General features: G+C 66.4%; 102 protein-coding genes (1 of these 102 cut by a window edge). 41 read left to right on the plus strand and 61 right to left on the minus strand.

The features are described from left to right. The 3 genes from AB6730_RS00970 to AB6730_RS00980 all read right to left on the minus strand — a co-directional run. Positions 1-408: the start of a chemotaxis protein CheB gene (locus tag AB6730_RS00970; RefSeq protein ID WP_371021794.1), read on the minus strand. The gene continues 585 nt to the left of window position 1, outside the view; the window shows 408 of its 993 coding nt (coding positions 1-408); it begins with the start codon at positions 406-408; the stop codon falls past the left edge of the window. 70 nt (positions 409-478) lie between these two features. Then, a complete protein-coding gene (locus AB6730_RS00975) occupies positions 479-985 on the minus strand; it encodes a ferritin-like domain-containing protein (protein WP_371021795.1) in 507 nt (168 codons plus the stop codon). An 89-nt stretch (positions 986-1074) separates the two neighbouring features. Next, the gene (locus AB6730_RS00980) at positions 1075-1320 is read right to left on the minus strand and encodes a hypothetical protein (protein ID WP_371021796.1); all 246 of its coding nucleotides are present in this window, start codon (positions 1318-1320) and stop codon (positions 1075-1077) included. 220 nt (positions 1321-1540) lie between these two features. On the opposite strand from AB6730_RS00980, the gene AB6730_RS00985 reads away from it, so the two are divergent. Continuing rightward, positions 1541-3187 carry an ABC1 kinase family protein gene (locus tag AB6730_RS00985; protein WP_371021797.1) on the plus strand — a complete coding sequence of 549 codons (1647 nt, stop codon included), beginning with the start codon at positions 1541-1543 and terminating at the stop codon, positions 3185-3187. A 13-nt stretch (positions 3188-3200) separates the two neighbouring features. On the opposite strand, the gene AB6730_RS00990 is transcribed toward AB6730_RS00985, so the two are convergent. Next, positions 3201-3503, minus strand: a complete 303-nt coding sequence (locus AB6730_RS00990; protein ID WP_371021798.1) for a hypothetical protein — start codon at positions 3501-3503, stop codon at positions 3201-3203. Between the two features lie 10 nt (positions 3504-3513). Continuing rightward, complete coding sequence (locus AB6730_RS00995) at positions 3514-4023, minus strand: ferritin-like domain-containing protein (RefSeq protein WP_371021799.1); 510 nt, start codon at positions 4021-4023, stop codon at positions 3514-3516. Positions 4024-4215: 192 nt separating this feature from the next. Here AB6730_RS00995 and AB6730_RS01000 point away from each other — a divergent pair, with 192 nt between their 5' ends. Then, on the plus strand, positions 4216-5106 hold the full coding sequence (locus AB6730_RS01000) for a manganese catalase family protein (protein WP_371021800.1): 891 nt from the start codon (positions 4216-4218) through the stop codon (positions 5104-5106). A 54-nt stretch (positions 5107-5160) separates the two neighbouring features. Here the strand turns inward: AB6730_RS01000 and AB6730_RS01005 are convergent, their stop codons facing one another. Genes AB6730_RS01005 through AB6730_RS01035 form a run of 7 tightly spaced genes read right to left on the minus strand, consistent with a single transcriptional unit; the run spans position 5161 to position 13494 of the window. Continuing rightward, a complete protein-coding gene (locus AB6730_RS01005; protein WP_371021801.1) occupies positions 5161-5961 on the minus strand; it encodes a methyltransferase domain-containing protein in 801 nt (266 codons plus the stop codon). Positions 5962-5969: 8 nt separating this feature from the next. Further along, entirely contained in the window at positions 5970-7061 is a 1092-nt protein-coding gene (locus AB6730_RS01010) for a glycosyltransferase (protein ID WP_371021802.1), read from the minus strand. Between the two features lie 11 nt (positions 7062-7072). Beyond that, on the minus strand, positions 7073-8170 hold the full coding sequence (locus tag AB6730_RS01015; protein WP_371021803.1) for a glycosyltransferase: 1098 nt from the start codon (positions 8168-8170) through the stop codon (positions 7073-7075). Beyond that, positions 8167-9282, minus strand: coding sequence for a glycosyltransferase (locus AB6730_RS01020; protein WP_371021804.1), 1116 nt, complete (start codon positions 9280-9282; stop codon positions 8167-8169). The genes AB6730_RS01015 and AB6730_RS01020 overlap by 4 nt, the downstream gene beginning before the upstream one ends. Next, entirely contained in the window at positions 9270-10370 is a 1101-nt protein-coding gene (locus AB6730_RS01025) for a glycosyltransferase family 4 protein (RefSeq protein WP_371021805.1), read from the minus strand. The genes AB6730_RS01020 and AB6730_RS01025 overlap by 13 nt, the downstream gene beginning before the upstream one ends. Further along, entirely contained in the window at positions 10349-12370 is a 2022-nt protein-coding gene (locus tag AB6730_RS01030) for an NAD-dependent epimerase/dehydratase family protein (protein ID WP_371021806.1), read from the minus strand. The genes AB6730_RS01025 and AB6730_RS01030 overlap by 22 nt, the downstream gene beginning before the upstream one ends. A gap of 8 nt (positions 12371-12378) precedes the next feature. Then, a complete protein-coding gene (locus AB6730_RS01035) occupies positions 12379-13494 on the minus strand; it encodes an NAD-dependent epimerase/dehydratase family protein (protein WP_371021807.1) in 1116 nt (371 codons plus the stop codon). A 220-nt stretch (positions 13495-13714) separates the two neighbouring features. On the opposite strand from AB6730_RS01035, the gene AB6730_RS01040 reads away from it, so the two are divergent. Then, positions 13715-14755: a UDP-glucuronic acid decarboxylase family protein gene (locus AB6730_RS01040; protein ID WP_371021808.1), complete on the plus strand. Its 1041-nt coding sequence runs from the start codon at positions 13715-13717 to the stop codon at positions 14753-14755. Between the two features lie 4 nt (positions 14756-14759). On the opposite strand, the gene AB6730_RS01045 is transcribed toward AB6730_RS01040, so the two are convergent. The 3 genes from AB6730_RS01045 to AB6730_RS01055 are packed head-to-tail and all read right to left on the minus strand — an operon-like array spanning position 14760 to position 18064. Next, positions 14760-15746 (minus strand): Gfo/Idh/MocA family protein, encoded by a 987-nt coding sequence (locus tag AB6730_RS01045; RefSeq protein ID WP_371021809.1) that lies wholly within the window; start codon positions 15744-15746, stop codon positions 14760-14762. Then, positions 15743-16732 (minus strand): zinc-binding dehydrogenase, encoded by a 990-nt coding sequence (locus AB6730_RS01050; RefSeq protein ID WP_371021810.1) that lies wholly within the window; start codon positions 16730-16732, stop codon positions 15743-15745. Before AB6730_RS01050 ends, AB6730_RS01045 begins: the two co-directional genes overlap by 4 nt. A gap of 54 nt (positions 16733-16786) precedes the next feature. Next, a complete protein-coding gene (locus AB6730_RS01055; RefSeq protein WP_371021811.1) occupies positions 16787-18064 on the minus strand; it encodes an NRAMP family divalent metal transporter in 1278 nt (425 codons plus the stop codon). 203 nt (positions 18065-18267) lie between these two features. Between AB6730_RS01055 and AB6730_RS01060 the strand changes: the two genes are divergently transcribed. Together AB6730_RS01060 and AB6730_RS01065 are read left to right on the plus strand one after the other, a co-directional pair. Then, positions 18268-19596 carry a sigma-54-dependent transcriptional regulator gene (locus AB6730_RS01060; protein ID WP_371021812.1) on the plus strand — a complete coding sequence of 443 codons (1329 nt, stop codon included), beginning with the start codon at positions 18268-18270 and terminating at the stop codon, positions 19594-19596. A 36-nt stretch (positions 19597-19632) separates the two neighbouring features. Then, positions 19633-23784 carry a CheR family methyltransferase gene (locus AB6730_RS01065; RefSeq protein WP_371021813.1) on the plus strand — a complete coding sequence of 1384 codons (4152 nt, stop codon included), beginning with the start codon at positions 19633-19635 and terminating at the stop codon, positions 23782-23784. Here the strand turns inward: AB6730_RS01065 and AB6730_RS01070 are convergent. Both AB6730_RS01070 and AB6730_RS01075 read right to left on the minus strand, forming a co-directional pair. Continuing rightward, a complete protein-coding gene (locus AB6730_RS01070; protein WP_371021814.1) occupies positions 23781-24410 on the minus strand; it encodes a hypothetical protein in 630 nt (209 codons plus the stop codon). The two genes, AB6730_RS01065 and AB6730_RS01070, sit on opposite strands and share 4 nt — an antisense overlap. Further along, complete coding sequence (locus AB6730_RS01075; RefSeq protein WP_371021815.1) at positions 24403-25617, minus strand: zinc-dependent alcohol dehydrogenase; 1215 nt, start codon at positions 25615-25617, stop codon at positions 24403-24405. The genes AB6730_RS01070 and AB6730_RS01075 overlap by 8 nt, the downstream gene beginning before the upstream one ends. A gap of 200 nt (positions 25618-25817) precedes the next feature. On the opposite strand from AB6730_RS01075, the gene AB6730_RS01080 reads away from it, so the two are divergent. Together AB6730_RS01080 and AB6730_RS01085 are read left to right on the plus strand one after the other, a co-directional pair. After that, complete coding sequence (locus AB6730_RS01080; RefSeq protein ID WP_371021816.1) at positions 25818-27590, plus strand: thiamine pyrophosphate-requiring protein; 1773 nt, start codon at positions 25818-25820, stop codon at positions 27588-27590. Positions 27591-27608: 18 nt separating this feature from the next. After that, on the plus strand, positions 27609-28157 hold the full coding sequence (locus tag AB6730_RS01085; protein ID WP_371021817.1) for a cysteine hydrolase family protein: 549 nt from the start codon (positions 27609-27611) through the stop codon (positions 28155-28157). Positions 28158-28165: 8 nt separating this feature from the next. Here AB6730_RS01085 and AB6730_RS01090 read toward each other — a convergent pair whose 3' ends face one another. After that, on the minus strand, positions 28166-28714 hold the full coding sequence (locus AB6730_RS01090) for a DUF4142 domain-containing protein (protein ID WP_371021818.1): 549 nt from the start codon (positions 28712-28714) through the stop codon (positions 28166-28168). Between the two features lie 172 nt (positions 28715-28886). Here AB6730_RS01090 and AB6730_RS01095 point away from each other — a divergent pair, with 172 nt between their 5' ends. Genes AB6730_RS01095 through AB6730_RS01150 form a run of 12 tightly spaced genes read left to right on the plus strand, consistent with a single transcriptional unit; the run spans position 28887 to position 40010 of the window. After that, complete coding sequence (locus AB6730_RS01095) at positions 28887-29534, plus strand: cytochrome c3 family protein (RefSeq protein ID WP_371021819.1); 648 nt, start codon at positions 28887-28889, stop codon at positions 29532-29534. Next, positions 29531-32287 (plus strand): 4Fe-4S dicluster domain-containing protein, encoded by a 2757-nt coding sequence (locus AB6730_RS01100; RefSeq protein WP_371021820.1) that lies wholly within the window; start codon positions 29531-29533, stop codon positions 32285-32287. The genes AB6730_RS01095 and AB6730_RS01100 overlap by 4 nt, the downstream gene beginning before the upstream one ends. Beyond that, the gene (gene nrfD, locus AB6730_RS01105; protein ID WP_371021821.1) at positions 32284-33600 is read left to right on the plus strand and encodes an NrfD/PsrC family molybdoenzyme membrane anchor subunit; all 1317 of its coding nucleotides are present in this window, start codon (positions 32284-32286) and stop codon (positions 33598-33600) included. Before AB6730_RS01100 ends, nrfD begins: the two co-directional genes overlap by 4 nt. Next, positions 33597-34124 (plus strand): DUF3341 domain-containing protein, encoded by a 528-nt coding sequence (locus AB6730_RS01110; RefSeq protein WP_371021822.1) that lies wholly within the window; start codon positions 33597-33599, stop codon positions 34122-34124. The genes nrfD and AB6730_RS01110 overlap by 4 nt, the downstream gene beginning before the upstream one ends. Continuing rightward, positions 34121-34675, plus strand: a complete 555-nt coding sequence (locus tag AB6730_RS01115; RefSeq protein WP_371021823.1) for a cytochrome c — start codon at positions 34121-34123, stop codon at positions 34673-34675. The genes AB6730_RS01110 and AB6730_RS01115 overlap by 4 nt, the downstream gene beginning before the upstream one ends. Continuing rightward, the gene (locus AB6730_RS01120; RefSeq protein WP_371021824.1) at positions 34672-35478 is read left to right on the plus strand and encodes a hypothetical protein; all 807 of its coding nucleotides are present in this window, start codon (positions 34672-34674) and stop codon (positions 35476-35478) included. Before AB6730_RS01115 ends, AB6730_RS01120 begins: the two co-directional genes overlap by 4 nt. After that, the gene (locus AB6730_RS01125) at positions 35475-35783 is read left to right on the plus strand and encodes a hypothetical protein (protein WP_371021825.1); all 309 of its coding nucleotides are present in this window, start codon (positions 35475-35477) and stop codon (positions 35781-35783) included. The genes AB6730_RS01120 and AB6730_RS01125 overlap by 4 nt, the downstream gene beginning before the upstream one ends. Next, positions 35780-36556, plus strand: coding sequence for an SCO family protein (locus AB6730_RS01130; RefSeq protein WP_371021826.1), 777 nt, complete (start codon positions 35780-35782; stop codon positions 36554-36556). Before AB6730_RS01125 ends, AB6730_RS01130 begins: the two co-directional genes overlap by 4 nt. Continuing rightward, positions 36553-37491 carry a cytochrome c oxidase subunit II gene (gene coxB, locus AB6730_RS01135; protein ID WP_371021827.1) on the plus strand — a complete coding sequence of 313 codons (939 nt, stop codon included), beginning with the start codon at positions 36553-36555 and terminating at the stop codon, positions 37489-37491. The genes AB6730_RS01130 and coxB overlap by 4 nt, the downstream gene beginning before the upstream one ends. Then, positions 37478-39079, plus strand: coding sequence for a cytochrome c oxidase subunit I (gene ctaD, locus AB6730_RS01140; protein ID WP_371021828.1), 1602 nt, complete (start codon positions 37478-37480; stop codon positions 39077-39079). The genes coxB and ctaD overlap by 14 nt, the downstream gene beginning before the upstream one ends. After that, positions 39076-39720, plus strand: coding sequence for a cytochrome c oxidase subunit 3 family protein (locus tag AB6730_RS01145; protein WP_371021829.1), 645 nt, complete (start codon positions 39076-39078; stop codon positions 39718-39720). Before ctaD ends, AB6730_RS01145 begins: the two co-directional genes overlap by 4 nt. Then, positions 39717-40010, plus strand: coding sequence for a cytochrome C oxidase subunit IV family protein (locus AB6730_RS01150; RefSeq protein ID WP_371021830.1), 294 nt, complete (start codon positions 39717-39719; stop codon positions 40008-40010). Before AB6730_RS01145 ends, AB6730_RS01150 begins: the two co-directional genes overlap by 4 nt. A gap of 492 nt (positions 40011-40502) precedes the next feature. On the opposite strand, the gene AB6730_RS01155 is transcribed toward AB6730_RS01150, so the two are convergent. After that, positions 40503-40664, minus strand: a complete 162-nt coding sequence (locus AB6730_RS01155; RefSeq protein WP_371021831.1) for a hypothetical protein — start codon at positions 40662-40664, stop codon at positions 40503-40505. A gap of 1 nt (position 40665) precedes the next feature. On the opposite strand from AB6730_RS01155, the gene AB6730_RS01160 reads away from it, so the two are divergent. The 3 genes from AB6730_RS01160 (at position 40666) to AB6730_RS01170 (ending at position 43022) form a co-directional block, all read left to right on the plus strand. After that, complete coding sequence (locus AB6730_RS01160; protein WP_371021832.1) at positions 40666-41568, plus strand: alpha/beta fold hydrolase; 903 nt, start codon at positions 40666-40668, stop codon at positions 41566-41568. 20 nt (positions 41569-41588) lie between these two features. Beyond that, positions 41589-42101, plus strand: a complete 513-nt coding sequence (locus AB6730_RS01165) for a cytochrome P460 family protein (RefSeq protein ID WP_371021833.1) — start codon at positions 41589-41591, stop codon at positions 42099-42101. Positions 42102-42179: 78 nt separating this feature from the next. Next, positions 42180-43022 (plus strand): SAM-dependent methyltransferase, encoded by an 843-nt coding sequence (locus AB6730_RS01170; protein ID WP_371021834.1) that lies wholly within the window; start codon positions 42180-42182, stop codon positions 43020-43022. A 1-nt stretch (position 43023) separates the two neighbouring features. Here AB6730_RS01170 and AB6730_RS01175 read toward each other — a convergent pair whose 3' ends face one another. From AB6730_RS01175 to AB6730_RS01210, 8 genes are all read right to left on the minus strand, one after another. After that, positions 43024-44187, minus strand: coding sequence for a M23 family metallopeptidase (locus AB6730_RS01175; protein WP_371021835.1), 1164 nt, complete (start codon positions 44185-44187; stop codon positions 43024-43026). A gap of 62 nt (positions 44188-44249) precedes the next feature. Beyond that, entirely contained in the window at positions 44250-46382 is a 2133-nt protein-coding gene (locus AB6730_RS01180) for an HlyD family efflux transporter periplasmic adaptor subunit (protein WP_371021836.1), read from the minus strand. A 2-nt stretch (positions 46383-46384) separates the two neighbouring features. Continuing rightward, entirely contained in the window at positions 46385-47764 is a 1380-nt protein-coding gene (locus AB6730_RS01185) for an efflux RND transporter periplasmic adaptor subunit (RefSeq protein WP_371021837.1), read from the minus strand. A 4-nt stretch (positions 47765-47768) separates the two neighbouring features. After that, positions 47769-48563 (minus strand): efflux RND transporter periplasmic adaptor subunit, encoded by a 795-nt coding sequence (locus tag AB6730_RS01190; RefSeq protein WP_371021838.1) that lies wholly within the window; start codon positions 48561-48563, stop codon positions 47769-47771. Beyond that, on the minus strand, positions 48560-50482 hold the full coding sequence (locus AB6730_RS01195) for a TolC family protein (protein WP_371021839.1): 1923 nt from the start codon (positions 50480-50482) through the stop codon (positions 48560-48562). Before AB6730_RS01195 ends, AB6730_RS01190 begins: the two co-directional genes overlap by 4 nt. Positions 50483-50538: 56 nt before the next feature. Next, positions 50539-60177: a cadherin-like domain-containing protein gene (locus tag AB6730_RS01200; protein WP_371021840.1), complete on the minus strand. Its 9639-nt coding sequence runs from the start codon at positions 60175-60177 to the stop codon at positions 50539-50541. 331 nt (positions 60178-60508) lie between these two features. Continuing rightward, entirely contained in the window at positions 60509-64042 is a 3534-nt protein-coding gene (locus AB6730_RS01205; RefSeq protein ID WP_371021841.1) for a two-component regulator propeller domain-containing protein, read from the minus strand. Positions 64043-64046: 4 nt separating this feature from the next. Beyond that, positions 64047-64835 (minus strand): response regulator, encoded by a 789-nt coding sequence (locus AB6730_RS01210; protein WP_371021842.1) that lies wholly within the window; start codon positions 64833-64835, stop codon positions 64047-64049. Positions 64836-65021: 186 nt separating this feature from the next. Here AB6730_RS01210 and AB6730_RS01215 point away from each other — a divergent pair, with 186 nt between their 5' ends. Together AB6730_RS01215 and AB6730_RS01220 are read left to right on the plus strand one after the other, a co-directional pair. Next, the gene (locus tag AB6730_RS01215; RefSeq protein ID WP_371021843.1) at positions 65022-65948 is read left to right on the plus strand and encodes a LysR substrate-binding domain-containing protein; all 927 of its coding nucleotides are present in this window, start codon (positions 65022-65024) and stop codon (positions 65946-65948) included. A gap of 79 nt (positions 65949-66027) precedes the next feature. Then, on the plus strand, positions 66028-67104 hold the full coding sequence (locus AB6730_RS01220) for a redoxin domain-containing protein (RefSeq protein ID WP_371021844.1): 1077 nt from the start codon (positions 66028-66030) through the stop codon (positions 67102-67104). 98 nt (positions 67105-67202) lie between these two features. On the opposite strand, the gene AB6730_RS01225 is transcribed toward AB6730_RS01220, so the two are convergent. The 3 genes from AB6730_RS01225 to AB6730_RS01235 form a co-directional block, all read right to left on the minus strand. Continuing rightward, positions 67203-68294 carry a RimK family alpha-L-glutamate ligase gene (locus AB6730_RS01225; RefSeq protein ID WP_371021845.1) on the minus strand — a complete coding sequence of 364 codons (1092 nt, stop codon included), beginning with the start codon at positions 68292-68294 and terminating at the stop codon, positions 67203-67205. A 58-nt stretch (positions 68295-68352) separates the two neighbouring features. Next, on the minus strand, positions 68353-68526 hold the full coding sequence (locus tag AB6730_RS01230; protein WP_371021846.1) for a hypothetical protein: 174 nt from the start codon (positions 68524-68526) through the stop codon (positions 68353-68355). Between the two features lie 326 nt (positions 68527-68852). Then, positions 68853-70400, minus strand: coding sequence for an MDR family MFS transporter (locus AB6730_RS01235; protein ID WP_371021847.1), 1548 nt, complete (start codon positions 70398-70400; stop codon positions 68853-68855). An 86-nt stretch (positions 70401-70486) separates the two neighbouring features. On the opposite strand from AB6730_RS01235, the gene AB6730_RS01240 reads away from it, so the two are divergent. Both AB6730_RS01240 and gph read left to right on the plus strand, forming a co-directional pair. Next, on the plus strand, positions 70487-71176 hold the full coding sequence (locus AB6730_RS01240) for a TetR/AcrR family transcriptional regulator (protein ID WP_371021848.1): 690 nt from the start codon (positions 70487-70489) through the stop codon (positions 71174-71176). A gap of 29 nt (positions 71177-71205) precedes the next feature. Then, positions 71206-71874 (plus strand): phosphoglycolate phosphatase, encoded by a 669-nt coding sequence (gene gph / locus AB6730_RS01245; protein ID WP_371021849.1) that lies wholly within the window; start codon positions 71206-71208, stop codon positions 71872-71874. A gap of 11 nt (positions 71875-71885) precedes the next feature. On the opposite strand, the gene AB6730_RS01250 is transcribed toward gph, so the two are convergent. From AB6730_RS01250 to zwf, 6 genes are all read right to left on the minus strand, one after another. Beyond that, positions 71886-73259, minus strand: coding sequence for a serine hydrolase domain-containing protein (locus tag AB6730_RS01250; protein ID WP_371021850.1), 1374 nt, complete (start codon positions 73257-73259; stop codon positions 71886-71888). 135 nt (positions 73260-73394) lie between these two features. Next, entirely contained in the window at positions 73395-74156 is a 762-nt protein-coding gene (locus tag AB6730_RS01255) for a LytR/AlgR family response regulator transcription factor (protein ID WP_371021851.1), read from the minus strand. Beyond that, positions 74153-75232, minus strand: coding sequence for a sensor histidine kinase (locus tag AB6730_RS01260; protein ID WP_371021852.1), 1080 nt, complete (start codon positions 75230-75232; stop codon positions 74153-74155). Before AB6730_RS01260 ends, AB6730_RS01255 begins: the two co-directional genes overlap by 4 nt. A 67-nt stretch (positions 75233-75299) precedes the next feature. After that, positions 75300-75800 (minus strand): peptide-methionine (S)-S-oxide reductase MsrA, encoded by a 501-nt coding sequence (gene msrA / locus AB6730_RS01265; protein WP_371021853.1) that lies wholly within the window; start codon positions 75798-75800, stop codon positions 75300-75302. After that, a complete protein-coding gene (gene msrB, locus AB6730_RS01270) occupies positions 75797-76261 on the minus strand; it encodes a peptide-methionine (R)-S-oxide reductase MsrB (protein ID WP_371021854.1) in 465 nt (154 codons plus the stop codon). The genes msrA and msrB overlap by 4 nt, the downstream gene beginning before the upstream one ends. Before the next feature lie 121 nt (positions 76262-76382). After that, positions 76383-77870: a glucose-6-phosphate dehydrogenase gene (zwf, locus tag AB6730_RS01275; protein ID WP_371021855.1), complete on the minus strand. Its 1488-nt coding sequence runs from the start codon at positions 77868-77870 to the stop codon at positions 76383-76385. A gap of 247 nt (positions 77871-78117) precedes the next feature. On the opposite strand from zwf, the gene AB6730_RS01280 reads away from it, so the two are divergent. Then, entirely contained in the window at positions 78118-78864 is a 747-nt protein-coding gene (locus AB6730_RS01280; RefSeq protein WP_371021856.1) for a glucose 1-dehydrogenase, read from the plus strand. 10 nt (positions 78865-78874) lie between these two features. Here the strand turns inward: AB6730_RS01280 and yjjX are convergent, their stop codons facing one another. The 3 genes from yjjX to AB6730_RS01295 all read right to left on the minus strand — a co-directional run bounded on the left by yjjX (position 78875) and on the right by AB6730_RS01295 (position 81837). After that, a complete protein-coding gene (gene yjjX, locus AB6730_RS01285) occupies positions 78875-79435 on the minus strand; it encodes an inosine/xanthosine triphosphatase (RefSeq protein ID WP_371021857.1) in 561 nt (186 codons plus the stop codon). Positions 79436-79449: 14 nt separating this feature from the next. Continuing rightward, positions 79450-81096 (minus strand): phosphoglucomutase (alpha-D-glucose-1,6-bisphosphate-dependent), encoded by a 1647-nt coding sequence (gene pgm / locus AB6730_RS01290; RefSeq protein ID WP_371021858.1) that lies wholly within the window; start codon positions 81094-81096, stop codon positions 79450-79452. 102 nt (positions 81097-81198) lie between these two features. After that, positions 81199-81837: a response regulator gene (locus tag AB6730_RS01295; RefSeq protein WP_371021859.1), complete on the minus strand. Its 639-nt coding sequence runs from the start codon at positions 81835-81837 to the stop codon at positions 81199-81201. Positions 81838-81930: 93 nt separating this feature from the next. Between AB6730_RS01295 and AB6730_RS01300 the strand changes: the two genes are divergently transcribed. After that, the gene (locus tag AB6730_RS01300) at positions 81931-82767 is read left to right on the plus strand and encodes a hypothetical protein (RefSeq protein ID WP_371021860.1); all 837 of its coding nucleotides are present in this window, start codon (positions 81931-81933) and stop codon (positions 82765-82767) included. Continuing rightward, positions 82764-83597: an NAD-dependent protein deacetylase gene (locus AB6730_RS01305; RefSeq protein WP_371021861.1), complete on the plus strand. Its 834-nt coding sequence runs from the start codon at positions 82764-82766 to the stop codon at positions 83595-83597. The genes AB6730_RS01300 and AB6730_RS01305 overlap by 4 nt, the downstream gene beginning before the upstream one ends. On the opposite strand, the gene tadA is transcribed toward AB6730_RS01305, so the two are convergent. The 5 genes from tadA to AB6730_RS01330 all read right to left on the minus strand — a co-directional run bounded on the left by tadA (position 83594) and on the right by AB6730_RS01330 (position 87453). Next, on the minus strand, positions 83594-84091 hold the full coding sequence (tadA, locus tag AB6730_RS01310) for a tRNA adenosine(34) deaminase TadA (RefSeq protein ID WP_371021862.1): 498 nt from the start codon (positions 84089-84091) through the stop codon (positions 83594-83596). The two genes, AB6730_RS01305 and tadA, sit on opposite strands and share 4 nt — an antisense overlap. Before the next feature lie 147 nt (positions 84092-84238). After that, a complete protein-coding gene (locus tag AB6730_RS01315) occupies positions 84239-84790 on the minus strand; it encodes a DNA-3-methyladenine glycosylase I (protein WP_371021863.1) in 552 nt (183 codons plus the stop codon). Positions 84791-84833: 43 nt separating this feature from the next. Next, positions 84834-85295: a DUF1348 family protein gene (locus AB6730_RS01320; RefSeq protein ID WP_371021864.1), complete on the minus strand. Its 462-nt coding sequence runs from the start codon at positions 85293-85295 to the stop codon at positions 84834-84836. Between the two features lie 86 nt (positions 85296-85381). Then, a complete protein-coding gene (locus AB6730_RS01325; protein ID WP_371021865.1) occupies positions 85382-86542 on the minus strand; it encodes an NADH:flavin oxidoreductase/NADH oxidase in 1161 nt (386 codons plus the stop codon). A 74-nt stretch (positions 86543-86616) separates the two neighbouring features. Continuing rightward, positions 86617-87453, minus strand: a complete 837-nt coding sequence (locus tag AB6730_RS01330; protein WP_371021866.1) for a helix-turn-helix transcriptional regulator — start codon at positions 87451-87453, stop codon at positions 86617-86619. Positions 87454-87547: 94 nt separating this feature from the next. Between AB6730_RS01330 and AB6730_RS01335 the strand changes: the two genes are divergently transcribed. Then, positions 87548-88444: an SDR family oxidoreductase gene (locus AB6730_RS01335; protein WP_371021867.1), complete on the plus strand. Its 897-nt coding sequence runs from the start codon at positions 87548-87550 to the stop codon at positions 88442-88444. On the opposite strand, the gene AB6730_RS01340 is transcribed toward AB6730_RS01335, so the two are convergent. The 3 genes from AB6730_RS01340 to AB6730_RS01350 form a co-directional block, all read right to left on the minus strand. After that, positions 88426-89082, minus strand: a complete 657-nt coding sequence (locus AB6730_RS01340) for a dihydrofolate reductase family protein (protein WP_371021868.1) — start codon at positions 89080-89082, stop codon at positions 88426-88428. The genes AB6730_RS01335 and AB6730_RS01340 overlap by 19 nt on opposite strands. Positions 89083-89094: 12 nt before the next feature. Continuing rightward, on the minus strand, positions 89095-90342 hold the full coding sequence (locus AB6730_RS01345; protein WP_371021869.1) for a type II toxin-antitoxin system HipA family toxin: 1248 nt from the start codon (positions 90340-90342) through the stop codon (positions 89095-89097). A 479-nt stretch (positions 90343-90821) separates the two neighbouring features. Continuing rightward, a complete protein-coding gene (locus tag AB6730_RS01350) occupies positions 90822-91304 on the minus strand; it encodes a MarR family winged helix-turn-helix transcriptional regulator (RefSeq protein ID WP_371021870.1) in 483 nt (160 codons plus the stop codon). Positions 91305-91349: 45 nt separating this feature from the next. Between AB6730_RS01350 and AB6730_RS01355 the strand changes: the two genes are divergently transcribed. Further along, the gene (locus AB6730_RS01355) at positions 91350-92846 is read left to right on the plus strand and encodes an FAD-dependent oxidoreductase (RefSeq protein WP_371021871.1); all 1497 of its coding nucleotides are present in this window, start codon (positions 91350-91352) and stop codon (positions 92844-92846) included. On the opposite strand, the gene AB6730_RS01360 is transcribed toward AB6730_RS01355, so the two are convergent. Further along, a complete protein-coding gene (locus AB6730_RS01360) occupies positions 92843-93724 on the minus strand; it encodes a LysR family transcriptional regulator (protein WP_371021971.1) in 882 nt (293 codons plus the stop codon). The two genes, AB6730_RS01355 and AB6730_RS01360, sit on opposite strands and share 4 nt — an antisense overlap. A gap of 119 nt (positions 93725-93843) precedes the next feature. Here AB6730_RS01360 and AB6730_RS01365 point away from each other — a divergent pair, with 119 nt between their 5' ends. Next, positions 93844-94719 (plus strand): aldo/keto reductase family oxidoreductase, encoded by an 876-nt coding sequence (locus tag AB6730_RS01365; protein WP_371021872.1) that lies wholly within the window; start codon positions 93844-93846, stop codon positions 94717-94719. Here AB6730_RS01365 and AB6730_RS01370 read toward each other — a convergent pair whose 3' ends face one another. Then, a complete protein-coding gene (locus AB6730_RS01370; protein WP_371021873.1) occupies positions 94720-95640 on the minus strand; it encodes an alpha/beta fold hydrolase in 921 nt (306 codons plus the stop codon). Between the two features lie 78 nt (positions 95641-95718). Here AB6730_RS01370 and AB6730_RS01375 point away from each other — a divergent pair, with 78 nt between their 5' ends. Both AB6730_RS01375 and AB6730_RS01380 read left to right on the plus strand, forming a co-directional pair. Further along, on the plus strand, positions 95719-96192 hold the full coding sequence (locus tag AB6730_RS01375) for a winged helix-turn-helix transcriptional regulator (protein ID WP_371021874.1): 474 nt from the start codon (positions 95719-95721) through the stop codon (positions 96190-96192). A 94-nt stretch (positions 96193-96286) separates the two neighbouring features. Then, positions 96287-97174 carry an alpha/beta fold hydrolase gene (locus tag AB6730_RS01380; protein WP_371021875.1) on the plus strand — a complete coding sequence of 296 codons (888 nt, stop codon included), beginning with the start codon at positions 96287-96289 and terminating at the stop codon, positions 97172-97174. Here AB6730_RS01380 and AB6730_RS01385 read toward each other — a convergent pair. Further along, entirely contained in the window at positions 97171-97647 is a 477-nt protein-coding gene (locus AB6730_RS01385; protein WP_371021876.1) for a VOC family protein, read from the minus strand. The two genes, AB6730_RS01380 and AB6730_RS01385, sit on opposite strands and share 4 nt — an antisense overlap. A gap of 85 nt (positions 97648-97732) precedes the next feature. After that, on the minus strand, positions 97733-98458 hold the full coding sequence (locus AB6730_RS01390; protein WP_371021877.1) for a TetR family transcriptional regulator: 726 nt from the start codon (positions 98456-98458) through the stop codon (positions 97733-97735). Between AB6730_RS01390 and AB6730_RS01395 the strand changes: the two genes are divergently transcribed. Beyond that, complete coding sequence (locus AB6730_RS01395; RefSeq protein WP_371021878.1) at positions 98447-99979, plus strand: FAD-dependent monooxygenase; 1533 nt, start codon at positions 98447-98449, stop codon at positions 99977-99979. The genes AB6730_RS01390 and AB6730_RS01395 overlap by 12 nt on opposite strands. Further along, entirely contained in the window at positions 99976-101112 is a 1137-nt protein-coding gene (locus AB6730_RS01400) for an FAD-dependent oxidoreductase (protein WP_371021879.1), read from the plus strand. Before AB6730_RS01395 ends, AB6730_RS01400 begins: the two co-directional genes overlap by 4 nt. 6 nt (positions 101113-101118) lie before the next feature. Here AB6730_RS01400 and AB6730_RS01405 read toward each other — a convergent pair whose 3' ends face one another. Continuing rightward, positions 101119-101775 (minus strand): carboxymuconolactone decarboxylase family protein, encoded by a 657-nt coding sequence (locus tag AB6730_RS01405; RefSeq protein ID WP_371021880.1) that lies wholly within the window; start codon positions 101773-101775, stop codon positions 101119-101121. A 123-nt stretch (positions 101776-101898) separates the two neighbouring features. Continuing rightward, positions 101899-103509: a Fic family protein gene (locus AB6730_RS01410; protein ID WP_371021881.1), complete on the minus strand. Its 1611-nt coding sequence runs from the start codon at positions 103507-103509 to the stop codon at positions 101899-101901. 498 nt (positions 103510-104007) lie between these two features. On the opposite strand from AB6730_RS01410, the gene AB6730_RS01415 reads away from it, so the two are divergent. Then, positions 104008-105027 carry a hypothetical protein gene (locus tag AB6730_RS01415; RefSeq protein ID WP_371021882.1) on the plus strand — a complete coding sequence of 340 codons (1020 nt, stop codon included), beginning with the start codon at positions 104008-104010 and terminating at the stop codon, positions 105025-105027. Positions 105028-105085: 58 nt separating this feature from the next. On the opposite strand, the gene AB6730_RS01420 is transcribed toward AB6730_RS01415, so the two are convergent. Further along, the gene (locus AB6730_RS01420; RefSeq protein ID WP_371021883.1) at positions 105086-106138 is read right to left on the minus strand and encodes an SDR family oxidoreductase; all 1053 of its coding nucleotides are present in this window, start codon (positions 106136-106138) and stop codon (positions 105086-105088) included. A 132-nt stretch (positions 106139-106270) separates the two neighbouring features. Here AB6730_RS01420 and AB6730_RS01425 point away from each other — a divergent pair, with 132 nt between their 5' ends. The 3 genes from AB6730_RS01425 to AB6730_RS01435 all read left to right on the plus strand — a co-directional run bounded on the left by AB6730_RS01425 (position 106271) and on the right by AB6730_RS01435 (position 108298). Beyond that, positions 106271-107197: an AraC family transcriptional regulator gene (locus AB6730_RS01425; protein ID WP_371021884.1), complete on the plus strand. Its 927-nt coding sequence runs from the start codon at positions 106271-106273 to the stop codon at positions 107195-107197. A 50-nt stretch (positions 107198-107247) separates the two neighbouring features. After that, positions 107248-107454 carry a hypothetical protein gene (locus AB6730_RS01430; protein ID WP_371021885.1) on the plus strand — a complete coding sequence of 69 codons (207 nt, stop codon included), beginning with the start codon at positions 107248-107250 and terminating at the stop codon, positions 107452-107454. Between the two features lie 175 nt (positions 107455-107629). After that, positions 107630-108298 (plus strand): sterol desaturase family protein, encoded by a 669-nt coding sequence (locus tag AB6730_RS01435; protein ID WP_371021886.1) that lies wholly within the window; start codon positions 107630-107632, stop codon positions 108296-108298. Positions 108299-108362: 64 nt separating this feature from the next. On the opposite strand, the gene AB6730_RS01440 is transcribed toward AB6730_RS01435, so the two are convergent. From AB6730_RS01440 to AB6730_RS01455, 4 genes are all read right to left on the minus strand, one after another. Further along, positions 108363-108929 (minus strand): hypothetical protein, encoded by a 567-nt coding sequence (locus tag AB6730_RS01440; protein WP_371021887.1) that lies wholly within the window; start codon positions 108927-108929, stop codon positions 108363-108365. Between the two features lie 145 nt (positions 108930-109074). Further along, on the minus strand, positions 109075-109233 hold the full coding sequence (locus AB6730_RS01445; protein ID WP_371021888.1) for a hypothetical protein: 159 nt from the start codon (positions 109231-109233) through the stop codon (positions 109075-109077). A 55-nt stretch (positions 109234-109288) separates the two neighbouring features. After that, on the minus strand, positions 109289-110029 hold the full coding sequence (locus tag AB6730_RS01450) for an SDR family NAD(P)-dependent oxidoreductase (RefSeq protein WP_371021889.1): 741 nt from the start codon (positions 110027-110029) through the stop codon (positions 109289-109291). Further along, positions 110026-110970 carry an NAD-dependent epimerase/dehydratase family protein gene (locus AB6730_RS01455; RefSeq protein WP_371021890.1) on the minus strand — a complete coding sequence of 315 codons (945 nt, stop codon included), beginning with the start codon at positions 110968-110970 and terminating at the stop codon, positions 110026-110028. Before AB6730_RS01455 ends, AB6730_RS01450 begins: the two co-directional genes overlap by 4 nt. Positions 110971-111058: 88 nt before the next feature. Between AB6730_RS01455 and AB6730_RS01460 the strand changes: the two genes are divergently transcribed. Then, complete coding sequence (locus AB6730_RS01460; protein ID WP_371021891.1) at positions 111059-111943, plus strand: LysR family transcriptional regulator; 885 nt, start codon at positions 111059-111061, stop codon at positions 111941-111943. 71 nt (positions 111944-112014) lie between these two features. Here the strand turns inward: AB6730_RS01460 and AB6730_RS01465 are convergent, their stop codons facing one another. The 3 genes from AB6730_RS01465 to guaA form a co-directional block, all read right to left on the minus strand. After that, positions 112015-113355: a type II toxin-antitoxin system HipA family toxin gene (locus tag AB6730_RS01465; protein WP_371021892.1), complete on the minus strand. Its 1341-nt coding sequence runs from the start codon at positions 113353-113355 to the stop codon at positions 112015-112017. 1 nt (position 113356) lies between these two features. Beyond that, positions 113357-113620 carry a helix-turn-helix domain-containing protein gene (locus AB6730_RS01470; RefSeq protein ID WP_371021893.1) on the minus strand — a complete coding sequence of 88 codons (264 nt, stop codon included), beginning with the start codon at positions 113618-113620 and terminating at the stop codon, positions 113357-113359. 136 nt (positions 113621-113756) lie between these two features. Next, positions 113757-115313 carry a glutamine-hydrolyzing GMP synthase gene (guaA, locus tag AB6730_RS01475; RefSeq protein WP_371021894.1) on the minus strand — a complete coding sequence of 519 codons (1557 nt, stop codon included), beginning with the start codon at positions 115311-115313 and terminating at the stop codon, positions 113757-113759. Positions 115314-115343 lie beyond the last annotated feature (30 nt).

The following is a 115343-nucleotide window of genomic DNA, read 5'->3' on the forward strand; positions in this document are numbered from 1 at the left end:
ATGCACGCCCGCCGTGCCGTCGTTGAGGTCGCCGGTAAGCACCACCGCGATCACTCTCGCGCCCGCATGCTCGGCGGCGCTGCGGAACAAGGGATCGAGGGCGGGACGGGTGTGGTGCTCCTTCGGTCCGCGATCCAGCACGATGGTCGAGTCCTCGACGAGCATGTGGTAGTCCGGCGGGGCGACGTAGATCCGCCCCGCCTCGATGGGTTCACCATCGAAGGCGTGCGCCACCGGCAACACCGCGTGATGCGAAAGGATGTCGGGCAGAATGCTGGCATGGGCGTCCACGTGGAGCACGACCAGCACCGCCGCGCCGAATGCCGCGGGAAGACCGGCGCAGACCGATCTCAGCGCCTCGACCCCTCCTGTCGACGCACCCATCACAACCAGCGGAGGCAAAGCCACGCGATTCTCCGGCAATCCCCGCGGCCTCTCTTCGGAGCACCGCGGGGCGTGAGGTCTTTCTTTCGGAAGATCAGGCGGCTTTCGATTTCTCGGCGGCGCGTTGGTTGCCCGCCTGCTCGGCCAACATCGTCAGCTTCTCGTCGGTCGCCTTCTCTTCCTTGAGCGTGGCCTGCAGCAAGGGCAAGGCATCTTGGTAGCCGAGTTGCTTCGCGATCGCCGAAAGCGTGCCGTACGAGGCGATCTCGTAATGCTCGACCTTCTGCGCGCCACCGATGAGCGCCGCGTCGCGCAACGCACCGGCTTCGACTTCCTCGATCACTTCCTTGCCTTCTTCGACGAGGCCTTCCATCGCCGCGCACTTGATGCGTTTGAGCCGGATGCCGAGGGCCTCGACGATCTGGTCGATGCGTTCCACCTGTCCCTGGGTTTCCTCCAGGTGGGTCTCGAATGCTTTTTTCAATTCCGGCGCCGTGGCGGCACGCGCGAGGCGCGGCAGTGCCTTGGTCAATTGCTTCTCGGCGCTGTAGATGTCCGAGAGCTCATGAATGAAGAGGTCTTCGATCGTTTTTACCGCCATGGTGGTCTCCGCGCTGGTTGGAAAGCACTCATGCTAGGGAGGGACTTGTCATGCGATCAGATGCATCGCGTGAATGCCTCGCACACGTGCTACGCCTCCACGCCGCCGGGAACGAACGCATCGACGGTTTCCCATACGCCGTTGTCGCCTTCGACTTTCAGGCGAACGCGGCGGCCGGTCCGGCGACCGAGACTGTCGGCCAGCCGCAGGGCATGCCGGAAACATTCGTCCTGCGTGGCGAACGTGCCCATGCGGTGGGTGTCGTGGAAGACTTCCCAGGGAAAGGCGTTGTTTCGCTGGGCAAGGGGGAGGTAAAGCATGACGGGGGTATGCATGTCGTTGTCCATGCTCCCTTGCATTCAAACCCCGTGCCAACCTCCGGACATCGGTGAAAACGCGAAAGCACGGGCCCGAGGCGGGCGAATCGCCACCTTGGACGGCAAGAGTTTCCCGCGGCGGGTAGTAACTCTTACACGCGGGCGTCCACCCTGGCATCACCGGCGACGCGGAAGATGGGCCTCCACGGCGCGGCATCGCGTCCTCGTGGAGACTCCCATGCTGGCATCGACCCGGCGGTATCGGCAGATCGCTTCCTTCGTCCTGAAATACCGGCGCGCCGGCGTGCTCCGTTCGCCGACGGACCCGATGGCGACGGCACCCGAACGCGACGCGGCCTCCCCGGAGCAGTTCGCGCGGGACATCGAATCGTTGGGGCCGGCGTTCATCAAGCTGGCCCAGGCGCTCTCGACGCGGCCCGACCTCGTCGCCCCGCCCTACCTCGTGGCCCTGCAACGGATGCAGGATGCCGTCGTCGAGGTGCCCAAGCACTCGATCGCTGCCCTGATCGAACAGGAACTGGGCGCACCGGTGTCGACGCTCTACGCGGACTTCGACGAAAACCCCCTCGCCGCCGGCTCACTCGCCCAGGTCCATGCCGCGCACCTTCTGGACGGCAGCCGCGTGGCGGTCAAGGTGCAGCGTCCCGGCATCGAAGCGGACGTGGCGTCGGACCTCGATCTGCTGGCCAGGGTGGCGCGGCTGGCCGAGGGCTATACCGATGCCGGGCGCAGGCTCGGCATCGAAGACTGGGTCGCCGCCCTCCGCGACGCGCTGGCGGAGGAACTGGACTTTCTCGCCGAGGCCGACAACCTCGACGCGCTCGGCCGCGTCTTCGCGCTTTATCCATCACTGACGGTGCCGAAGCCACACCGCGGCCTCAGCACCCGTCGCGTGCTCACCATGGACCTGATCAGCGGGCGCAAGGTCGCGCCCGGCATGGCGGGTGCCGACCAGGGCCGCGTGCTCGGGGAAGCGCTGATGCGTGCCTACCTCGACCAGGTGTTCGCACAGGGCCGCGTCCACGCCGACCCGCATCCGGGCAACGTGCTGATCGCCGACGACGGACGTCTCGCGGTGATCGACGCGGGCATGATCACCTATCTGTCGCGGACCGCTCGCGTCACCTTGCTGCGCATCATGCTGCACGCGATCAACAGCGACGGCGACATCGTCGCCGACTTGTGCGAATCGATGGGAAGGCGCCTGCCCGACTACGACCGGCAACGTTACCGTCGCGCCGTGCGAAGCCTGGTCGGCCGCTATGCGGCGCGCGGCGACGACCGGGCGTTCGCCGAAGGCTCGTTGCTCCTGGACCTCACCTCGCGCGGCGCCGAGTGCGGCCTGCAACCGCCGCCGGAACTGAGCGTGCTGGGCAAGACGCTGATCAACCTCGAAGCCACCCTGTGCGCGCTCGATCCTTCGCTGCCCACGCGGCGGATCGTGGAAGACCAACTGGAGTCGTTGCTGATGAAGCAGGTCAGCGACCACGCCTCCAAGACCGGCGTCGCCGCCCTGGCCCTCGACGTATATGCGCTGAGCCATGGCGTGCCCTCGAAGCTGTCCCGCTTCGTCGACACGCTCGCGGACAACGACCTGCGTATCCGCGTCGACGGGCTCGAGGAATCGCACCTGATCGAGAACCTGCAGAAGATCGCCAACCGCATAAGCATCGGCCTGATCTCGTCCGCGCTGATCGTGGGTGCCGCGCTGCTTACGCGCAACGGCGCGGACGACCTGCCGACCTGGGCGGCGATCCTGTTCGGCCTGGCCGCCCTGCTCGGCCTCGCGCTGATCGTGAATGCATGGCGGGTCGATCGCGTGGCGACGCGCAAGGGCACGATCCGGCGCGCGGGTCACAGCTAGGGAAGCGTGGGCATCAATGCCGGGGCGGGTCCTTCTTCGGAAGGCCTGCGTCGTTATCGGTTCCCTGGCCCTCGGGCGGTGACACCTTCGGCGCGCCATATTCGTCCCGCTTGCGTGGGTCGGGCGCTCGCTTGGTATTCATGCCGTCGTTCCAGTGCTGGTCCTGCTCCTTCTTCAGCGAGCGCTCCGTCTCGTGCACCGTCTGCGGCGCGGAGTTGGCGGTCTGCTTCTTCGTCTCCACGGGACGATCCTGCGCCGGCGCCTGGAAAGCCAGGGCCATGACGAGCAGGATCGTGCCGTTCAGTGCGATACGCATCGCCCTGCCCTCAGCGCTTGGCTTCGACATCGGGGGTGGCGTCGCGCACCAGGAATTCCTCGGTCAGTTCGGGCAGGTGGTCGAGCACCCATTTCGCCATGGCTTGTTCCTGCGGCAGGATCTGCTCGCACGTGCGCTGGGTTTCGATGTCGCCCACCGTCTTGGCCGCCGCGATCAACGCCGTGTAGGTGGCGATCTCCAGGTTCTCGAACACGTAGCTCGCAATCGCGCCCTTCACGATCTCGTCCGAATTGGCCATGCCGCCCGCCGCCTGACCGAAAGCCATCACCTTGCCCATCAGGTCCTTCATGCCCGAGGTACTGCCGCCGAGCCGTTCGATGCACGCCTTCAACAGGGCCTGCTGGCCAAGGGTCTCCTCCAGGTGCTGCTCGATGCGTTGTTTCACCGCGGGGTAGTGCTCGATCCGGCTAGCCTGTGCCCTGAGCATCTGCTCCGCTTGCTGCTCCATGGCGTGGGCGTCGCGAAGCCAGTCGAGCAGGTTCTCTTTCAGTTCGGCCATGAGGGTGCTCCTTGTCGAAGGGAGCCCATCGTCGCGGACCATCGGTGGACGCCAGAGCGATGAAGCGTGATGTCGCCATGACGAATCGGCCCGCCGGTTCAGCAGCGTGGAATCGCCCTCACGCGTGCTGACCTCGTGCTGCACCTCGCATTGGAAAAGATGGCGGTTCCGCCAGCCAGGAGCGAAGCCAGCATGTTCAACCACAACAAGCGTCTCCAGTACACCGTGCGCGTGAGCGAGTCCAACCCGGGGCTCGCCAACCTCATGCTCGAACAATTCGGCGGGCCGCAAGGGGAGCTCGCCGCCGCCATGCGTTATTTCACCCAGGCGCTTGCCGAGGAAGATCCGGGCCGCAAGGACATGCTGCTCGACATCGCCACCGAGGAGCTCAGCCACCTCGAGGTGATCGGCTCGATCGTGGCCATGCTCAATCGCGGCGCCAAGGGCCTGCTCGCGGAAACGGTGGACCAGCAGGCGGAGATGTTCCGCGCGCTGCAAGGGGCCGGTAACGACAGCCACGTCACCCAGGTACTGTATGGCGGCGGCCCTGCCCTGGTGAATTCGGCGGGCGTGCCATGGACCGCCGCTTACGTCGACTCGATCGGCGAGCCCACGGCCGACCTGCGCTCCAACATCGCCGCCGAGGCCCGCGCGAAGATCGTCTACGAGCGGCTCATCAACGTCACCGACGATCCCGGCGTGCGTGATGCGCTCACCTTCCTGATGACCCGGGAGATCTCGCACCAGAAGTCGTTCGAGAAAGCCCTGTATTCGATGGACAAGAGCTTCCCGCCGGGCAAGCTGCCGGGCGATCCGCGTTTCAGCGACACCTATGTGAACACCTCACGCGGCGAGGGCGACCGCACCGGCCCCTGGTGCGAAGGCAAGGCGTTCAGCGAAGTCATCACGCCTACCGAGGACAGCCTGCCGGTGGACGGTGGCGACGGCCACGCCGACGTGGAACTGACGGCGGAAGAACGCACCGCCGTGGATGCGTTCGCCTCCCGTGGAAAATCCGACCCGACACGCGACCCGGTCACCGGTGCCGACCTCGGCACCCTTGGGCAGGACTCCAACCGGTAACGCGCCGGGCGGGTATCGCCCGGGTCGTGTGGTTTCCACATGACTCGGGCTGGGTCAGGTGTGATCGGAACGAAGCCGGCGCAACAGCCCGCCGAGCCGCGCCTCGGCGGCATCGGCGGCGGACGTGCGCCGGCAGACGTGGACGTCGTCGGCCATCGCGCTCACCTCGTAACCGGCGGAACGGACCATGGCGCGCATCGCGGATGGATTCGGCACCCACCAGTTGGTGGGATCGCCGGCCAGTTCGTGCTCGATGAAGGACAGCTTGGGCCACGCGTCCTCGCGTAGGCGGTCGCGGCCGAGGTAGCCGGGGTCCGAGGTGTCGGGATCGTCGGTCGAGCCACCCGTGGCGAGGCTTTGGAAGAGCAGCAGGTCCGTGGACAGGGACGCCGCCAGGTCGAGCCCGAGCAAGGGATAACGCAGGTGATAGAAGACGCCGAGGAATAGGACGATGTCGTATCGCGCCGCGCGGCCGGCCAACCCGTAGATATCGCCCTCTTCGAGTTCCAGCCGGTCACCCACGTCGAACTGCCGCGCGGCCCAGGCTGCCTGGCGGAGATAATGCGGGTCGTGGTCGATCGCCGTCACCCTCGCGCCGCGCCGTGCCAGTTCGATCGCGAAATAGCCGGCGTTGCAGCCGATGTCGAGCACGCGGCGTCCCGACAGATCGCCAGGAAGATGCGGCGCGAGCATCTCCCATTTGTACGCGGGGTAGTCGCCGAGCGGATGATCCGGCGCCGTCTGTCGCCCGTCCGGAAGATGCAAGTTGTGGAACCACGGGCCCAGGGCGTGGATGTCCTCCGAGGCGGCCGACGCCCGCGCCGGATGGGATTGCAAGGTGCGCAGCGCGCTCATGTGACCTCCTAGGCAGTCGCCTTGACGGGCGTCGCGGGGATGTTCGCCGCTTTCTCCAGCAAAATCGGTAACGCGCGTGCACGATGCGCCGCGGTGTGCTCGGCCATCACGCGCTCGCGGGCGCGGCGCCCGATCGCCACGCGCTCGGCCTCCGGCATGTGCCTGAGCACGTCGAGGACCTCCGCCGTGCCGCTGGCGAGGATGATCTCCCGGCCCGGCTCGAACAGCGATTCAATGCCGTCCCACACGTCGGACACGATCGGCGTGGCGCAAGCCGCCGCCTCGAACAGGCGCACGCTGGGCGACCATCCGGCACGGATCATGTCGTCACGCGTCACGTTGAGCGTGAAGCGCTGCGCGTTGTAGAACGCGCGGTGTTCCGCGGGCGGCACGTGATCCGTGCGCATCACGTTCGATGGCCAGTCGATGGCGGCGGGATACATGGGACCGGCCACGGTGAACCGGCCTTCCGGCCAGCGCCGTGCCGGCTCGATGAGCAGCGATTCGACACGCGGCTGGCGGTCGTCGCTGTACGTTCCCAGGTAGCCGAGGTCCCAGCGCGGCGCGGTCTCGTCCGGATAATAGGATTCCGGATCGAACGCGCAATGGAACGCGCGGGCGCAACGTGCGCCATGGACGTCCTGCAGCCGGTCGAGTGTCGGGCCGCCCGTGAACGACAGGTACAGGTCGTAGCCGGCGATCTGCCGGGGAGCCAGATAGGCATGGTCGCCCGCGTCCAGTTTCGCCAGGGTCACCGGCGTATCGATGTCGTAGAACGCAGTGGTGCCCCTGGCCGTGGCCATCACCCAATCGCCGACCTCCCGGCCATCGGGAACATACGAGCCGACGACCACCGCATCCGCGTCGCGCACCGTCGCGGTGAAACGCTCGCGCAGGTTGTCCAGTGAATCGTAGAGGTGCGTGCGGCCGTACGGTGGCTCGGGAAGGTCCCGATGCAGCGCGTACCAGGGCACGTCGCGTTCGAGGAAGGTGACCCGGTGCCCTTGCCGGGCCAGCTCGCGTAACAGGCCGCGATAGGTCGTCGCGTGTCCGTTGCCCCACGACGAAGTGATCGACAGCCCGAGGAAGACGATATCCATGCTTTCGCTCCTCATGCCGTCGCCGCCAGTGGCGCCGGCACCGGCATACGCCCGGCGAGCAATGCCTCCAGCTGCCGTGCGCGGTGCGCGTAGGTGTGCTCGGCCAACACGCGGCGCAAGGCGGCGGCACCGATCGCGCGGGCCCGTTCCTCCGTCAGGCCTTCCAGGTGGGCGGCGACCTCGTCGCCGCCATTGGCCACGAGCACTTCCTTGCCGGGTTCGAGGAACAGCTCGATGCCCTCCCAGGCGTCGGTGATGAGGCAGGCACCCGCGCCCGCCGCTTCGAACACACGTGTCGCCGGGGAGAAGCCATACCGGGCCATCGAGTCGCGGCTGATGTTGAGCACCGCGCGCGGCGACACGTTGAACGCGTTGTGATCGCGGGTATACACGTGACCGACGTAGGAGACGTTCGTGGGCATCCGCTTGTCGCCCCACCCACTGCCTCCGAGCAGGAAGCGTTTGCCGGGCAGTGCCTCGGCGGCCGCCAGGAAGAAGCGTTCCACGCGCGCCTCGCGATCCGGCAGCCGGTTGCCGAGGAAGCCCAGGTCACCCGCGAAGGCGCCCTCGCGTGGCACGGGATGATGGGTATGCGGGTCCAGCGCGTTGTACACCGGTTCGCAATGCCTTGCGCCGAGCGCCGTGTAAGCGTTCACCACGGGCGCACCGCCGCCATAGGTGCAGATCAGGTCGAAGCGCGGGATGAGCCGGCGGAAGGGATTGCGCGGATCGGAGTGCACGCTGTCGAGGGTCGCCGGTGCATCCACGTCCCAGAAGATGACGATGTTGTCCGGACGCTTGAGGCTGAGCACGCCCTCCTCCAGGGTGCGGTCGAGCACGCCGACGCCACTGGTCTTGACGATGACATCGGCACCGGCCGCTTCGTCCAGCATGGCATGGGTCGCGTCCGTGGTCGCGGGATACACCACCACGCGCGCCCAGTCGGGGTCGTCCATGTCACGGTGCGCCTGGCGCCCGTACGCGTCCGGTTCGTAGAACGTCACCTGGTGGCCGAGCTCGTGCAGGTGCCGGATCAGGCCGCGGTAGTACGTGGCCGCTCCGTTCCAGTAGGCCGAAACCAGGCTCGATCCGAAGAAGGCGAACTTCATGCGTAGGTCCTCTCGATGGGGGCGTCGACGAGCGATGCGTGAATCCGCAGCAGTTCATCGACGCGATGGGCGCAGGTGTGCCTGTCGAGGATGGTGGCGAGGCCATGGCCGGCCAGTTCCGCCGCCATGGCGGCATCCGCGCACAGGTCGCGCATGTGCCGGCGCATCTCCTCGCCATCACGTGCGACCAGGAAGTCGGCGCCCGGCGTGAACAAGCCTTCGGTGTCGTCCCATGGCGCGCTGATCAACGGGATGCCGCAGGCCATGGCCTCGAACGGGCGGATGGTCGGGATGCCGGGCAGCGTACGCACGTAGGGACCGCGCGGCACGTGCACGGTGAAACGGTGTGAGGCGAACGCGGTGGGCGCGGCGAAGTTGGGCAGCCAGCCCCGGTAATCGAGGCGGGTCCGCTTCAGGGCGGCCAGTGCTTCGTCGGGATAACGCACGCCATGCACCGTGCCGGTGAGGCGAAGGTCGCGCGCCGGGTCGAGAAGGAATTCGTGCAGTTCACGGGTACGCTCGCCATCGCCCCAGTTGCCGATCCAGATGAGGTCGCGGTCGCGACGCACATCCTCGATCGGATGGAAGACGCGTACATCGGCCGCCTCATGCCAGGTCCATGCTTGCGAGGCCCAGCCACGGCGCACGTACATATCGCGGATGACGCCGCCGAAGGCCAGCACGCCGTCGTAATGGGCGAGGTCGTACTGCGCCATCGCCCGGCTATCGCTCACGGCGCGGTGGTGCGTGTCATGGAAGAGCAAACGGTAGTGGGGATTGTCGCGCCGGTGCCTGCCGATCCGCGCGACCAGCTCGTGGCTGTTCCACTCGTGGACGAGGACGAGGGTCGCATCGTCCAGCGCTTCGTCCAGGTCCAGCGTGTCGGGATCGTAGACGCGGCTGCCAAGGTCCGGGTAAGCCTGGTGGAACGCTTCGATGGGCTCGGTGCCCTGCTCCGCCAACAGCTGTTCCATGCTCCACGCCCCTTTCGGCTCATACACGGTGACATGGATGCCGCGCGCCAGGAGTTCGCCGGCCACGCCACGCAGGAAATGCGCATTGCCGTGGTTCCAGTCCGACAACAGCGAGTGATAGAACATCACGACGTGCATGGTTTCTGCTCCTGCCTGGCCAGTTGGCGATAGGTGTAACGCCAGCGCGCGAGCATCCGCTCCGATGTGTAGCGGCTTGCATGCCGGCGGGCGCGGGCGCCTCGCGCGTGGAGCGCCCGGCGGTCCCTGGCCAACGTGTTGATGGCGTGCGCGATCGCCTGCGGGTCGTCGGGCGGGACGTAATACGCGGTGTCGTGCCAGAGCTCGCGCAACGAGGGGATGTCGCCGAGCACGAGCGCGCAGCCGGCGAAGGCCGCTTCGAGCACCGACAGCCCGAAGGGTTCGTAACGGGCCGGGAGGACATAGATGGCCGCATGCGCGAACTGGTTCGCCATCCTGCTCTCGCCCAGCGCGCCGAGCAGTTCCACGTGCTCGAAGCGGGCGTTGCCGCCTTCCGGATGACGAACGTCGCCGGCCACGCGGATCGGCCAGCGCACTTGGGGCGCGGCGGCATCCAGCGCGGCCACGTTCTTCGCCTCGTCCCACGCCCGCGCGGCACACAGGGCGAACGGTTGCTTGCGTGCGGCCGGGAAGGCGTCCGGACGGCGGCCGTTGTGGACGACGCTGGTCTTGCCCAGTTCGCCGTAGATCCGTTGCAGGTCGTCGAGCATGCTTTGCGTCGGGGCGACGACGAGGGTGGCACCGGCCAGGCCGGTGGCCACACGCCGCCGGTAGTCGTCCCACTCGCTGCCCGGAGGCGTACGCCGCACGTACTCATACCAGGTGGCCACGCACGAATGCGCGACCACCACGCACGGTGCGGGCCATTCGAGCGCACCGTGGCAGAAGTGGTTCAGGTGGATCACGTCCGGGTCGAAGCCGTGCGCGAGGTCCAGCAGCCAACGGCCCGCGGCATCCTGGTTTTCGTCGTTCGCCTCGCGCATCCATTCGAGCGGGTAGTCGCGGTGGGCGATCTGCAAGCCGGGAATCCGCGTCGCCGCACGCAGCCGTCCGCCATCCGGCGCCGGGCCCAGCACGGCGAGCAAGACCTCGATGCCATGGCGGCCGAGGCCTTCGGCCAGTTCCAGCGCGAAGGTCCAGACGCCGCCGACCGCGTCGGTGCTCATCATGACGCGGCGGACAGCCATGACCACTCGCCCGCGCTCTGCGGAAGTGCTTCATCCATGCCGCGATAGGCACGCAGCCAGCGATATAACCGGGCCACGCCCTCGCGCGCGCCCACCGTGGCACGCCAGCCGGTCGCCTCGGTGAACCGGCGCGTGTCGGACACGTAGTAGCGCTGGTCGCCCGGACGCCAGCTGGACCACTCCACCTCGGGCCGCCGGCCGGCCAGGTCTTCGATCCAGTCCAGCAACTGCAACAGGCTGATCGTGTTCGACGGACCGCCACCCAGGTTGAACGCGCGGCCGGCCAGTTCATCCATGCGCCGCGCGGCCAGCAGGTAAGCCTCGACCACGTCGTCCACGAACAGGATGTCGCGTACCTGCATGCCATCGCCGTAGAGCGTGATCGGCTTGCCTTCCAGGGCCCGGATGAGGAAATGGGCGACCCAGCCCTGGTCTTCCGTACCGAACTGGCGCGGGCCGTAGATGCAACTCATGCGGAACACCACCGAGGGCACGCCCATGCAGCGGGCGTAGTCGGCGATGTATTGATCGGCACCGCCCTTCGAACACCCGTAGGGGCTATGAAAATCCAGCGGGCGCGACTCGCTCACGCCGTGCCGGAGCCAGGCCTGGTCCACCGGCTGGTATCGCCGGTTCACCACTTCGAGTGCGATGTCCTCCAGGCCACCGTACACCTTGTTCGTCGAGGCGAAGATCACCGGCGGCACGTTTCGCTGGCGCCGCGCCGCCTCCAGCACGTTGATCGCGCCACCGAGGTTGATGTCGAAATCCGTGATGGGATCGTCCAGGCTGGAGGTGACGGCCACCTGGCCGGCGAGATGGAATATCTCCGTCGCTCCGCCCATCACCTCGGCCAGGTGGTGCCGGTCGCGCATGTCGCATGGCGAGAATTCGATGAGGTCACCGTGGCGCTCGCGCAGCCAGGTGAGGTTGTCCTCCACGCCCGGGCGCGCCAGGCTGTCGACGATGCGCACGCGCCGCCCCTCGGCGGCGAGGCGCGTGGCGATGTTCGAGCCGATGAAGCCCGCCCCGCCGGTGACGACCGAGACGGGCACGTCGCGGCGTAGCGGCGTGGGCCAGGTGGCGGCGTCGCGCACACCGTCCAGGCCATGCGTGGCCCACAGACGATAGAGCAGCTTGGGCCGTCCGTCCGCGAGCTTGATGCCGAAGTGGTAGTCGCGCTCGTCGTTATGGAAGCCCGCCTGCGAAGGCCGCTCGGCCGCGAGGTTGCGCAACGAAAGCAGGTAGACGCGGGTCACGGGAAGACCCCCGGCTTCCGCCACCACGCGCACCTGCTCGAACTCGTCGTGGCGCCACGTGGAATAGCCGGTTTCCGTCAACCAGAGTTCCGCCGGGTGATCGTGTGCGCGAAGCACGTCGGCGACGCGCTGGATACGCATGGCCCACGACTCACCGGGCATGTCGTAGCTGCCGGGAAAGCCGTGCACGCCGACCACGTCGATGTAGCGCATGAGGCCGTTGTCGAACATCGTATCGAGCCAGTTAGGATCGATCGGCGACATGCCGCCAAGCACGGTTTTCTTACCGCGCTGCCGTGCCCAGGACGCCGCGTTGCCCACCATCTCGCAGAACTTGGTCCAGCCGCGGTCGAGGCCATAGTTCCACTCGATGAGGTTGTTCGCCTCGTTCCACAGTTCCACGTACTCGAAATGATCGCCGTAACGAGTGATGCAGACATCGAGGAAGTCGGCGTAATCCTTGAGGTTACGTGGCGGCGACGCGGTGCTCGGCGTCTCGCCGAGCGAAGGAGGCGTGTACAGGAAACACGGCAGCAACTCGAAATGCCGTGCGAGCGTGGGAATGAGCCAGTCGTACCACTCCGGCCCTCCATCCCTCAGGAAATCGGCCCACGACACGCCGAAGCGAAGATGCCGCACGCCGAGCTCACGCAATTCGTCGATGGATGCCTCGGCGAGCTCGCGGTCGCCCATCCAGAACCATTCCAGCAAGCCCATCGCCGGACCGACATGCCGATCCATCGCCGACCTCATAGCGTCAGCCCCCGGCGGTGCAGCTCCGCACTGGCTTCGACGACCCGGTCGACGGCCGACGCGGTATCGAGCCAGCCCACCAGTTCCTCCAACCCCCGGTCGATGTCCACCTCGGGGCGGTATCCGATGAGCCGCCCAGCCAACGAGATATCGGCAACGCAATGGCGGATGTCGCCGACGCGGTACTTGCCGGTGACTTCCGGTTCGATCCGGCGGCCAGCGGCGTCGCCGAGCCGGCGTGCCAACTCGGCGATCGTATAGGAGTGGCCGCTGCCGACATTGATCACCGCGCCCGCCGCGGCGGGGGTGTCGTAAGCGAGGCGGCAGGCACGGGCCACGTCGTGCACGCTGACGAAATCGCGGCGCTGCCGGCCGTCCTCGAAAATGCTGGGTGGATTGCCGTTGAGCAGGCGCGCGGCGAAAATGGCGAGCACGCCCGTATACGGATTCGACAGCGCCTGGCGTGGACCGTACACGTTGAAGAAACGCATCGCCGTCGTCGGGATGCCGTAGGCCTCGCCGATCATCAGGCATAGCCGCTCCTGGTCGTACTTCGACAGCGCGTACACCGACGACAGATCGGGCTGCTTGTCTTCCGCCGTCGGCACGGGCACGAGTTCCGCCCCCCGTTCATCGCGCAGTTCCCACTCCCCGCGCCGCAACTGCTCGCGCTCGCGGCGCTTTCCCGGCACGCGGTTGCCTTCGCCGTCGGCATACATGCCTTCGCCATAGATACTCATGCTCGAGGCGATGACCAGCCGTTCCACCGGGCGCTCGACCAGGGCCTCCAGCAACACCGCCGTGCCGAGGTTGTTTATCGAGGTGTAGCCCGCGATCTCGTACATGCTCTGTCCCACGCCGACCGACGCCGCGAGGTGGTAGACCCCGTCGACGCCGTCGAGCGCCTTGCGCACGGCTTCCGGATCGCGCACGTCGCCGCGCACCAGTTCCACGTCGTCGTGAAGATAGGGTGGACGAGCGCCCTCGGCGCCATGCACTTGCGGTGTCAACAGGTCGAGCGAGCGGACACGGTGGCCATCGGCCAGGAGTTGGTCCGCGAGCCACGATCCAATGAAGCCGGCGCCACCGGTGATGAGGATGGTCTTGCTCATTCGCATGCTCCCTTCGCTGGAACACGCAGCTTCGGCGCCACGCCGGACAGGAGGAGTGAATTCCATTCGTCGCGCCGATGACATTCCTTAACGCGCATGCGGTGCTCAGGATCGTGTTTGGACGGCCATCCGTATTTCACTCCTCCGGTACGAACGCGCTTCCATCCTCGGAAGCGCAAGGCCCCCGTCACCACGTTCCACGCCAGATGAGGACACAGTCATGGCAAAGGCAACACCACTGGAAGGGGCGTTTCCGCCGCCTTCCCCGTCGCTGCACATCGTCGTCGCGGGAGCGGCGGGTTTCGTCGGCAGCCACCTCGTCGACCGCTTCATCGCGGACGGCCACCGCGTCACCGGCGTGGACGACCTGATCACGGGACGCAGGTCCAACCTGGAACATCTTGCGAAACATCCCCGCTTCCGGCTGCTCGAGCACGACATCGCCCGCGCGTTCGAGGTGGACGCGCCGGTGGACTGGGTGATGCACCTGGCCAGCCCGGCGTCGCCGCCGAAGTACCAGCAGTGGCCGATCGAGACGCTGGAAGCCAACAGCTTCGGCACCCACCACCTGCTACGCCTGGCGCAGTCGCACGGCGCGAAGTTCCTCCTGGCCAGCACGAGCGAGGTGTACGGCGACCCGCTGCATCATCCGCAGCACGAGGACGACTGGGGCAACGTCAATCCGAACGGGCCGCGCAGCATGTACGACGAGGGCAAGCGCTACGCGGAAGCGGCGACCATGGCCTTCCACCGCCACCATGGCCTGCCCGTGCGGATCATCCGCATCTTCAACACCTACGGGCCCCGGATGGACGCGCACGACGGGCGCATCGTCACCAACTTCATCCACCAGGCACTGGCCGGGGAGCCGCTCACGGTGTTCGGCGACGGTTCACAGACGCGCAGCCTGCAATACGTGACCGACCTGGTGGAAGGCATCGTCCGCTACATGGACTGCGACCATTGCGGTCCGATGAACCTGGGCAACCCGGTGGAACGCACGGTGAAGGAGATTGCCGAGCTGATCATCCGCCTCACCGGCAGCGATTCCACCATCGTCCACAAGGATCTTCCGGAGAACGATCCGAAGCGCCGGCGCCCGGATATCTCCCGCGCGCAGGAACTGCTCGGCTGGTTACCACGTGTCTCCGCGGAGGAAGGTCTTGCCCGCACCATCGAGGCCTTCCGCCATGAACTCGTTCCCGCGCGGACGCGGCGGCTTCGCCAGCGGCCCGGATTCGGCGCGGCCGCCAGCGCGTAGGCCGCTATGCGTAGAAACGATCCAGCACGCGCGCCAGTTCGACCAGGCCATCCGCGTCGGCGTGGTAGCGGGGCGAGTCCAGCACGGCTTCCGCCCACGCCACCGCCGCGCGGCCGCCCCACGCATCCGGCGGCGAGGACAGCACGGTTCGCTGCCGTCCGTCGAAGCGCTCCAGCATGAAGTCGTAGAACGAACCTTCCACGTTGCGCAGGCCGATGCCGCCTCCGGTCCCGAAGACGCGCAGGCCGATCTCGGCGTCCATCCCGATCGGCAGGTTCCACGAACAGGCGACGTCGACGGCGATGTCGCCATCCAGATCCAGTCTGGCCGTCGCATAGTCCTCCACGGCCTCGGGCGTCTCTCGCAAGGGCATGCCGCGGACGAAGCAGCGGCTCTCGACGCCGCGCACCGCCGGCTGCCCCAGCAACCACAAGGCCAGGTCCACGAGATGGATGCCGAGATCGATGACGCAGCCACCGCCGGATTGCGTACGGTCGTAGAACCACGGCTTGCCCGGGCCATAGGCATTATGGAACACCGCCTCGACGGCATAGATGCGCCCCAACTCGCCGCGCTGGATCGCATCGCGCACGTCCGCGATGCCCGCCAGGTGGCGATAGCTCAGGTCGACGCCCAACCGCCGGTCCGCCGTGCGCGCCGCCATCACGACACCCGCCACCTCGTCGCCGCTGCGTCCCAGCGGCTTCTGGCAGAAAACGGGAAAGCCGCGTCGCAGCGCGGCGATCGTCTGTTCCGCATGGGCCGCGCTGGGCGTGGCGATGACGACGCCGTCCAGGTCGAGCGCGAGCATGTCCTCGAAACTGGCGCAGACCTTCGCCCGCGGTGCCAGCAAACATGCCTCGGCCACGCACGCCTCGTCCACGTCGGCGATCGCCGCCGCTTCGGCGACTCCCGCATCGAGCAAGGCCTGCATGCGATGCCGGCCGATCCAGCCCACGCCCGCGAATCCCAGCCTCAGCCGACGGCTCATGCGGCATCCTCCATCAGCAGGACGGCCTTGGTGAAACCGTCGGGGCGCTCGCGCACCGCGGTCAGCGCGGCCCCGGCCTGTTCCAGGGGAAACGTGTGCGTCACCAGCAGGGACAGGTCGAGCGTCCCGTCGAGTACCGCCTCCACGGCAAGGCGCATGCCTTCCGTGGCGATCGCCGGATCGCGTTCATGCGCATTGACGACGTCGATGCCCCGCCAGTTCCACAACTGGACGTTGACCTGGCGCAGGCCATCCTGGTGGAAGCCCGCGATGACCAGCCGTCCCCTCACACCGGTGAACTCGCCGGCGAGATCGAGCGGCCACGGCTTCCCCGTGCATTCGATCGAGCGCTCGCAGAACGCACCGCCGGTCAGGCCACTCACCTGCTCGATCAGCGTGGCATGGTCGAGCATGGGCAAGACCTGCTGCGCGCCGCATCGGCGGGCGAGGTCCAGCGCCGCCTCGGAACGTGCCACGGCGATGACGCGCGCACTGGCCTTCGCGCAGAGCTGGATAAGGGCGGCACCAAGGAAGCCCACGCCGACGATGGCGACGGTCTGCCCTGCCCTCACGTCGGCGCGGCGAAAGATATTCATGGCGCAGCCCAGGGCTTCCCCCGGAAACGGCTGGCCGTCGAGTTCGGGCGGCAGCGGCACGACGTGCGCCGCCTCGGCCACGTCATATTCTGCGTAGGCGCGGTACGAAAGCGCCGCCACGCGCTGGCCCGGCACGACGCCACTCACCTCGTCACCGACCGCGTCGACGACACCCCAACCCTCGTGGCCGAGATCGCCGGCCGGCATGGGATAGGAAAACCAGTCCCTGCCTTCGAACGCGGGCACGTTCGAGGCGCACAAGCCGCTGCCCTGCAACCGGATGCGCACTTGCGAGGCCGCCGGGCGTGGAAGCGGCACCCGCTCCAGCCTGACCTCTCCCGGTGCCGCCAGCACGGCGGCGCGCATCGTCTCGTGGGACATACCAGACATCGTTCCTCCTTCGGGTTGATGGGATGTTCGACGGGGCAAGGGGCAGGCGCGGTGTCAGCCGCGGCCGCTCACCCACAAGACGACAAGCACGGCCGTGGCGATCCCCGTGACCGCCGTCGTGGCCCATCCGAGCGTGCGGGTCAGCCATCCATTGGCTCGATCGCCCATCATTCGCTTGTCTCCCGTCATCACCATGATCAGGAAAAGAAGTGGAGGAACCGAGAAACCCTGGACGATCCCGGACCAGACGAGGGCGCGCATCGGGTTGAAGCCGAGCAGGTTCAAGGCCACCGCGGCCACGGTCACCACGAGGATCGTGGCGTAGAACAGCGGCGCCTGGCGCGGTGCCTGATGCAGGCTGCCGGGCTTGCGCAATACCTGGACCAGGTCGTACGCGGCGCCCGTGGTCATGACCGGCACGGCGAGGAAGCCGACGCCTATCACGCCCAGCGCGAACAGCCACCGGGCACCCTCGCCCGCGATCGGCTCCAGCGCACGGGCCGCCTGCGCCGCGCTGTCGATGTCGTGTTGGCCGGACGCATGCAAGGTCGCACCGGTCGACATGATGATGAAGTACAGGACGATGTTGGAGAACGCCACGCCGGCGATGACGTCGCGCCGCACGAGCGCCACGGACGCCGCCGAGGCACCCCGGTGCCGCCATGGCTGGCTGTCGCCCTGGGCGATGCGCTCCTCCACTTCCTGGTTGGACTGCCACGTGTACACGTACGCGGAAAGCGAGGTGCCGATACAGGCCACGAGCATGGCGACGAAGCCGGCGTCGAGTTCGACGGACGGAACGAAGGTGCCGCGCAGGACTTCACCGATGTCAGGCCTGGCCATGATCGCCGCGCCGACATAGGCGAACAGCGCCAGGGTCAGCCAACGGAAGATCCGTCGCAACAACATGTACGATCCCAGCACCTGCAATCCGGTCACGGCGGCCGCGACGGCCACGACGACGAACCACCCCGGCAGTGGAAGCAGCAGGTTGACGGCGGCACCGACGCCGCCCAGGTTCGCGGCCGCCTCGATGACGTTGCCCACGAAGGCGAGGACCGCCATCGGGTAGACCACGGCGCGGGGAAAGCGGTCGAGCATGGCGGCGAACAGGCCTTTTCCATAGACCCTGCCCAGCTTCGCCGAGACGTACATCACCACGTACATCATCGGCAACAGGACCGGTGCGATCCACAGCGCGCCCAGCCCGTATCGAGCTCCCGCGCTGGCATACGTGCCGATCGCGGAAGGATCGTCGTCGGCCGCACCGGTCACCACACCGCTGCCCAGCCATCGTGGCAAACCGCCCCGCTTTGCTTCGTGGCGTGTCATGCATCGTTTCCGCCTGGAGGATCGCGATGATGTGCGGCGCAGGCCGTTCCTCCGTGCGCGACAGCCGTGAAGGCACGTGGACGAAGCTAAATCACGGGCGCGGGCCGCACCCGCACGGAACCTTGACCGGTTCATCACGGTGAAGGCCCCACGTTGTCGTTCTTGCGACCGCTTTCACCTTTCCGACGAATGCCATGGTAGCCATGCCTGCAGGTAGCCTGCTGATCCTCGACGATGACCGCCCGTTCGCCGAACGGGCCAGTGAATTCGCGCGGGAGGTGGGATTCGAAGCCCATCCGGTGATGACACTGGGCGAGGCCGTCGAAGCCGCCGGAACGCACCGCTTCGACTGTGCGCTGGTGGATATAGGACTGCCCGATGGCTGCGGCCTGGAACTGTTGTCGGAGCCGCGCCTGGTCGACACCCGCAAGATCGTCATGAGCGGCAACGCCGCGCTGGCCCACTGGGCGGGAAAGAGCGTGCCGGGCACGCTTGGCGTCCTGACCAAGCCCTTCCGTTTTTCGGCGTTCCGCGAACTGCTCGCGCAGGCCCCGGCGATCCGCTCCATCACGGTAGCCACCGATCCCCGTGGCCGCTTGCTCGGCGATTCCCCGGCCATGTGCGCCGCGTTGCAGGAACTGCGTGCGGTCGCATCGAGCCGGTTCCCGCTCCTGCTGCATGGGGAGAGCGGCACCGGAAAGGAACTGGCGGCCCGGCTGGTGCATGACCGTAGCGGCCGTACCGGCCGTTTCGTCGCGGTCAATTGCGCCGCGCTCTCGCCCGACCTGCTGTCGAGCCAGTTGTTCGGCCACCAGCGCGGCAGTTTCACCGGTGCCGTGGAGAACCACGCGGGACTCATCGCGCAGGCCGACGGTGGCACGTTGTTCCTCGACGAGATCACGGAAGCCTCGCACGGCGTGCAGGCGGCCCTGCTCCGCTTCCTCGAGTCCGGCGAGATCACGCCGCTGGGCGGCCGCTCGCCTCGCAAGGTGGACGTGCGCCTGATCACCGCGACCAACCGGGTGCCGCGCGATGCGGTGGCCGAGGGCCGCTTGCGCGCCGACCTGTATTTTCGCGTGGCCGGCTACGAACTCCGCATGCCTGGCCTGCGCGAGCGACCACAGGACGTGGAGGTGATCGCGCACGGCATCCTGGACGAGTTGAATGCGGAATACGGCACGGCCAGGCGTTTCGCGGTCCGCGCCTTCGACGCCTTGCAGGGGTACGCGTGGACCGGCAACGTGCGCGAACTGCGCCAGATCGTCCAGCGGGCGTATCTCCAGGGCGGCGACCTGCTCGTGCTGCAGCGGCCGGTCGAGTCGCTGGTGGCCGTGCACGGCACCGCGTCGACGACGGACACCCTCGCCGACATCGAACGAGAGGCGATCCTGCGCGCGCTGGCCGCGTGCAAGGGCGATCGCACGGCGGCGGCGCGGCGGCTGGGGATCAGCACCAAGACGATCTACAACAAGCTGGCCCGGTACCGTGGCGCGCCACCAGGCCGGTCCAGGTCCCAATTCCGGGGCACATGAGGGAGAATCGACCCCTCGCTATCGAAGGCCTGCTCGATGTCCCAGTCACCCCTGCCGCCAGATCCGGAAGCCGATCCCCATATCCGCACGAGCAGCCTGGACTTCCCGGTGGTGGGCATCGGCACGTCCGCTGGCGGACTCGCCGCGCTGGGCAAGTTCCTCGAAGCCATGCCCGCGGAACCGGGGATGGCCATCGTCATCGTGATGCACCTGTCCCCGCGTCACGACAGCATCGCCGACCGCATCCTGCAACGGTCCACGGCGATGCGCGTCATCCAGGTCGTGGAACCGGTTCTCCTGCGCAAGAACGAGGTCTACGTGATCTCACCGCGCAAGGGCCTCTCGATGAACGACGGCTACCTGCGCCTGGTGGACCTGGAACGGTCCCAGGGCAAGCATGTTTCCATCGATTTCTTCTTCCGCGCCCTCGCCGAGGTCCACCGCGAACGGGCGTTCGCGGTCATCCTCACCGGTACCGGAGCGGATGGCTCGGTCGGCATCGCGCGTATCCGCGAGCGCGGGGGCATCACCCTCGCGCAACATCCGGACGACGCGGAGTACGACCAGATGCCACGAGCGGCGATCGCGACGGGCGCCGTCGACATCGTGTTGCCGGTGGCCGAGTTGCCCGAGCGCATCCTCAGCCTCGCGCGTGAAGCATCCCGGATCGCCCTGCTGGAGACCATACCGGCATCGGACGACGCCGACGGGGAAACCACCACGCGTCCCGCGCTCGACGAGGACGCACTGCGCGACATCATTCTGATCCTGCGCGCGAAGACGGGCCACGATTTCCGCGCCTACAAGCGCGCCACCGTGCTGCGCCGCATCGAGCGGCGCCTCCAGGTCAACGGGTTGCACACGCTGGAGGAATACCGCGACTACCTCCACGACCATCCCCACGAACGCCCGGCCCTGCTCAAGGACATGCTCATCAGCGTCACGAACTTCTTTCGCGACCGCGAGGCGTTCGACGCACTGGAAGAGTCCGTCATCCCGCAGTTGTTCGCCGCGGCCGGCGAGCATTCGCGCGTCCGCGCATGGATTCCGGGCTGCGCGACCGGCGAGGAAGCGTATTCGCTGGCCATGCTGCTGACCGAAGCGGCACCGGCGGACGCGACGGTGCAGGTATTCGCCACCGACATCGACGATGACGCCATCACCTATGCACGGCAGGGCTGCTATCCCTCCGCCGTCGTCACCGACATTACGCCTGCCCGCGTCAGCCGCTTCCTCGTGCGCGACGACAATTTCTTCCGTGTGCCGAAGCCGCTCCGCGAGAAAGTACTGTTCGCCCGGCACAACGTGTTGCAGGACCCACCGTTCTCGAAGCTCGACCTGATCAGTTGCCGCAACCTGCTGATCTATCTCAACCGCGACATCCAGGCGCACGTGCTGGAAATGTTCCATTTCGCCCTGCGGCCGGGTGGCTACCTGTTCCTGGGCAGTTCGGAATCGGCCGACATGGCTTCCAAGCTGTTCACCCCGGTGGACAAGAAGAACCGGATCTACCGCGCCACCGCGATCGGGCGCACCGGTCTCTACCTGCAAGCCCCGACCCGCCAGCTGCCGCAGCAATCCGCCGCCGGCTCCCTCGTCGCGGCATCCGCGGCCCACGAGCGCAACGCCCGTTCCCTGGCCGAGGTGCATCGCAAGGCCGTGGAGGACCACGTGCCACCGAGCATCCTCGTGGATCGCGACGGTCACATCGCCCACATGGCGGAGAATGCCGGGCCTTACCTGCGGCTGACGGGCGGTGCCCCATCCTACCAATTGACGTCCCTGATCGTGCCGGAACTCCGCCTCGAACTGCGGACCTCGTTGTTCCGGTCGTCGCAGGAGGGAACGCCGGTGCGCTCGCGTTCCGTCCTCACCGAACGCGATGGCAAGCCCGTGGCGGTTGCCGTGGAGGTGCGTCCCGTGCGAGACCAGGACAGCGACGCCGGTTACCAGCTGGTGGTGTTCCATGAGTCCCAACCGCGCGACCCTTCCGCCGGCGACGACGGTGAGAACGAGCAAACGCCCCTCCTGCTGCAGCTCGAGGACGAGCTGAAACGGGCCAAGGAACAGCTGCAACTGACCATCGAGGAATCGGAGACCTCCGGTGAGGAGCTGAAGGCCTCGAACGAGGAACTCCAGTCGATCAACGAGGAGCTCCGCTCCGCCACCGAGGAACTGGAAACCAGCAAGGAAGAATTGCAGTCGATCAACGAGGAACTGATCACGGTCAACCACGAGTTGAAGCTCAAGGTGGAGGAGACCGCCAAGGTCAACGACGATCTGCACAATCTCGTGGCCTCGACCGATATCGCGACCGTGTTCGTCGACCGGGACATGTGCATCAAGCGTTTCACGCCGCGGGCCGCCGATGTGTTCCGCCTGATCGCCGCCGACGTGGGTCGCTCACTGCTCGACCTCAACCACAGCCTCGACTACCCGGAACTGGCTTCCGATGCTTCCCAGGCTTTCCAGTCGCTACGCACGATCGAGCGCGAAGTCGGCAGCCAGGACGGGCGCTGGTACATCGTTCGGATCCTGCCGTACCGCACCTCGGAGGACCGCATCGAAGGCGCGGTGCTCACCTTCATCGACATCACCCGGCGCAGGGCCGCCGAGGAAGCGGCGCGCAGCAGCGACGAGCGCATGCGGCTCGTCGCCGACAGCGCCACCGACTACGCCATCATCACCACCGATGCCGAGGGCATCATCACCTCGTGGAGCAAGGGCGCCGAGCGAATCTTCGGTTACTCGGGTTTCGACGCCATCGGCCACCACGGCGACCTCATCTTCACGCCGGAAGACCGCGAACGCGGCGCGTTCCGCCGGGAGATGGAACAGGCCCGAACCGAAGGACGCGCCACCGACGATCGCTGGCATGTCCGCGCCGGCGGACAGCGCATCTTCTGCAGCGGCATCACCACGCCCTTGCACCAGGGCGGCTTCCATGGCTTCGCCAAGATCGCGCGTGACGTCACCCTGGAGAAGGAACGCGAGCGCGAGCGCGAGGAGTTGCTCAATGCCGAGAAAGCCTTTCGGCGACAGGCGCAGAGCGCGGTCGAACTCAAGGACGAGTTCCTCGCGGTCATGTCGCACGAGCTGAAGCATCCGCTCAACCTGATCATCATGAACGCGGAACTCGTCGCGCGTGCCGCCACGGCGAAGGACGATCCCGGCCTGCGCCGCGCCGCCGACGCCATACGCAAGACGGTGGAGGGCCAGGCACAGATCATCGACGACCTGCTCGACATGTCGCGGGTGAACACCGGCAAGCTCGCCCTGAACGTCTCGCCGGTGAACCTGTCCGACTGCATCCGGCGGATCGCCGACGGCATCGCCAAGGATCTCGCGGGCCGCCGTGTCGAACTGGACCTGCGTGTGCCACAGGAGGACGTGGTGGTGGTGGCGGATACGGTCCGGATCGAACAGGTGGTCTGGAACCTGCTCAACAACGCGGCCAAGTTCTCGCGTGAAGGCGGTCACATCAGGGTCGTCCTGGAACAGCAGGAGGACGAAGCCGTGTTGTTGGTGGAGGACGACGGCATCGGCATGACCCCGGACCTCGTCGCCCGGGTCTTCGACATGTTCGAGCAAGGTTCCAACCGCAGGAACCGGGCGAGCGGCGGCCTGGGCATCGGCCTGGCGCTGGTCCGGCACCTCGTCGAACTGCATGGCGGGACGGTCACCGCCCGTTCCGAGGGACCCGAAAAAGGGTCCTCTTTCGTGGTCCGACTGCCCTTGCGCGCGGACCACGTGCCGATGCCTTCCGAATCGACCGAGTCGTCGGCAGCGAAGGCCCTTGCCGGCCGCCACATCGTCATGGTCGACGATTCCGCCGAACTGCTGGGCCCGTTCGCGGAACTCCTGCAGATGGAGGGTGCGGAAGTCAGCGCGGTCCAGTCCGGCCCGGAGGCCCTGGCGCTGTTGGACACGGGCCGCTTCGATACCCTGCTGTCGGACATCGGCATGCCGGGTATGGACGGCCTCGAGTTGATCCGGCGGGTGCGCCAATCGGACACGGCGAAGCATGTCGCGGCTATCGCATTGACCGGTTTCGGACGGCTGCAGGACGAGCGCATGGCCTTGCAGGCAGGCTTCGATGCCCACCTCAGCAAGCCGGTATCGATGCGCGCCTTGCTCGCCGCCCTGACCCAGGTCGCCGCCGGGCGGGCCACTGCCGCGGGAAGCTAGGCGATCGGCAGGATGACCAGGACGTTCACCTCGGTGGCTGCCGTGATCGCCAGGCGGCCGCCGTGGCGGGCGACGATTTCACTGGCCGTCCACAGGTGCAGGCTGCGATCCGATTCGAACGGTTGCTTTTCTTCCGCGAGCGGATCGCCCCCCACGCCGGTCAACGACAACAGGCATTCCCCGCCCGCCACGGTACCCGTGAGCGTCACGGCGCTCGCGTGTGTTCCCGTAGCCAGCAGGGCGAGACGGCGCATCAGTGCCGTCAAGGCCGCCACAGGCACCGACACGCTCGGCGAGAGGCCGCGATAGTCGATGGCGACGGCTTCTTCGCCCAGTTCCGCCAGCGCCTCCGTAAGGCACTCGCGCGGACTGCCGTGTTCCGTACCTTCCTCGGCGATGTCGGCCATCGCGGAAAACACGGAACGGAAGTGGTGGCCGAAGGCGTCGAAATCGCGAAGCAGCGCGGTCACCGCTTCCCGTGCCTGCGGAACCTTCTCCTGGCGCAGGTAATGGTCGATCAGTTCCGCCTGCAACAGCAGGCTTCCCAATGGCGTGCTCAACGCATGCCCGGCTTCACGGCGGAAGCCGGCTTCACCGAGCGCGCGCGGCGTTTCCTGGTCAGCCATTCCGGCCCTCGGCCGAGGCATGTCCCGGCTGCAGTTCCACCTTGATCCAGCCGGGCCGGCGTTGGTCGAACGCCTCGTACGCATCGATCACTCCGGCCAATGGTTCGCGCTGGGTCAGTATCCGTGTCGGCACCACCTGGCCCGAGCGCACCAGCTCCACGAGCATGGGCACGTACTTGCGGTGGTTGCAGTTGCCCATGCGGATGGTGAGGTTCTTGTTCATGGCGGCGCCGATGGGAAACAGGTTGTCCGTGGGTGGATACACGCCGATGATCGATACGGTTCCCGCCTTGGCCACCATCTCGACCGCCCATGCCAGTGCCTGCATCGGCGCATCGCCGGCTTCCCACGCGGGACCATCGGTCCTGGCCGCGGGCGATGCGTCCTTCGCCTCGCCCGGGGCGGGCTTTCCCGCCGCCGGACCATCATGTGCATGCTGGGCGTCCACGCCGACCGCGTCAATCACCGCGTCCACGCCGATGCCGCCGGTCAGCCGCTTCACCGTCTCCACCGGGTCTTCACGGCTGAAATCCACCGTTTCCGCGCCTTGTGCCCGCGCCATCGCAAGGCGGTCCTCATGCTGGTCGATGGCGAAGATGCGGCCGGCGCCCAGCAGCTTCGCCGAGGCGATGGTGAACTGACCCACGGGGCCGCAGCCGAGCACGGCCACCGTATGCCCTGGTTTGATGTCCGCGAGATCCGCGCCGAAATAGCCGGTGGGGAAGATGTCGGAGATGAGGATGGCTTCGTCGTCGCTCACCTCGTCCGGCAGCTTCACCAGGTTGACGTTGGCGAAGGGCACCCGGACCTTCTCGGCCTGCATGCCGTTCAATCCGCCGGCCTCCTTCGGGCCACCGTAGAACGCCGTGCCGGGGCCATTGGGATTGGCGTTGTCGCACTGCGCGTAGTAACCGGCGCGGCAGTAGGAGCAATAGCCGCAGGCGACGGTCGAAGGCACGACGACACGGTCGCCGACCTCGAGGTTGCGCACGCCGTCTCCGAGCACCTCGATCACGCCCACGCCTTCATGCCCGAGTATGGTGCCGGGCTCGACGCCCGCCATCGTGCCGCGAATGAAGTGCAGGTCGGTTCCGCAGATGGCGGACGAGGTGAGGCGAACGATGGCGTCGGTTTCGGATTCGATGGACGGCTCGGACACCTCGTCCAGCCGGATGTCACCGATGGCATGGAATACGACGGCTTTCATGGGTTCACTCCGCGTGTCGGCAAAGTCACGACGGTAGGCCATGGGGCGTGAAGGCGGCACAGGCGCGATGTCGACAGCGCGCGGACGATACCGAACGATCTCATGGTCAGAAATGTGAGCCTCACGCGCAGGGCCGTGCGACATCCCGATCACGCTCCTTCTGCGAGCGTGCATCCATCTTGCAGACAGAGGTGGACGTCATGACCACCGGCGACTTCCTCCTGGAACGACTCGGCGCGTGGGGCATCCGGCGTGTCTTCGGTTATCCCGGCGACGGGATCAACGGCATCATGGGCGCGATGGGACGCGCGGCCGACCGTTTCGATTACGTGCGCGTCCGGCACGAGGAAATGGCCGCTTTCATGGCGGCCGGCCATGCGAAATTCACCGGCGAGGTCGGCGTATGCCTGGCCACGTCCGGGCCCGGTGCCATCCACCTGCTCAATGGCTTGTACGACGCGAAAATGGACCATGTGCCCGTCGTCGCCATCGTCGGCCAGCAGGCGCGATCCGCGCTGGGCAGCGACTACCAGCAGGAGGTGGACCTGCACAATCTGTTCAAGGACGTCTGCGCCTATGTCGAGACGGTGGTCAGCCCGGCACAGATGCGTCATGTGATCGACCGCGCCGTGCGCATCGCCAAGGCCGAGCGTGCGGTCACCTGCGTGATCGTTCCGAACGACGTGCAGGAAAGCCCGGCGGTGCCGAGCCCTCCGCGCGCCCACGGCAACGTCTATTCCGGCGTCGGCCATGCGCAGGCCCTGCCCGTTCCCAGCGAGGACGAACTTCACCGCGCGGCGGAGATCCTCAACGCGGGATCGAAGGTGGCCATCCTGGTCGGTGCCGGCGCGCTGGGCGCGGGTGCGGAAGTGGTCCAGGTGGCGAACGTCCTGCAGGCCGGCGTGGCGAAGGCGCTCTTGGGCAAGGCGGTGTTGCCCGACGCCCTGCCCTTCGTCACCGGCTCGATCGGCCTGCTCGGCACCAAGCCCAGCTGGCGCCTGATGGACGAGTGCGACACCTTGCTGATGGTCGGCACCACCTTCCCCTATTCCGAGTTCCTGCCCGCCGATGGGCAGGCGCGTGCGGTCCAGATCGACATCGAGCCGCGCAACGTGTCGATGCGATACGCCACGGAGGTCAACCTCATCGGCGACGCCGCGGCCACGCTGCGGCGCCTGCTGCCCCTGCTGAAAACGAAGGAAGACACGACCTGGCGCGAACGGATCGAAGTGGACGTGCGCAAGTGGTGGCGCGCCCTGGAACTGAAGGCGATGGAACCGGCTTCGCCGATCAATCCGCAGCGCGTGTTCTGGGAACTTTCCCCGCTGCTCCCGGACCGTGCCATCGTCACCGGCGACAGCGGGTCCAACACCCACTGGTTCGCGCGCGATATGAAGATCCGCGAAGACATGATGGCCTCGGTGTCCGGCAAGCTCGCCACGATGGGCAGCGCCGTGCCCTATGCCATCGCCGCCAAGATGGCGCATCCCGACCGCCCGGTACTGGCGATCGTCGGCGACGGCGCCATGCAGATGAACGGAAATGCGGAACTGGTCACGATCAAGCAGTACTGGAAGCGTTGGAGCAATCCCTGCCTGGTGGTCATGGTGCTGGTCAACCACGACCTGAACCAGGTGACGTGGGAACAACGGGCATTGGCCGGCGATCCGAAATATCCGGCGGCGCAGGACGTCGAGGATTTCCCCTATGCGCGCTACAGCGAGATGCTCGGCTTCAAGGGCATACGCGTCGACGACCCCGCGCGCATCACGGAAGCGTGGAAGGAAGCCTTTGCCGCCGACCGTCCCGTCGTCATCGAATTCCTGACCGACCCTGACGTACCGCCCCTGCCCCCGCACATCACCTGGTCCCAGGCACGCGCGTACATGACCGCATTGGCCCAGGGCGATCCCGACCGGCGCGGCGTCATCCGGCAGACCTTGCGCGAGGTGCTCGCCGGCTGGATCGATTGACTCCGAAGGAGGTATCGCTTGAGCCGTTCGCCCGCCCTGTTGATCCTGGATGTATTCAACACGTTCGATTTCCCCGGCGGGGACGAACTCGCCACGCACACCAAGGCCATCGTCCCGGCGATCGTGGCCTTGCGCGACCGCTTCCACGCGCACGGCGCGCCGGTGATCTATGTCAACGACAATTTCAGCCGATGGCAGGACGGATTCGACGAGTTGGTGGATTTCGTGCGTGGTTCCGGAGGTGCGGGCCGCGAGGTCGCCGACGCGCTGGCTCCCGCGCCCACCGACCTGAAGCTGGTGAAGCCGAGGCACTCGGCATTGTTCGAGACGGCGCTACCGTCGCTGCTTTCGTTCCTCGACGTGCGCCGTCTCGTGGTCACCGGCATCGCCACCGATTCGTGCATCCTCGCGACCGTGCTGGACGCCCATGTCCGCGGCTATGAATCGGTGGTACCCGTGGATACGACGGCGGCACAGACGGAGGAAAGGGTCGAGCGGACGCTCACGCACCTGCGCGATACCTGCGCCATGAAGACGCCACGCTCGACCTCGATCGCCTTGCCCTGACCCTCACCTCATGGCAACTGCCGGGCTAGTTCTAGATGGTGTTGCAGGGTCGGAAGCGTCTTGGTGGCGAACGCCTTCAGTTCCGGGTCCTTGCCGCTGGAGGACTCCTTGCTGAAGAGCTTCACGGCCTTCTCGTGGTCCTTGACCATGCGTTGCTTGAAGGCGCTGTCGAACTCATTCCCACTCAACTTGGCCATGGCCACGGCGGCCTTGGCCGAGTCCGGTGGCGGCATGGCGGAGACCTCGATCGATTTGCCCGACGCGATCGTCTTCAATTCCTCGTTCGCTTTGGTGTGGTCGTCGACCATCTGTTGCCCGAAGGCCTTCACCGCGCTGGATTGCCCCTGGTTCGCGCCCAGCTTGCCGAGGTTCACTTCGGCCAATCCCGAGGCGCTGGCCTCCTGTACGAAGAAGGCATCGGGCGCATTGGACTTGGCGGACGGCGCCGGAGCGGCGCGTTCGGCCTGGGCCGGATTGGTCTGCGCGTGCAACGCGCCACCACAGGCCAGCGCCATGGCGAGCGAGGTCGCGAACATGCATTTCGAAAGGGTCGTCATCGTGGTCACCCGGTGGTAGTGAGGTGCGCTTGATGTCGCATGGCGGCCATGAAGCACGCGTGGACACAGGGTGTCGAACCCTTCAGGAGAGAGCACGCCGCCTCCTGTTTCACGAAGCGCGCACGGTTTCGCGACTAGCGTCTACAGGGTCACGCAGGACCGACGAGGGGAGATGGCACAGATATTCCACCCACGCTCCGGTCTCTACGCAAAGCTGGTGCTCCTCGCACTGCTGGTATCCGCCGTGGCCGGTGTCGCGGTATGGCGGGGCGCCACCGGCGAACCGAACCGCGAAGACGAGGCCGTGGAACAGCCGGTTCCCTTCAGTCACCAGCACCACGTGGGCGAAGTCGGCCTCGATTGCCGGTATTGCCACGGTGGCGTGGAGAAAGACGCTTTCGCCGGCATTCCGCCGGTATCCACCTGCATGACCTGCCATTCGCAATTATTTACCGACCAGCCCGTGCTCGCGCCACTGGTCGACAGCTGGCGCAGCGGCGTCCCGCTGCGCTGGAAGCGTGTGCACGACCTGCCCGATTTCGTCTACTTCGACCATTCGATCCATGTCGCCAAGGGCGTCGGGTGCGTGTCGTGCCATGGACGCGTGGACCGGATGCCGCTGATGCGCCGCGAAGCGCCGCTGTCGATGAAGTGGTGCCTCGACTGCCACCGCCATCCGGAGGAAGCGGTGCGGCCGCGCGACAAGGTCTTCGCCATGCACGAACCCGATCCGCGCGACGACCGGCTGGGTATCGAACTGGTGGACGCGTACCGGATCGATCGCCGGCGCCTCACCGACTGTTCGGTGTGCCACCGATGAGCACGTACGATCCGCTGCCGACGCTCGCCGTGATGGAGCCCATGATGGGACGCCGCGAGTTCCTTCGCCTGCTCGGCGCCTCGCTGGCCCTGGCCGGGCTGACGGGATGTTCGGGGCCACCGCCGGAACGCATCGTGCCGCAACTCGGCCGGGGCGGCCGTTCCACACCCGCCTCGGCCCGTTATGCCACGGCCTTGACCAGCGCGGGCGACGTCGTGGGTGTCGTCGTGCAACTGAGCGATGGACGGCCGATCAGGATCGACGGTAACCCGCGCCATCCATCGAGCCTTGGCGGAAGCGATGCGCGGCTCCAGGCGGCGATCCTGGACCTGTGGGACCCTGCCCGCTCCAACGCGCCGCGCCACGACGACGTACCGTCGATTTGGGCGGCGTTCGACGGTGAGGCGGCCGCGATGCGTGAACGGTTCGGCGCGACGGGGGCCGGCTTGCGTGTCATCTCCGGGGCACTGCACTCGCCCACCCTCGCCCGCCAACGGGAGGCCTTGCTCGCACGCTACCCGGACGCGCGCTGGCACGTGCACGAACCGGCGATGGGGCGCCCGCCAGACCGCCTCTACGACCTTTCGAAAGCAATGATCATCGTCAGCCTCGATGCCGACCTGCTGGGCACGTCGCCCCGGCACCTGCGTCACGCACGGGATTTCGCGGCGCGGCGCGTACATGCGGAGGACATGGCGCGCCTCTATGCGATCGAGCCGACGCCGTCACTCACGGGCCGCAACGCGGACCATGCATGGGCCGCATCGCCGGGCGACATCGTCGCGATCACCCGTGCGCTCGCCGCCGCGACCGGCACTATGGCATCGCCTGCACCCGCACTCGATGCGCGGTCACGGCATCGTGTCGAGATGATCGCCGCCGACCTGAAGGCCCACCGCGGCGCGTCGCTCGTGGCGGCGGGACCGTACCAGCCCGCCGAGGTCCATGCGCTGGCCGATGCCATCAATCGGACGCTGGATAACGATGGCGTCACCGTACGCACGGCGACGCCGGTCCTGTCGTCGACGGAGGACCTCGCGACCCTGCTCGACGACATGCGCGACGGGCGCGTCGACACCGTGATCGCGCTGGACTGCAATCCGGCATACACCCTCCCCGGCTTCGCGGAAGCGGTTGCGCGCGTGCCGCATACGGTGCACCTGGGCAGGTACCGTGACGAGACGGCCTCGTGTTCGCGATGGCATCTTCCCGCCCTGCATCCGCTCGAAGCCTGGTCGGACCTGCGTGCGCTGGACGGTAGCGTCAGCATCGTGCAACCGGTGCTCGCACCGCTCGTCGACGGACGCTCCGCGCACGATGTGATCGAGCTGCTTCTCGGCGGTGTCACCGATGACCCGCGCGGCCTAGTGCGCACGACGTGGAACGCCGTGCTCGCGAACGAGGACACATGGACGGAGGCGTTACGGGAGGGCGTGTTCGAGGACACGCGGACGCCGAGGCCGGACGATCCGACGCCGGCGACCGTTCCGCCGGCGTCCGGGATGGCCCCTGGCACGGACGGCGACCGGGGCATCGATATCGTGTTCCGTCCCGACGAATGGACATGGGACGGCCGCCATGCGGAGAACGCATGGTTGCAGGAGCTTCCGCGCCCGGTGACGTCGCTCACCTGGGGTAACGCCGCGCTGGTATCGCCGGCGCTCGCCGAGCGCCATGCGCTTGAGGATGGCGACGTGGTGCGAATCGACATGGCCGGTCGCTCCATCGAAGCCCCTGTACTGATCGTCCCCGGCCAGGCGGACACCACCGTGACCCTCACCGTCGGTCACGGACGACGCAGCGGCCTGGGCGGCGGTGTCGGCCACGACGCGTACCCGCTGCGCGGTGGCGACGATGCATGGCGCATCGCCGGCGCCACGCTCACGCCCCTGGGCCGCCGGGAGGTGCTCGCCACGACCCAACGGCATCAGGGCATGGAAGGCCGGGACATCGTCCGTGCCGGCACGCCCGCTTCCCCACCGCACTACCCGGCTCCCGCGGTGCCGGACAGCCTCTACCCTGCCAAGCCCGCCGGTGAATACCGCTGGGGCATGAGTATCGACCTCGCCGCCTGCATCGGATGCAACGCCTGTACGGCCGCCTGCCAGGCGGAGAACAACATTCCCGTGGTCGGCAAGGAGGAAGTCGTACGCGGCCGGCGGATGCACTGGATACGCGTCGACCGCTACCACGAAGGCACGCCGGCGACGCCGCTCACCTATCACCAGCCCGTGCCGTGCATGCATTGCGAACATGCGCCATGCGAGGTGGTATGTCCTGTCGAGGCGACCGTCCACGACAGCGAGGGACTCAACCTCCAGGTCTACAACCGCTGCATCGGTACGCGGTTCTGTTCCAACAACTGCCCGTACAAGGTGCGCCGTTTCAACTTCCTGCAATACGCGGACTTCGCCAGCGAAAGCCTGAAGGCGATGCGCAACCCGGACGTGAGCGTGCGGCCGAAAGGCGTGATGGAGAAGTGCACCTACTGCGTGCAACGCATCGAACGCGCCCACATCGATGCCGATCGCGACGGACGGCGCATCGCCGACGGCGAGGTGCGCACGGCGTGCCAGGTGGCGTGTCCCACGCGTGCCATCGTCTTCGGCGACCTGGCCGACGCCAGCAGCGAGGTCGCCGCCACCCAGCGGTCCGGCCGGCGCTACCTGTTGCTGGAGGAACTCGGCACGCGGCCGCGCACGAGTTACCTGGCGGCGCTGCGCAACCCTCATCCGGCATGGGAGGACACATGAACGCCGCGCACTTGACCGACATGGTCACTGGCCTCGTCCTCCAGCGGCGGCCCGGGCGCGCGTGGAAGCTGGGGTTCGTCCTGGCCTTGTCGCTCACCGGCCTGCTCTTCGCGTCCATCGTGGTGCTGCTGGTGCGCGGCGTCGGCATCTGGGGCGTCGCCATGCCGGTGGCCTGGGGATTCGCCATCGCCAACTACGTCTGGTGGATCGGCATCGGCATGGCCGGCACATTCATCTCCGCCGCGCTGTTCCTCACCCGCCAGGGCTGGCGGTCCGCGCTGAACCGGCACGCCGAGGCGATGACGGTATTCGCCCTCGCCGTCTCGGGCCTGTTTCCCGTGCTGCACCTCGGACGTCCCTGGTTCGCCTATTGGCTCGCGCCGTATCCGGATCGCATGGGCTTATGGCCACAGTGGCGGAGCGCGCTGGTGTGGGATTTCTTCGCCATCGGCGCATACGTGGTCGTCTCGGTGCTCTATTTCTACACCGGGTTGATACCCGACCTGGCCGCCGTCCGCGATCGCGCCACCACGCGCGGGCGGCAGGTGTTCTACGGCCTGCTCGCGCTGGGTTGGCGTGGCGAGGCGCGCGATTGGGAACACCATGCGATGTTGACCCGCCTGCTCGCCGCGCTGGCGGTGCCCCTCGTGTTCTCCGTCCACAGCATGGTCGCGCTCGACTTTTCCGAGGGCCTGCTGCCCGGCTGGCATTCGACGATCTTCCCCCCGTTCTTCGTCGCCGGTGCCTTGTTCTCGGGCATCGCCATGGTGGTCGTCCTGAGCGTTCCGTTGCGGCGCGCCTATGGCCTGGAGGACATCCTCACCGACGCGCATGTCGACCGGCTCGGAAAACTGCTGCTCGCCGCCGGCTGGGTCGTGACCTACGGCTACGCCGCCGACATCTTCACCGCGTACTACGGCGGCGACCGCTACGACATCGCCCTGGTCGAACATCGCATGACGGGTGCCTATGCGTGGATGTTCTGGTCGACCATCGCCTGCAACAGCGTCGCCATCCAGGCCTTGTGGTGGCGCCGCGTACGCCGGTCGGCGGCCGCCATGCTGGTGGTGTCGTTGCTCGTGCTCGCGGGCATGTGGCTGGAACGCTTCATGCTGATCGCGACCAGCTTGTACCGCGATTATCTTCCGTCCAGCTGGGGCATGTTCCACCCGACGGCATGGGACATCGCCTTCCTGTTGGGTTCGCTAGGCCTGTTCGCGCTGCTCTTCCTGGTCTTCGTCCGCTACTTTCCCGTCCTTTCCCTCGTCGAACTTCGGCGGCAGGCCGCGGAATCCACGGAGGGCCGGCCATGACCGGTCACGGCCGTCTTGCGCAGTTCGTGGATGAAGCGGCGTTGCGCGACGGTGTGCGCCGCCTGCGTGCGCAGGGCTACACGCGGATCGAAGTCTTCTCGCCTTACCCGCTCGACGACGTGCCCGGCCCGGGAGGACGCACGGCGCGGTGGATGCCGCGCATCATGCTGGGCGCGGGCCTGTCGGGAGGCCTGGGCATGCTCGCCGTGCAGTACCTGTCCGCCGCGGTCGACTATCCGATCGACGTCGGGGGGCGCCCGGCGGCGAGTTGGCCCGCCTTCGTCCCGGCCGCCATCGAGGTGACGATCCTCTTCGCCGCGGTCGCCGGATTCATCGCCTTCCTCGCCGGCGCCGGCTTGCCCACGCTCTACCACCCGGTATTCGAGGTGGCCTGGTTCGAGGAAGCCAGCCGTGACGGTTTCCTGCTCTGGCTGCGCGCCGACGATCCGATCTGGGAACAGCGGCGTGGCGAGGACGACGTCGCCGCGCTCCAGCCGCTCAGGCACGCGGAGATCCTTACGTGATCGCCCGCGTCTTCCTGGCCCTGTCGCTCGTCGTCGCGCTGGCGGGATGCGAGCGCGGCATGCACGACATGTACGACCAGCCGAAGTACAAGCGAGGCGGCGAGGCGCCGTTGTTCACCGACCGGGTGGCCTCGCGCCTTCCACCGGAGGGTGCCGTACCGGTCGACGGCACGGAAGCGATGCCTGCGCCACCGCCGCTGACCATGGCCCTGCTCGAACGAGGCCGCGACCGCTACACGATCTTCTGCGCGCCATGCCACGGCGCCGGGGGCGACGGCGATGGCATGGTGGCCCGCAGGGGCTTCCCCGCACCGCCCAGCTATCACCAGGCACGGCTGCGCGACGCGGACGACGCGCACCTCTACGACGTGATCACGCGGGGCTGGGGCGTGATGTATCCCTATGGCGACCGGCTCTCCCCGGCGGACAGGCAAGCGGTCGTCGCGTACATCCGCGCCTTGCAGTTCAGCCGCCACGTGCCCGCCGACCGGTTGGAGCCGGAAGACCTGGCCCGTCTGCGCGGGTTGACGGCGGAGGGCGGCAAGCGATGATCGCCCGCGCCTTCCTGCTTGTCTGGCTGCTCGCCACCTGGGCGGGTGCGGGCGCCGTCGCCTGGCTGGCGATCCATCGGCTCACCGGCGGTGGATGGGGCGAGGCGATCGAGCCCCGCCTGCGACGCCTGCGCATGCTGCTGCCGCTGGCTGCGATCGCATCGATCGCGCTGCTCGTGGCCGCGGCGCAGCTCTTTCCCTGGTTGCACCAACCCGTGGAGGCCACGCGGCGCTGGTATTTTAGCCATGCCTTCCTCGCCTGGCGCACGGCCGGTTGTTTCGTCGCATGGGGTGCCGGCGCCTGGCTCACGCGACGCGCACCGGCGGCCACGCTCATCCTGTGGCTGTTCGCATGCGGTGTCTTCGCCAACGACTGGATCGTCTCGCTCTCGCCCGACTGGCGCTCGTCGGCCATCGGGCTGATCGCGGCGCTGGGACAGCTCGTGGTCGCCTTCACCAGCGTCACCTTGCTCACGTCGACCGGCAGGATGGAGGCGCACGGTGCCTCCCGCGACCTGGGTAACCTGCTCATCGCCCTGTGCCTTGGATGGGTGTACCTGGCGGGCGTCGACTACCTCACCGCATGGATGGCCGACCTTCCCTATGAAACCGCATGGTACCTGCCGCGCACACGCGGGCCTTGGGGCCTGCTCGCCGTGGCGGCGCTGGTCTTCCACCTCGTCATCCCCTTCGCCGTGTTGCTCGCGCGTTCCGTGTCGTCGGAAACGAAGGCCTTGCGCGTCGCCGCCGCCTCCGCGCTGTTCGGGCAGGCGTGCCACCTGGCCTGGATGGTGCTGCCATGAGCCACGAGCCGCAGGCCCTGGACAGCCGCCGTCTCGTCATCGTGGCAGGCGTCATGCTGGTATCGACCGTCTTCGTCCTCGTGGTGTGCTTCCTCATCTGGCAAAGCTGGGCGGCGTCCGAACCGCTGCCGGTGCGACAGGTGGGCCAGCCGCGACTGCAGGCGCAACCGGCGCGCGACCTCGCCACCTTCCAGCGGGAACAGGCGGCACGGGATCGCTGGGAATGGGTGGACGAACGGCACACGACGGCGCGCGTGCCGATAGAACGCGCCATGCGGCTGATGACACGGGAGCCGGCACGATGATCCGTTTCATCGCCTTGCTCATGCTCGTCGTCGCCACCGCGGCCACGGCCACGCCGCCGCCGCCTGCGGACCTCGACGCGAGGGCGGGGTTCGACCAGCACGTCGGGGCGGCGCTACCGATGTCCGCCAGGATCGTCGACCAGGACGGCCATGCGCGGACGCTGGGCGAACTGGCGCATGGCAAGCCGCTTCTGTTGGCTTTCGGTTACTACCGTTGCCCCAACCTCTGCGACCTGACGCTGCACGGCATGGGCCGCGCCGTCGCGACCATGCCGCTCGATCCCACGACGGATTTCCATGTGGTCTTCCTGAGCATCGATCCGCATGAAACCCGGGACGACGCGCGCGAAGCACGGACGATGCTGAGCGACATGGAACATGGCTCGCGTGCGCAGGCGTGGACCTTCGCGACCGCCGATGCGCCTACCATCGCCGCCTTGACCCGCGCCGCCGGCTTCCGCTACTTCCTCGACGATCGCACGAAGCAGTACGTGCATCCCGCCGGCCTGCTCGTGGCGACACCGGAGGGACGCATCGCGCAGTACTTCTTCGGCGTCGGCTACGACGCAGGCGCGCTGCGGCTCGCGCTGGTCGACGCGTCGAACGGACGGCTGGGTGGCGTCATCGACCGCCTGGTGCTCCTGTGCTGCGGCTACGACCCGGCCACCGGCCGTTACAGCCTGCTCGTCTCACGCCTGATGATGGTGCTGGGCAGCCTGTTCGTGCTGGGCATGCTCGTGGCGATCCCCCGCCTGCGGCGGAGGGCATCATGAGCTTCCTGCCGCGCGCCTCGACCTTCGCCGGCCACCTGGACGCCATGTTCTACACCATGGTGGGGCTGAGCGCGGTCGTCGTGCTGGGCGTATTCATCACCATGCTCGTGTTCGCGGTCCGTTTCCGCCGGAGCCGCCATGTGGATCGCAGCGGCGAGTCGCATCGCGAGATGGGTATCGAACTGGCCTGGACGCTGGTGCCTTTCGCGCTGTTCGTGGGCATTTTCGCGTGGAGCATCGTGTTGTGGGTCGACATGCGCACGCCGCCATCCGATGCCGCCACGGTCTATGTCGTCGGCAAGCAATGGATGTGGGAGTTCGAGCACCCGGGTGGGCAACGCGAGATCGATACCTTGCACGTCGCTTCCGGCCAGCCCGTACGATTGGTGATGACTTCGCAAGACGTCATCCACGATGTCTTCGTGCCGGCCTTCCGGGTCAAGCAGGACGTCCTGCCGGGCCGTTATACCGACCTGTGGTTCATTCCCACGCGCACGGGAACCTACGATCTCTTCTGCGCCGAGTTCTGCGGCACCGACCATTCGCGCATGCGCGGAACCGTGGTCGTGGAGACGCCTGCGGACCATGCACGCTGGCTGGCCACCCATGCCTCGGCCTCGCTCGCCGCCAGGGGCAAGCTCCTTTTCACGCGGTTTGGCTGCGCGGGCTGCCACGATCCCGCATCCGCCGTGCACGCGCCGCGCCTGGACGGCCTGTATGGAAGCACGGTGCCGCTGGCCGACGGGCGACAGGTGGTCGCCGACGAGCGCTACCTGCACGACGCGATCGTGCTGCCGGCGAGCGAGGTGGCCGCGGGCTACGAGCCAGTGATGCCGAGCTACAAGGACCGCATCGACGAATCCGACATCCTCGCACTCGTCGCCTACCTCAAGATCCGCGGACAGGACCGGGAGACGTCGCATGAACCTCGCTGAGCACGCCCCGCCCAGCTACCTCGCCGATGGCGTCACGTTGCGCTCGTGGCTGTTCACGCACGACCACAAGCGCATCGCGATCCTCTACGCGCTGGCGATCACGTTCTTTTTCTTTCTTGGCGGCGTGGCGGCTGCGCTCATGCGGCTGGAGCTGGCCACGCCGGTCGGCGACGTGATGAGCGCGGAAACCTACAACAAGACCTTCACCTTCCACGGCGTGGTGATGGTCTGGTTCTTCCTCATCCCGTCCATACCGAACACGCTGGGCAACTTCCTTCTGCCACTCATGATCGGCGCGCGTGACGTCGCGTTCCCCCGGCTGAACCTGTTCAGCTGGTACCTCTACATGGCCGGTGGGCTCTTCACCATCGCTTGCCTGCTGCTCGGCGGCGTGGACACGGGGTGGACGTTCTACACGCCGTTCTCGACGATGTTCTCGAACTCCCACGTGTTGCTGACGGTGGTCGGCGTGTTCATCGTGGGATTTTCGTCGATCCTCACCGGCCTGAACTTCATCGTGACCATCCATACCATGCGCACTGAAGGCATGACGTGGTTCCGCCTGCCGCTGTTCGTGTGGTCGATGTACGGCGTATCGCTGGTGATGATGCTGGCGACGCCCGTCCTGGCCATGACGCTGGCCCTGATCGCCGCGGAAAGACTGTTCGGCGTGGGCATCTTCGATCCCGCCCTCGGTGGCGACCCGCTGTTGTTCCAGCATTTCTTCTGGTTCTACTCGCACCCGGCCGTCTACATCATGGTGCTGCCGTCGATGGGCGTGGTCAGCGAGTTGATCACGGCGAGCGTGCGCCGTCGCATCTTCGGCTATCGCTTCATGGTGTATTCGATCATCGGCATCGCCGTGGTCGGCTTCCTCGTGTGGGGGCACCACATGTTCGTCGCCGGGCAGTCGATGTACGCGGGCATCGTGTTCTCGATCCTCAGTTTCGTCGTCGCGGTGCCCTCCGCGGTCAAGGTCTTCAACTGGACCGCGACCCTCTACAAGGGCGACATCGCGTTCGGGGCGCCGATGATCTACGCGCTGGGCTTCGTCGGCCTGTTCATGCTGGGTGGCCTGACGGGACTGTTCCTGGCCGCCGTCGCGCTGGACGTGAACCTCACCGACACCTACTTCGTGGTGGCCCACTTCCACTACATCATGGTCGGTGGCGCGGTCATGGCCTACCTCGGCGGCATCCACTTCTGGTGGCCGAAGATCACCGGCCGCATCTATTCCGAAGCCTGGGCGCGCTTCGCCGCGATCCTCATGTTCCTCGGCTTCAACCTCACGTTCTTCCCGCAATTCCTTGCGGGCGCGGAAGGCATGCCACGGCGCTACCACGAGTACCCCGCCGAATTCGGCCTGCTCAACGTGCTTTCCTCGGCGGGGTCGGTCCTGCTCGCATCGGCGTACCTGCTTCCCATCGGTTATTTCCTCTGGTCCCTGCGCCATGGCGAGAGGGCGGGTCCCGATCCGTGGGGAGCGAAAGGGCTGGAATGGGAGACCGACTCGCCGCCACCGACGCACAACTTCACGCGCCCGCCGCAGGTCGACGAGAACGGGCCATACGCCTACGCGCCGCCATGACCGCGGAGTCGACACGGGTGGCCGAGCAATTCGACGATGCCGCGCAACAACGCGAGGCGGCGACGCTGGGCATGTGGGCCTTCCTCGCCACGGAAATCCTTTTCTTCGGCGTGCTGTTCGCGGCCTATACGGTGTGCCGCCTGCTCTGGCCCGACGCGTTCGCGTCCGGCAGCCGGCACACCGACCTGCTCCTGGGCACCGTCGAGACGGCGGTACTGCTCACGAGCAGCTTCACCGTCGCGCTGGCCTTGCGCGGCGTGCAGTTGGGTGGCCGCGGCGTGGCGGCATGGTTGCTCATCACCACGGCCACGCTTGGCGTCGTCTTCCTCGCGATCCACGGCGTGGAATATCACGCCGATTACGAGGCGGCCGTGATACCGGGCCTCCGCTACGAGGAAGTCGGGCGACTCGCACCGGCGAAGCAGCTGTTCTTCATCCTCTACTACGTCACCACGCTGTTTCACGGCCTGCACGTGACGATCGGCGTCGTGTTGCTGCTGGTGATGGCGTGGCGGGTGCGTGCGGGCGCCTTCTCGCCTGACGACCACTCAGCGCTGGAGAACACCGCGCTGTACTGGCACCTGGTGGACATCGTGTGGATCTTCGTTTTTCCGCTGTATTACCTGGTGGGGCGCGCATGAGCGAGAAGCCGCCATCGTTGCGTGCGCACGTTCTGGCGCTTCTTGCGCTGGCGTTCTTGCTGGCGGCGACGGTCATCGTGGCCCGTTTTCATCTCGGCGCCTTGAACGCCTTCGCCGGCTTGGCCATCGCGGGCTTGAAGGCCTTGGTGGTCCTGTTCTTCTTCATGAAGCTGAAAACCAGCGGCACGCCCGTCCGCTTCGCGGCATGCTTCGGCTTCGCCTGGCTGGCCATCCTGATCGCGCTGACCCTGGGCGACTTCCTCACCCGCACACCATTGGTCGTCCACTGAGCCAACGAAGGAAGCGATACCCGCGAGTCTGGCGGCTCTGGTGGGAGCCGCTTCAGCGGCGATGGGTGCTTGCCATAACCTGGCCCGCTGCCGCGGGATCGCCGACAAGTCGGCTCCCACAGGTCTGTCCCAAGTCTCATCTGCCTGTTCCAAGTCCCAACTGCCTGTTCCAAGTCCCACAGGTGTATTCCTGACCTGTCTACTCGATGCTGTGGTGGAACCGACGCTGTTGTGGGAGCCGCTTCAGCGGCGATGGGTGCTTGCAGTAGTCCGCCCGCCGCCGCGGGATCGCCGCTGAAGCGGCTCCCACCAAGGTGCGGCAAGTCCGGTTCCCACCATCGGCTGCTGTTTTTTGTAACGCAATGTATCAGGCGGCCAAACCGTTACATGCGGTTTCAAAACCACGGGAAGTAGCTGCAATCAATCGCTTGGAGGCCGACTACATTAGGCGACACGTGGCCGCAATGGTGTGGCCGCTCAACCTGCCTGGAGTCATGCCATGACGGAAGCCGTCGACCAGAAGAGGCGCAGGTGGCTCGGTGCCACCGCGTGGGGAATCGCCGCCGCGCCATTCGTGTTGAACACCTCGACGGTGATGTCCGCCGCCCATGCGGCGCCGGCGGCTCCCGCGAAAAAGACCACCTCCGGAGGCACCGTGACTTCCTTCAAGACGCTGAAGCAGATCAAGGCCGGCAGCCTCGACGTCGGTTATGCCGAGGATGGCCCGGCGAACGGCAAGCCGGTCATCCTCCTGCACGGCTGGCCCTACGATATCCATAGTTTCGTCGAGGTGGCACCGATCCTCGCCGCCGCCGGATATCGCGTCATCGTTCCTTACCTGCGCGGTTATGGCACGACGCGATTCCTGTCGCCGGACACGCCGAGGAACGGCCAGCAAGCCGCGCTCGCGCAGGACGTGATCGACCTGATGGATGCGCTGAAGATCGACAAGGCCGTCGTGGCCGGTTTCGACTGGGGCGCACGCACCGCCTGCATCGTCGCCGCGCTGTGGCCGGAGCGGTGCAAAGCGCTTGTTTCCGTGAGCGGCTACCTGATCGGCAGCCAGGAACAGAACCGCGCGCCATTGCCGCCGAAGGCCGAGCTGAACTGGTGGTACCAGTTCTACTTCGCCACCGACCGAGGCGAAGCCGGTTACGCGAAGTACACGCACGATTTCGCGCACCTCATCTGGGAACAGGCCTCGCCGAAGTGGCATTTCGACGACGCGACGTTCCAGCGCTCGGCCAGCGCGTTCGACAACCCCGACCATGTCGCCATCTCGATCCACAACTACCGTTGGCGCCTGGGCGCGGCGAAGGGTGAAGCACGCTACGACGCGCTCGAAGCGAAGCTGGCGACCTTCCCATCCATCGGCGTGCCGACGATCACCATGGAAGGCGATGCCAACGGCGCGCCACATCCCGATCCGGCCGCCTATGCGAAGCGATTCTCCGGCAAGTACGAGCATCGCCAGGTCGACGGCGGCGTCGGCCACAATCTTCCGCAGGAAGCGCCGCAGGCCTTCGCCAAGGCGGTCATCGACGTCGCGCGGTCCTGAGACACGAACGGAGCCGTCGCATGAAGCCCGCTTATTTCCTTTCGTATGCCGCCGCGTTCGTGGCCTTGTTCGTCCTGGTGGAAGCGTCGGGAGCGAAAGAGGACGTGACGCCGCCCTCGGCATCGCCCATCTATGGCGTGACCATTCCGGAGGGATACCGGCAATGGGAGTTGATCGCCCCAGCGCTGGAGGACGCCCCGCTCAACGAGTTGCGCGCCGTCGTCGGCAACCCGAAGGCGGTGGACGCCTATCGCCATGCGAACCTGCCCTTTCCTGACGGCACGATCCTGGTGAAGCTGGCCTGGAAGCGGACGCCTTCGAAGGAGTTCGCTTCGGCGACGGTACCCGGTGCGGCGACGACCGTGCAGGTCATGGTGAAGGACAGCAAGAGATACGCGTCCACGGGTGGATGGGGGTTCGGACGATTCGTCGATGGCAAGGCGGTCGACGAAGCCCAGCACCGCACCTGCTTCGCCTGCCACCAGGCGCTCGTGCGCGACCACGACTACGTGTTCACACGCTACGCGCAGTAAGGCCGCGGGTGACTTTTCCGCGGCGATTGCCTATCGTTCCTGCCCGCCGTATCGCCGCGGAGCCAGGAGATTCCCTTCGTGTCGCATTACGCCGGTCCGCTGCTTACCCGCCCTGTCGCCGAGGCCCTGACGGCCTCGCGCGACGCCGGCGCGGGGGAATGGAGAGGGTCGCTGGACCTGGGTCGCTCGGAAACCCGGGCGATCCCGCACCTGGAGACCTGGCAATGGGGTGTCGCGCGTTATCCGTATCCCACGCGCCTCAAGGACCGCACGATCTACTACTGGGATGGCGAGGCTTTCGAGCCGGTATCGCGTTTTTCAGGGTCGCTCATCAAGCTGGTGCCCACGGAATGGGGCGCGCCCACCTTCGAGATCGACGGCATCAAGATGCTGCCCACGTCGAAGGAATCGCCGATCGACGACGCACGGCGCAAGGTGGCGCTGGTGGAGCCGCGCGGCAAGGTGGTGCTCGACACCTGCGGCGGCCTCGGCTATTTCGCCGCCTGCTGCCTGGAAGCCGGCGCAACGCGCGTGGTGTCCTTCGAAAAGAACCCGGACGTGCTCTGGTTGCGCACGCTCAACTCGTGGTCTCCCGATCCGGACGCCGCCGACGCCGGTGGCAGGCTGCAACTCGGCCATGGCGACATCACCCAGGCGATCCTGCAGGTACCCGACGCATCGGTGGACGCGCTGTTGCACGATCCGCCGCGCTTCGGCATCGCCGGCGAACTGTATTCGCAGGCGTTCTACGCCCAGCTCGCCCGTGTCCTGCGCCGCGGCGGGCGCCTGTTCCACTACACCGGCAGCCCCAACAAGCTGACGAGTGGCCGCGACGTGCCGCGCGAAGTCGCCAAACGCCTCGAACTCGCGGGGTTCAAGGCGCAACCCGCCCTGGATGGCGTATTCGCGACGCGACGTTGAGCTATTTGTCCGGGAAGCCCACCACGATACCGTCGAGCGGCAACTGCGCCTGGCGATGGCTCGGTGGCGCCGCCTTCCATGGATCGCCCTGCCCGAACAGCTGTGCCTCGCTTTCCTCGCCGTAGAGATCGATCCGATCGAAGACATACGGGATGCCTTCCGAGCCCTGGAAGTCCGGTGCGTTCGCCAACTGGAAATGCAGGTGCGGTGCGGCGGAGTTGCCCGACTGCCCCAACCGCCCGATCACCTGGCCACGGCGCACGTGATCGCCCTTCTTCACCCGCACGCTGCCCTTGGCGAGGTGGGCGTAACCGGCGTACTGCCGGGGACCGATCGACAACACCACGTAGTTGCCGAACAGGCCGTCGGTGGTGAGCGAGGCCGGCTCCGGCTGCGGCTTCAGCGGTGCATGCTCCTCCTCGCCGTCCCTCGCGCCGGCGACGACGCCATCCGCGACGGCGATGACCTCCGCACCATAGCCGATCCAATCCGCGTACCGTGTCGCTTGCAGGTCCTTCACGCTCGGCTTGATCGCACGACCGGAAGCATCCACGCCGACGAAATCGATCGCGTAGCGCTGGGGTACGGTCAGGCTGCCGTTGATCGCGACCATGCTGCCCCAGTGATGCGAGCGGAATGCACCCGGACCTTCATGGGCTAGCCAATGGCCGCCGCGCAGGGGCGCACCGATCACCGGCGCCGCCGTCGGCGACAACGTCACCTCGACGCCATCCACCGCGTAGGCGTGACCGTTCGCCGTCATGTCCACATGATGTCGCAGCTGCTTCGGCACCGGCGTTCCCGAAGGGAGCGTGAGCCACAGATAGACGATGCCGCTCTTGCCGGGATCGACGACGGCCGCGGCACCTTCCTTCGGCACGGGCTTGGCGACGGCGGCCAGTCCCGCGCTGTCCAGGTGCAGCAAGGGCTGGGTCGAACCGTCGGCGAAGACGTCCAGGTCGTCGAGGCTCAACGGGCCGGTGTCGCCATAGAAATTGGTCAGGTGCAGTTCGTAGGCGAGGTGCCGCGCGCCATCACTGCCGGTGAACACGGTGGGCGCCCAGGGCACCCTCGCCTCGACCGGTGCCGGATCGGGCACCGTCCGCGCCTGGACGCCGGTACCCATCGTCGCTGCCACGCCCACCATCCATATCCATGCGCGCATCCCCTTCCCCCGTGATGACCGAGCCCGATAGTAGCGTTCGCAGGCGGGTAAAGACGACCGGCTCAGCCTTCCTTGCCCAGGCCCGTCTGTTGCAGGAGGATCAGCAACGCGCTGTCGATCCAGCGCCGGGCCAGGCTTTCGCGGCGGCCTTGCATGCGCACGCTGACACCTTGTTCGGCGTCGAGCGGAGCGGACAAGCCTTCACCTTCCACGCGCACCCGGTACCAGACGGTCGCCGGGCGCAGTTCCTTCGCCGGCGCCGTCGGATTGAGCGGGATCGGCCCGCCGTGGTTCTTCGCCAGCAACAGGCTGGGCAGGTGTTCGAGCGCGCCATCGTCCACCGCCACGACGCGACCATGCAAGGGCTGCCAATGGCCATGCGGATAGACGGTGGCGGATGCGCCAGGGACGAGCCGGGCGCGGTCCGCTTCCGATACGAGCACCTCCGCCCGCCAGCGCGTGCCACCCACCACGGTCGCGATGCGCGAACCGGGCGATACCCAGCTTCCCGCCTGCAACGCCGGATCGAGGTCGCGCACGATGCCATCCTCGCTGGCCGTGAGGCGAAGGCGATGCAGTTCCGACGTACTGGCGCGACGCTGCACGTCGTACTGGTCGGCCATGCGCTCGGCCACGACCTGCTTGGCCACGCCGTCGCGGTCGAGGGCGATGGCGCCGCGCGCCGTGGATTCGTAAGCGTCGCGCAGCGCATCGGCCTTCGCCCGCTCGTCCTCGGGGGTCGGCGCGCTGAGTTCGAACAGCAACTGCCCGGCCGTCACGTGCGTGCCATCGGCGACGCTCACGCGTTCCATCCGTGCGGCGAACGGCGTGAACACCGGCTGTTCGAATCCCGCTTCCACGACGCCCTCGGCGGTGATGCTCGCCGACCATGGCACCAGCACGACCAGCCCGGCCACGCCCAGGACGATCAGGCGGCGACGCACGCGCGGCCAGCGGATCTCCGCGCGCCGCATCCACCATATCCGTACTTCGTTGAGCATCGGCCTCACCACGAACGTCACGATTTCCACCAGGAAGAGGATCAGGCCCAGGGCCTTGAAGAAGGCGTGGTACACGACCACGGCGATGCCCACGAAGAGGGTCAGTCGATACAACCAGGTCGCGAACGCGAACACGGTGAGGAACGCCGCGAAGCGCGGCGAGACCGCGTCCGGCCGGGGGTCCTCGATGCCGAGCAGGCGCAGGCGCACCCAGCGCTTCGCCCAGCGTCCCGCGCGCTCGTGCAGGCCGGGGTAATCCAGCGCGTCGGCGAGGATGAAATAGCCGTCGAAACGCATGAACGGGCTGGCGTTGACCACGAGCGTGAGCACCCAGGCCGTGGTGCCGAGGAAGAACAGCGCGTTCTTGAAGTTGCCTTCCGGCGCGAACGACCACAAGAGCGTGCACCACGCGGCGAGCACCAGCTCGGCCATGACGCCGGCCGAGGCGATGGCCAGGCGTCGACGCGAACCTTCCAGCTTCCAGCTTTCGCCGGTATCGGTGTACGCCATGGGCCACATGACCAGCAACGCCACGCCCATGTGTCCCACGCGCACGCCGAACCGCGTGGCCATGAAGGCATGGCCGAACTCGTGCCAGCATTTGGAAAAGACCAGCGCGCCGGCGAAGGCGATGACGCCGTCCCAGCTCATCGCGCCACGCAGGTTGGCCTGCACGACATCCCACTGGCGTGCCGCCAGCAGCAGGCCGAGCGCGGCCGCGAACAGCGTGACGACGAGGAACCGCATGCCGAACATCCAGCTGACGAAGGGCAGCGTACGGCGCAGGAAACGCTCCGGGCGAACCAGCGGAATACGGATGAACAGGTAGTTCTGCAACAACCAGTGCAGTGCCGACGTGCGCCGCTTCGGCATGGCGCCGCGCGTGAGTTGCTGCTGTTGCAGGAAACGCGCGAACTCCAGCACGTCGTCGGCTTCGGGCGTCATCGTGGTGCTGGCGGTAACGGCCTCGGCGATCCGCTGGGGATCGCCCAGCGCCCAATGCTGGAGGAACTCGAACTCGAGCCAGCCGATGCGGAAGAACTGGTTGCGCACGGGGTCCGACAGATGCCACGCCGGCGAACCATCGCGATTTCGCCCGGCGGCGTGGATGTTCAACTCGTCGCGCAAGGCGGGCCATGGCGGTGGCGCCGCAGCCATGCCACCCATCGCCCCCATCGCAGGCACGGCGGACATCGTCAGAGCCCGCACCAGGCGCGCACGGCGGCCAGCGGGCGACGCAGCATCAGGTAACCGAACACGCTCCAGCTTCCCGAGACGCGCGCCGTGCCTTGCAGGCCGATGCGCGCGCCGGGCGGCGTACCATCGATCGTCCCGCGCAGCACATAGCTGGCGACGCCGTTGGGTGCTTCCACCGGCTGGTAGCCGGCGTAGTCGAGTTTCGCGTCGAGCGGGTCCAGTGGCGCGACCTTGAGAAAGACGGTCATGGGTGCGCCCTCGGCCAGGTTGGTCGGCTCGCCCACCGGAGCCCATGCGCGCACGCCCAGCGCATGCGGGTCGGCAAGCAGGCCGATGCGCTCGCCGGTCTGCACGGGGCGGCCGGACCAGTCGTCCGGATCGGAATAGACGAACACGCCGTCGGCCGGTGCGCGGATGGCCAGCTTGTCCACTTCGCGCTGCAACGAGACCACATCCACCTGGCGCTCGCGCCACTTCCCCTCGGCCATGCCCAGGTCGGCCTTGGCGTTCTGGTTCTCGATGGCCTGTTGCGCGGCCTGGTGCATCTCCACGCTGGCCGTGGCCAGTTCGGCCTGGGCGACGGCGAGCTTGTTGCGCAGGGTCGTGTCGTCGAGTTCGGCGAGGACCTGCCCCGCCTTCACCGGCGCGTTGGGCAGGACCGTCATGCGATGGATCACGCCCTCGCGTGGCGAGGCGATCACCTGGCTTCGCGTCGAGATCACCTCGGCGGGAACGAGCGTGTATTCGCGCACGGGGATCAGCAACACCACCAGCAGCACGGCCAGCGCATAGCGCAGGCGGCGTCCGCTGGTCGCCGCTTCCCACCAGCGCCGCCAACGCGACGGCCGCGCCACCAGCGACCACCAGGCATAGCCGTAGAGGTTGGCGAGTTGCAGCAGGGCGAACTCGGCGCTGTCCGGAGTGAGCGTCGTCGGCCACGCCTGGTCACGCGCGAGCACGAGCAGCGCGTCGACATGGCGATCGGGACCCATCAATGGCAGCACCCACACGTGCGCCGGCAGCCACTCGCTCCACTCCGCGGCCAGTTCCTCGCCGAGCATGCCAGGCGAAAGCGGCAGGACGCGGGCACCGGCGGGCAGCTCGGCACACTGCGGCGCGATCCGCCGTGCGACGGCGGACAACCACAGCGCATAAGGCGTGTTGGGATCGGGCTCGGCCAGCCCGGAATGGGCGGCAAGACGAGGACTCCGTCCCGGAGGAGTCGCCAGCAGGGCGGCCTGGCGATAGTCGACTAGGCTACGCGTCTCGTTGCATGCGACGAAACCAAGCTCGGTCGCGGTCGCCGCGCCTTCGGCGCGTGCGGCGAGCGCATAGAAGCGCGACGACGCGCTGGCGCCGGGGTTGTCCTGGGGATTCATGGTTTCAGCCCTGCCCGGTGCTCTTCGCCGGTGTCGCCCGGCCGCTCATGCCCGGCAGCACGCGGCTCGTGTCGCCTTCGAAATCGGCCTCGATCTCGATGGTCTGGCTGACCGCGTCGACGCGGCCGCTGAGGCGCGTCACCGTGAGGGGATGGTGTTCGCCGGTCTCGTCGACGGCGGCGTCCAGATGCGCGCCCGGCTTGAGCCAGCCGATCCAGCTCGAAGGCACGTTCAGCCGCGCCTTCGGCGTGCCGGTACCGACCAGTTCGATCACCGGGGCACCCGGCGACACGCCCTGCCCTTCCTTCACGTGGATACGCGCCACGCGCCCGTCGAACGGTGCGACGAAGCGGCACTGCGCCAGTTGCGCGTCGAAGATGCGCATCTGGCTGCGCGTGCGATTGACGTCGGCCGCGGTGAGTTCGACCTCCAGCGCGGCGGCGGATTGCAGGCCCTGCAACTTGGCCTTCGCCTCGTAGCGCAGCTGCGCCGCCTTGTATTCGGCGTCGGCCGCCGCGCGCCGCGCGTCCACGTCGCTGCAATCGAGCGAGACCAGCACCTTGCCCTTCGCGACGGTATCGCCCAGTTGCACGTAGACGCGTGCGACGCGCCCCCCGGCCACGGCGGACAGCGGGCTTTCCCGGTCCGCCACCACGAGGAAGCGCACGGGCGCCTGGGTCGACGCCGCCGCCGGCGCGGATTGAGCCTGCGCGGGAACCGTGCAAGGCAGGCCCCATGCGAGCACCGCGCTGAAGGCGGCGAACGTCATCGCCTTCGAAATCGTCGTCGCGGTCTTCATGGCTGGGCCGTGGCCGCCGTTTCCGGTGCGGCCGCGAGACGACGCACTTCCGCCATCACCGAGAGCGCCGCGGCTTCGGCCAGGGCGATCACCGAACGCGTGTTGGCGTCGTCGGGGAGGAAGCTGCGATAGCTCTGCGTCAGCAGGCGCTTGCCGGCCGTGTCCTGCACGGTCACGTCCCACTGCGCGCGCGTCGCCGCCTTGCTCGGCGTGGCGCTGTAGTGCAGTTCCATGGCGAGGCTGTCCGCACCGTTGCCAAGGGCCAGCCGGTTGCCGGTCATCACCTTGCCCACGGCATCGCGCACCGCCACGCCGTCGACGCGCGCCGGCAGGCCGGTCACGCTGAGCTGGATCGGACGGTCCACCGCCACGGCATCCGCGGACTGCGTGAACACGTGCTTCTCGCCGTCGATCAGGCTGGCCTGGATGGCCTTGGAAAGCGTCGGCACGTCGCTGCCCGCGACCTGCTCCGGCATCAGGTCGATGCCGACCGAGTTGAGCACGCGGCCGTACGCCGACTGCGCCGCCGCATAGGAGGACGCTTCCTGGAAGCGCGACACCATCGAACGCGCCTGCGTGCGCAGCGTTTCCAGTTCGCTGGTGAGCTGGTTGTTGGAACCGGCGCGGGCCACGCTCGCCAGACGCTGGTCCACCTGCGCGGATTCCTGCGCGAGCTGGTGATCGTAGACGGCCAGCTTGTAACGTTCGACGGAGACACGCACCTGGGTCAGCACGGCCATGCTGAGCGCCATCCGGCGCGCGTCGTCGACCTTCATCCGCGCTTCGTTGGTGCGCTTGATCGCGGGCAGCCCGGCGAGGCGGATCAGGTTCATCGACATGCTGATGCCGCCCTGCGTCCAGTTCTCGTTGTACAGGTAGCTGTTGGAGTCGTAACCGATGCCGCCGAACAGGTTGAGGTTCGGGAACAACGCGGCGATCTGCTTCTTGGTCTCGATCGCGTCGATGCGCGCCTTGTAGTCTTCCTCGCGCAGTTCCGGGCGCTGCTCGAGTGCCGTCTGCTCGAGCTGGTCGAGGTTGGACGGAACCTGCGAGAGCCGCGTCTCGGTGGCATCGGCCAGCGTGAACTGCGTGCCGGGCGCCAGGTTCATCAGGGCGGCGAGCTCGCGCCGTGCGAACTCCATCTCCTGGCGCTTCTCGTTCACCAGGGTCATGGCGTCGAGCAAGGCGCGCTGGTATTCCAGCCCCTCGACCGGCGGCAGGACGCCGGCGCGCTCGGCCTCGCGGGTCTTCTCCAGCGCGGCCTGGATGTTGTCGGCCAGCACCTGGGTCTCGCCGAGCAGGCGCTGCGCACCGAGCGCGCGCCAGTAGGCATCGCGCACGTCCTGCACGATGTTCTGCAGGACCTTGCGGCGGCGCTCGTCGGTGACGTTGACGTCATCCGCCTGCTGCTTCGCCCGGTAGTAGCTCAGGCCGAAGTCCAGCACGTCCCACGACAGCGTGGCGTCGGCGAGGTAGTGCACGCGCTCTTCGGAGGTGGAGGGACGCAGGCTGACGATGCGGTCCTCGATGCCGATGCTGGTGCCACCGGAGTCGTTGCTGCGCCAGCGGTAGCCGGCGTCGGCGGTCAGCTTGGGCAGCATGTCGAGTTGGGAGACGTCGAGCAGGCCGCGCGACAGCGCGGTCTCCATCAGCTTGAGCCGATAGTCGAGGTTGTACTTGAGCGACCGCGCCATGACGTCGGACAAGGTCAGCGGAGCGCCGATCGGCTCCTGGCCCTTGTACATCGCCTGCTGGTCGTTCTTGACCCGCGTGGCGACCTCGTCGTGGGTGAGCGGCTTGGGCTTGACGGCGCCACAACCGGTAAGGAACACGGCGAGGGCCAGCGAGGCGACCAGCGGTGCGCGGCGCATGGCGAATGTCATCGGTGTGGTGGTCTTCATGGCATGGATGTGGTGCATGGAGATTCGGTCCTTGTGAACGTGGGCCGGCGATGCGTGGATCGCCGGGCTCGCGATTAGTGGCGTGGCTGCGTGGGTGCGGGTGCGGAGGCCAACGGCATGGCGGCGGCCTTGGCCATCGCCGCGATCTGTGCCGTCAGCGATGGCGCACCGGCCGGTGTCGAAACCGGTGGTGGCACGCGCATGGCGGTGGGTACCTCATGGGCCGGCCTGGTCGCGTGCTGCGTCCGTTCGGCGTGTGCCTCGTTCGTTTTCTCCAGGTCATGGATGCGCGTGGGCGAGAACGGCGAGAAGTCGTCCCACAACACGCTCGAGCCCAGCCCGAAATCATTGAGTGCGACACGCGCGCGGCTGTGCGCCTCGGCGAGCAACTGGCGCGAGAAGGCCACGCCATCACGCAGCACGTGCTGGGTGTTCGACGGGTCCAGCGGCGTGTCGCCGAGGTCCGAGGTGGCGTCGTAGCGGCCGGTGATCCACTGGTTGTGCCAGCGCATCGTGTCGCCCTGCGACTGGTCCACGGCCGGCAGGACGAACAGGCCCGGCTCGTAACCCTGGCGGATGTCGCGCGTGGTCCGGTCGTAGGCGACGGGGAAGATCTGGTCGCCCCAGCGTGCCTGCATCGGCGGCGTCGTGCCCTGGATCGTGATGGTGAGGCGTGCTTCGCTCACGTCCCCGTCGGCGTCCGTGATGGTGTAGACGAACACCTCGCTCAGCGTGCGGCTGGCGTCCAGCGAACTCACCCTCGGATTGCGGACGTCGAGCTGATACGTGTACGTGCCGTCCGCGTTGAGGATCAGCGTGCCGAACTCGCCACGGCTGCTTCCGCCGATCGTGCCGGACGTACCGAGGTTGGCCGAGGCCACGCCGGTGAGCGGACCGCCAGTGGCCGGGCCGTCGGCGCCGATCCGGTCGGAACCGTCGTGCGAGGGACCCTTGCCGGTGAACACGTTGCCACTGGCGCCGGTCTGCCCGGCATCCTGGACGATGGTCGCGCTGTCGTCGTGCGCGACGGGCGCGTCGTCGGCGATGTCGACCACCAGCCTGCCGGTGGACACGCCACCAGTCACGTCGGTGACACCCAGTGCGATGACATCGCTGGTGGACGTCGAACCGGGCTGCTGCAACGCATGGTCGAGCGTGTAGGTGTAATCGAGCGTACCCGCCGTCGCCACGCCATTCACCGTCGAGGTGGCGGTGAAACCGGTGAGCACGAGCGTGCCGTCCGGCGTGACGATGGTGACGGGATGCTGCGGGCTCAGCGCGGACAACTGCTCCGGCGTGAGCGTGGTGCCGCCCACGGTGACGCTGGCGAGACCATCCAGGGCGCTCAGGTCGATATGGCCGCTGGTGGTGTCGCTGCCGCCACCATCGACCAGGCCCGGCTCGCCGACCTCCGAATGGCCGCCGACGTTGCCGTCCCGGTCCACCGGAACGATCGACGGGTTGCCATCGGTCACGCCGCCGATCGTGATGGTCAGCGTCGCGGTGCTGCTGTCGCCGTCGGCATCGGTGATGACGTAGGTGAAGGTTTCGGTGAGCGTCTGCCCGTCCTTCAGCGCGTTCACCGCCGGGTTGTCGTTGTCGAGCGCGTAGCTGTAGCTGCCGTCGGCGTTGAGCGTGAGCGTGCCGTAGCTGCCACCGAGCGGCGAACCGACGGAACCCGCGGTGCCGTGGAAGCCGACCGCGCTGACCGGCGTGGCGGTACCGTCGGCGCCGACACGGTCGTTGACGAGCACCGAGCCGGTGACCCCGGCGGTGTTCTCGGTAACCGCCGCCGTATCGTCGTGGGCCGTCGGCACGTCGTCGACGATGTTCACCACCAGGGTTCCCGCCGCCGTGTCGCCGCCCGCGTCGGTGACGGTGAGCGCGATGTTCTCGGTGCTATCGGTGGCACCCGGCTGGGAGGCCGCGCGGTCCAGCGTGTAGGTGTAGCTGAGCGTGCCGGCCGTGGGGACGCCACCGACGGTCGAGGTCGGATTGAAGCCGGTGAGCACGAGCGTGCCGTCCGGCGTCGTTATCGTGACCGGCGAACCGCTGCCGAGCGCGGCGAGCTGCGCGGTGGTGAGCGTGGTGCCGCCCACCGTCACGCTGGCCAGCCCATCGTCGGCCGTCAGTTCGATGCTGCCGGTGGTGACCTGCGACCCGTCGTGGTCGACCAGGCCCGCCTCGATGACGGTGGCGTGGCCCGCCGCGCCACCGTTACCGTCCACCGGCGCGATCGACGGTGCGCTGTCGGTATGGCCGTGGATGGTGATGGTGAGCGTGGTGGTACTGGTGTCGCCGTCCGCGTCGACGATGGTGTAGCTGTAGACGTCGGTGAGCGTCTGCCCGTCCTTCAAGGCGTTGACGGCGGCGTTGCCGTTGTCCAGCGCGTAGCCGTAGCTGCCGTCGGGGTTGAGCGTGAGCGTGCCGTACTGGCCGGCCACGCCCGTGCCGACGTTGCCGGCGAGCGGGCCGCTCGCCGTGCCGGCGGCGACGCCCGCCACCGGCGAAGCGATACCGTCGGCGCCAAGGCGGTCGGCGACGTCGCCCGGACCCGCCGCGGAGACGACGTTGCCGTTGACCACGGCGGCGCCGTCCTCGCCAATGTCCGCGCCATCGGCGCGAGCGGTCGGCGCATCGTCCACGATGTTGACCACGAGGGTACCCGTGGCACTGCCGCCACCGGCATCGGTGACCGACAAGGCGATGTCATCGGTGCTGTGGTCCGCGCCGGGCTGGGCGATCGATCCGCCCAGGGTGTATGTGTAAGTGAGCGTGCCCGCGGTCGGCACGCCGCCGACTTCGGCGGTCGCCGTGAAACCGGTCAGCACGAGCGTGCCGTGTGCCGTCACGATGGTCGCCGGGGTGCCGGCGCTCAACGCGGCGAGCTGGGCGGCGGTGAGCGTCGTGCCGCCCACGGTGATGCTGACGAGACCGTCCGGCGCGGAGATGGCGACGGTATCCGTCGCGTCACGCGGCTGCCCCGCCGGACCGTTCGTGGTCAGGCCCGACTCCCAGACCGTGGTTTCGCCGGTGGTGTCGACGCCATTGCCGGCGCCGTTGCCATCGTGCGGAGCGATGGAGGGACCGCCATCGGTATGACCCACGATGGTGATGGTCAACGTCGTGGTGCTGGTATCGCCGTCCGCGTCGGTGATGGTGTAGGTATAGACCTCGGTACGCGTCTCGCCATCCTTCAAGGCGTTGACGACGGGGTTGGCGTTGTCCAGCGCGTAGCTGTAGCTGCCATCCGAGTTGAGCGTGAGCGAGCCGTACTGCCCCGCGATGGCCGAGCCGACGTTGCCGCTGACCGGCCCACCCGCGTTGCCGAACACCACGCCGGAGACCGGCGTCGGCGTGGCGTCGCCACCCACGTGGTCGGCACCGCCGCCCGTGAGCACGACATTGCCCGTGGCCGGCGCGCCGTCCTCGTCCACCGTGTTCGTGTCGGCGTGCGCGACGGGCACGTCGTCGGCGATATCCACGGTGATGCTGCCGCTGTCCGTGAAACCGGCGCTGTCGCGCGTGGCGATCGCGATCGTCTCGCTGCTGCCGGTCGCGCCCGGCTGGTCCACCGGACCATTGAGGCTGTAGTGATAGACGAGCGTGCCGTGGCCCGCGTCCGCACCGGGAAGATAGCCGGTCACGACCAGGGTGCCGTGATCGGTCTGGATCGTGCGCTGGTCCAGTGGCACGTTCGCGATGTCCTGCAACTGTGCCAGCGTGAGCGTGACCGAATGCCCGGCACCCGCGGCGGGATCGCCGATCGTCACGCTATCCAGGCCGTTGAACAGGGCGAAGGTCTCGGTGCCGTCCACGCCCTGGCTGCCGCTGGCGTCGGTCAACCCGGCCTCGCTGACCTGGGTGCGGCTGCTCACGGTGACGTCGAAGACGCGCGTGGTGACGAGGGCGTTCGAGGAGCCGTCGGCGTAGCCGTACTGATCGCCTGCCGTACTGGGATCGCTGCTTGCGTTATCGGCGGCGTCGCCGTCGAGCGTCGGCTGGTCCGGCCTGCTGCCGTGGTTGCCGTTGTCGTTCACGGCCACCTGCACCTGGAAGGTGCCGTTCCAGTAGGCGTTGTTGTCGCCCGCTTCCGCCGACGGCAACTGCACACCCACCGCGTTGATCGCCGACTGTACCTGGTCGATGGAACCGGTGATGGTGATGGTGCTACGGCCCTGGCCGTCCGTGCCGAAGGTGTACGTGGCACCGGCATAGGTGCCGGAGGTCGCGGTGGACCCGTTGACGTCGTGGATGCTGAAGCCATTCTGCAACGTCACCGTGGCGGTGATGGCGTCGGTACCGGCATCCGGATCGGCCAGGGTGATGTGGCTGAGCGTATACAGGCCGGCGGCGCTTTCATCGGCGCCGTTGGGACCGGTGATACCGATGGCGGTCGGGTTGTTGATCGAGGACGGGAACACCACGCGATACGACGAGGCGACGTTCTGGGTGAGCCCGCCGGGCACGGCCGCATACGGATCGACCGCGGTCGTCGGCACCGCCTGGGTACCGTTGGCGGCGGCGTTCTGGCCGCCATTGGCGGCGCCCGAACCGTCGAGGCTGCCGCTGGCCGTGTCGCGCAGGCGGTCGTCGGCGATCACTTCCACGCGATACGACTGGTCGGCGTTGGCGAGAGCGCCGCCGATCGACACCTGCAAGCCGGCGAGGTAATCGTTCACCTGCTGCCGCGTGCCACGAATGACCAGTGCGGCATCGGTCCCGTCGTAGGTGCCGTCCACCGTCGCGCCGGACGTGCCGCCGTTGCTCGAGCCCAGCACGATGTTCGCGTAGGCCGACTGTGCCAGCGGATTGCCGGCGGCATCGGTGACACGCACGGTGACCTGCATGAAGTCCTGCTCGCCCTGCGTGATCCCGCCACCGTCGGCATAGTCGACGTCGCCGACGACGAAGCCGTCCACCGGCGTGCTGCCGTTGAGATAGACGGTACCCGCGCCCGTCGTCACGGTCGGCGCGTCATTCACGGCGACGATGTCGAGCGCGACCTGGATGTCGGCCGGATTGTTGGACACGCTGCCCGCGCCGGTATCGCCGCCGATCTTCGAGCCGGTGTCGTCGAAGTGCAGCGTGACGGTGACGTCGCCCGCGGCGCCGCCGTTCGTGTCGTGGTTGACGTTGGCGGCGCTGCGGTAGGTGAGGCCGTTGGTCGCGTCGTTGAGCAAGGCCTGGATATCGCTGGCGCGGCCCGTGAGCACCAGGGTGCCGGTGTTGTCGCCGCTGATGGTGACGGCGAGGCTGCCTGGCGCGCTCGGCGTGAAGCTGGTCTGGTTGCCGTTGCCACCGATGCCGAGCGTGCCGCTGGGCACGGTCACGCGCACCGTCACCGGCGTGTCGAACGCGGCCGATTCCGGATCGGCCACGACGAAGCCGCCACCGATGTGGGTCGTCTGGTCTTCGTACACGGTGCCGCTGGTGGGGCCGGTCAGGGTGCCGGGCTCGTTCACGCTGGACGCACGGACCACCACCGAGGCGGCGGCCACGTCGCCGCTGTTGGCCGGCGCCACATCGCTGTACCAGTCGTAGTTCGTGGCGTCGATGGGCGTGGTCGCGTTGCCGGTACCCGGCGTGGTGGGCTGGTTCACGTCGCCGCCGTTCGCGCCGCCGACGAGGTTGCCGCTGGCGTCGCGCAGGCGATCGTCCGCGATCACCTGTACCTGGTACTTCGCATCGCGGTCGCCGGCGAAGTTCACGGTGAGGCCAGCCAGCGCTGCGTTGATCTGCGCGCGCGTGCCGCTCAGCACGAGATAGTCCCCACCGCCGTTCTTGTCGCCGTCCACGACCACGCCGCCACCGGCCGCATAGCCGATCGCGACGCCATCGGCGGTGTATTCGGCGGCCGAGAACGCGCTGCCGTCCGCGTGCAACAAGCGCACCGTGACCTGGAGGTAATCGGTCTCGCCGCCGCCGACGGTGGTGAGGTCCGGATCGGCCACGCTGAAGCCCGGCACCGGGTTGAACTGCGGGTCCGCGCTGTCGAGGTCGACGGGACCGGCCGGCGCGGTGACCTTCGGCGCATCGTTGGTGGGGTCGGTATAAACCCAGAACTCGTTGCCCGCCTGCTCCTTGTCACCGTCGGAAACGGTGAAGAAGAAGCGGTCGTCCGGCGCCGAGGGATAGCTGGCACCGGTGGATTCGGTGCCGTCGTTGAGATAGTAGATACGGCCGGCGGCGACGTCCGCCTGGGTGAAGGACGAACCCGCACCGAGGATGTGGAAGGTCACGCCACCGTCGGTGGAATACGCTAGCTTGCCGTGCGCCGGGCCACCGGTGATCGTGTACTGCACCTGCTCGGCGGAGCTGTCCGGATCGTAGGCCTGGAGCATGGCCGTGGTGATCTGGGCGTAACCGCCCTCCGCCACGGTGAGCGGGTTGTTGACCGGGGCGCCACCGATATTGTTCGGCGAATCGACGGGCACGGTCGGGTCGGCCTGGGTCGGATCCTTCGCGATCTGCGGCGCGTCGTTGACGTTGGTGATCTGGATCGTGACATTGGCGTCCGTGGCCGAGCGAGCACCCCAGCGGTCCTGCGCCTCGACCGTGAAGCTGGCGCTGCGCACTTCCGAGCCGTTGCTGACGAAGCGCAGGCCGGTGGTGCCCGCGCTGCCGGTGATGATGGATGCGTCGAGCAAGGTGTTCGCGGTCACGTCCTGCCAGCTCGCGCCACCATCGGTGGAGTACTGCAACTTGCCGCCCGCGGGCAGGCTGGTGATGATGAACTTCAGCGCGTTCGCGCCCGTGGCGTCATTGTTGTAGGCGTAGTTGGGGCTGCCATCGGGAAGCGTCGGCGAGTTTTCGAGATAACTCGCGCTGGTGGCATCGTCCGGGTCGCCCAGGCCGAGCTGGTCCTTGGTGATGTAGGCGATCTCGCCTTCGTTGATCACCGTGGTGGACGAGCCGACGACCGTCGGCAGGTCGTTGGTCGGCGTCACGTAGATGTCGAACGAGGGCTTCCAGCTGTCCGCGATGGCCTGCCCGTTCTGCACCGTGACCAGGCCGGCCGACACGGAGAAGTTGGCCGTGGCGTGGAAGTCTTCGCTGGCGCCGTCGTGCTGGAAGCGGATACGGCCCGCATCGAGGTCGGCCTGGGTGAACGTGCCATAGGTGGCGACGTCGACCCAGGTGCCGTTCACCTGCTTCTGCAGCGTGCCCGCGGTGCCCGTGCCCGCGCCATCGCTGGTGAAGCCGAGGAAGGTGTAGACCACCTGCGACGGGTCCACGCCTTCGGCGGTGTAGCTGAGGCCAGGCATGGTGTGGAAATCGGTCGGCTGCCCGTTCGTCGTCGTACCGTGGAGAACGATGGTGCCGCCTTCGGACACGTTGCCGATGGCGGCGCCGGAGGGATCGACACCCGCGTAGGTCGACTGCTGCTCGGCCGTGGTCACGTCGTGGACCGGGAAGTTACCGTTGTTGCCGTCGGTCGTCGGTGCGAGACCGATGGTGAACGTGTAGTCGCGCAGGGTGTCCGTGGACGCGCCGCCGGTGTAGTCGCCACCGATGCGCGTGAACGTGGTGCCGTCGGCGTTCCAGCGCAGCGCGGTGGTGTTGTCCACCACCTGGAAGTGGAACGTATCCTGCTGGCCCGCCGTGGCCCCGCTCACCTGCACGTACTGCACGCGGCCGGCGCGCACGTCGGCCATGGTGAAGGTGGCGCCGTCCTTCAGTTCCTCGCCATTGAGCAACAGGTAACCGTGGGTCAACCCGGCCTGGCTGGTGACGAAGCTGATGTTCTGTTCGGGCGAATCGACATCCGTCGCGCCGAGCATGGCCGTGGTGAGCACGACCGAATACGGGCCCGCGCTGCCGTTCCCGCCCGCGGTCACGGTGGCCGTGCGCGTGCTGCCGACGTCCAGCGAGGGATCGTCGTCCACGGCGTGCACATCGAGCACGATCGTGCCGTCGGCGCTGCCCGGCGTGCCGGTGCCGCCACCGAGATCGGTGACGCGCACGCCGTAGCTGTCCTGGGTGACGCCGTCGACGCCGTCGTTGCGATAGGTGAGCAGGTTGCGGTTGGCGTAGTCGAAGCTCTGGCCGACGGTGACCGCGACGCCGTTATAGTAAAGCGTGCCATGCGTGGGCAGCGCCGTGATGGTGACCTGCAGCGCCGTGTCCTGCGGATCGCCACCGCTGCCGGCGACGATGTACTGGCCCACGTTGCCCGTATCCACGGCGTTGGCCGGCTGGCCTTCGTAGACCATGCCGGTGCCACCGACGGTCGGCGCCTGGTTCACCGCCTGCACGGCCAGGTTGACGTGGACGGTGGCGGAACGGTCGAGCGGCGTCGCGCCGTCGTTGATCCGGGCGTCGAAGCCGTCCGCGGTGTCCTGGTTCGCACCGGTGGCCGTATGCACGTAGCTCAGGCGGCCATCGATGACGTCCTGCTGGGTGAACACGGAACCCGCGCCCAGGCGGTTGCCGTCGAGCGTGAGGTAACCGTACTGCGGCAGCGCCGTGAGGCTGTAGACGATCTGGCTGGCCGACTGCGTGCCGATGGTCACTTCCGCGTCGGAGGCGGCCAGGGTGTCGGCGCCGATCACGGTGACGCTCGGGCTGTCGCCGGCGCCTACCTCCAGCACCGTCTTGGTGGCGTCGGGCACGGCCACCGGATCGTTCGAAGGCGTGATGGTGACGTCGAGCGAGCGCGTCGCCGAGAGCGACTGCGCATCGGTGACGGTGACATCGATGGTGGTGCGCGCGGCGGTGTTACCCAGCTCGACGTCGGCGGCGACGAAGCTGAGCTGGTTGAGCCACGCATTCGCCTCGGCGACGGTGCCGGTGAACCGGTAGCCGCCCGCGACCGCCGTGGCGGCCGTACCCGTGACCAGGGTGCCCTTGGCGGGGTCCGCGACGACCGCGGTGACGGTGACACGATCGCCACCGACGCCATCGTCGACGATGGACCAGCCGGTGAGCGTGCCGCGATCCGCGCCCGCGGCGTTCAGCGAGCTGGGTTCGGAAACGGTGAGGCCGCCGCTGGTGGTGCCGATGGTCGGCGCGACCAGCAGGCCGTCGTAGTCGAGCGCGAGCGAGCGCGTCTCGACATGGCCCACGGAGCTCTCCAGCACCCAGTCGCCGCCGAGCGCCGCGGCGCCCGTGGCATCGGTGGACGAGGCGACGTCCGCCTGGGTCAGGCGGCCCAGCTGCGTGACCAGCGCGTTGTCCTGGTGCGACACGTCGCAACCGTAGAGAAGGATGTCGCCGTTCGTCGAAAGCGTGGCGCCGATGTCGCCGAGCTGGCTCGCGTAGGAGGCGATATTGCCGGCGGTGACCGTGTCGGTACCCAGTGAAATGGAGTCGCTGGCGCCATGGCTGATGATGTGGATCGCGGCGATGTCGTGTTCGCCACGCAGCGCGTTGGCGATCTGCGTGAGGCCCGAGGACTTGTCGTCCAGCACCACGACCTGGCCGCCCGGAGGCAGCTGCGCGACCAGCGACTGCCAGTTCGCCACGCTCTGGTCGATGACGTAGACCTGGGTCGGTGCCGGAACGCTGGGCGCCGGCGGCGGCGCCGCGGCGTGACCCGGCTGTTCCACGGCGGCGCTGTGGAACTTGCCGCCGTCATGCGCCGCTTCCGCGGGATCGACATGATGGCTGGCCGCTTCCACGAGCGCGGCGCCGTCGTACATCTGGCGCGGCTCCAGCGCATAGCGGTGGGAGCGCGGACGGAACGGGTTCGGTGACTTTGTCCCTGGCATGGGATCGCCTTCAAGGTAACGGGGCATGACGTAGGCCGACGGGCTCCATCCCGAGGGCCGGGAGGCCTTCGGGAATCGCTATCGATGTGAAGCTGTGATTTACGTCACAGCGGCGGCGCCGATGCTATGCATGGACGTCGACGATGAGAAGGCGGCGGAATGGGAAATTGCGTCATGCGCGGCGTGACGATCGTCCGCTCCGGCAAAGGTGGGACGAGGCGGCTTCACGGGCATGGGGCGGCCAGGCCTCGCCCGCCGCCATCGTGGCGTCAAGATCGTGAAGCCGGGCCTTTGCCAGACCGGATTCGTGATCTTTGTGAAGGAGGAAGGATCAGCGCACGTCGTCGTGCGTGATGGCCGCCGTTTCGTCCGTTGCCGGGTCGAGCAGACGCGTGACACGCGCCATGAACTCGGCCGCCGTGGCGGGCTTGAGCAGGACGTCGTCGAACGCTTCCGTGGCCGCCGCATCGGCGGGACGTCGCGGCGGCAAGGCCGAGTAGAGCAGCACGGGCAAGCCCGGGTGCTCACGTCGCAATGTCAGCAACCATCGCCATCCGTCCATGTCCGGCAACCGCTGTTCCGTCACGACCGCATCGGGCATGTCGTCCCGCAGTGCGTTCAGCGCGCTTTTGCCATCGGCGGCGGCGAGGCTGCGGAAACCGTAACCGTCGAGCAGGTCGCACAACACGGCACGCCGTGCCGGGTGCGGTTCGACCACCAGCACCGCCCTGCCCTCGCCGTCGATGTCCCCGATGTCGCCGCCGGTCTCGAGTTCCGGTTCGAGGTCGTCTTCGCTCGCCAACGGCAAGGCCACCTCGAAACCGAAGCGGCTTCCACCGGATGCCACGGGTTCGGCGACGAGACGGCTGTCCATGTGGTCGAGCAACTGGGTCACGATCGCCAGGCCGAGGCCGCTGCCCTCGTGCTGCGCGGCATTGCCGCCACGGGTGAAAGGCTGCGCCAGCGCGGCGGCCACGTCGGCCCCGAGGCCGATGCCCGTGTCCTCGACCGAGAAGGCCAGGTGCACGCGAAGGCCATCGCCGCCGCGCAGCTCGACACGGAAGACGACCAGGCCGTCGTGGGTGAACTTGGCCGCGTTGCCGAGCAGGTTCAACAGCACCTGTCGCAGGCGGCGGAAGTCGGCGACCGCCAGCGACGGCAGGCGCGGATCGAAGTGGCATTCCAGACGGTTGGCATGGCGTTCCACCAGCGGCGCCGCATGGTCCGCCACGTCGTGGAGGAATCCGTGCAGGTAACCCGGGACGGGTTCGAGCGTGAGTTCGGTCAGGTCGCCGCGGGAGAACTCCAGCAGTTCGTCGATGAGGTCCATCTGCTGGCGCACGTGCCGCTCGATCGCCCGCGGATAGTCGCGTCCCGTCCTGCCCGCGCGCCACTGGCGCACCGCATCCAGGATCGCGCCCAGCGGCGAGCGCAGGTCGTGGCCGATGTGGGCCAGCAGCATGCGCCGCGACTGCAACGACTGCCGCAGTTCCGCCGTGCGTTCCTCGACCACGTGCTCCAGGCGTTGCGCGTGGCGGATGAGCACCCGCGTGCGCCAGCGCCACGCGAGCACGACGAGCGCCAGGGCCAGCAGGGCCGCCGAGGCGAAGGCCCACCGCGTGAGCCACCATGGCGGGTCCACCTTGAAGTCGAGGGTGACCGGCTCGGAGACGTTACGCCGGTTCGCGTCGATCGCCTGCAACTGGAAGCGGTAATGACCCGGCGGCAGCGACGCGTAACGCACCTCGCGCTGCGCGGTTTCCACCCAATCCTTGTCGGCACCGGAAAGGCGGTAGCGGAAACGTACCGGCTGCCCCGCGCCGTTGCCCGACACACCGAAGCGCAGCACGAGGGGCGCGGCTTCCTCGAAGGACAACGCGGCATCCGGTCCGGCGACATCGCGATCGCCGTAGTGGGCGGAGATGAGCAGAGGGAGTATCCGGCGAGGCGCGAGGAGTTGTCCCGGGTCGAGGATATGGGTCAGGCCGATCGGCGATCCGATCCAGATCGAGCCGTCGTCGTCGGCGAAGAACGCGCCATGGTTGGTCTCGTCCCAGAGCAGGCCGTCGCGCGTGGAGAGGCGCGTCCAGTCGCCACCGTCGAAGACGTCGACACCGTTGCCGCCGCCCGCCCACAAGCGGCCGCGCCGGTCGGCGCGCAGGAAGTAGAACCGGGTATCCGCGAGCAGCGGATCGTCCACCGGCGCCATCGTCACCTGGTCCGCGTCCGTGATCCGGCCGACGAGCAGTCCGGGCTGCAACGAGCTCAGCCACAGCCTTCCGTCGGGCGTGACCGCCACGTTCTCGTAGCCACCCGAGGCCTCCTCCGGTTGCACACGCACGCGCGCCCAGCCGGCGGCGTCGTGCCGGAACAATCCGCCGCTGCAAGCCACCCAGAGGTCGCCCGCGGCGTCTTCGGCCAGGTCCGAGCACATGGTGGACGGCATGAGCGACGGCGCGGCGGGCGATACCCGCCCTTGCACCGGATCGACTTCGTACAGCCCGCCCAGCGTGTAAGCCCAGAAATGCCCGGCCCGGTCGAGGTAGGCGCCGCGCACAAGGTACGGCAGCACGGCAACCTGCGTGGTCTTCTCCGTTTTCGGTTCGTAACGCAACACGCGTCCATCGAACAGGAAGTACCAGATGATGCCGCCGGCATCGACGATGACGGCGTGCGCCTGGTTCGGCGGTGCGGCCTTCAGCGGCCCGCGATGCGCGCGCCCTTCCTCCGGCACGATCACTTCCGCGCCGGCTTCGCCGGCCACCCAGACGGAACGGGCGTCGCCGCGGGCGATCGACCAGATCAGGCTATTGCTCAGGCCTTGCGCCGAGGTCCAGTTCTCGACGGCGTCGGCATTGCTCCAATAGACCACGCCGCGACCGTACGTACCCATCCAGACCATGCCGTCACGATCGGCCAGCAGGGAGGAAATGCCCACGCCGGGCAAACCCGAGCCCGTGTCGAACAATTCCCAGCGCGCGCCGTCCCAGCGGGCGATGCCGACGTCCGTGCGGGTCACGATCCGCCCCGCGCGATCCTCGATGATGTCGATGCTGGACGCCGCGACCTCGGTATGACCACCGGGGATCTCGTGGCTCGTGAACTCGGAGGCGCCGGCCGCCAGCCGCAACACGTTGCGGATGCCGCGCACCCAGATGCTGCCGTCCCGCGCGGCGAGGATTCCCACCCATTTGTCCGCGGGAACGCCTTGTTCGACGCCATACCGGATGAGCAGGCCATCGCGCAGGCGGCACAAGGCGACGCCGCAGCCGAACCATGTGGTGCCGTTGCGCTGGAGCACCGCGGCGACGTCGCCCGGGTCGTCGCCGTGGCGTTCCGCGCCGGCACCGAACAGCGGCGCGCCCGTCCAGCGTCCACCGGCGTCCTGGGTCAAGCGCAACAAGCGGTGTCCGCTCACCACGAGCATGCCGTCGCGGTCGTCGGCGGCGAGGGTCTGGCCACGGTCGGCCATGACCTGGATGCCGCCGGGACGCACCCAGTGGAAGGTGCCATCGCGGTCCCGCCGTTGCAGGCCCGCCCGCGAAGCCACCCACAGGTGATCGCTGGCATCTTCCGCGAAACCGATGACTTCCGACGTCTGGAAACCATTGGCCGAGTCGACCTGGCGGAAGCCCACGCCATCGAAACGGTAGAGGCCTTTTTCGGTGCCGACCCAGAGATAACCTTCCCTGTCCTGGATCATGCGGATCACGGAGAGGCTGGTCAGCCCGTTGGACTGGTCGTAGACGGTCAAGGGCAGTTGCACCGCGGAGGCGCGTGAAGACCTCCCGCCGCCGAGACACGCGGCGATCAGGAGCAAGGCCATCACGGCATGCCGCAGGAACGGCACGCGGTGGGCGGTCATCCGGTCACGCACCCACGGCATCCGCTTCGGCCGGAGCATCCTGCCGCGCGGCCTTGCGGTACTGGCTGGGCGTCACGCCCAGGCGCTCGCGGAACGCCGTGGTGAAATTGCAGGCGCTGCGGAAGCCGATGTTCTCGGCGATCTCCTGCATGCCCAGTTCGGTGTCCACCAGCAATTGCCGGCTCTTGCGCAGGCGTTCCTCGCGGATCCAGGCGAACACCGTCATGCCCAGCCGCTGGCGGAAAATGGTGGAAAGTCGCTTGTCGTAGGTGCCGACGGCGCTGGCGACCTGTTCCAGCGTGAACGGCTCGGACAAGCGCCGGCCGATGAGCCGCATGGCGGCGCGAAGGATCACCTCGTCCTGGCTCGGCGCGGCCGCGTCCTGGACATTCGGGACGGAGGCATCCGGACGGGGAGCCAGGCGCAGGTGGATCTGCACGCGCGCCAGCAACTCCGCCGGCTCACAACCCTTGAGGATGTAATCCACGCCGCCCTGGCTCAGGCCTTCCAGGCGCTCCTCGGTGCTGGCGGCGGAGGTGAGGAACAGGATCGGGATATGGCGCACCCGCGGCAGTTCCTGCAACTGGCGGCACAGCGCGAAACCGTCCATGCCCGGCATGCGCACGTCCAGCAGGATCAGGTCGGGCGCCAGGAGCTGGGCGCGCTGGTAGCCCTGCTGCGCCGTGGTGGCCAGCGTCACGCGCCAAGGCTGGGCGCGCAGCACCTGCAACAACGACCGGATGTCTTCCGGCGCGTCGTCGATGACCAGAATATGAGCATCCTGAACGGACATGGCTTCCCCCCTGCGGTCGCTCCGGCCACTGACAGCGGTCCGGCGCGTTTTCGGCCGAAGTATATGTCCTTTGGCCGATCCATTTCCGCTCCAGCAAAGGAATTCGTCGCTCGTCCAAAGGGTGGGCCGTACGGCGCTCCCTAGAATGAGGCGTAGACGCCCGATGTGGCGGCGGGGCATGGGCGGATGGAACAGATCAACAACCTCGGCGATTTCTTCCTGCTCGTCCACGTGGTCGAGGCCGGCGGTTTTTCCGCGGCGGCGATCCGGCTGGGCACGACGCGCTCGCTCCTGAGCCGGCGGATCATTGCCCTGGAGCAGCGACTGGGCACGCGCCTCCTGCATCGCAACGCGCGCCGGTTCGCCGTCACCGAGGCGGGGGAACGGGTCTATCGCCATGCGGCGGCCATGTGCGAGGCCGCCCTCGCGGCGGAGCAGGCCGCGGCGCCCTCGGCGAACGCAGGCAGTCTCGTGCGGATCGAGGCCCAGGGTCTGCTTTCACCCCTGGTGGCGGAGCTGGTCCCGGGTTTCGTCGTGACCCATCCACGCACGCGGCTGGCGGTGACCGCCAGCGGAAGCGACATCGAGGCCTTGCTGCGGCAACAGGCGGACGTGATCCTGAGCCTGCGCGAGACCCTGCCCGACAGCAGCGACATCGTGGCCCGCCCACTCGGCACCGTCAGGCTGGTCACCATCGGCAGCCCCGATCTCATACGCCGCGTCGGCAGGCCGGCGCACCCGGCCAGCCTCGACGAAAGCCACTACCTCAGCTATGCCTCCGGGGAGACCTCCGGCTATGGGATGTTCCGCGGGATCGTGTCGCAACGGCGCCACGCGCGCATGGCCTCGGCCGATCTCGGCGCCCTGCTCGCCTCCGCCCGCGCCGGCCTGGGATTCGCGCAGTTCCCGCTCTACATGGTCGCCGACGACATCGCCAGCGGGCGCCTGCGGATCGTGCTGGAAGACTTCGAACCGCAACCCCTGCCCCTGCACGCGCTGACCATGTCGAGCCGGTCGGTCAGCGAAGCGACCCTGAACTTCGTGCGCTTCGTGCAACAGAGCCTCGCGGCGATGGCCGTGCGCTGGCAGGAGAGCCTGTCCGCGCCGGCCTGATCCTGGGCGGCGCATATTGCTGCAAGAGAACCCGCGCGGCTTGTCGTCAGACTGATGCCCTGACGAACGGGAGAACGACATGAAGCCGTACCGCCTGTTGGCGATCACGCTGGCCCTCGCGGCATGCCTGCCCGCCATGGCGGCGGTGGGCCGCGATGACGCCACGCCATCGACCGCGGCGATCGACCTGCCGGTCGAGGGTCGCATGCCGTCACTCACCGGTGCGACGACCTGGATCGGCTCCCCCGCACTCTCGCCTTCCGCGTTGCGCGGCAAGGTGGTGCTCGTGGATTTCTGGACGTACTCCTGCATCAATTCGCTCCGGCAGGTCCCCTACCTTCGTGCATGGGCCGCGCGATACGGGAACCAGGGCCTGGTCGTCATCGGCGTCCACTCGCCGGAGTTCGGCTTCGAGAAGAACCTGGACAACGTGCGCACGGCGGTGAAGGACATCGCCCCCGGTTATCCGGTCGCCGTCGACAGCGACCATGCCGTGTGGCGTGCCTTCGACAACGAGTACTGGCCCGCCCTCTACATCGTCGACAGCCAGGGCCGCATCCGCCACCACGTCTTCGGCGAAGGCGAATACGAGCACACCGAGGCGATCATCAGGCAATTGCTGGCCGAAGCCGGACACGCCGATTTGCCCGCGGGTCCGGCCAAGGTGGTATCCGAAGGCGTCGAGGCGCAGGCCGATTGGGCACAGCTCCGCACCGGCGAGACCTATGTCGGCTATGGCCGCGCCGATGGTTTCTCTTCGCCCGGCGGCATGCGGCAGGACCGGAGCAAGACGTACGCACTTCCCGGTGACCTGTCACCCGGTAGCTGGGGCCTGGGCGGGGATTGGACGGTCAAGGCGGAATCCGCGCAAGCCGACAAAGCCGGCGCCCGCATCGTCTATCGTTTTCATGCGCGCGATGTCCACCTTGTGATGGGCCCGTCGCCGAGCGGCGCGACCGTTCGCTTCCGGGTGCTGATCGACGGCAAGGCTCCCGGCGCCGGCCACGGTGTCGATGTCGCCCCCGACGGCAGTGGCACGGTAACCAAGCCGCGGATGTATCAGTTGATCCGCCAGGTTGGCGAGATCACCGACCGGGATGTCGAGATCGAATTCCTCGACCCGGGCATCCAGGTCTACTCATTCACCTTCGGATAGCCGCACGCAGCCGGGTTGCTCGGTGACGATGTGCTGGACTAACGGACGAACGCGCTTTCGTTGTATGACTGTTGTTGTCTTGCGCTTATCGCGCCAGCCTATTCGAGCGTGAACAAGTGACGCTCGGGCGGGCGCGTTTCCACGCGGTCACGCAAGGCCGCATAGGCGTCCGACTGCCAGAACGCCTTCATCGATACCGGCTTCAACTCCCCGATGGGGGCATCGGAACGGCCGGAGAGGAGCAAGGCCGTCATGCTTCCCAGCACCGGATGTTCCGGCACCATGTCCTCGACGAAAAGGAACTGGCCAGCCTGATTCACCTCGAGGAAATGGAAATCGCCCTGGCGGTCGACAGCCAGGTCGATGCATCCAAAAACGAGGCCGAGTTCGCGCATCAAGACGCGCAGCTTTTCCTTGACGGAGGAAGGCAAGAAGATCGCTTCGGCACGGAACGCCGGGTCTTTACTCTGCCCGCGCCAATCGACATATGCCCCGCCCGCTCCCTTGCCCAGGCTCACAGCGAACAGGTGATCGCCTATGACGGTCACGCGCACGTCGTGGCACTTCTCGATGTAGCGCTGGTAGATGCCTGGACAGACCGCGATGGCCTCCGCCGGCAATTCGCTGTCCCCATCGAGCAAGCTGACACCCACGGCATGCATCCTGCCACTGATCCGTTCCTCCCACTGATGCACGAGGAAGCTCTTGAACACCACCCTGCCCCATCGCCGGATGAAGGCGGCGACTTCGGTGGCATCGGTGGTCACCAGTGTTTCCGGAAACGGAATACCCAGGCGCCGGCAGGTGTCGAGTTGCACGAGCTTCAACTCCGCCCGCTGCGACGCCGCCAGCCCGTTCACCCACAAGGCATCGCCGTAGGCGCTTTCGAGACTGAAGACATTGCGCTGGAACAGTTTCCACTCCCACGTCGCGAAGTTCCTGTCTTCGTCGGCGCAATCGGGAACGGGGTCCTGCATTCGCCTGTTCCACACGGCACTGATGCCGTCGCCCGCGAGTAGCGAATCGCTGAACGACGTACCCTCGCCTCCCGTTCGCACGCTGTAGTGGACGCCCCTCTGCGCGCGTAACGACGGCGTCCAAAAAGGCTCGACCCCTTGCTGGCGGATCGCCCACGCCAGTGCGCATGCATGCGGGTCGCTCGAAGGAGCGAGGATCAGGGGACGACGCATGGAACCTCCCATGAAGATGCGCCCCGCGGGTGCGGGGCGCGGGATCGGACGATGCGTATCAGCCGCCGATGATGCCGATTTCCGGTTCGGGACGGTCCGGATCGGTATAGATGGTCAGGAACAAACCACCCTTGTCGTCTTCGGGAACCGCGGCCACCTCGAAGGCGCTGAGGCGGGCGAAGGCACGGGTCTTCGAGGATGCATCGTGGAACTGCGAAGCGTTGTTCGTCATAGCGGGGAACTCCTTGGTGGATCGCACGGTGTTTGATCGTAAGGAATAACGCTGTAGCCCAGGCGCCGTGGCGACGGGCCGATCGATACTACGTCGCCCGATGGCCATGAACAGCACCTCACCGCCAACTCTGCCGGAAATGCACACGCCACTTCTGAGGCCGCTCGAGATAAAAGCCGCTCGGTGGCAACTGCTCTGGTGGGAGCCGACTTGTCGGCGATCCCGCGGCAGCGGGCCGGGTTACGGCAAGCACCCATCGCCGCTGAAGCGGCTTCCCACCAAGCCGGTTCCGTGACAGTTCCTACAGGCTTTCGGTGCACGCGCTTTCAGTGCGCGCGGCGGAGGGGCACGTCGCGCAACCACCACGCGAGGACGAACGCCACCGCCATGACCACCGCCGCCACGTGATACACCGTGTGCAGCGAGGCGCCGAAGGCTTGGAGGTAACGGTCGTGGATCGCCGGCGGCAGCGCGCGTACCGCATCGGGCCCCAAGGAATGCGGCGTGCGAGGACCCTCGGGCATCACGTCGTTCAATCGCGACTGCAAGCCATTGCTGAAGATGGCGCCGAACGCCGACACGCCGATGGAACCGCCGATCGAACGGAACAGCGTGACACCCGACGTCGCCACGCCGAGGTACTTCATCTCCACGCTGTTCTGCGTGGCCAGGATCAACACCTGCAAGACCATGCCCAGGCCCAGGCCGAGAAAGCCCGCATAGAGGTAGATCAGGTACAGCGGGTCGCTGTCGCGCACGGTGCCGAGCAGGACCAGGGCGATACCCGCGATCAACGTGCCGAGGATGGGAAACACACGGTACCGGCCGAACCGGCTGATGAGGCGGCCGCACACGATCGAACTGACCAGCACGCCACCCATCAGCGGCAACAGCTGCAGTCCGGCGCCTGTCGGCGACACGCCCTTGACCACTTGCAGATACAACGGCAGATAGGTCGTGGAACCGAACAAGGCCGTGCCCACGAAGAACCCGATGAGGCAACTCAGCAGGAAGGTGCGATGCCGGAACAGATGCAGCGGAATGATCGGCTCCTCCGCCACGCTTTCCTCGTAGATGAAGCCGACCACGCCGACCACCGCGAACGCGAGGATGAACCACAACTGCGCCGAGTCCCACGGCAACGTGGTGCCGCCCTCGGTGGTGAACAGGATGAGGCAACTCAACGCGAGCGCCAGCCAGCCCGCGCCCCAATAGTCGATGGTGTGACGGACATGGCGCACGTGCGGATGGAACACCGCGGCGATCACGGCGATGCATAGCACGCCCAGCGGCAGGTTCACGTAGAAAATCCAGCGCCAGGAGAGGTGGTCGACCATGAAGCCGCCGAGCAAGGGACCGATCACCGTGGCCAGTCCGTAAACGCCGCCGAACAATCCCTGGTATTTGCCGCGTTCGGCCGGAGGAATCACGTCGCCGATCGACGCCATCGTCACCACCAGCAAGCCACCGCCGCCCAGCCCCTGCAAGGCGCGCATCAGGATCAGCTGGGTCATGTCCTGCGCGAGGCCGCACAGGACGGAGCCGACGAGGAAGATCACGATGGCCGTCTGCAGCACGATCTTGCGGCCGAACAGATCGCCGAACTTGCCGTACAGCGGCACGACCACCGTCGACGTCAACAGATACGAGGTCACCACCCACGACAGCTGGCTCAAGCCTCCCATCTCGCCCACGATGGTCGGCAAGGCGGTGGAGACGATGGTCTGGTCGAGGGCGGCAAGCAACATCACCAGCATCAGGGCGGTGAACAGCAGGCGCAGCGACGGCGGTGGCGCTGACGTGACGGGGGCAGGATCGGGCGTGGCGATGCTGGCTGGCGTCGCCACGGCATCCTCGGCTGTTTCGGTCGTCACGGCGCGGTGCCTGCAATTAATTAAGTGGTGATTTAATATATGCCCGCCACCGCATGCGGTCAAATGTCCGGCCGTTCATGGTATCCATGCGGGTCATCGATTCCGGAGACACCGTGGTCACTTCCTCTCCCCGCAAGGCCCGCCGTCCGGGCCGCCCGCCCACCCAGCCCGACGGGCCGGACCAGCGCGAACGACTGGTCGGCATCGCGCTGGAGCTGTATGCGCGACAGGGCTACACCGCGACCACGCTGGCCGCGATCGCCCGCGCCGCCGGCATGACCCCCGCCGCGGTGCACTACTACTTCAAGACACGCGAGCAACTGTTCGACACCATCTTCGACGTACACATCGCGCCGATGCGCGCGCGGATCGACGACATCTTCCAGACGCACGCGAACGATCCGGCGGCGGCATTCGCCCGCCTCGCGGAACGTTTCGTCGAGCTCGCCGCCGAGCATCCCTGGATGGGGCCGGTGTTCTTCGGCGAGCTGCTGAACGACCACGACCTGTTCAAGCAGCACCTGCGCAAGCGCGTCAAGGCGAGTCGCCAGGTCGCCATGGTCACGGCCATTCGCCGGTGGCAGGACGAGGGCCGGCTGAACAAGGCGCTGGACCCCGCCCTGCTGATGACCTCGATCCTGAGCCTGACCGTCTTGCCGATGACCGCGCTGCGCAAATGGAAGGACGATCCCCTGCGCAAGCACATCGGGCCGGAAGATATCACGCGGCATGCGCTGGCCCTGCTCAGCCACGGCCTGGCGCCGCCGAAGGCGTAGAATCGGTGTCTTTCGCGCGGAGCGGTACCTTGTCCTTCCCCTATTCCCTCGTCATCTTCGATCTCGACGGTACGCTGGTCGACAGCGCGGCCGACATCGCCGAATCGGTGAACCGCACGTTGCTCGACTGGAAGCTACCCACCTACGACACGAACCAGGTCACCGGCTGGATCGGCGAGGGCTCGCGCAAGCTCATCACCTACGCCTTCCGCCATGCCGGAAGCGACGCGGACATCGACGAGGTCATGCCGGGCTTCCTCGCGCACTACGCGGAAACCGCGCTCGATGGCATCGCTTACGATGGCGTGGTCGAGACGTTGAAGTCGCTTCACGCGCAGGGCGTGAAGCTGGCCGTATGCACGAACAAGAACGAGGAATTCGTGCGTCCCTTGCTCGAAGTGCGCGGCATGCTGCCTTACATCGACGGCATCGTCGGTGGAAACACCTTGCCCGAGCGCAAGCCCAGCGGCGTGCCCTTGCGCCATCTCGCCGACGAGGCACGCGTGCCGATCGAACGAAGCCTCATGGTCGGCGATTCCGAAAGCGACGTGCTCGCCGCGCGCGACGCGGGCATGGACTTCGTCCTGGTGAGCTACGGCTATCGCAAGTCGCTCGACCTGCACGGCGCCGGCGCGGTGGCCGTGATCGACCGCATGCCGGACCTGCTGTCGCTCGCCTCGTCCGAGGCCGTGGGCTAACCCGGGACACCTCACCGCGTGGCCGCGATGGCCGCCTCGATCAGGCCCACGTCGTCGACGATGCCGTAGTCGGGCGGCGCGGAGTAACCGAAGCGCACCACCACCAGATGCTCGGACGGCACGACGTAGATGCGCTGGCCCATGGTGCCGCTGGCGAAGAAGCCGTCCTTCGGAAAGCCGCCCGCGACCCGCCGGCGGGCCAGGTCGCTCGGCCCGTCGTTGGTCCAGAAGCCGGCGCCGTAAGGAGCTCCCAGCGTGGAGGTTCGCGACCAGCCCACCCAGCCTTCGGGAAGCAGCCGCGTCCCGTCCGGCGCGATGCCGTCGCGCAGGTAGAGCATGCCGAAGCGCGCATAGTCGCGGGCGCTGGCGTACACATAGGTGGAACCGACGAACGTGCCCTGCCCGTCGAATTCCATCGTGACCTCGCCCATGCCCAGCGGGTCGAACAACTCGCGCCGGGCGAACGCGCGAAGCCCCGCAGGACCTCCGCCCACCTTTTCGCCGAGCAGGCGGTCGAGCAGTACCGTGTTTCCCGAGGTGTATTCGAAGGACGAGCCCGGGGGTTCCTTCGCCGGCTGCGCGGCGGCGAATCCCGCCATGTCGGCATGCAGGAATTCCATCCTGGCCACGGGACTGAAGGCCGATTCGGCTTCCTCGATGGCGAGTCCGCTGCGCATGCGCATGAGATCTTCGACCGTGATCGCGGCGCGCGTGTCGCCCGGCGCCTTCCACTCGGGCGCGCCGACGGGCTGGTCCGCGCGAAGACCACCCTTCCGCGCGACGATGCCGAGGAAGGCATTGGTGAACGACTTGGCGACGGAGAAGCTGATCAAGGGCGTGTGCACGCCGAACCCAGGCGCATAGCGTTCGGCGATCACGCGGCCATCCTTCACCACCACGACCGCCTTCACGCGCTTGGGTGGCTTGCCCGGCGCGTCGTCGAAGACGCGATCGATCGCGGCGGCGATCGCGGGTGGCGCGGCGACGACGGCATCGGCGGGCGCGAACCCATCGGCAGCCGCCATGGCATGGCTCGTCGCGTCGGCGGGCAGTGGGCGATTGCCCGGCAAGACGAGGCGGCAACCGTATCCGGGGATGAACTCGGCGCGGGCCAGCGACCGGAACGGTCCGGAAACCTCCACGCCAGCCGGACTTCGCGTTACACGGGGCGTGAGCAGGCGCGCGGCCGTATCGCCGATCATCGGCGTCACCAGTTCGTCGTACGTCTGCCTCGGGTCCTGGTTCCCCACGAAACTCATCGAGCAGACATGGTGGGCCGCGACACCGGCGGCGACACGCAGCGCCACGTCGGGACGGAACACGGCCCATCCCACGGCGCCGAGCGCGATGACGACTCCGGTTGCAATAAGGGCTTTCTTCGCCATGGTTGATCTCCGACAGGTGGACGGAGTGTGGAACGGCGTACGCCGCCCACGGGTGCCACCAGGGACGAAGTCAGGAGTGCCGGGGACGAATCCTGACCAGGAAGGCCGCGGCGGCCGGGACAAGAGCCTCCGCGGTCAGGCGCCGAGCGACAGGCCTTCGGGCAGGTTGGCGAGGTAGCGGCGCGTCCAGGTGACGCGCGCGCCGTCGGCCATCAGGAGCCGCCGTTCGCCGTCGGGCCAGGGTTGTACCTCGCGCACCGCGTCGAGACGGACGATCGCCGATCGGTTCACGCGCACGAAATGACGGGGATTCAGGCGGCCCTGCATCGCGTCCAGCGTCCCCCGCAGCCGATGGGCCGTGCCGTCCACATACACATCCAGGTAATTGCGATCGGATTCGATGCGGTCGATACGCTCGACGCGCACCAGTTCGGCGGCGTCGCCGCTGGGCAGCAGCAGGCGATCCAGATAGCGCTGAGGCGGCGGTGCGTCCCCCAGCAGGCCGTCCACGCGTCCTGCGATACCCAGCGCGGGGGCCACCTTGTCGCGCAGGCGCGCTATCGCGCGGGCGAAGCGCTCCGGCCCCACCGGTTTCAGCAGGTAGTCGAAGGCATGCACCTCGAAGGCGCGCACCGCCTGGTCGTCGTGCGCGGTGACGAAGACGATTTCCGCCGGCAAGGGATCGCCCAGGGCCTGCAAGACGGCGAAGCCATCGAGGCCGGGCATGCTGATGTCCAGGAAGACCACGTCGGGACGGTCGCGCTGGATCAACCGTACCGCTTCCCGGCCATCGGAAGCTTCGCCGATCCATTGCACGCCTTCGCTTTCGGCGAGATAGCGGCGCAGCTTGGCCCGCGCGGGGGCCTCATCGTCGACCACGACCGCGCGCAGGCTCACGCGGCCTCCCAGCGCCGGGCGGGCAGCCAGACGCTGACGATGCTGCCGCCACCGACCACTGGCTCGAGCCGCACCCCCGCCTCTTCGCCATAGAGGTGGCGAAGCCGTGCGCCGACGTTGCCCAGGCCGATGCCGTGCCCCGGCCGGGCGATGGCACCGCCGCCGTCGTCGCGCACGCGAACGGTCAGCCGGCCGGCCTCGCGCGAGGCGTCCACGCGCACGCGCCTTCCATCGCCGGAGCCACCGTGCTCGATGGCGTTCTCCACCAGCGGCTGGAGCAGCAGGAAGGGAATCCGCAGGTCGTCGAGCGAGGGATTCGCCTCGACCTGCACGTCCAGCTCGTCACCGAAGCGAACGCGCTGGATGTCCGTGTAGAGCGAGACCAGTCGCCATTCTTCGGCGAGGCTGTGCTCGTGGCTGGACGCGGACAACGTGTTGCGCAGCAGTTCGCCGATACGTGAAAGCATTTCGTCGGCCACGCGCGGCCGTTCGTACATCAACTCCGACACGGCGTTGAGCGTGTTGAAAAGGAAGTGCGGATTGAGCTGCAGGCGCAAGGCATCCAGCCTCGCCTCGGATAACGCGGACTCCAGTTGCGCGGCGCGCAATTCCCGTGCCTGTCCCTCCCTGTAACGGTCGAACAGCCACACCCCGGCCACGATCACCACGTAGAAGAACAGCTGCGTCGGCATCTCCATCAGATAACGCCAACGCGTCGGAAGGTAGGCGAACTCGGGCATGCCGGCCGCGCGGAAGACGATCTGGCGAAAGACGATCATCACGCTGGTCTGGGCGACCGACAACGCGAGGAACAAGCCCGCGTGCGCGAGCCAGGTACGCGGCATGCGCCGCAGCATCAGGAACAGTGCCGGCAGGAAGACGCCGAAACTCAGCGACCCGGTGAGTTCGTCGATCAGCTTGGGCGCGAAGAGCGACGGATGGCTATTGGCGACGTCGACGAGATACCGGTTGGTGGCGCGCAATACGCCGATGGCGACGAGCAACGCGAACCAGGGCCACACGCCGTGGCCACGTCGCCAGGACGGTCGAGATCCCGCACCGATCGCATTCTCCATGCCTTGCCCGCCCCCTGCGTTGCCAGCACCCCGCGGCTCTTATACCAGAGCCGGGGGTGCTGCCGGGTCAAGTGGCGCGGCGGGGCAGCACCCAGTCCGGCCGGATGAAGTGGCAGGTGTACCCGTTGGGGTACTTCTCCAGGTAATCCTGGTGCTCGGGCTCGGCTTCCCAGAACGGTCCGGCCGGCGCGACCTCGGTCACCACCTTGCCCGGCCACAGGCCGGAGGCGTTCACGTCGGCGATGGTGTCCTCGGCCACGGCCTTCTGTTCGTCGTCGAGGTAGAAGATCGCCGAGCGATAGCTTTCGCCACGGTCGTTGCCCTGCCGGTTGAGCGTGGTCGGATCGTGGATCTGGAAAAAGAACTCCAGCACCTTGCGGTAGCTGAGCTTGTCCGGATCGAACTCGATCTCGATCGCCTCGGCGTGGCTGCCGTGGTTGCGATAGGTCGCGTTGGGCACGTCGCCGCCGGTGTAGCCGACGCGGGTGGCGATCACGCCCGGCTGCTTGCGGATCAGGTCCTGCATGCCCCAGAAGCAACCGCCGGCGAGGATGGCGCGCGAGCTCATGCGACACCTCCCTTCGCGTCGCCGGCGAACAGGCTCGCATACTGCCCGTAGCCTTCCTTCTCCAGGTCGGCCAGGGGAATGAAGCGCAGCGAGGCGGAGTTGATGCAGTAACGCAGGCCGCCACGGTCACGCGGGCCATCGGGGAAGACATGGCCGAGATGGCTGTCGGCGTGGGTCGAGCGGACCTCGGTCCGGACCATGCCGTGGCTGGCGTCCTTCTTCTCGACGACATGCTCGTTTTCGAGCGGCTGGGTGAAGCTCGGCCAACCGCAGCCGCTGTCGAACTTGTCGAGCGACGAGAACAGCGGCTCGCCCGAGACGATGTCGACGTAGATGCCCGGCGCGTGGCTGTCGTGGAACTCGTTGTGGAACGGCCGCTCGGTGCCGCTCTGCTGGGTGACCCGGAACTGCTCGGGGGTCAACTTGGCCAGCGCTTCGGGGGTCTTGCGATACTCGGACATGGAGGCCTCCAGGGGAAGGAAGGTTGCCTGGGAATGGGGCTCGGGGGACCCTCTCCCGGCACTCTCCACATAATGCGGCCGCCCGTCTTGGATGCAATGGGACAGGCGGCCGGGAGGCGCTTCAGGCGGCGATGTCCTCGACCCACTGATGACCCGCCTGGCGCAGCAGTTCGCGGGCCGAATCGGGGCCCCAGGTGCCGGCTTCGTAGGTGTCGGGGCCGTTCTCGTCCTCGCGCCAGCCTTCCAGGATCGGCGTCACCCACTGCCAGGCCGCCTCGGTCTCGTCTTTGCGGACGAACAGCGCGGGGCTGCCCTTCACGGCATCCAGCATCAGCCCCTCGTAGGAGTCGCGGTAGCGGATGCGGCCCGGCTCGCCGAGCCGGGACAACGCGTCGACCTCGTCCAGGCCGAAGCTGTTGCCGGGGTGCTTGACGAACAGCGGCAACGTGACGCTTTCGTTCGGCTGCACGCGGATGACGAGTCGGCTGCCCGGCCGCGCCTCGCCGAACAGGCCCGGCTCGCCCGCGCGGAACTGCACGACCACTTCGGTAAGCTTCTCGGGCATGCGCTTGCCCGAACGCAGGTAGAAGGGGACGCCGCGCCAACGCGCGTTGTCGATTTCCGCCTTCAAGGCGACGAAGGTCTCGGTGTTGCTCGGCGTTTCGCCCGGCAACTCTTCACGGTACGCCGGCACCGGCTTGCCGCCGGCGGTGCCCTGCACGTACTGGCCGCGCGCGACGTTCGCGCGCAGGTTGTCGCGATCGAGTGGCTTCAGCGATTTCAGTACGCGCACCTTCTCGTCACGCAAGGCATCGGCGTCGAGCGACCCGGGGCGCTCCATGGCGACCACCGTGAGTACCTGCAACAAGTGGTTCTGGATCATGTCGCGCAACGCGCCGGAACCGTCGTAGTAGCCGCCCCGGCCTTCGAGGCCGACGGTCTCGGCGGCGGTGATCTGCACGTACTCGATGGAATCGCGATCCCACATGCGCTCCAGCATCGGGTTGGCGAAGCGCAACGCGATGATGTTCTGCACGGCTTCCTTGCCGAGGTAATGATCGATGCGGAAGATGCTTCCCTCGGGGAAGTAGCGGCCGACGCTTTCGTTGACCTTGCGTGCGGTTTCCAGGTCGGTGCCGATCGGCTTCTCCAGCACGATGCGCGACGATTCGCTACGCAGGCCCTGCTCCGCCACGTTGCGGGCGATGTCGCCGTACAGGTCCGGCGCCGTCGCCAGGTAGAAGACGCGCACCCGGTCGGCGGCGGCGTTCGATTCCAGCAGGGACTTCAGGCCTTCCCAGTTGCCCGTGGATTCGGCGCCATTGAGGCTCACATAGTGAACCATGCGCAGGAACCGGTTCACCGTCGCCTCGATGAGCTCGTCGGCGCGCACGTGTTCGCGCAGCGCCTGGCGCGCCCGCTCGCGATAGCTTTCGTCGTCCAGCGGCGAGCGTGCGGTGCCCACGATGCGTGAATCGGCGGGAACCTGCCCTTCGGCGAAACGCCGGTACAGCGCAGGCAACAACTTGCGCATCGTGAGGTCGCCGGTGGCGCCGAAGATGACGTAATCGAAAGAATCGACGGGTTCGAGCGCGGTGGAAGAGTTCATGAAGGATTTCCGATAGAGCGATTGGGTGGGGCGGCGTGCTGCCGTCACCTCGACCGGAACATGAATAAGGCGCCGTTGGCGCCTTTCAAGTGCGTCTTCCCCAATCACCATTGCTTCAGCGGCATAAGTGTTATGCGCCGGAAGGTATGACAGCTCGCACGGCCTCGTCCCCATGGATCGGTGCAGGGCCCCGCATCGGGGCCGACCGCCCGTCGGGCGGACTCTCACTTAGTCATGGAACATCAACATGAGCAAGCTCAAAGACAAGGTCGCACTGGTCACCGGCGCATCCAAGGGCATCGGCGCGGGCATCGCCAAGGCACTGGCGGCCGAAGGCGCATCGGTCGTCGTGAACTACGCCTCCAGCAAGGCGGGCGCGGACAAGGTCGTGGCCGAGATCGAGGCGGCCGGTGGCAAGGCCGTGGCCGTGGGTGGCGACGTGTCCAAGCAAGCGGAAGCGGAAAACCTCGTCGCCAAGGCCATCGAGCACTTTGGCCGTCTGGACGTCGTGGTGAACAACTCGGGCGTGTACGAGTTCGCCTCGATCGAAGTGACGACCGAGGAACTGTACCGCCGCACCTTCGACATCAACGTGCTCGGCACGCTCCTGGTCACGCAGGCCGCCGTGAAGCACCTGGGCGCGGGCGCGAGCATCATCAACATCGGTTCCACCGTCACCCGCATCACGCCGCCCGAGAGTGCCGTCTACACCGGCACCAAGGGCGCGGTGGACGCGATCACCGGGGTGCTCTCCCGCGAGCTCGGCCCGCGCGGTATCCGCGTGAACGCCGTCAACCCGGGCATGGTGATCACCGAGGGCGTGAAGACGGCAGGCTTCGAAGGTTCCGACCTGGAAGCCTTCGCCGTCAGCCAGACGCCGTTGGGACGTGTCGGCCAGGTGGACGACATCGCCCCGATCGTCGCCTTCCTGGCCTCGGACGATGCGCGCTGGCTCACTGGCGAATTGATCATCGCCTCGGGCGGCATGCGCTGAACCGCGGGAGCTAGATAGCCGGCCGGAGCCCATAGAGCTCCGGATGGAGGAACGGCGCCATCGCCAGCACCATCGCCTGTGTATACGCGCTCTCGCGTGTCGCATGGCCATTGGTGACCAGGCCGATGGCGCCGCCCTGCTGCTTGATGTTCACCGTGTTGAACAGGCGATCCATCACGTCGCCGAGTTCCTCGCCCTCGAGCAAGGCTTCGTAGACCGCTGGCGGCAGGGGCAACCATGCGCTGCATCCCACCGACACATCGACGCCGTTCGCGATGGCGACATAGCCGAAGGTACCCGGGCCATCCTCGGTGACGTCGACGCCGCCTTCCAGCGCGACGTAGAAATCCGCCTCGCCGTTCTGCCGGCAGAAGTTCATGCGATTGAGCGCGCCCTCGCGGGTTTCCGCGGCGGACATCGGCTGGTCGTGCACGCCCGACGGCGCATGCATGCCCTCGCACTCGACCAGGCGGCCGGGAAACAGGGGCGCCAGTGCATTACGCACGGCGCCGATCTTGACCGGATTACGCGAGCCGACCAGGACCTTGATCGGCGTGTTTTCGTTGGACATCGGGAACCTCGGTATCAGCCGGAGAGCGCGCTATCGACCATCGCCTGTGCCTCGGCGAGGACGGTCTGCAGATGCTCCTTGCCGCGGAAGCTCTCGCCATAGACCTTGTAGATGTCCTCGGTACCGGACGGTCGCGCGGCGAACCAAGCGTTCGCCGAGATCACCTTGATGCCACCGATGCCCTGCCCGCCCGCCTTGTTGATCACCTCGACGATCGGATCGCCCGCGAGTGTCCTGGAAGTCACCTGCTCCGGCGCGAGCTTGGACAACTTCGCCTTCTGCGCATGGTTGGCGGGTGCGTCGATGCGCGCATTGGCGGGTTCGCCCAGCTGCTTGGTGATGTCCGAATACAACTCGCCCGGGTCCTTGCCGAGGCGGGCCGTCATCTCGCCGGCGAGCAAGGCGGCCACGATGCCATCCTTGTCGGTGGACCATGCCGAGGCGTCCTTGGCCAGGAACGACGCACCGGCGCTTTCCTCGCAGCCGAAGCCGAGGCTGCCGTCGTACAGGCCCGCGACGAAATACTTGAAACCCACCGGCACCTCGCGCAACGGCCGGCCCAGGTGCCCGGCGATGCGGTCGAGCAGCGCGGTGCTCACCGCGGTCTTGCCGACGGCCGCGTCGGCACGCCAGCCGGGGCGATTCTGGAACAGGTACCAGGCCGCCGCCGCGAGATAATGATTGGCCTGCATCAGGCCCGAACTCGGTGCGACGACACCGTGCCGGTCGTGATCCGTGTCACAGGCGAAGGCCACGTCGAACTTGTCCTTCAGGCCGATCAGCCGCTGCATCGCATACGAGGACGATGGGTCCATGCGCACGCGGCCGTCCCAGTCGAGCGACATGAACGAGAACGTCGGATCGACCGTCTCGCTCACCACCGTGAGGTTCAGGCCATAACGCTCGCCGATCGCGCTCCAGTAATGGACGCCCGCGCCACCGAGCGGATCGACGCCCATGCGCACGCCCTTCGCGCGGATGATCTCCAGGTCGAGCACGTCGTCCAGGTCGCCGACGTAGCGCTGCAGGAAATCGAATTCGTGCGTGGTTCCGGCCTTGCGGGCCTGCGTGAAGGGAATGCGTTTCACCTCACGCAGGCCACCTTCGATCAGGGCGTTGGCACGCGCCGCGATCCACGACGTGGCGTCGGTATCCGCGGGACCGCCATGTGGAGGGTTGTACTTGATACCGCCGCTCTCGGGCGGATTGTGCGACGGGGTGATGACGATGCCGTCGGCGCGGCCGGTGTCGCGGCCGCGGTTGTGGACCAGGATGGCGTGCGACACGGCGGGTGTCGGCGTGAACTCGCCGCCGGCGGATACCTGTGTTTCCACGCCGTTACCGGCCAGCACCTCCAGGGTGCTTTCGAACGCCGGACCGGATAGCGCATGGGTGTCGATGCCGATGAACACCGGTCCATCGACACCATCCTTCGCGCGATATTCACAAATGGCCTGGACCACGGCCAGCACGTGCCATTCGTTGAACGAACGGTCGAACGACGAACCCCGATGACCGGACGTACCGAAGACCACCCTCTGTTCGGGCACGGACGGATCGGGCTTGAGGTCGTGGTAGGCGGCGAGCAAGGCCGCCACGTCGACAGGCTGGCTCTCCGTCGCGGGCTTTCCCGCAAGTGGGCTGATCTTGGCACTCACCATGGCTCTCCTGGAATCCGGTCCCCAAGCATACGACGTGTTTTGAGAAATCTTCCATGTCCGTCGCGTCCGGCGATGGTTATCGTGGTGCCTGGCGATGGCGCGTCACAAGCGCAACCGCTCGATGTACTCGAAAATTTCGGCATCCGTGTCCAGCCGCAACTTTCGCATCGCGTTCGATTTCTGCTGGCTGACGGTCGACAAGCCACGTCCCGTCGCCTTGGCGATATCGGTGACGCTGTTGCCGGCGGCGAACAACCGCAGGATCTTCAGCTCGCGCGGTGAGAGGTCGGCCAGGGTCCCGGACTTGCCCAGCGGCTCGCCGTGTGGCGTAGCGACCAGATCGCGCACCGAACCACCGAGGTAGACATGATTCGACAGGATTTCCATCAACGCCTCGGGGATTTCCCGGGTGTCGCCGGACTTGCCGATGAGGCCGAGCACGCCTGTCCCGATGATCTCGCGATACAACGCCGGATTGGCCAGCGTCGTGATCACCATCACGGGAAGCGTGGGATGCCGTCGGCGTATCTCGTGCAACATCACGAGACCATCGCGTCCCGGCGCGGGCATGCTGAAGTCGGTGATCAGCGCGTCGCAGGGCGTCACCGCGAGCAGGCCGAGGAGTTCGTCCGGCGACTGCGCCTCGCCTACCACCGTCGCGAGGCCGTCTTTGGCCAGGGCGAGGCTGAGGCCCTTCAACACGACGGGGTGATCGTCCGCCAGAATGACGCGGTAGACCATGAGTGATCCATCCTTCCTTGCTTGTCCAACCACCCACGTGCCGGTCTGGAGCATCGTGGGCGGGCCGCAGAGTTGAGCACATCGCGCCCGCCGATGCCACTCCTGCATCGCATCGCCGCATGGTGGAAGGCCCGTGGGAACGTCGCTTCACAGCGTCGCATCGAGGCCAGCGACAGCCTGCCCCAACTGCTGGGCCGGATTGGCCGCCGCTACGCCCAGGACGCGCTCGCACGCGGCATCCGGCTCGGCTTCGAGATCGACCCCGCGCTCGCCGGCGACCTGCAAGGCTCGTTTTCCACGCTTGGCCGTGCACTGTCCTTGCTGCTGGAACACGCGCTCCACGCGCGCGGCGGGCATGTCGCGTTGCATGTGGACGTGGTCGGCGACGACGCGGGAACGCAGATCGTGCATTTCACGGTGGCCGACGAACACCATCCCACGGCGGACGACCACGCATGCCTCGACGAGGTAGCGGGGATGATCGCCGCCGTCGGTGGCGTGGTCCATCGTGAATGGGACACGGACATCGGCAACCGGATCATCGTCGAACTCGCCTTCGAACGGCCGCGCGTGCCACCACGCATCGACGTGGACGCCTTGCGTTCCACGCTCGGAGGCGAACACGCGCTACGGGAAGTGATCGTCGCACTCGACCGTGCGCTGAGCAGCGACCTCGCCGGCCTCGGCGCGCTGCTCGGCGAGCCGGGAATCGTTCACCTTCAAGCCTGGCTGCACAGGGTATCGGGCGCCCTCGGCATGGCCGAGGCCACGGAGCTGTCCTGCGTGGGACTGGCGCTCGAACGGGAACTCGAGCAAGGGCGCCACCGTTACCTCGACCAGGCGATCATCCGTTTCGCCGACGATGCCGGCCAGGTGCTGCAGGCCCTTCGGGAACACGCCGGACCGATGGGCTATAGTTCCGGACCGTGAGTACCCTGCCCTCCCTCGACACCGCCACCGCAGATCCACTGCGCGGCTTCATCGACGCGCATCCACGCCTGTTCGTCCTGACCGGCGCGGGCATCAGCACCGATTCGGGTATTCCCGACTATCGCGACGATCGCGGGGCATGGAAGCGAAGCCCACCGATGACGTTGCAGGCATTCATGAGCGGGCCGGCCGCGCGGGCGCGCTATTGGGCGCGCGGCATGATCGGCTGGCGTCATTTCGCCGGCGTCGCGCCGAACGTGGCGCATCGCGCCCTGGCGGCCATGGAACATGCGGGCCGTATCGAATTGCTGCTCACGCAAAACGTCGATGGCCTGCACGAGCGGGCCGGCAGCCTGAATGTCGTCGACCTGCACGGCCGGCTCGACCGCGTGCGTTGCATGCAATGCGGCGACCTCACCACGCGCGAGTCCATGCAATCGCGCCTGGAGGAAGCCAATCCCACATGGATGGCCTTGCAGGCCACCGTCGCGCCGGACGGCGACGCCGACCTCGACGAGGTCGATTTCTCCGCGTTTTCCATCCCGCCTTGCACGGTGTGTGGCGGCATCCTCAAGCCGGATGTCGTCTTCTTCGGCGAGAACGTGCCCCGCGCCCGCGTGGACACCGCGTGGGCGCACCTGGGCCGGGCCGACGCCATGCTGGTCGTGGGCTCGTCGCTGATGGTTTATTCGGGTTACCGGTTCGTACTCGAGGCCTCGCGCCGCGGCTTGCCGATCGCTTCGGTGAACCTTGGCGTGACACGGGCCGACGGCCTCATCTCGTTGAAGATCGAGCGCTCGTGCGCTGAAGCGCTGGCGCCGTACGCCTAGCGCCTGTCGCGGAAAAAGCGGCGCAGCAGGTCGCCCGCCGCCTCGGCTTCCAGGCCGCCCGACACCTCGACACGATGGTTGTGCCGTGGCGACACCAGGGTGTCGAAAACGCTGCCGGCTGCCCCGGTCTTCGGATCGGTGGCCCCGAACACCACGCGTGCGATGCGCGCGTGCACCATCGCCATCGCGCACATCGCGCACGGCTCCAGGGTGACGTAGAGCGTGGCCCCGGGAAACCGGTAATTCGACAGTGTTTCGCCCGCCGCCCGCAGTGCCTGGATCTCCGCGTGCGCGGTGGGATCGTTGAGCGTGATGTTCCGGTTCCAGCCCTCGCCGACCGCCACGCCATCGAGCACGACCACGGCGCCGACCGGCACCTCGCCTTCGGCGTCGCGCGCATGCACGGCCAGTTCGAGCGCACGAGCCATCCAGGCACGATCGGCCTCGTCGAACACGGCATGGCTGGCGGATGGAATGGCGTCGTTCGGAAGCAAGGCGGCGACCCGGTATGCGGAACCCGGAATTCTACGCCACCGCCGGCACCCCGATGGGAGCCGACCCTGCCATGTCCATGCCCTGGTGGGAGCGGACCGTGCCGTGTCCATGCCTGGTGGGAGCGGACCCTGTCCGCGATGTCCCCCTCAGCGCCGGAAACACCCCAACGCATGATCGTCCACGATCCCCACCGCCTGCATCCAGGCATAGGTGATCGTCGGCCCCACGAACTTGAACCCACGCTTCTTCAGGTCTTTCGAAATGGTGACCGAAAGCGGCGTCTGCGCCTGCACCGTACGGCCATCGCCACGCAGCACCTTTCCCCCGGTGAACGACCAGCAATAGCGGTCGAAATCCTCCCCACGGGCACGCATGTCCTCATAGATACGGGCACCGTCGATCGTGGCTTCGATCTTGGCCCGCGAGCGGATGATCCCCGCGTCGTCGAGCAGCCGCAGGATGTCCTTCTCGCCGAAGCGGGCTACCTTGGCGGGGTCGAATCCCTTGAACGCTTTCCGGAAGTTCTCCCGCTTGCGCAGGATGGTGATCCACGAAAGGCCGGCCTGGAAACCCTCGAGCATCAATTGCTCCCACAGCATGCGCGAATCGTGCAGTGGCACGCCCCATTCCGTGTCGTGATATTCCAGGTATAGCGGGTCCGTTCCCGCCCAGGCGCAACGCTTGGGTTCTTTGCTCATGAATCGTCCTCGGCCTCGTATCCACGCACGGCCGGCGAAGATATCAGAGGCCGAGGTCCGACAGCCCCGGGTGGTCGTCGGGGCGGCGGCCGAGCGGCCAATGGAACTTGCGCTCGCTTTCCTTGATCGGCAAGTCGTTGATGCAGGCGTAGCGATGGTGCATCTCGCCCGCGCCGTCGAATTCCCAGTTCTCGTTGCCATAGGAACGGAACCAGTTGCCACTGTCGTCGTGCCATTCATAGGCGAAGCGCACGGCGATGCGGTCGCCGGTGAAGGCCCAGAGTTCCTTGATCAGGCGGTATTCCTGCTCCTTCGCCCATTTGCGGGTGAGGAAGGCGACGATGTCGGCCCGTCCATTGACGAATTCCGCGCGGTTACGCCAGCGGCTGTCCGGGGTGTACGCCAGGGCCACCTTTTCGGGATTGCGGCTGTTCCAGCCGTCTTCGGCCAGGCGGACCTTCTGGACGGCGGTGTCGTGCGTGAACGGAGGAATGGGCGCTGCCATGCTCGCGCTCCAGGCTGGACGGAGCGCCCAGTGTAACGACGGCTGCGACAGGGCGACTTGCATCATCTTGTCGCAGCCCCGTCACCTCACCAGTAGGCGCCGTTCTCGTCCCGCTCCCACGATGCCGTCGGCCCGACCGGCCCGTCGACGCCGAACAAGTGACGGTGCCGTGCCGGTTGCGACCGCAAGTATTGTTTTGGCGGAAGCACGGTGGCCCCCAACTCGGCTGCCGCATGCCAGGGCCAGCGGGGGTCGTAGAGGATGGTGCGCGCCAGGGCCACCATGTCCGCGTCGCCGGTGGCGACGATCGCCTCGGCCTGCTCGGCGCTGGTGATGAGGCCGACGGTCACCACCGGCATCTTCACCGCCTGCTTCACGGCGCGCGCGAACGGCACCTGGTAACTCGGGCCGGCGGGAATGCGCTGCGCGGGATGGAGCCCGCCGGTGGAAACATGGACGGCATCGCAGCCACGCGCTTCCAGCGCCCGGGCGAAGGCGATCGTCTGCTCCAGGTCCCAGCCGCCTTCCACCCAGTCGGTGGCCGATACACGCATGGTGACCGCCCGGTCGACGGGGAATGCCGCGCGCACCGCCTCGAAGACCTCGAGCGGGAAGCGCATGCGGTTCTCCAACGAGCCGCCGTATTCATCGGTGCGCCGGTTCGACAAGGGCGAGAGGAACTGGTGCAACAGGTAGCCGTGCGCACCGTGCAACTGGACGAAGTCCAGCCCCAACCGCGCGGCGCGGACCGCCGCCGCCGCGAAGGCGTCACGGATACGGACCATGCCCTCGCGGTCCAGGGCCACCGGGGCCACGTCGCCTTCATTGAACGGGATGGCCGATGGCGCGACCGTCTGCCATCCGTGCGGATCGTCCGGCGGGAGCTGGTGCCCACCCGCCCAGGGAACTTCCGTGGACGCCTTGCGTCCCGCGTGACCGAGCTGGATGCCGATCGCGGTGTGGGACCAGCGGCGAACGCTTTCGAGGGTGCGCCGCATCGCTTCCTCGGTCGCGTCGTCGTACAGGCCGACGTCGCCCCACGTGATGCGGCCTTCGGGCAGCACGCCCGTCGCCTCGATCGTCAGCAGCGATGCACCGGACATGGCGAGCTGGCCGAGGTGTATCTGGTGCCAATCGGTCATCCGGCCGTTCTCGGCCGAGTACTGGCACATCGGCGCGATGACGATGCGGTTGGGCAACTCCAGGCGACGTACCTGGATCGGCTTGAACAGCGCGGGTTGCGCCATGGTGGTTCTCCTGAAGGGTTTTCGAAGGTGCAAGCCCACCACATGGTGTCGCAGAAGGGATTGGCAACCCTTCCTCAACCCGGCGATGCGGCGAGGAGCGCCCTTATGCGTGCCGCATCCTCCGGCGCGACGGGGTTGTAGACGATCATGCTGAGGTCGGGCCGGCCATCGACCGTGAACGCGGAGTATTCCATCGTCAACAGGCCACCGTCCGCGTGGCGAAAGACCTTCGTTCCCCCGCCATGGCCACTCACGTCATGGTTGCGCCACATCGCATCGAACTCGGCGCTCTGGCTGCGCATCTCGGCGACGAAGGATTCGATCTCCCTGGATGCCCCCGCGCGCGCGACGTCCGCACGGAACGACGCGACGACGAAGCGCGCGACGCTCTCCCAGTCGAGCTGCCGCTCCCTGACGCGGGAATGGGAGAACATGAGGCGCAGGATGTTGCGGTCCGCGGCCATGAGTTCGCCGTAGTCGGTCAGGACCGCCGCGGCGGCGCGATTCCAGGCGACCACGTCCCACGTGGCGGTGCGCACGATGGCCGGACAGAGTTCGAAGGCATCGAGCACGCGCTGCAAGCGCGGCGTCACATCCCCCATCGCCTGATAACGAACCTCCGGCGGCCGGCCCAGACCGAGCAGGAAGAGATGCTCGCGTTCGACATCGGTAAGCATGAGCGCGCGTGCGATGCGGTCGAGCACGTCGGCCGATGGCGCGCCACCTCTCCCCTGTTCGAGCCACGTGTACCAGGTGGCGCTGACGTTGGCGCGTTGGGCGACTTCTTCGCGGCGTAAGCCCGGTGTACGCCGCCGTACCGACGGGAACCCCAGGGCGGCCGCGTCGAGTTTCTCGCGGCGGTCCCTCAGGAATTCTCCGAGCGCGTTGTCCTTGGCAAGCGGCACACTCATCGTGTTAGTTCCCATACCCGTATAACGTCACTACTTCACCCCGATCGATCATCTGCGGAGAGTACGCCCATCATTCGATCGATGGGAGATTTCCATGCGTGTATTCGTGACAGGTGCAACGGGTTTCGTCGGCTCGGCCGTCGTGAAGGAATTGCGAAACGCGGGACATGCCGTGCTCGGTCTCGCCCGCTCCGACGCGGGCGCCGCGTCGTTGCGCGACGCAGGCGTGGAAGTGCATCGCGGATCGCTGGAGGACCTGGACAGCCTGCGCCGCGGGGCATCCATGGTGGATGCCGTGATCCATGCGGGCTTCAACCATGATTTCTCCCGCTTCGCGGAGAATTGCGCGATGGATCGCGCCGCCATCCTGGCGCTCGGCGATGCTCTTCAGGGTTCACAGCGTCCGCTGCTGGTCACCTCTGGCGTCGCGCATCTCGCCCATGGTCGCCTCGCCACGGAAGAAGACGGCCCCGTGCCGACCTCCAGCACCTATCCCCGTGCATCGGAAACGACGGCGTTCGAACTCGCGGCACGTGGCGTGCACGCATCGGTGGTTCGCCTTCCTCCTTCCGTGCACGGCGAAGGCGATCACGGGTTCGTGCCTCGCCTTATCCAGTTCGCACGCGAGAAAGGCGTGGCCGCATATATCGGCGAAGGAACCAACCGCTGGCCGGCCGTGCATCGCGTCGACGCCGCGCGCCTGTACCGGCTCGCCCTGGATGCCAATGCGGTCGGTGGCCGCTTCCATGCCATCGCCGAAGAAGGCGTGCTGTTCCGGGACATCGCCGCGGTGATCGGCCGCCGCCTGGGCGTTCCCGTCGCGGGCAAGACAGTCGAGGAAGCGCAGGCCCACTTCGGTTGGTTCGCCATGTTCGCCGGGATCGACGCGCCGACATCGAGTGAACGGACGCGCGCGCAACTCGGCTGGCAGCCGACGCAGCCAGGCTTGCTCGCCGATGTCGACCAGCCGGCTTATTTCGGAGGCGCTTGACGAGCCAGCACGACGTGCATGGCGTTCTCGCCCTGGGCATGCTCGACCACCGTGTAGCCCAGGGCGGGAAGATCGATGCCCTCGAACAATGCTTCACCCCGGCCGAGCAACACCGGCGAGATGGCCAGGTGCAGTTCGTCGATCGCGCCGGCTTGCAGGTATTGGCGGATGGTCGAGGCACCTCCGCCGATGCGGATATCGGCTCCTCCGGCCGCTTCCCTGGCGCGTGCAAGCGCTTCGTCGATGCCACCGGTCACGAAGTGGAAGATCGTGCCGCCGCCCATTTCGACGGGTGCCCGCGCATACCGTGTCAGGACGAAGACAGGGCAATGATAAGGCGGCGTGTCGCCCCACCAACCCTTCCAACTGTCGTCGGGCCACGGGCCGCGAACGGGGCCGAACATGTTGCGGCCGAGAATCCAGGCGCCCATGCCTTGCATGGATCGCGCGGCATACGTCTCGTCGACCCCCGACGTGCCGCCTTCCTCGCCCGTCATCGCATGAAAGGTTTTCGTGCCGACCAGCCATCGGTGCAACGCCTCGCCTCCCAGCCCGAGGGGATGATCCAGGCTTTGTTCGGGTCCGGCCGCGAAACCGTCCAGCGACACGGTGAATCCAGCGACACGTACCTTCGTCATGTTCCGTCTCCTTTATGACAGCTTCAAAGCGCGATCGAGATCGTCATGCTCGAAAGCACTCGACATGCGCTGGATTTCACCTTCACGGCTTCCCGCTTCCCTTGCCACCTCGCGCCAGGTACGGGTCACGTTCGCCACTTCACGCACGATCGCCTTCGCTTCGGCCAGCCGAACTCCAAACAAGTCCGCCGAATCGAGCAGAAGATCGAGCGAGCACGTGGCCTCATCGAGGTCGATATTAGTCGCGAGTACCCGAGCTTTGATATCCACCGGTACCGGATTCAGGTCGTACGCTGGCGACAAGGTCCAGCCGGCCTTGCCTCGCCAGAGAAATCCATGATTCCGCAGATGGTCGTCGACGTTCGAGACCAGCACACTGAATGCGACGCGGCGATACAACTGCCTGGCGTCAGCCTTGGCGTCGGCTCCATGGGATGCAAGCGCATCCACGAGTTCCGGATAACTCCCACGCTCGCCGTCGCGCATCCCAAGCATCGACATCGCCGATAGGAAAGGCGTACGTTTCCCTCCATTTCTATCGAATCGGCGGGACAGCAAGACGCCTTTACCCGCGACCGTCACCAACTCGTGGCGAGGGGTTTCGATAGCCGCGCGCTCCGCAAGACGAAGCGCCACTTCTTCCCACGTTTCGATGCTGTATTCGTCGGTGTCTTTTGGAAACTTGGCGATGGAAAGATAGCCGTGCTGATCGATGACGGACGCCTTGGGACGCGCACCACCAAGCGAGGACCCTGGAGCGAAGATGAGCTTCAGGTCGTCGTCGGATTCTTCATTCCTGAGAATGCGCTCGGTTACCTGCAGCAGCCGGCCCAGCTCTATGACCGGTGGCACGCTACGACCCGGCGCCTGGAATACGTCTTCCCCTCGCCGGCGGAAACGCATCGCGCCCGACCGCGTTTCGTCGGATACACCCAGCAGATAGTCCAGTTCACCCAGCGTACGGACACGACGCCCGTCATGCTCGGCGTTTCGTCGTTCCGCACGTTGCATCAACCGTCGGCCCCAGGTGTCCGGCGCCGAATCGCCTAGCGAACCGAATAGAGGTTGTCCCGCTGGCGGCGCGAACACGCCCTTCGACAGATGCAGTGCCGGTTCGATAGAGAATCGCGCGTCGCAACCGAGCCACTCCTCGCTGTACTCGAACGTGGCGGTTTCACCTCGCCCCGAAGCGTGGTGTCGAAGCAGGCCTACCGATCGGGTTATTCCCGCAAGTTCGATATGGACTTCGACGTCAGACATCGGTCTTCCTTTCGCGCGGGAACCGTACGCGCTTGGGCGACCTCGAAGCGACAAGAAGTTGGCCTTGGCTGTCGGCAGCTATATCAGCGGCTCCGGCCAGGCCCTCCAGCAAGCCGAGCGCCTGGAGCACCGCAGCGTAGATACCCATGCCGACCGTAGGATCGCCTGCCTCCACACGCTGCAATGTCGCTCGGGTCGTGAAGGCGCGATCCGCCACGACCGCCATGGTCAGGCGTCGACGGATACGGGCGTCATGTATGTCGGCGCCGAGCTTCCGGAGAGCCCGGCGCACACCTGCGGAGGCGGCATGCGGGGTAGCCATTTGTATACTTCGTAATACCTTAAGGGGATTTAATGTATCACTAAGAATACATTATTGACAGTAGCATCACGAAGTGCCGAACTTGACGATCGACGTACGCCGATGCCATGGCCGACGTGTTTTGCGCGTACCTGAAGGGCATCCACGACGCCTGACATCACGGCGCGGACACGATCTCGATATCCCTCGCGAACTTTTGTAGCAAGCGCACGAGTTCGTCCAGTTCCTTCTCCTCCCAACTCGCGAGGAGCTTTCGACCGAGACGCTCACGGGCGGCGTCCAGGGCGTCGGTCATCGCCTGGCCCTTTGGGGTGACCACGGCCTCGCGCACGCGGCGGTCCTCGCCGCCCGTGCGGCGCTCGACCAGGCCAAGGCTTTCCAGCTTCGCCAATTGCCGGCTGACGGTGGTGTAGTCACGCCCCACTCGTCCGGCGAGATCGACGACGCCGATAGGTCCGAAGCGCTCGACCACCACCAGGAGCGGAAACAAGGCTCGATCGAGCGAGATGCCGGCTTCGCCGATCAACCTGTCGTCGCCTTCGGGGCGATTGATGACGTTGACGATGCTCAGCAACGCGCCATGCAGTGCGCGTATCCGGGCCGACATATGTGTATCTTGCACATTTTTCTTCGCAGGCATACCCTCTCCTCCACTTGTATGCATATTACACATAAAGGAGCGGGCATGACGAACGACACCAGGGTGGACGTACTCATCTGCGGCGCGGGCGCGAGTGGCCTCACGCTCGCCATCGAACTGGCGCGGCGCGGCGTCTCGTTCCACCTCGTCGAACAAAAGGAAACGCCCTTCCATGGCTCGCGTGGCAAGGGCCTCCAGCCGCGGACGCTGGAAGTTTTCGAGGACCTCGGCATCCTGGAGCGCATCGTGGCGGCGGGTGGCCCTTATCCCTCGCCGCGCTCGTATCGCGACGACGGCGGGTATACCGAATCCGTGCTGATGGAACACGTGGACCCCACGCCCGCCGAGCCCTACCCCGCCGCCGTGATGCTGCCGCAGTACCTCACCGAGCGAGTGATGCGCGAACGGCTGGCCGAACTCGGCCATCGGCCCGCTTTCGGGCACACCCTCGTAGGGTTCGAACAGGATGCCGACGGCGTCTCCGTCCGGATCGCGGGTCCGCAAGGCGAGCAAACCTTCCATGCCCGTTACCTCGTGGGCACCGATGGCGGCCGGAGCACCGTGCGCCAGATGGCGGGCATCGATTTCCCCGGAAAGACCCTGGGCGCACGCGGCCTGGTGGCCGACGTGGTGTTGACGGGTCTCGATCGGGACGCGTGGCACCGGTTCCGCGAAAACGATCCACAGAGGCAGATCGCGATATGCCCGCTCGCCGGGACCGACGTGTTCCAGATACAGGCTCCGGTACCGCTGGAAGGGGACATCGATCTGTCTGTAGAAGGCCTCGCGGCCATGGTCGCCGAGCGTACGGGCCGTGACGACATCCGCATCGTTTCGGTGGCCTGGGCTTCGGCCTTCCACATGCATGCGCGGCTTGCCGATCGCTATCGGGCGGGCCGCGTTTTCCTCGCCGGCGATGCCGCCCACACGCATCCACCGACCGGGGGACAAGGCCTCAATACCAGCGTTCAGGACGCCTATAACCTGGGTTGGAAACTCTCGGCGGTGATCGCGGGCGCGCCCGATGCCTTGCTCGACAGTTACGAGCAGGAACGCCGTCCTATCGCCGCCGACATGCTCGGTCTCTCGACGCAACTGCTCGACTCACTCAAGCGTGGCGACTTGCGGCGTGGCCGTGAGGTTCGCCAGCTCGACCTCGGTTATCCGCGGTCTGCGCTTGCGCTGGAGAGTCCCAAGCGGGCAAGTGGCCTCGCGGCAGGCGACCGTGCCCCCGACGCGCCCGTGCGTGGTGCGGCGGGCATGCCTACGCGCCTGTTCCAGCTGTTCAAGGGAACGCACTGGACGCTGTTGGGCTACGAGGTGGAGCGTGACGCGGTACCGCCACGCGAGGGTCTGCACATCCACACGTTCGGCGCGTGTGGCGACCTGATCGACGATGGTGGGCACTTCGTCGATGCGTACACACCCTCGCCGGGCAGTTGGATACTCGTTCGACCGGACGGCTATGTCGGCGCAATCGTTTCGACAAGCCATCTCGATGCGCTGGAGGAATACCTTCGGCCCCGCCTGATGAATGTCTAGACGGCCAAAGCGCGAATGAAATCCACGAATGCCTTGAGCGGCGGCGGCACGAGTCGCCGCCCGGGGTAATAGAGGAAGGGTCCCGAAAAGCTCTGCCACCATGGCTCGAGGATCGGTTCGAGCGCGCCGCTGTCCAGGTGAGGGCGAAGCCAGTCCTCGAAGAGGTAGATGATGCCGGTGCCCGCGAGCGCGGCGTCGACATTGAGATCGGCGCCGCCGCCGATCCGCACGATCAACTGTCCGGTGGGATCGACCCGAACGACCTCGCCATCGCGTTCGAATTCCCACGGTGGAATCGTGCCGCTCGGGAACCGGCCCCGCAGGCACGCGTGGTGGAGAAGGTCGTGCGGATGCTCCGGACGGCCACGACGCGCGAGATACGATGGTGCGGCGGCCGTGGCGAAGCGCTGCACGCGCGGGCCGATCGGCACCGCGATCATGTCCTGTTCCAGGCGCTCGTCGTAGCGAATGCCGGCATCGCATCCGGCTTCGAGGATGTCGACGAAGTTTTCCTCGGCGATGATCTCGAGGCGGATGTCCGGGTAGGCGGCGAGGAACGGTGGCACGATCGCGGGCAGCACCAGCCGTGCCGCGACCACGGGCACGTTCAAGCGGAGCGTCCCCGCCGGCCGGTCGCGGAAGTCGTTCACCGTCTCGAGCGCCGCTTCCACTTCGGTCAGCGCGGGCCCCAGCCGGGACAACAAGCCTTTGCCCGCATCGGTGGGGGCGACGCTGCGGGTCGTCCGGTTGAGCAAGCGGACTCCCACCTGCGCCTCCAGACGGCGCACCGCTTCGCTGAGGCTGGATGCGCTGGTCCCGCTCGCCCGCGCGGCTTCACGGAATCCGCCGGCCCGCGCCACCGCGACTAGCGCGCTCAGATCGTTCAGATCGACTTTCACTGTTCGCCATTCCGTACAACCCGTGCGGATTGTGCCGGATTATCAGGGCGATGGAGAGTGGCTATCTTGAGGGCTCCCGCCTTCGAAGAGACACCGTCATGTCCAGCATCGACCGCTCCGGCACGTTCACCCTCGGCGACCGCCACGTGAAGCGCCTGGGCTACGGCGCCATGCAACTCGCCGGCCCTGGCGTGTTCGGCCCGCCCAAGGACCATGACGCGGCGGTGGCCGTGTTGCGTGAAGCCATCGCTTCCGGCGTGAACCACATCGACACCAGCGATTTCTACGGCCCTCACGTCACCAACCGTTTGATTCGCGAGGCGCTCGCGCCCTACCCCGACGACCTCGTCATCGTCACCAAGATCGGTGCCCTGCGAGGCGAGGATAAATCTTGGCGCCCGGCCTTCTCGGCGAAGGAACTCACCCAGGCGGTCCACGACAATCTCCGCAACCTCGGCCTCGACGTGCTCGACGTGGTCAACCTGCGCGTCATGTTCGATGTGCACGGCCCGGCGGAAGGTTCGATCGAGGCGCCTCTCGCCACGCTGGCCGAACTCCAGCGGCAAGGCCTCGTGCGCCACGTTGGGCTGAGCAATGTCACGTCGACGCAGGTCGCGGAAGGACGGCGGATCTGCGAGATCGTGTGCGTGCAGAACCAGTACAACCTCGCGCACCGCGGCGACGACGCACTCATCGACGAACTCGCCCGCCAAGGCATCGCTTACGTGCCGTTCTTTCCCCTGGGTGGTTTCAGCCCGTTGCAGTCGTCCCTCCTTTCCGACGTGGCGCGGCGCCTGGACGCCACGCCGATGCAGGTGGCGCTCGCCTGGTTGCTTCGCCGCGCGCCGAACATCCTGCTCATTCCCGGTACGTCCTCCGTCGCGCACCTTCGGGAAAACCTCGCCGTGACGGCGTTGGATCTGCCCGACGACGTGATGACGGAACTGGATGGCGTGGCGACACGGCCGGCATGATCAGGTTCGCGCCAGGAACTCCCCGATCAAGCGGGCGATCGGCCCTGGCGCGTCTTCCAGGCTGTAGTGCCCGACATCGTCGAGACGATGCACGGGCGCATCCGGGAACAGCTCGCTGAAGAGCGGAAGGAAATGCTCGGCCTGCAAGGTACGGTCGGCCGTCCCCCAGATCGCCAACGCGGGCCTCGATGAAAGCATGCGCACGGCGCTGGCGTCGGGAGCCTCCATGCGATGTGCGCCCGTGGCGAAGCCCTTGGCCCAACCGATCGCACCGGCGCAATCCGCCGGCGTTTCGAAGTGCGATCCATAGGCGCGCAACCATGTATCGTCGATCAACGCATGGTTCTCGAAACCGTTGAGCTTCAACGTGCTCAATATGTTGTAGTCCAGTTCCCCCAGTACGTTCTCGAGACGACCGCGAGCGTCGGCTTCCACGATCCACTGGAACCACGGTGACGTCCGGGCGTTCGCCACCAGGCGCTCGTCGAGTCCCGCTTGCCCGAAGGGTGTCGGGCCGTTGGTCGAGATGACACGGCGAATGCGTCCGGGGTGGCGTGCCGCAAGCCCCATGCCGACCGGGCCGCCGAAATCGTGAAGAACCAGCGTGATGGCCGTCAGGTCCAGCGACAACACGAAGCGTTCGAGGTTGTCGATGTGGTCCTGCAGCCAGTAGGTACGGTTCGCCGGTGTCTCGCTCTTGCCGAAGCCCATGTGATCGGGAACCACGACCCGGTGTGTTCCGGCCAGGGCATGCACGAGATGCCGGAACAGATAGCCCCATGTCGGCTCGCCATGCAGGCACAGGACGACCTCTCCATCACGCGGACCCTCGTCGACGTAATGCATGCGGAACCCCGCGGCCTGGGTGAATCGGGGCATGAAGGGAAACGTGCCATCGAAGGATGCATCGGAGCGAATCATGGGAAATCCTTGTTTAGGAATTATGGTTTCAATATAAAACCAGTTGTCTTTTAGCAGACGAGGTTTTACCTTGCAACCATGGTCAAGAGAATCACCCATGAAGACTCGGCGTGCGGCGTCGCGCGCCCGCTCGATGCGATCGGCGACGGCTGGTCGCTGCTGATCGTCCGCGATGCGTTCGGTGGCCTGCGCCGCTTCGGCGAATTCCAGAAGAGCCTGGGGCTGGCCAAGAACATCCTGGCGGCCCGGCTGAAGCACCTGGTGGCGTACGGCATCATGGATGCGGTGCCCGCCTCGGACGGCAGCGCCTACCAGGAATACGTGCTCACGGAAAAAGGACGCGGCCTGTTCCCCCTGCTCGTCGCGCTAAGGCAGTGGGGCGAGGATTATTTCTTCGAACGGGGCGAACGGCACGTATCCCTCGTGGATCGTCAGGCGGGGCGCCCGGTAGCAAAAATGCGGCCGCGTTCCGAAGATGGGAAGATCCTGCAGCCGGAAGACACCGTCGTCATGATGCGTCCCGTGCGGGGCGGCAAGCGGAAGACGGGCTAGCAGGACATCATCTTGCCGGGGAATAAACCCCGCCGTCGCATTCGGTGCGCGATGATCCGCACCCACGAAAGCCGGACTCGACACGGGACGGAACATGCGCACCCTGTCTTCGCCAGTGCACCGATACATCACCGTCGACGATACGCGGCTCTTCTACCGCGAGGCGGGGCCGGAAGATGCGCCGGTGTTGCTTCTGCTTCACGGCTTTCCCTCGTCGTCCGTGCAATTCCGTCACCTCTTCTCCCGCTTGGCGGATCACTGGCGGCTTGTCGCACCTGATTTTCCGGGCTTCGGTTTCAGCGCGGTCCCCGACCACCGCCATTTTGCCTACACCTTCGATCATTTCGCCGAGGTGATCGGCCGCTTCATCCAAACCATGCAGATCGAACCCCGCGTCGTATACCTCCACGATTACGGAGCACAGGCCGGCTACCGATTGCTGGCAAACGGAACGGTGCGGCCAGCGGCCGTCATCATCCAGAACAGCGAAGCCTATTTCGAACCCGGACGCACGGACGCCTGGTCGGCGGCCGAAACCTATTGGCGCGACCCATCGGCTGGCAATCGGGAAAGCATGCGCGCTTCACTGCTCAACGAGAGTGGTATCCGCCGTGAATTCGTCGAAAACCTCCCCGCGCATATCGTCGAACGCATCGATCCGTCCGTGATTCGCCTCGCCTGCGATCACATCCGGAGGCCGGGTGTCGCCGAGGCCATGCTCGATCTTCATCGCGATTATTCGAGCAACGTCGCGTTCTATCCGCAGGTCCAGGCCTGGCTGCGCCAGTCTCGGGTTCCCACCCAGGTCCTGTGGGGAAAAGGTGACCAGTATTACGGGCCGGAACAGGCGGAGGCCTTTCGCCGCGACGTCGAGGACATCACGATCGACTACTTCGACGGCGGGCACTGGCTTGTCGAGACGCATCCGGAGCACATCGCCGAAGCCGTCCATGGCTTCTTGCAGCGCAACGTACCCTCTTAGCCGCCGCGAACGGCCGCCTCGATCTTCGCGATATCGATCTTGCGCATCGACATCATGGCCTCCATGGCCCGCTTGGCGGTGGCGCGATCGGGATGGCTCATCGCCGCGAGCAAGGCGCGTGGCGTGATCTGCCAGGAGTAGCCCCAGCGGTCCTTGCACCAGCCGCAGACACTCTCCTCGCCGCCACCGTCGACGATCGCGTTCCAGTAGCGATCCGTTTCGGCCTGGTCGTCGGTCAGGACCATGAAGCTGACCGATTCGTTGGCCTTGATGTCCGGCCCGCCGTTGATGCCGACGAAGGCCTGGCCGAGCACGGTGAACTCGACGATCAACTCGGTGCCCGGCGGGCCGCCAGGATGGTCCGTCGCGGCACCCACATGGCTATCTGGGAATGTCGCCGCGTAGAACTCCGCGGCCTTGCGCGCTTCGTCGCCATGGAACAACAGACAGTTCGTGAATTTACCGTCGGTCATCTCGCTTCTCCGTGGTCGGGGGTGGCATCCCCCGCGACTTTAGCCACACCGGCCGGATGTGTCGAACCCGCCGGAAACGCGCACGTCAGCGCCCGTCTTGTGACGCGATGCCGCACAAAATGAGATCGACCCCCGCGAGAAAGTCGGCACGGTCGTCGTGCTCGCGCATGCGATCGGCGACGCTGCGCGTGAAGGGATAGTCGTTCGGGTCGAGTTGGGACCAGACGGTTGCCATCGCTCCCAGAAAATCAGCGCGGTCGATGTCGTGCGCACGGGCGAATTGTGTGTTTGCCGCGTTCTGTCCGGCAACACCCAGGATGTAGTGCAACAGCGCCGACGCTGCCGTCCATTGGCCTTCATCGGACAGGCCGAGGGCGCGGACCTGCTGGCCCAGGCATTCGACGATCCGCAGCATGGGCGCCTGCCCCGCCGCGCGCGTGAGTGTCGAGCCGACCCAGGGATGCGCGTCTATCGCGTCGAAGAGGCCGAGGGCCAAGGCGCGGATGGTGTCTTCAGGCGAGGCCCCGGCCGCGCATGGCGCCATCGTGCGGGCGACGACCGCGTCACAGGCCGCGGTCAGCAAGTCGCCCTTGTTCTCGACATGCCAATAGATGGCGCCGGCCCCGGTCGCCAACCGCTCGGAGAGCGCGCGAAAGGTCAGCCCGTCTTCTCCCCGGCTGTCCAGGAGCGCGATCGACGCCTCGATGATGCGGTCCCGCGATAGCGATTCTTCTCGTCGTACACGTTTGCCCATGCCCCGTATGTTGACATAGATGGAACGCCGTTCCAATATGATGGAATGACGTTCCATAACGACGAAAGCTACGGCGCGATCATTTCCGGCGCTGGTCCGGTGGGCCTGTTCCTCGCCTGCGAGCTGGCCCTGGCCCGATGTTCCGTGCTGGTGCTGGAAAAGGCGAAAGATCCCGGTTCACCGCTGAAACGGGTGCCCTTCGGTATACGCGGACTTTCGGCGCCGACGATCGAGGCCCTTCACCGGCGCGGACTGCTGCATGAACTACAGATCCACAAGCGCATCCAGACTCCGCATCAACATGTCGGGCTGGGGCCGCGCCGGCAAGCGGGGCATTTCGCCGGCATCCCCTTTCATGACGACGATATCGACACCGCTCGATGGCCGTATCGCCTGCCGGGTTCGATGCCCACCCATTTGCTGTCGGAAATGGAAGAGCTTGAATCCGTACTGACCCGGCGCGCGGAAGCGCTTGGCGTCCACATCCTGCGCGGACATGCCGTGACGGGCTTTCATCAGACCGGGCACGGGGTTGCCGTGCATTCCAACGAGCGGGTTTTCGAAGGCCGATGGCTCGTGGGTTGCGATGGAAGCCGTAGCACTGTCCGCAAGCTGGGCGGCTTCGAATTCGCCGGTACCGAACCGGAGTTCACGGGCTATACGGCGAAGGTGGACATCGCCGATCCGGAGAAGCTGAAGCCGGGCCGCAACGTGACGCCCCATGGGATGTATTTGCAGTCGCAACCGGGGCACCTGGCGATACAGGACTTCGACGGCGGTGCGTTCCATGCGGCCGGCATACCCATCACCAGGGAACACGTGCAGAACGTTCTACGGCGCATCTCCGGCACCGACGTGACCATCGACGCCTTGCACATCGCGACGACATGGACCGATCGCGCGCGGCAGGCCACGGCTTATCGCAAGGGCCGCGTTTTCCTCGCAGGCGATGCCGCGCACATCCATTCACCACTTGGCGGCCAGGGGCTCAACCTGGGTCTGGGCGATGCGATGAACCTCGGTTGGAAGCTTGCCGCGGCCATCAAAAACAAGGCACCCGCCGGCCTGCTGGACAGCTATCACGCGGAACGGCACCCGATCGGTGAGAAGGTGCTCGACTGGTCACGCGCGCAGGTCGCCATCATGCGACCCGAGCCGCACGCCCGCGCGCTGAACGCGATCGTCCGCGACCTCATGGATACGCGCGACGGCGCGACTTATTTCGCTGGAAAAGTGTGGGGCCTTTCCACCCGGTGCCCCTTCGGCGACGGGCATCCCTTGCTGGGCCTCGGTGTTCCCGAGTTCGAATTCGAAGACGGCAGGACGATGGGTGAGCTGATGCATGACGGCCGTGGTGTCCTCCTCGATTTCGGGAAAAACGTCTCGCTCGAAAGGTTCGCCGGCGAATACGGCGATCGCATCGCCTATGTCACAGGCCGCCCGAAGGCATCCTTCGGACTGAGTGCCCTCTTGATACGCCCGGATGGGTACGTCGCATGGGCTTCGGAAAGCGCCCCCGATGTCGGCGAGCTGGACGAAGCAGCTGCCCGCTGGTTCGTTCGTGGAGCAGGCTCATGAAGTCCCCTATCGCCATCGTCGGTGCCGGCCTCGGCGGCCTGACGCTTGCGAGAATCCTTCACCTGCATGGCATCGCAGCGACCATCTATGAAGCGGAAGCCTCGGCGGACGCTCGCATGCAAGGAGGAATGCTCGATATCCACGAGTACAACGGCCAGCTTGCCCTCAAGGCCGCGGAACTCTACGACGCCTTCCTCGGGATCATCCAGACGGGTGCCGATGCCCAGAGGGTGCTCGACAAGCACGGCACCGTCCTGCTCGATGACCTGGACGAGGGCAACGGCAGCCGGCCCGAAGTGCACCGCGGCGACCTTCGCCGCATTCTGCTCGACTCACTTCCCGCCGGGACGATCCAGTGGGGACACAAGCTAACCACGGCGAGTCCGATCGGTGACGGACGGCATTTCCTCACGTTCGCCAATGGCTCGACGACGACCGCCGGGCTTCTCGTGGGTGCCGATGGCGCCTGGTCGAGGGTCCGCCCTCTCCTCTCCAGCGCCACGCCTGCCTATCTCGGCACGTCGTTCATCGAGACGTACCTTTTCGATAGCGACACTCGCTGCAAGGCCACCGCGGAAGCCGTGGGTGGCGGCACGCTGCTGGCGATCGCTCCGGGCAAAGGCATCCTCGCGCACCGCGAGGCCAACGCCACGTTGCATGCCTACGTGGCATTGAACATGCCTGAAGAATGGCTCGCCGGCATCGACTTCTCCGATCCGGCGGCCGCATTGGCGCGCGTCGCGGAAGAGTTCGACGACTGGGCGCCCGAACTGACCACGCTCATCCGGCACAGCGAAACCCCACCCGTACCCCGCCCCATCCATGCCCTCCCCATCCACCACCGCTGGGATCGCGTGCGCGGCGTGACGTTGCTCGGCGATGCCGCACACCTGATGTCACCCTTCGCCGGTGAAGGTGCGAACCTGGCCATGTTCGACGGCGCGGAGCTGGCGAAGGCCATCGTCGCCCATCCGGAGGATGTCGAAGCCGCGCTCGCCGCGTACGAGAAGGATCTCTTTCCTCGCAGCGCCACCACGGCGGCCGAGTCGGACCAGAATCTCCGGCTGTTCTTCAACGACCGCTCACCCTGGAGCGTGGTGGAGTTTTTTGCCGGTCACCGGATAGCCGGGTAAACGTCCTTACGCGGAGGCTAGCTGCCGCTCCAAGGCGTCATGTGCCCGCCTCGACGCTTCGACGTCCACACGATCGGCCAGCGTTTGGACGAGTCGACCTAATTGGCTCGCCGAAATTCCGATATTCATGCAGATGCGCATGTGCGCCTGCAGTTGCGACTCCACTCCGGACAGCGCCGCCAACATGGAAACGGTGGCGAGTTCACGGCTTTGCCAGTCGAGGTTGTCGCGCTCGAAGATGTCGCCGAACACATGGGTCTTGATGTACTCGTCGACCGCCGGCGCGAAATCGAATACGGGTCCCTTGACGGGGCCGCCCGCCAACCGGGTCTGGTTGGCGGTTCCCGCGGCAAGCAATGCGTCGCCCTTGGGGATGGCGCGGCTCGGGGGCTGTCCGGCCACGTCACGGATGCCTCGTTCCTTGCGCGACTCCAACACCTTCATGAAGGCGCCGAGGGCATTGAGGCTACGTGGGAAGCCCGCGTACGCGTAGACCTGTACCAGGATTTCCCGCGTATCGCTCACGGTCAGGCCGGCGTCGAGTCCTTGTTCCAGGGCCACGCTCAACTTGTCGATGCCGCCGGTGGCGGCGAAGGCGGCGATGGGGACGATGGCTTGTTGGTGAACAGAGAGGGTTTCGGATGCCGCTGATTCTTGGGTCATATGGAGTGAAGCCTGCGTCCCTACGAAACGTAATGCCCGGAAATCTATTACGTCGGCTGTTCATTCGGAAGACCGCGAATCCGCATGCGGCTATGCGGATGGCTCACTAATAGCTGGCCAGCATCAGCGGCCGACGGGCCTGCCTGGGCGATATCGATCGATCACCGCGGCGTCTGCCCCACCATTTCCCATAGCCTGGGAAACGGCATCTATGATCTCGATCCACACGCCGGGCTGGTTCAGGACAGGCATCTCCCTGGCCAGCACATTGCTCAACTCGCCATGGTTCTGCTCGATCGAGCGCAACACACGGTCCGCCTGCTGGTCGGGCATCTCGACCACTTCCTTCAGCGCGGCGCGCGCGCGCGCATGGCTGCGGAGGTAACGCGACTCTTCGCGCATCTGTTCAGTCAATGTCCGACCGATGATATTGGCCAGGAAGACCACATGCGGCCCGAGGTCGGGATAACGCCATAGTGGCCTAGCCTGATTTTCACCATGAAAAGCGAAGTTGGACACCACGCCATCCGGATATGTGGTTTGCATGGGTTCGAAGACGACGTCCTCGCGTACGGCTTGCATCAGCGGCCTGGACACCTGGTCAAGCACCCTGTCATAGGCGCGACGCTCACCCGCGTCGTCCGTGATGACTGCCGAGATCGGCAGGATTACTGGATCGGGAATCGCGCCGTCGCGTCGCAGTACATCGTTGACGAGGAACCGATGCACGCGACCGTTGCCGTCAGCTAAGGGGCGGATGTATACGAAGCCAAAGGCGGCGACGGCGCTGCGCATCACTGGCGACTGGCCTTGCGTCTTTTCGAGGAAAACCTGCAACCCTTCGAGCATCGCGCTGACCTCGTCGGCCGCCGGTGCGACGTAATGCACGATCTCCTGGTACCGCACGGTTTCGCCAACGAACACCGGCGACTGGCGTACCCCAAAATGAGTGACCGTCGTCCGGCCGCCCAGGATCTCCTGCTGCAACCCGGCAAGAGCCGCATCACTCAGGGGCGCGTCACCCTGCCCGGTACGCCGTGCCATCACGTCGGCGAAGCGCTGAACCCGTCCCACGCGATCGGCCTCGCCTTCAATGGCGAAGCTGGCCTTGCTCTCGCGCAAGGTCATCCAGACCGCCGCTCTCAGCAACAGGTCCTCGCCAAACTCGACTGTCAATTCGTCAAACAAACGAGGCACGTCCAGCATGGCCGCCCTCGTCATCGCCTCCGTCTTCACCACGATAGGACAGAATTCGCGATTACCGGGCAGGTTGTCATTCACCCGCCAGCGCTGCACCTTGATCACCCGGTCGCGGGATGCAGCCACCAACTTGCCATCGTCGATGACATCGACATAGTTGCCACCCAGCCGTTCAGGCACGTCCAGGACATCTCCTGTCAGCCACTCATATAGGAACGACGCACGACGCGCGTACTGCCCGGTGGGCTCGGCCGCGATCCAGGCTTGGACGATACCCCGTCCCATCCGCTCGAACAGACGGGCCAGGAATTCGAGATGGGGAACCTCGTGCCGCAAGTGGAACTGCAGATGCGCTGCGGGCTCCGCGGCCGGTCGCATGGCCTCGGTGTAGGTTTCGAGGCGAAAACCTTCATTGACCTGGGTTGCACGTCGCCCACCCACCTGGCTCATCACAGGCAGCCTTCCCAACGGCAGCACACCATAGGCTTGGCACAGCCAGCCGGCTCCGATGGGGTCTGTGGGCAAGTCGGTCATGATGTCTCTCTTGGACCAGGACGGTTTCCGATGCTCAAAACCGATTCTTACACGGATATATAGGTCGTCGGGCAAGTAAGCATGACTAAATATAATTAGAAACTTAAAATATTGCGTAAAAACGATTACAGATCCAGCCGCCTGTCCTGCTTCACTCGTCACCAGTCGGTGCCAGCAAGGGCATCGTTTGAGAGGAACAGCAGTCCATCTTGCCCGGCACGACCGCTGCCAGTCCCTTTGACTCTCCGTTCACGCTCGTGAACGAATGATCGAGAAACTGCAACGAAGAGGCCGTCCCCGACCTCCAGAGAAACAAGCCATGCAAGGACGCATGCTGGATTCGATGCGACTCCCCCAAATCATCTGGCGAACGTTTCGACGTTTGCCATGAAGCCAAGGCGTGGGCACGGGGCGTTGCCGGCTCTGAATTGGTCGGCGTTCGCCGCGTTGCGCGACACGGGTGACGTGGTGCCCTGGGGAGCGTCTGGGGTCGGAGGCGTGGCAAGCGACGACATTGCCGCCTTGACGGACCTGGTCGATATCGTCGGCAGTGGCCTTGCGTTCGCCGCACTCCGTTCCAATGGCAGCGTGGTGAACTGGGGAGAAGTCACGGGCGTCGATATGGTGCCGCTTCCGACGATCACCGATGGTGTCAAGATCGTCGGCAGTCTTGGCGCCTTCGCGGCGCTGCGTGCCAACAGGCAGGTCGTGACATGGGGCCACATGAACTATGGCGCCGAACAACCGGTGTTGGATGACGTCGTCGACATCGCCAATGCTGGATACGGCTTTGCCGCGCGCCTGGGCGATGGCCGTGTCACATCCTGGGGAAACGCGGGAAACGTTCCACCCGATATTGAGGCCCTGACGGATATCGTCGAGGTGATTGGCAGCGAGAGCGCCTTTGCCGCACTCCGGGCTAACGGCAGCGTGGTTGCATGGGGCGATCCGGGTTTCGGTGGAGTGTTGACGGCGGAGATTGCCAGCCTCGACGACATCGTCGAGATTTCAAGTACGGCACGCGCATTCGCGGTGCTGCGAAAGAACGGGAGTGTGGCCGCCTGGGGCGACGCCGATCATGGCGGGCATCCAGGTATCCAGATCACTGGGTTGACGGATGTCATCGAGGTGGTAGGCAATAGCGCCGCGTTCGTGGCCCTACGAGAGAACGGCCGTGTGGAGGCATGGGGACATCCCGACGAAGGCGGTCTCCTGGCGGCCGACTCGCCCATCCGTAACCTGGACACGATCGTCCAGGTGGCTGGCAGCGGCGGCGCCTTCGCCGTCTTGCCCGCGGACGGTTGGCAGGTGATGGCGTGGGGCAATCCGAAGCATGGTGGATACTACGAGGACAACGGAATCATTCGGCAGGGTCGCGCCCTCTACGTGACGACCTTCGGATTTGCGGCACTGACCGATCAGGCGATGATTTCGACCTGGGGCGATGGCGAGAACGGTGGCGACAGTGACGCGGTGATAGATGAACTCGTCACCCGGGTGGGCTACCTGCAAACCTGACCATTCTTCCGTTGTTCCGGACCGTGCGGCGGCTTCGGCCGCCGCATCGATGGCATCACTACACTCCGTCCGCCGCTGAATCGAGCAGGCCAAGCCGAATCAGGCTCTCAGCCGTCGCAACAATAGCCTCCTCGCGCGGCCGCGGCGACCAGCCCAGCAGCCGCACGGCCTTTTCGCTGGTGGCATTCAGATTCACGCCAAGAAACGGAATTGCCCCTCGCAATGCCGGGTCCTTCAGCGCCCCCAGGCGTACCAGCCAGTCAGGCAACACCCGTGTCGATATCTTGCCGGTGGCCGCCCCCATCCGCTGTTTCAGTACCTTCGCCACATCCGCCAGCCACATGCTCTCGCCTGCGATCGCCAGGAAGCGTTCGCCCTTGGCGGCATCATGGGTCATGGCGCGCAGATGCAGGTCGGCCACGTCCCTCACGTCGACAAAGCCCGAATTGATCCTGGGATTTCCCGGTTGTCCGTCCATGAGATTCTTGATCAGACGAATGGAATGCGAATAGTCGGCTCCCAGCGCAGGGCCCAGGACGGCCACCGGGTTCACCGCCGCCAATTCCATGCCCTGCCCTTCGCGGGCGATGAAGTCCCAGGCCGCCCGCTCCGACAATGTCTTGGACTTCTGATAAGGCCAAACATGCTTGCTGGTCAGGTCGCTCCAGTCGGTCTCGTTGAAGGGACGTTTCATCGGCCCGTGCCCGGCGCAAATCGCGCCGAAAGCCGAGGTCAATACGACGCGCCTGACCCCGGCCTTGCGCGCGGCACGCAGTACTCGCAAGTTGCCATCGACCGCTGGCCTGATCCATTCCTCTTCGCTCGTTTGCGCACCCGTCGGCGTCGGTGAAGCACCGTGCATCACGTAGACGCAATCCGCGGCAGCTTCAGCCCAGCCTTGGTCCGCGCCCAGATCAGCGGTGACGAATGACAGGCGATCGCCCGGCTCGACTCCACCTGTCTTGAGGTTCTCGCGCACCTCGACCTCCCGAGCCAGCGAACGCACCGTGGTCCGCACACGGTAGCCGTGATTCAGTAGCGCCAGAATGCAGTGTTGCGCAATGAAGCCGGTTCCACCGGTGACGAGAACCTGCACGTCTTTGTCGTTCATGTCGTTTCCAGAATGGCCGTTGGCCGAAGAAGAAGGAGGCCGTTCGGGCGTCCGACGGGAACGACAGGTTAAGATGCAAAGTTCGCACTGTTAATGCTTTATAGTGCGATTAACTTGCGCGAACGTACGACCGTGAGCACCGATCCCTTCTCCGACATCCTCAAGTTCACGAATGCGAAATCGCTGGTGACCGGCGGCTTCATCGCAGGGGGTGCCTGGGCGATCCGTTTCCCAGCGCCGGACAAGATCAAGTTCTTCGCCGTGGTGAAAGGCGCCTGCTGGGTCCACATCGACGGCGAAGCCGAACCGGTCCATTTCGGAACAGGAGACGTGGGACTGATAACGGCAAAGCGCTCGTTCGTCCTCGCCAGCGATCTCGAAATCACGCCCGTGGACGCAATGAACGTGTTCTCCGGCACGGGCAGGACGACTGCCATATTGGGGGACGGCAATGACTTCGCCCATATCGGTGGGCACGTCCTGCTCGATCCTGCAAGCGAGCGGCTGCTGGCGGATGTCCTGCCGCCGTGGATCCACGTGCCGGCGGCGTCACGGCAGGCCATGAGTTTTCGGTGGCTTCTTGACCAGCTCGTGGAGGAGCGGGCGGCCGATCGGCCGGGAACGCAGCTCGTCGCGGCGCAACTCGCGCAGCTTCTCTTCATCCAGGTGCTGCGCGCCCACCTGGAGACATCCGGTCCCATGCCGGCCGGGTGGTTGCGTGCCTTGAGCGACCCACGCATCGCACCCGCGCTGCGGCTGATGCATGGCGACCCCGCGCGTTCGTGGCACTTGGACGAACTCGCCAGGGCATGCGCCATGTCACGAACGACATTTGCCTTTCACTTCAGGACGATCGCAGGCGTCGCACCGCTGGCCTATCTCGCCGAATGGCGCATGCGTCTCGCCGAACGCGCGTTGCGGGAGGAGAACACGCCGGTAGCGCTTGTGGGCCAGTCGCTCGGCTATACATCCGAAAGCGCCTTCAGCAACGCCTTCAAGCGCATGACCGGCCATTCGCCGAAAACTTATCGCAAGGCCTCACGGCTTCCAGGACGGTAGACCAGCCGCCGCCCACATCGACAGCTACAAAGCCATAAGCCCTTCAGCACATGGCTCAGGCCAAGCACGACATGCAAGAACGCCTGAAAGCGGCGGATACCAACGGCGACGGCTTTATCGACCGCCAGGAAGCCGACGCCAAGCTACCGCGCGTGGCCAAGAACTTCGACAAGCTCGACGCCGATCAGGACGGCAAATTGTCTCCCAGCGAACTCAAGCAGGCCGCCGAACTCGCGCGCCAACGCCTGGGCCGCTGAGCTATCGAAGCGATCGCCATGGATATTTCGCTTTTCGCCTGGCTGCTGGTACCGCTGCCGTTGTTCGCATTGATCGCCGCTGCCGAAGGTTGGTTGCGGCGACGTAGCGGCCGCGATCACGACTGGAAAGCCTATTGGGCGTCGCTGGGCGATGCCTTGGGCCGCATGCTGGTCAATGGTCAAGCCCGGTATCGTCGGGGCATTGCTCTATACGGTATGGGAGTGGCGCATCGCCACCTTCGCGATGGATCGCTGGTGGCATTGGACCCTGCTCTTCGTGGGCCAGGAGTTCTGCTATTACTGGATGCATCGTGCCGACCACCGCATCCGCTGGTTCTGGCTGAATCACTCGGTTCACCACTCGCCGAACCAGTACACGCTGTCGTCCGCGTATCGGCTCGGCTGGACCGGACAGATCACCGGTGCAGCGGTATTCTTCGCGCCGCTGGTGTGGATCGGATTTCCGGTGCCGCTGGTGGTCGCCGCGCTCGCGGTGAACCTGACGTATCAATTCTGGTTGCATACCGAACTGATAGGACAACTGCCGCGGCCGATAGAATTCGTGCTCAACACGCCTTTGCACCACCGCGTGCACCATGCCAGCAATCCCGATTACATCGATTGCAACTACGGCGGCGTGCTGATCGTGTTCGACAGGCTATTGGGTACGTTCCGTCGCCAACGTGAGGACGAGCCGCCGCGGTATGGCCTGGTGAAACCCCTATACAGCCATAACCCCTTCCGCATCGCCTTGCATGCCTGGATTCAGATGTTCCACGACATGAAATCCGTAAGGAATGGGAGAGAATGCGCGCGGGTCCTGTTCGGGCCGCCGGAAGGTTGATTTTTTTGAGTCAGAGCAGCTTCTGACGCCAAGCCGTTTTGGTAGCTACCGCGAGCGCGGCGGCTCAAGACTTTGGTAGGCGCCACACTTCAGCAAGTGCCCACACCGCCGCGATCGTAACCGCAACGCTGCGAACCAGGTGCGAAGCCTGAAGCTGACGATAGGCCGCCTCGCTGTACCCATGATCCTGCATGGCATCCTGCGCGCCCGCGGCCCAGGGCGTGCTGGCGATCGAGACGATCATCATCGTCGCGATGATCCACAATGTCCGGCGGGACATGCGTGCCGGCGCGCTCCACAACGCGAGGGTCCAGACCAGGCACGTCGCCGCGTAGGGCAGCACGACGATCGGCAATCGCCGCGTATAGCCCCTGCTGAATGCCTGGAAGGCAGCATCGCCATACGCGCTGATGTCCACGTGAATGCGGTACACGTTGAAGAACAGGAGCCAGCAGACGCCAACGGAGGACCATAGCAAGGCAACTCCGATAGCTTGCAAGGAGCTCGTGGCCGTCCCGGGGACGAAGCTTGGCGGCGAATGCCGCGTGATGGCCGCTGTCGCGACGGCTCCGAGATAAAGGAGCACGGAAACGGCCAGCATGGCGAGGAAGACGACGAAGTAAAGCGGCATGTACATCCCCTTATGGCTAAGAGCGTGGCGTGTACCGCTGAATCCCCTGGACGAAAGCGAGCCAGCGGCCTGGTTACGGGCCGCTGACCGGCTTTGTGATTCGATCGTACGGGAGTCCCGCACAGCCGGCGATAGGCAATCGGTACTAAGCCGCCAGCGCCTCGATGCTGTCCATCGCGCACGCCAGCGCGGCCGAGCGCAGTTCAGGACTCATGTCGACTCCATCGGCGACGGGGGACGCGCTATCCACAGCGGACAAGGCACGCGCGCCCCATGATCGCGATGCGCTGATCAAGGGATTCATGGAAGCGAAGACACCGCCCAGCCACGAGGAGATCGTGGCGCGAACTCGCCCACGTTCACAGCCGCATCAGGCCGCCGTCGACCACCAGCGTCTGTCCCGTCACGAAACGCGCGTCCTCACTGGTGAGGAAGGCGACCGGACCGGCAATGTCGGCCGGCGTGCCGAGCCGCTTGATCGCCTGCATCATGTAGACCTGCGCCTTCTGCTCGTTCGGCATGCCGCTCGCGCCTTCCGTGTCGGTGATGCCAGGATGGACGGCATTGACGATGATGTTGTCAGCCGCGAGTTCATTGGCAAGCGCGCGGACCAGACCGACCACGCCCATCTTCGACGTGATGTAGTGGGAGAAGCCCATTCCCGGTGGCGTCACCATGCCTACCGCGTCGGAACCCACGGCGACGATCGATCCGCCACCGGCCTTGCGCATCAACGGCACGATCGCCCGGGCGCCGATCACGTGCGCGTCGAGGTTCACGGCCATGACGCGGCGCCATTCGTCCTGGGTCATCTGGTCGAGCCCCGCGATCGGGTAAATACCGGCCGCGTGCACGAGGATGTCGGCGCGACCGAATGCCTGCTCCACCTCGGCGGCGACCCGCGCCCAGTCGGCCTCGCTCGTCACGTCAGCGGCGATGGCAATCGCGCCATTGCCGATCCGTGCAGCTTCCTCCGCGGCATCCTGGCGGTTGACGAGGACGACTTTCGCGCCACGCTGCGCTAAAACGCCAGCGATGCCGCGCCCGATGCCCTGCTTGCCACCGGTGATGATGGCGACCTTGTTTTCATGCGTGTTCATGGATTGCTTCCTTGGATGGATTGCTGGGTGGATGGCGGATTTGCGAGCGCGCGCAGCCGCGGATCGCCGATCTCCGATAGCAGGTCGAGTCTGGTGGGCTTCCAGCCGAGTTCGGCTCGTGTGCGCGGATCGCGCGAGCGGCTGCACGCCGACAGGAGCAGCGCCCCGAACGGACCGAATACATCGGCCGCTTCGTCCATCGTCAGGCTGCGTGTCTTGACACCCAGGTCGCGCGCCACGGCCTCGGCAATCCAGCGGTAAGGGATTTCTCCGGCAACGGCGTGGTACAGCGCGCCAGCCTTCCCGCGTTCGACTGCAAGCGAGAATAGTCGTGCCAGATCGGCGCTATGCACGTTGGAATAGGCGGCGAGTCCAGCGCCGATGTAGCAAGCGGAACCCGTAAGCGCGACCGAGCGGTACACGCTCGCCACTGGTCCGTTATCGCCTGGCCCCCAGATCAGCGGCGGTCGGATCACCATGCTTCGCAGACCGTGTTGGGCGGCGGCACGAACGATGCCCTCCGCCTCCACCCGCGGAAGCGCCAGTGGTTCCGGCATAAAGGTATCGTCTTCGGCGAAGCTGTCCGGGCTCCACGCCCCGCCAGTGCGTTGCATGAAAACGCCACTGCCCGACAGGAAGACGAACGTCTTGCCACCTCCCGCGAGTGCTTCGCACAGCGCCCGGATGATCGCCGGCTCGCGCTCGAAGGCAACCTGCGCGGCGTAGACCGTCACGTCGGCTGACCGTGCCGTGGCGAGCACCGGCGCCATATCGCCATCGAGATCGCCTCGAACCGCGGAGATACCGGCTGTTCTCAGGGCGACCTCGGCGCGATCCGTTCGCGCGAGCCCTAGCACCCGATGCCCGTCCGCCAGGAAGTGTCTTGCCAGAGCGCTCCCGACGAATCCGGACGCTCCGATGAGGAAGATATTTTGTGACATGAGGGCTCCTTGGCTTGCAGCGTAGGGCCTCACCATGTCTCTGAAAAGACTATATTATTAGATAGCACCCATACAAGGATTAGATACTTTGCTGAACGGCATCTCCCTCGATTACCTGCGGACTTTCGTTGCCGCCGCGGACCACGGCAGTTTCTCTGCGGCAGGCCGCGTCATTGGGCGGGCGCAGTCGGTGGTAAGTCAAACCATCGCCAGCCTGGAAGCGCAGCTGGGCGTAACGTTGTTCGAGCGGGTCGGCCGCTATCCCAGGTTGACGGCTCAGGGAACGAACCTGTTGGCCGACGCACGCCGCGTGGTGACGGGTGCCGATGCACTAACGGCCAAGGCACGCAGCTTCTCCGCTGGCCTGGAACCCGAACTGTCCATCGTCGTCGACGTCATGTTTCCGCAGCGATGCCTTACCGATGCACTCGGCAGCTTCAAGGAGCGTTTCCCATCCACGCCGCTCAGGCTCCATGTCGAGGCGCTGGGCCGCGTCGCAGAACTCGTGCTCGATGGTCGATGCAGCCTGGGCATCACCGGGACACTGCCTTTCCTTCCTCCTGGACTCGCAGCCGAACCGCTTTTCAGTGAGGAGATGGTGACGGTGGTGGCTCCCGGATCGCGCCTTGCAGGTAGACATGGACCGGTTGCTTATCGGGAAGTATTGGACGAGACACAGCTCGTGCTCACCGATCGCTCATCCCTGACCAGCGGAGTCGACTACGGCGTGCAAGGAAAGAATATCTGGCGGCTGGCCGATCTTGGCGCGAAGCACGCTTTCTTGCGTGCCGGTCTCGGATGGGGACACATGCCGCTCTGGCTGGTCAGCGAGGACCTTAAGGAAGGCCGCCTGGTGCGCATCGAATTGGAAGGGCCGTCCGCAGGCTTGATGCCTTTTCAAGCCACTTATCCAACCAGCCGGTTACCCGGCCCCGCTGGCAGGTGGTTGCTCGAGCGATTCCAGCCGGCGTGAATTCCCGCGTCGCTTCGACGTGGCATCCTGGCGCGCCATGACCTCTGGGGAAGGACCGGGTTCTCTTCCGTCTATGGCGCCATCGCACCGAGTGTCGCCGCAGCCTGCTCGAGACCGCCCAGGATGGATTCCGCGACACGCGGGGAAAAGTCCTTCGGCAGGGCGGCCTGTACTTCGGCGATGGCTGCTGGCGTACGGGCCAGAAGTTCTTCGATGATCGGCTCGGCGGTCGAGCCATAGCCGACCTTTCGCGCGGTGCTGTTGAAGTGCCGGCGCTGGATGCCGTGCATGTCGTAATGCCGGTTCTTGCCGAGCAGTGCCATCGCGGACCTGATGTCGTGGGGCGACCACTGGTTGGGACCCTCGCCCAATACCGGATAGGCCGACATCACGTCGTAAAGCCTGGTCAAATGGAAGCGTCCGCGCGGCAGAAGATGGATGCTGAAATTCTTGGCGTGGCCATCGGGTGCCCGCAGCAACCAGAACAGTACCTGTGCCGTCATCAAGGTCTTCATGTCAGCTTCGGCGTTCACCGACTGTCGCAGCGTGGCGAACAGGGCCTTGAGACCTGGTCCACCTTCGTTCTCGTACTTGCGCAGCGGCGAGCAGCCCTCGACCTGGCAGAAGTCTTCCTGTGGCAGGCGCATAAGCCACTGCCCATCAGGGGCGGTGCGACGATCGAATCGCTCCACCACGAGCACGCGCTGGCGGCCAAAGGTCGCGATACGTGCGTCGGCGACGTTCAACCCATAGGCTTTCAGCAGCCGCAGGCACAGCCACTCGTTGTCTACCGAGGTACTGAAATCGGCACGTCGTCCTCCCATCAGGCCCAGCGGCAGCTTGAAGATGTGGCTCGTCGGCGTCGCGCCACGCGGTGCGAGCCACTGCCCGTCCCACCAGAGGAAAGCTGTCTTCTCCTGTGCACCGGCAAGGGAGATGTGGAAGTCCGCATCGGGATCTCCGCTCGCTCCGAAGGCGTGCGGCGAAACGGTTTCGATCAGGTGCCGCTCGATGTCTTCCTCGGACAAGGGCACGCCTTCGACATGATCGAAGCCCTTCGGCACCTCTTCACCATCCAGGATCTGGACGGCTCCAATACAGTCGCGTCCGATGACTCTCAGTAGCTCGAATGGATCGATCGACCCCGTCCTGAATCGCTCGGCGACGCGGCGGCGGATGGCATCGCTGTCCGGAAGGAGGTTGTCGAAGTAGTTGGCGACCTTCTCTCCCTTGATCGGGAGGTTCTGCAAGTTGAACGGCAGCGACAGCGACAGCGGCCGGCCTATGTCGGCGGCGACCCAGTCCGGGTCGTAATGCAGTTCCATCTCTCCGCGGGCAGGAAGTGTCCATCGCCCCACCCGAACCCCGTTGGTCCAGAGGGACAGGCTGCGGCTGTGTGATCGACGTCCCATGTCACCAATCCGTTTTCAAAGGAGCGGCTGCGGCTCCGCCGCCCCGGCTTCCAACCGTCAACTCCAGGCCCAATGCGGCGCACCAGGCCAGGAGTTGCTCGACGCTCAAGTCCTGGGCGTTCAGTTCCAGGTGGGAAACCCGCGGCTGACTAAGCCCGATACGAGCGGCCAATGCGGTCTGGGTGAGTCCCTGCGCCTTGCGCGCAGCCTGAAGCAACGAACTCAGTTGGCTTGCCGTGAGCAGGGGATGGGATGTCGGAGGCATGATGAATACTCGAAATCGCGATAAATGCAATATATCTGAAAATCAAATAATCGCAAAATATCTGGATAACGAATAACAGCGCATTCACGGCATCCGGACCGAACGTTAACCTGGGACACCCAAGCCCCGAAGGATTTCACTCCCACTCGATCGTAGCCGGCGGCTTCCCCGAAATATCATAAACAACACGAGAAATGCCACGCAACTCATTGATAATACGAGTCGAGCACTTATCGAGGAAGTCATACGGCAGGTGCGCCCAGTGCGCCGTCATGAAGTCGATCGTCTCCACGGCGCGTAGCGCGATCACCCACTCGTAGGCGCGGCCGTCGCCGACGACACCCACCGAGCGCACCGGCAGGAAAACGGCGAATGCCTGGCTGACGCGGTCGTAGAGACCGTGGTTGCGCAACTCCTCGATGAAGATCGCATCGGCACGCTGGAGCAGGTCGACGTATTCCGGCTTCACCTCGCCGAGCACGCGCACGCCCAGGCCCGGGCCCGGGAACGGATGGCGGTAGACCATCTCGCGCGGCAGGCCGAGTTCGACGCCGATACGACGGACTTCGTCCTTGAACAGTTCACGCAGCGGCTCGACCAGCTTGAGCTTCATGTGCTCCGGCAGGCCGCCGACGTTGTGGTGGCTCTTGATGACGTGGGCCTTGCCCGTCTTGCTGCCAGCGGACTCGATGACGTCCGGATAGATGGTGCCCTGGGCCAGCCACTTCACGCCTTCGAGCTTGGACGACTCCTCGTCGAAGACCTCGACGAACAAGCGGCCGATGACCTTACGCTTGGCTTCCGGGTCTTCCACGCCGGCTAGCGCGTCGAAGAAGCGCTGCTTCGCGTCTACACGGATGACGTGCACGCCCATGTGTTCGGCCATGGTCGACATCACCTGGTCGCCTTCCTGGAAACGCAGCAGGCCGGTGTCGACGAAGACGCAGGTGAGCTGGTCGCCGATCGCCTTTTCGAGCAGGGCGGCCACGACGGACGAATCCACGCCGCCGCTCAGGCCGAGCAGCACGCGATCGTTGCCGACCTGTGCGCGCACACGTTCCACGGCGTCCTCGATGATATGCGCGGCGTCCCACAGCGTGGCCGAACCGCAGAGGTCGACGACGAAGCGGCGCAGCAGTTCCATGCCGCGCTTGGTGTGGGTCACTTCCGGGTGGAACTGCACGCCGTAGAAACGGCGGCGGTCGTCGGCCATGGCCGCCAGCGGCAGGCTCGGCGTGGACGCCGAGACGGCGAAGCCCTCGGGAATGGCGGTGACGCGGTCGCCATGCGACATCCAGACGCCCAGCGACTCACCGTCCTGCACCACCGTCTCGAACAGCGCACAGCTGCCGAAGGTGATCGTGGCGGGACCGAACTCGCGGTGATGGCCGGCCTCGACCTTGCCGCCGAGCTGTTCGGCCATGGTCTGCATGCCGTAGCAGATGCCGAGCACGGGGACGCCGAGTTCGAACACCACCTGCGGAGCCCGCGGGGAATCGTCTTCGGTGACCGATTCCGGGCCGCCGGAGAGGATGACGCCGCGCGGGTTGAAGCCGCGGATCTCGTCCGGCGCGTGATCCCACGCCCAGACCTCGCAATAGACGCCGATCTCGCGGATGCGGCGGGCGATCAGCTGCGTGTACTGCGAACCGAAGTCGAGGATGAGGATCTTGTCGCTATGGATGTCGGTCATCGGGCGGCCTGCAGTTCAAGAATGTCAAAA

It is taken from the genome of Luteibacter sp. RCC_6_2 (genome assembly GCF_041360655.1).
Taxonomy (GTDB): domain Bacteria; phylum Pseudomonadota; class Gammaproteobacteria; order Xanthomonadales; family Rhodanobacteraceae; genus Luteibacter.

Bases quoted from the DNA above. Each gene is read 5' to 3' on its own strand.
- AB6730_RS00975 (WP_371021795.1), bottom strand. From the start codon at position 985: ATGGCGGTAAAAACGATCGAAGACCTCTTCATTCATGAGCTCTCGGAC.
- AB6730_RS00980 (WP_371021796.1), bottom strand. From the start codon at position 1,320: ATGCATACCCCCGTCATGCTTTACCTCCCCCTTGCCCAGCGAAACAAC.
- AB6730_RS00985 (WP_371021797.1), top strand. From the start codon at position 1,541: ATGCTGGCATCGACCCGGCGGTATCGGCAGATCGCTTCCTTCGTCCTG.
- AB6730_RS00990 (WP_371021798.1), bottom strand. From the start codon at position 3,503: ATGCGTATCGCACTGAACGGCACGATCCTGCTCGTCATGGCCCTGGCT.
- AB6730_RS00995 (WP_371021799.1), bottom strand. From the start codon at position 4,023: ATGGCCGAACTGAAAGAGAACCTGCTCGACTGGCTTCGCGACGCCCAC.
- AB6730_RS01000 (WP_371021800.1), top strand. From the start codon at position 4,216: ATGTTCAACCACAACAAGCGTCTCCAGTACACCGTGCGCGTGAGCGAG.
- AB6730_RS01005 (WP_371021801.1), bottom strand. From the start codon at position 5,961: ATGAGCGCGCTGCGCACCTTGCAATCCCATCCGGCGCGGGCGTCGGCC.
- AB6730_RS01010 (WP_371021802.1), bottom strand. From the start codon at position 7,061: ATGGATATCGTCTTCCTCGGGCTGTCGATCACTTCGTCGTGGGGCAAC.
- AB6730_RS01015 (WP_371021803.1), bottom strand. From the start codon at position 8,170: ATGAAGTTCGCCTTCTTCGGATCGAGCCTGGTTTCGGCCTACTGGAAC.
- AB6730_RS01020 (WP_371021804.1), bottom strand. From the start codon at position 9,282: ATGCACGTCGTGATGTTCTATCACTCGCTGTTGTCGGACTGGAACCAC.
- AB6730_RS01025 (WP_371021805.1), bottom strand. From the start codon at position 10,370: ATGGCTGTCCGCCGCGTCATGATGAGCACCGACGCGGTCGGCGGCGTC.
- AB6730_RS01030 (WP_371021806.1), bottom strand. From the start codon at position 12,370: ATGGATCGGCATGTCGGTCCGGCGATGGGCTTGCTGGAATGGTTCTGG.
- AB6730_RS01035 (WP_371021807.1), bottom strand. From the start codon at position 13,494: ATGAGCAAGACCATCCTCATCACCGGTGGCGCCGGCTTCATTGGATCG.
- AB6730_RS01040 (WP_371021808.1), top strand. From the start codon at position 13,715: ATGGCAAAGGCAACACCACTGGAAGGGGCGTTTCCGCCGCCTTCCCCG.
- AB6730_RS01045 (WP_371021809.1), bottom strand. From the start codon at position 15,746: ATGAGCCGTCGGCTGAGGCTGGGATTCGCGGGCGTGGGCTGGATCGGC.
- AB6730_RS01050 (WP_371021810.1), bottom strand. From the start codon at position 16,732: ATGTCTGGTATGTCCCACGAGACGATGCGCGCCGCCGTGCTGGCGGCA.
- AB6730_RS01055 (WP_371021811.1), bottom strand. From the start codon at position 18,064: ATGACACGCCACGAAGCAAAGCGGGGCGGTTTGCCACGATGGCTGGGC.
- AB6730_RS01060 (WP_371021812.1), top strand. From the start codon at position 18,268: ATGCCTGCAGGTAGCCTGCTGATCCTCGACGATGACCGCCCGTTCGCC.
- AB6730_RS01065 (WP_371021813.1), top strand. From the start codon at position 19,633: ATGTCCCAGTCACCCCTGCCGCCAGATCCGGAAGCCGATCCCCATATC.
- AB6730_RS01070 (WP_371021814.1), bottom strand. From the start codon at position 24,410: ATGGCTGACCAGGAAACGCCGCGCGCGCTCGGTGAAGCCGGCTTCCGC.
- AB6730_RS01075 (WP_371021815.1), bottom strand. From the start codon at position 25,617: ATGAAAGCCGTCGTATTCCATGCCATCGGTGACATCCGGCTGGACGAG.
- AB6730_RS01080 (WP_371021816.1), top strand. From the start codon at position 25,818: ATGACCACCGGCGACTTCCTCCTGGAACGACTCGGCGCGTGGGGCATC.
- AB6730_RS01090 (WP_371021818.1), bottom strand. From the start codon at position 28,714: ATGACGACCCTTTCGAAATGCATGTTCGCGACCTCGCTCGCCATGGCG.
- AB6730_RS01095 (WP_371021819.1), top strand. From the start codon at position 28,887: ATGGCACAGATATTCCACCCACGCTCCGGTCTCTACGCAAAGCTGGTG.
- AB6730_RS01100 (WP_371021820.1), top strand. From the start codon at position 29,531: ATGAGCACGTACGATCCGCTGCCGACGCTCGCCGTGATGGAGCCCATG.
- nrfD (WP_371021821.1), top strand. From the start codon at position 32,284: ATGAACGCCGCGCACTTGACCGACATGGTCACTGGCCTCGTCCTCCAG.
- AB6730_RS01110 (WP_371021822.1), top strand. From the start codon at position 33,597: ATGACCGGTCACGGCCGTCTTGCGCAGTTCGTGGATGAAGCGGCGTTG.
- AB6730_RS01120 (WP_371021824.1), top strand. From the start codon at position 34,672: ATGATCGCCCGCGCCTTCCTGCTTGTCTGGCTGCTCGCCACCTGGGCG.
- AB6730_RS01125 (WP_371021825.1), top strand. From the start codon at position 35,475: ATGAGCCACGAGCCGCAGGCCCTGGACAGCCGCCGTCTCGTCATCGTG.
- AB6730_RS01130 (WP_371021826.1), top strand. From the start codon at position 35,780: ATGATCCGTTTCATCGCCTTGCTCATGCTCGTCGTCGCCACCGCGGCC.
- coxB (WP_371021827.1), top strand. From the start codon at position 36,553: ATGAGCTTCCTGCCGCGCGCCTCGACCTTCGCCGGCCACCTGGACGCC.
- ctaD (WP_371021828.1), top strand. From the start codon at position 37,478: ATGAACCTCGCTGAGCACGCCCCGCCCAGCTACCTCGCCGATGGCGTC.
- AB6730_RS01145 (WP_371021829.1), top strand. From the start codon at position 39,076: ATGACCGCGGAGTCGACACGGGTGGCCGAGCAATTCGACGATGCCGCG.
- AB6730_RS01150 (WP_371021830.1), top strand. From the start codon at position 39,717: ATGAGCGAGAAGCCGCCATCGTTGCGTGCGCACGTTCTGGCGCTTCTT.
- AB6730_RS01165 (WP_371021833.1), top strand. From the start codon at position 41,589: ATGAAGCCCGCTTATTTCCTTTCGTATGCCGCCGCGTTCGTGGCCTTG.
- AB6730_RS01175 (WP_371021835.1), bottom strand. From the start codon at position 44,187: ATGCGCGCATGGATATGGATGGTGGGCGTGGCAGCGACGATGGGTACC.
- AB6730_RS01180 (WP_371021836.1), bottom strand. From the start codon at position 46,382: ATGTCCGCCGTGCCTGCGATGGGGGCGATGGGTGGCATGGCTGCGGCG.
- AB6730_RS01185 (WP_371021837.1), bottom strand. From the start codon at position 47,764: ATGAATCCCCAGGACAACCCCGGCGCCAGCGCGTCGTCGCGCTTCTAT.
- AB6730_RS01190 (WP_371021838.1), bottom strand. From the start codon at position 48,563: ATGAAGACCGCGACGACGATTTCGAAGGCGATGACGTTCGCCGCCTTC.
- AB6730_RS01195 (WP_371021839.1), bottom strand. From the start codon at position 50,482: ATGCACCACATCCATGCCATGAAGACCACCACACCGATGACATTCGCC.
- AB6730_RS01200 (WP_371021840.1), bottom strand. From the start codon at position 60,177: ATGCCAGGGACAAAGTCACCGAACCCGTTCCGTCCGCGCTCCCACCGC.
- AB6730_RS01205 (WP_371021841.1), bottom strand. From the start codon at position 64,042: ATGACCGCCCACCGCGTGCCGTTCCTGCGGCATGCCGTGATGGCCTTG.
- AB6730_RS01210 (WP_371021842.1), bottom strand. From the start codon at position 64,835: ATGTCCGTTCAGGATGCTCATATTCTGGTCATCGACGACGCGCCGGAA.
- AB6730_RS01215 (WP_371021843.1), top strand. From the start codon at position 65,022: ATGGAACAGATCAACAACCTCGGCGATTTCTTCCTGCTCGTCCACGTG.
- AB6730_RS01220 (WP_371021844.1), top strand. From the start codon at position 66,028: ATGAAGCCGTACCGCCTGTTGGCGATCACGCTGGCCCTCGCGGCATGC.
- AB6730_RS01225 (WP_371021845.1), bottom strand. From the start codon at position 68,294: ATGCGTCGTCCCCTGATCCTCGCTCCTTCGAGCGACCCGCATGCATGC.
- AB6730_RS01230 (WP_371021846.1), bottom strand. From the start codon at position 68,526: ATGACGAACAACGCTTCGCAGTTCCACGATGCATCCTCGAAGACCCGT.
- AB6730_RS01240 (WP_371021848.1), top strand. From the start codon at position 70,487: ATGCGGGTCATCGATTCCGGAGACACCGTGGTCACTTCCTCTCCCCGC.
- AB6730_RS01250 (WP_371021850.1), bottom strand. From the start codon at position 73,259: ATGGCGAAGAAAGCCCTTATTGCAACCGGAGTCGTCATCGCGCTCGGC.
- AB6730_RS01260 (WP_371021852.1), bottom strand. From the start codon at position 75,232: ATGGAGAATGCGATCGGTGCGGGATCTCGACCGTCCTGGCGACGTGGC.
- msrA (WP_371021853.1), bottom strand. From the start codon at position 75,800: ATGAGCTCGCGCGCCATCCTCGCCGGCGGTTGCTTCTGGGGCATGCAG.
- msrB (WP_371021854.1), bottom strand. From the start codon at position 76,261: ATGTCCGAGTATCGCAAGACCCCCGAAGCGCTGGCCAAGTTGACCCCC.
- zwf (WP_371021855.1), bottom strand. From the start codon at position 77,870: ATGAACTCTTCCACCGCGCTCGAACCCGTCGATTCTTTCGATTACGTC.
- AB6730_RS01280 (WP_371021856.1), top strand. From the start codon at position 78,118: ATGAGCAAGCTCAAAGACAAGGTCGCACTGGTCACCGGCGCATCCAAG.
- yjjX (WP_371021857.1), bottom strand. From the start codon at position 79,435: ATGTCCAACGAAAACACGCCGATCAAGGTCCTGGTCGGCTCGCGTAAT.
- pgm (WP_371021858.1), bottom strand. From the start codon at position 81,096: ATGGTGAGTGCCAAGATCAGCCCACTTGCGGGAAAGCCCGCGACGGAG.
- AB6730_RS01295 (WP_371021859.1), bottom strand. From the start codon at position 81,837: ATGGTCTACCGCGTCATTCTGGCGGACGATCACCCCGTCGTGTTGAAG.
- AB6730_RS01300 (WP_371021860.1), top strand. From the start codon at position 81,931: ATGCCACTCCTGCATCGCATCGCCGCATGGTGGAAGGCCCGTGGGAAC.
- AB6730_RS01315 (WP_371021863.1), bottom strand. From the start codon at position 84,790: ATGAGCAAAGAACCCAAGCGTTGCGCCTGGGCGGGAACGGACCCGCTA.
- AB6730_RS01320 (WP_371021864.1), bottom strand. From the start codon at position 85,295: ATGGCAGCGCCCATTCCTCCGTTCACGCACGACACCGCCGTCCAGAAG.
- AB6730_RS01325 (WP_371021865.1), bottom strand. From the start codon at position 86,542: ATGGCGCAACCCGCGCTGTTCAAGCCGATCCAGGTACGTCGCCTGGAG.
- AB6730_RS01330 (WP_371021866.1), bottom strand. From the start codon at position 87,453: ATGAGTGTGCCGCTTGCCAAGGACAACGCGCTCGGAGAATTCCTGAGG.
- AB6730_RS01335 (WP_371021867.1), top strand. From the start codon at position 87,548: ATGCGTGTATTCGTGACAGGTGCAACGGGTTTCGTCGGCTCGGCCGTC.
- AB6730_RS01340 (WP_371021868.1), bottom strand. From the start codon at position 89,082: ATGACGAAGGTACGTGTCGCTGGATTCACCGTGTCGCTGGACGGTTTC.
- AB6730_RS01345 (WP_371021869.1), bottom strand. From the start codon at position 90,342: ATGTCTGACGTCGAAGTCCATATCGAACTTGCGGGAATAACCCGATCG.
- AB6730_RS01350 (WP_371021870.1), bottom strand. From the start codon at position 91,304: ATGCCTGCGAAGAAAAATGTGCAAGATACACATATGTCGGCCCGGATA.
- AB6730_RS01355 (WP_371021871.1), top strand. From the start codon at position 91,350: ATGACGAACGACACCAGGGTGGACGTACTCATCTGCGGCGCGGGCGCG.
- AB6730_RS01365 (WP_371021872.1), top strand. From the start codon at position 93,844: ATGTCCAGCATCGACCGCTCCGGCACGTTCACCCTCGGCGACCGCCAC.
- AB6730_RS01370 (WP_371021873.1), bottom strand. From the start codon at position 95,640: ATGATTCGCTCCGATGCATCCTTCGATGGCACGTTTCCCTTCATGCCC.
- AB6730_RS01375 (WP_371021874.1), top strand. From the start codon at position 95,719: ATGGTCAAGAGAATCACCCATGAAGACTCGGCGTGCGGCGTCGCGCGC.
- AB6730_RS01380 (WP_371021875.1), top strand. From the start codon at position 96,287: ATGCGCACCCTGTCTTCGCCAGTGCACCGATACATCACCGTCGACGAT.
- AB6730_RS01385 (WP_371021876.1), bottom strand. From the start codon at position 97,647: ATGACCGACGGTAAATTCACGAACTGTCTGTTGTTCCATGGCGACGAA.
- AB6730_RS01395 (WP_371021878.1), top strand. From the start codon at position 98,447: ATGACGTTCCATAACGACGAAAGCTACGGCGCGATCATTTCCGGCGCT.
- AB6730_RS01390 (WP_371021877.1), bottom strand. From the start codon at position 98,458: ATGGAACGTCATTCCATCATATTGGAACGGCGTTCCATCTATGTCAAC.
- AB6730_RS01400 (WP_371021879.1), top strand. From the start codon at position 99,976: ATGAAGTCCCCTATCGCCATCGTCGGTGCCGGCCTCGGCGGCCTGACG.
- AB6730_RS01405 (WP_371021880.1), bottom strand. From the start codon at position 101,775: ATGACCCAAGAATCAGCGGCATCCGAAACCCTCTCTGTTCACCAACAA.
- AB6730_RS01410 (WP_371021881.1), bottom strand. From the start codon at position 103,509: ATGACCGACTTGCCCACAGACCCCATCGGAGCCGGCTGGCTGTGCCAA.
- AB6730_RS01420 (WP_371021883.1), bottom strand. From the start codon at position 106,138: ATGAACGACAAAGACGTGCAGGTTCTCGTCACCGGTGGAACCGGCTTC.
- AB6730_RS01430 (WP_371021885.1), top strand. From the start codon at position 107,248: ATGGCTCAGGCCAAGCACGACATGCAAGAACGCCTGAAAGCGGCGGAT.
- AB6730_RS01435 (WP_371021886.1), top strand. From the start codon at position 107,630: ATGGTCAAGCCCGGTATCGTCGGGGCATTGCTCTATACGGTATGGGAG.
- AB6730_RS01440 (WP_371021887.1), bottom strand. From the start codon at position 108,929: ATGCCGCTTTACTTCGTCGTCTTCCTCGCCATGCTGGCCGTTTCCGTG.
- AB6730_RS01445 (WP_371021888.1), bottom strand. From the start codon at position 109,233: ATGAATCCCTTGATCAGCGCATCGCGATCATGGGGCGCGCGTGCCTTG.
- AB6730_RS01450 (WP_371021889.1), bottom strand. From the start codon at position 110,029: ATGAACACGCATGAAAACAAGGTCGCCATCATCACCGGTGGCAAGCAG.
- AB6730_RS01455 (WP_371021890.1), bottom strand. From the start codon at position 110,970: ATGTCACAAAATATCTTCCTCATCGGAGCGTCCGGATTCGTCGGGAGC.
- AB6730_RS01465 (WP_371021892.1), bottom strand. From the start codon at position 113,355: ATGGGACGTCGATCACACAGCCGCAGCCTGTCCCTCTGGACCAACGGG.
- AB6730_RS01470 (WP_371021893.1), bottom strand. From the start codon at position 113,620: ATGCCTCCGACATCCCATCCCCTGCTCACGGCAAGCCAACTGAGTTCG.
- guaA (WP_371021894.1), bottom strand. From the start codon at position 115,313: ATGACCGACATCCATAGCGACAAGATCCTCATCCTCGACTTCGGTTCG.